At 72.9% G+C, this 110611-nt stretch carries 107 protein-coding genes and 1 pseudogene (1 of these 108 cut by a window edge); 70 read left to right on the top strand and 38 right to left on the bottom strand.

What is annotated here, in order from left to right:
• Positions 1-78: 78 nt before the first annotated feature.
• Both hisS and BKE41_RS22410 read right to left on the bottom strand, forming a co-directional pair.
• Positions 79-1626 carry a histidine--tRNA ligase gene (hisS, locus tag BKE41_RS22415; protein ID WP_012321211.1) on the bottom strand — a complete coding sequence of 516 codons (1548 nt, stop codon included), beginning with the start codon at positions 1624-1626 and terminating at the stop codon, positions 79-81.
• Between the two features lie 345 nt (positions 1627-1971).
• Complete coding sequence (locus tag BKE41_RS22410; RefSeq protein WP_012321210.1) at positions 1972-2475, bottom strand: DUF3429 domain-containing protein; 504 nt, start codon at positions 2473-2475, stop codon at positions 1972-1974.
• Between the two features lie 502 nt (positions 2476-2977).
• Between BKE41_RS22410 and rho the strand changes: the two genes are divergently transcribed.
• From rho to BKE41_RS22350, 12 genes and pseudogenes are all read left to right on the top strand, one after another.
• A complete protein-coding gene (gene rho, locus BKE41_RS22405; protein WP_012321209.1) occupies positions 2978-4264 on the top strand; it encodes a transcription termination factor Rho in 1287 nt (428 codons plus the stop codon).
• Positions 4265-4624: 360 nt separating this feature from the next.
• Entirely contained in the window at positions 4625-5236 is a 612-nt protein-coding gene (locus BKE41_RS22400) for a Maf family nucleotide pyrophosphatase (protein WP_012321208.1), read from the top strand.
• A gap of 11 nt (positions 5237-5247) precedes the next feature.
• On the top strand, positions 5248-6249 hold the full coding sequence (locus BKE41_RS22395) for a cation diffusion facilitator family transporter (RefSeq protein ID WP_024828868.1): 1002 nt from the start codon (positions 5248-5250) through the stop codon (positions 6247-6249).
• Positions 6246-7094 (top strand): shikimate dehydrogenase, encoded by an 849-nt coding sequence (locus tag BKE41_RS22390; RefSeq protein WP_058606572.1) that lies wholly within the window; start codon positions 6246-6248, stop codon positions 7092-7094. Before BKE41_RS22395 ends, BKE41_RS22390 begins: the two co-directional genes overlap by 4 nt.
• Positions 7091-7729 carry a dephospho-CoA kinase gene (coaE, locus tag BKE41_RS22385; RefSeq protein WP_012321205.1) on the top strand — a complete coding sequence of 213 codons (639 nt, stop codon included), beginning with the start codon at positions 7091-7093 and terminating at the stop codon, positions 7727-7729. Before BKE41_RS22390 ends, coaE begins: the two co-directional genes overlap by 4 nt.
• A gap of 57 nt (positions 7730-7786) precedes the next feature.
• On the top strand, positions 7787-8011 hold the full coding sequence (locus tag BKE41_RS22380; RefSeq protein WP_245295827.1) for a hypothetical protein: 225 nt from the start codon (positions 7787-7789) through the stop codon (positions 8009-8011).
• Between the two features lie 106 nt (positions 8012-8117).
• Complete coding sequence (dnaQ, locus tag BKE41_RS22375) at positions 8118-8840, top strand: DNA polymerase III subunit epsilon (RefSeq protein ID WP_029360283.1); 723 nt, start codon at positions 8118-8120, stop codon at positions 8838-8840.
• Between the two features lie 189 nt (positions 8841-9029).
• Positions 9030-10243, top strand: a pseudogene (locus BKE41_RS22370) (PHB depolymerase family esterase).
• 115 nt (positions 10244-10358) lie between these two features.
• Entirely contained in the window at positions 10359-11249 is an 891-nt protein-coding gene (locus BKE41_RS22365; RefSeq protein ID WP_012321201.1) for a TIGR01459 family HAD-type hydrolase, read from the top strand.
• A 234-nt stretch (positions 11250-11483) separates the two neighbouring features.
• On the top strand, positions 11484-11882 hold the full coding sequence (locus BKE41_RS22360) for a DUF350 domain-containing protein (protein ID WP_071000130.1): 399 nt from the start codon (positions 11484-11486) through the stop codon (positions 11880-11882).
• A gap of 7 nt (positions 11883-11889) precedes the next feature.
• Positions 11890-12630, top strand: a complete 741-nt coding sequence (locus BKE41_RS22355; protein WP_024828872.1) for a DUF1190 domain-containing protein — start codon at positions 11890-11892, stop codon at positions 12628-12630.
• Positions 12630-13790: a glutathionylspermidine synthase family protein gene (locus BKE41_RS22350; protein WP_058606566.1), complete on the top strand. Its 1161-nt coding sequence runs from the start codon at positions 12630-12632 to the stop codon at positions 13788-13790. Before BKE41_RS22355 ends, BKE41_RS22350 begins: the two co-directional genes overlap by 1 nt.
• Before the next feature lie 31 nt (positions 13791-13821).
• Here the strand turns inward: BKE41_RS22350 and BKE41_RS22345 are convergent, their stop codons facing one another.
• Positions 13822-14418 carry a hypothetical protein gene (locus BKE41_RS22345; RefSeq protein WP_071000129.1) on the bottom strand — a complete coding sequence of 199 codons (597 nt, stop codon included), beginning with the start codon at positions 14416-14418 and terminating at the stop codon, positions 13822-13824.
• Between the two features lie 357 nt (positions 14419-14775).
• On the opposite strand from BKE41_RS22345, the gene BKE41_RS22340 reads away from it, so the two are divergent.
• Entirely contained in the window at positions 14776-15729 is a 954-nt protein-coding gene (locus tag BKE41_RS22340) for a YiiG family protein (RefSeq protein ID WP_071000128.1), read from the top strand.
• A 28-nt stretch (positions 15730-15757) separates the two neighbouring features.
• Here BKE41_RS22340 and BKE41_RS31280 read toward each other — a convergent pair whose 3' ends face one another.
• The 3 genes from BKE41_RS31280 to BKE41_RS22325 all read right to left on the bottom strand — a co-directional run bounded on the left by BKE41_RS31280 (position 15758) and on the right by BKE41_RS22325 (position 18287).
• Positions 15758-16597 (bottom strand): hypothetical protein, encoded by an 840-nt coding sequence (locus BKE41_RS31280; RefSeq protein WP_159392771.1) that lies wholly within the window; start codon positions 16595-16597, stop codon positions 15758-15760.
• Between the two features lie 8 nt (positions 16598-16605).
• Positions 16606-17073, bottom strand: a complete 468-nt coding sequence (locus tag BKE41_RS22330; protein WP_024828875.1) for a hypothetical protein — start codon at positions 17071-17073, stop codon at positions 16606-16608.
• Positions 17074-17216: 143 nt separating this feature from the next.
• Positions 17217-18287 (bottom strand): DUF4424 domain-containing protein, encoded by a 1071-nt coding sequence (locus BKE41_RS22325; RefSeq protein WP_083374402.1) that lies wholly within the window; start codon positions 18285-18287, stop codon positions 17217-17219.
• 644 nt (positions 18288-18931) lie between these two features.
• Here BKE41_RS22325 and BKE41_RS22320 point away from each other — a divergent pair.
• From BKE41_RS22320 to BKE41_RS22285, 8 genes are all read left to right on the top strand, one after another.
• Positions 18932-19510 carry a peroxidase-related enzyme gene (locus tag BKE41_RS22320; protein WP_071000126.1) on the top strand — a complete coding sequence of 193 codons (579 nt, stop codon included), beginning with the start codon at positions 18932-18934 and terminating at the stop codon, positions 19508-19510.
• 321 nt (positions 19511-19831) lie between these two features.
• The gene (locus tag BKE41_RS22315) at positions 19832-22087 is read left to right on the top strand and encodes an ATP-binding protein (protein WP_029360296.1); all 2256 of its coding nucleotides are present in this window, start codon (positions 19832-19834) and stop codon (positions 22085-22087) included.
• Positions 22087-22548 (top strand): response regulator, encoded by a 462-nt coding sequence (locus BKE41_RS22310; RefSeq protein ID WP_012321190.1) that lies wholly within the window; start codon positions 22087-22089, stop codon positions 22546-22548. Before BKE41_RS22315 ends, BKE41_RS22310 begins: the two co-directional genes overlap by 1 nt.
• Positions 22545-24272, top strand: a complete 1728-nt coding sequence (locus BKE41_RS22305) for a response regulator (protein WP_071000125.1) — start codon at positions 22545-22547, stop codon at positions 24270-24272. Before BKE41_RS22310 ends, BKE41_RS22305 begins: the two co-directional genes overlap by 4 nt.
• Before the next feature lie 216 nt (positions 24273-24488).
• Complete coding sequence (locus tag BKE41_RS22300) at positions 24489-27719, top strand: PAS domain-containing protein (RefSeq protein ID WP_071000124.1); 3231 nt, start codon at positions 24489-24491, stop codon at positions 27717-27719.
• Positions 27720-27850: 131 nt separating this feature from the next.
• Positions 27851-28456, top strand: coding sequence for a heme-binding protein (locus tag BKE41_RS22295; protein WP_071000123.1), 606 nt, complete (start codon positions 27851-27853; stop codon positions 28454-28456).
• Between the two features lie 255 nt (positions 28457-28711).
• The gene (locus BKE41_RS22290; RefSeq protein ID WP_071000122.1) at positions 28712-31318 is read left to right on the top strand and encodes a TonB-dependent receptor; all 2607 of its coding nucleotides are present in this window, start codon (positions 28712-28714) and stop codon (positions 31316-31318) included.
• 209 nt (positions 31319-31527) lie between these two features.
• Positions 31528-31758, top strand: coding sequence for a hypothetical protein (locus BKE41_RS22285; protein ID WP_024828882.1), 231 nt, complete (start codon positions 31528-31530; stop codon positions 31756-31758).
• Between the two features lie 32 nt (positions 31759-31790).
• Here the strand turns inward: BKE41_RS22285 and paoC are convergent, their stop codons facing one another.
• The 6 genes from paoC to BKE41_RS22255 all read right to left on the bottom strand — a co-directional run bounded on the left by paoC (position 31791) and on the right by BKE41_RS22255 (position 39219).
• Entirely contained in the window at positions 31791-34010 is a 2220-nt protein-coding gene (gene paoC / locus BKE41_RS22280; protein WP_012321184.1) for an aldehyde oxidoreductase molybdenum-binding subunit PaoC, read from the bottom strand.
• Between the two features lie 3 nt (positions 34011-34013).
• Positions 34014-34964 carry a xanthine dehydrogenase family protein subunit M gene (locus tag BKE41_RS22275; protein WP_012321183.1) on the bottom strand — a complete coding sequence of 317 codons (951 nt, stop codon included), beginning with the start codon at positions 34962-34964 and terminating at the stop codon, positions 34014-34016.
• Positions 34961-35536 carry an aldehyde dehydrogenase iron-sulfur subunit PaoA gene (paoA, locus tag BKE41_RS22270; protein ID WP_012321182.1) on the bottom strand — a complete coding sequence of 192 codons (576 nt, stop codon included), beginning with the start codon at positions 35534-35536 and terminating at the stop codon, positions 34961-34963. The genes BKE41_RS22275 and paoA overlap by 4 nt, the downstream gene beginning before the upstream one ends.
• 268 nt (positions 35537-35804) lie before the next feature.
• On the bottom strand, positions 35805-36002 hold the full coding sequence (locus BKE41_RS22265) for a hypothetical protein (protein ID WP_012321181.1): 198 nt from the start codon (positions 36000-36002) through the stop codon (positions 35805-35807).
• Positions 36003-36143: 141 nt separating this feature from the next.
• The gene (locus BKE41_RS32495) at positions 36144-38612 is read right to left on the bottom strand and encodes an EAL domain-containing protein (RefSeq protein ID WP_053622615.1); all 2469 of its coding nucleotides are present in this window, start codon (positions 38610-38612) and stop codon (positions 36144-36146) included.
• 139 nt (positions 38613-38751) lie between these two features.
• Complete coding sequence (locus BKE41_RS22255) at positions 38752-39219, bottom strand: NUDIX hydrolase (protein ID WP_024828885.1); 468 nt, start codon at positions 39217-39219, stop codon at positions 38752-38754.
• A gap of 245 nt (positions 39220-39464) precedes the next feature.
• On the opposite strand from BKE41_RS22255, the gene BKE41_RS22250 reads away from it, so the two are divergent.
• Entirely contained in the window at positions 39465-39938 is a 474-nt protein-coding gene (locus tag BKE41_RS22250) for a CYTH domain-containing protein (protein WP_071000121.1), read from the top strand.
• A 64-nt stretch (positions 39939-40002) separates the two neighbouring features.
• Positions 40003-40251 (top strand): hypothetical protein, encoded by a 249-nt coding sequence (locus tag BKE41_RS22245; RefSeq protein WP_012321177.1) that lies wholly within the window; start codon positions 40003-40005, stop codon positions 40249-40251.
• Positions 40252-40293: 42 nt separating this feature from the next.
• Here the strand turns inward: BKE41_RS22245 and BKE41_RS22240 are convergent, their stop codons facing one another.
• The 3 genes from BKE41_RS22240 to BKE41_RS22230 form a co-directional block, all read right to left on the bottom strand.
• On the bottom strand, positions 40294-40890 hold the full coding sequence (locus BKE41_RS22240) for a hypothetical protein (RefSeq protein WP_012321176.1): 597 nt from the start codon (positions 40888-40890) through the stop codon (positions 40294-40296).
• A gap of 245 nt (positions 40891-41135) precedes the next feature.
• Positions 41136-41381 (bottom strand): hypothetical protein, encoded by a 246-nt coding sequence (locus BKE41_RS22235; protein WP_012321175.1) that lies wholly within the window; start codon positions 41379-41381, stop codon positions 41136-41138.
• A 240-nt stretch (positions 41382-41621) separates the two neighbouring features.
• Positions 41622-42230, bottom strand: a complete 609-nt coding sequence (locus BKE41_RS22230; protein ID WP_012321174.1) for a PAS domain-containing protein — start codon at positions 42228-42230, stop codon at positions 41622-41624.
• A 170-nt stretch (positions 42231-42400) separates the two neighbouring features.
• Here BKE41_RS22230 and BKE41_RS22225 point away from each other — a divergent pair, with 170 nt between their 5' ends.
• The 5 genes from BKE41_RS22225 to BKE41_RS22205 all read left to right on the top strand — a co-directional run bounded on the left by BKE41_RS22225 (position 42401) and on the right by BKE41_RS22205 (position 46832).
• On the top strand, positions 42401-42706 hold the full coding sequence (locus BKE41_RS22225) for a hypothetical protein (RefSeq protein ID WP_012321173.1): 306 nt from the start codon (positions 42401-42403) through the stop codon (positions 42704-42706).
• A gap of 84 nt (positions 42707-42790) precedes the next feature.
• Entirely contained in the window at positions 42791-44362 is a 1572-nt protein-coding gene (locus BKE41_RS22220) for an ABC transporter substrate-binding protein (protein WP_043074531.1), read from the top strand.
• A gap of 398 nt (positions 44363-44760) precedes the next feature.
• Entirely contained in the window at positions 44761-46083 is a 1323-nt protein-coding gene (locus tag BKE41_RS22215; protein WP_012321171.1) for an MFS transporter, read from the top strand.
• A 131-nt stretch (positions 46084-46214) separates the two neighbouring features.
• Positions 46215-46394, top strand: coding sequence for a hypothetical protein (locus BKE41_RS22210; protein WP_012321170.1), 180 nt, complete (start codon positions 46215-46217; stop codon positions 46392-46394).
• A 24-nt stretch (positions 46395-46418) separates the two neighbouring features.
• Positions 46419-46832, top strand: a complete 414-nt coding sequence (locus BKE41_RS22205; RefSeq protein ID WP_012321169.1) for a VOC family protein — start codon at positions 46419-46421, stop codon at positions 46830-46832.
• A 119-nt stretch (positions 46833-46951) separates the two neighbouring features.
• Here the strand turns inward: BKE41_RS22205 and BKE41_RS22200 are convergent, their stop codons facing one another.
• Positions 46952-47788 carry a porin family protein gene (locus BKE41_RS22200; protein WP_012321168.1) on the bottom strand — a complete coding sequence of 279 codons (837 nt, stop codon included), beginning with the start codon at positions 47786-47788 and terminating at the stop codon, positions 46952-46954.
• A 425-nt stretch (positions 47789-48213) separates the two neighbouring features.
• Here BKE41_RS22200 and BKE41_RS22195 point away from each other — a divergent pair, with 425 nt between their 5' ends.
• The 4 genes from BKE41_RS22195 (at position 48214) to BKE41_RS22185 (ending at position 50180) form a co-directional block, all read left to right on the top strand.
• The gene (locus tag BKE41_RS22195; protein WP_053622247.1) at positions 48214-48708 is read left to right on the top strand and encodes a GAF domain-containing protein; all 495 of its coding nucleotides are present in this window, start codon (positions 48214-48216) and stop codon (positions 48706-48708) included.
• Between the two features lie 116 nt (positions 48709-48824).
• Positions 48825-48974 (top strand): hypothetical protein, encoded by a 150-nt coding sequence (locus BKE41_RS31735; protein WP_012321166.1) that lies wholly within the window; start codon positions 48825-48827, stop codon positions 48972-48974.
• Positions 48975-49183: 209 nt separating this feature from the next.
• Positions 49184-49408, top strand: coding sequence for a hypothetical protein (locus BKE41_RS22190; RefSeq protein WP_012321165.1), 225 nt, complete (start codon positions 49184-49186; stop codon positions 49406-49408).
• Between the two features lie 316 nt (positions 49409-49724).
• A complete protein-coding gene (locus BKE41_RS22185) occupies positions 49725-50180 on the top strand; it encodes a MucR family transcriptional regulator (RefSeq protein ID WP_012321163.1) in 456 nt (151 codons plus the stop codon).
• A gap of 95 nt (positions 50181-50275) precedes the next feature.
• Here BKE41_RS22185 and BKE41_RS22180 read toward each other — a convergent pair whose 3' ends face one another.
• A complete protein-coding gene (locus BKE41_RS22180) occupies positions 50276-50479 on the bottom strand; it encodes a hypothetical protein (protein WP_308631011.1) in 204 nt (67 codons plus the stop codon).
• A 176-nt stretch (positions 50480-50655) separates the two neighbouring features.
• Between BKE41_RS22180 and BKE41_RS22175 the strand changes: the two genes are divergently transcribed.
• Together BKE41_RS22175 and BKE41_RS22170 are read left to right on the top strand one after the other, a co-directional pair.
• Entirely contained in the window at positions 50656-50904 is a 249-nt protein-coding gene (locus BKE41_RS22175; protein ID WP_012321161.1) for a hypothetical protein, read from the top strand.
• 29 nt (positions 50905-50933) lie between these two features.
• Positions 50934-51212 carry a hypothetical protein gene (locus BKE41_RS22170; protein ID WP_012321160.1) on the top strand — a complete coding sequence of 93 codons (279 nt, stop codon included), beginning with the start codon at positions 50934-50936 and terminating at the stop codon, positions 51210-51212.
• 9 nt (positions 51213-51221) lie between these two features.
• On the opposite strand, the gene BKE41_RS32490 is transcribed toward BKE41_RS22170, so the two are convergent.
• A complete protein-coding gene (locus BKE41_RS32490; protein WP_012321159.1) occupies positions 51222-51350 on the bottom strand; it encodes a hypothetical protein in 129 nt (42 codons plus the stop codon).
• 205 nt (positions 51351-51555) lie between these two features.
• Here BKE41_RS32490 and BKE41_RS22165 point away from each other — a divergent pair, with 205 nt between their 5' ends.
• From BKE41_RS22165 to BKE41_RS22150, 4 genes are all read left to right on the top strand, one after another.
• A complete protein-coding gene (locus BKE41_RS22165) occupies positions 51556-52086 on the top strand; it encodes a DUF3016 domain-containing protein (RefSeq protein ID WP_024828892.1) in 531 nt (176 codons plus the stop codon).
• 193 nt (positions 52087-52279) lie between these two features.
• The gene (locus tag BKE41_RS22160) at positions 52280-52774 is read left to right on the top strand and encodes a ferritin-like domain-containing protein (protein ID WP_071000120.1); all 495 of its coding nucleotides are present in this window, start codon (positions 52280-52282) and stop codon (positions 52772-52774) included.
• Positions 52775-52974: 200 nt separating this feature from the next.
• A complete protein-coding gene (locus BKE41_RS22155; RefSeq protein ID WP_029361269.1) occupies positions 52975-54465 on the top strand; it encodes an HWE histidine kinase domain-containing protein in 1491 nt (496 codons plus the stop codon).
• Complete coding sequence (locus BKE41_RS22150) at positions 54462-54827, top strand: response regulator (protein ID WP_012321155.1); 366 nt, start codon at positions 54462-54464, stop codon at positions 54825-54827. Before BKE41_RS22155 ends, BKE41_RS22150 begins: the two co-directional genes overlap by 4 nt.
• A gap of 155 nt (positions 54828-54982) precedes the next feature.
• Here the strand turns inward: BKE41_RS22150 and BKE41_RS22145 are convergent, their stop codons facing one another.
• Together BKE41_RS22145 and BKE41_RS22140 are read right to left on the bottom strand one after the other, a co-directional pair.
• Positions 54983-55180: a hypothetical protein gene (locus BKE41_RS22145; RefSeq protein ID WP_024828895.1), complete on the bottom strand. Its 198-nt coding sequence runs from the start codon at positions 55178-55180 to the stop codon at positions 54983-54985.
• A gap of 48 nt (positions 55181-55228) precedes the next feature.
• Positions 55229-58921 (bottom strand): S8 family serine peptidase, encoded by a 3693-nt coding sequence (locus BKE41_RS22140; protein ID WP_245295980.1) that lies wholly within the window; start codon positions 58919-58921, stop codon positions 55229-55231.
• Between the two features lie 22 nt (positions 58922-58943).
• Here BKE41_RS22140 and BKE41_RS32235 point away from each other — a divergent pair, with 22 nt between their 5' ends.
• From BKE41_RS32235 to BKE41_RS22130, 3 genes are all read left to right on the top strand, one after another.
• Positions 58944-59279: a hypothetical protein gene (locus tag BKE41_RS32235; RefSeq protein WP_245295988.1), complete on the top strand. Its 336-nt coding sequence runs from the start codon at positions 58944-58946 to the stop codon at positions 59277-59279.
• A 403-nt stretch (positions 59280-59682) separates the two neighbouring features.
• The gene (locus BKE41_RS22135) at positions 59683-60738 is read left to right on the top strand and encodes a helix-turn-helix domain-containing protein (RefSeq protein ID WP_071000118.1); all 1056 of its coding nucleotides are present in this window, start codon (positions 59683-59685) and stop codon (positions 60736-60738) included.
• Between the two features lies 1 nt (position 60739).
• The gene (locus BKE41_RS22130) at positions 60740-61930 is read left to right on the top strand and encodes a transporter substrate-binding domain-containing protein (RefSeq protein ID WP_071000117.1); all 1191 of its coding nucleotides are present in this window, start codon (positions 60740-60742) and stop codon (positions 61928-61930) included.
• 26 nt (positions 61931-61956) lie between these two features.
• Here the strand turns inward: BKE41_RS22130 and BKE41_RS22125 are convergent, their stop codons facing one another.
• From BKE41_RS22125 to BKE41_RS22100, 6 genes are all read right to left on the bottom strand, one after another.
• Positions 61957-63330, bottom strand: coding sequence for an LLM class flavin-dependent oxidoreductase (locus tag BKE41_RS22125; RefSeq protein WP_063111824.1), 1374 nt, complete (start codon positions 63328-63330; stop codon positions 61957-61959).
• Entirely contained in the window at positions 63330-64568 is a 1239-nt protein-coding gene (locus BKE41_RS22120) for an SfnB family sulfur acquisition oxidoreductase (RefSeq protein ID WP_024828899.1), read from the bottom strand. Before BKE41_RS22120 ends, BKE41_RS22125 begins: the two co-directional genes overlap by 1 nt.
• 10 nt (positions 64569-64578) lie before the next feature.
• A complete protein-coding gene (locus BKE41_RS22115; RefSeq protein ID WP_029361047.1) occupies positions 64579-65847 on the bottom strand; it encodes an SfnB family sulfur acquisition oxidoreductase in 1269 nt (422 codons plus the stop codon).
• A gap of 100 nt (positions 65848-65947) precedes the next feature.
• Positions 65948-66601, bottom strand: coding sequence for a methionine ABC transporter permease (locus BKE41_RS22110; protein WP_012321147.1), 654 nt, complete (start codon positions 66599-66601; stop codon positions 65948-65950).
• 66 nt (positions 66602-66667) lie between these two features.
• On the bottom strand, positions 66668-67822 hold the full coding sequence (locus BKE41_RS22105) for an ATP-binding cassette domain-containing protein (RefSeq protein ID WP_012321146.1): 1155 nt from the start codon (positions 67820-67822) through the stop codon (positions 66668-66670).
• Positions 67822-68622, bottom strand: coding sequence for a MetQ/NlpA family ABC transporter substrate-binding protein (locus BKE41_RS22100; protein WP_012321145.1), 801 nt, complete (start codon positions 68620-68622; stop codon positions 67822-67824). Before BKE41_RS22100 ends, BKE41_RS22105 begins: the two co-directional genes overlap by 1 nt.
• A 561-nt stretch (positions 68623-69183) precedes the next feature.
• Here BKE41_RS22100 and BKE41_RS22095 point away from each other — a divergent pair.
• The 7 genes from BKE41_RS22095 to BKE41_RS22065 all read left to right on the top strand — a co-directional run bounded on the left by BKE41_RS22095 (position 69184) and on the right by BKE41_RS22065 (position 76402).
• Entirely contained in the window at positions 69184-69399 is a 216-nt protein-coding gene (locus tag BKE41_RS22095) for a hypothetical protein (RefSeq protein ID WP_071000737.1), read from the top strand.
• Positions 69400-69678: 279 nt separating this feature from the next.
• Positions 69679-70902: a metallophosphoesterase gene (locus BKE41_RS22090; protein WP_029361051.1), complete on the top strand. Its 1224-nt coding sequence runs from the start codon at positions 69679-69681 to the stop codon at positions 70900-70902.
• Positions 70903-70969: 67 nt separating this feature from the next.
• Positions 70970-72238 carry an arsenic transporter gene (locus BKE41_RS22085; protein ID WP_029361052.1) on the top strand — a complete coding sequence of 423 codons (1269 nt, stop codon included), beginning with the start codon at positions 70970-70972 and terminating at the stop codon, positions 72236-72238.
• A gap of 34 nt (positions 72239-72272) precedes the next feature.
• The gene (locus BKE41_RS22080; protein WP_071000116.1) at positions 72273-73232 is read left to right on the top strand and encodes a DMT family transporter; all 960 of its coding nucleotides are present in this window, start codon (positions 72273-72275) and stop codon (positions 73230-73232) included.
• A 12-nt stretch (positions 73233-73244) separates the two neighbouring features.
• Entirely contained in the window at positions 73245-74642 is a 1398-nt protein-coding gene (locus tag BKE41_RS22075; protein ID WP_012321140.1) for a TAXI family TRAP transporter solute-binding subunit, read from the top strand.
• Between the two features lies 1 nt (position 74643).
• Complete coding sequence (locus tag BKE41_RS22070) at positions 74644-76050, top strand: CHASE3 domain-containing protein (protein ID WP_245295826.1); 1407 nt, start codon at positions 74644-74646, stop codon at positions 76048-76050.
• A gap of 112 nt (positions 76051-76162) precedes the next feature.
• Positions 76163-76402, top strand: a complete 240-nt coding sequence (locus BKE41_RS22065; RefSeq protein ID WP_012321138.1) for a hypothetical protein — start codon at positions 76163-76165, stop codon at positions 76400-76402.
• A gap of 42 nt (positions 76403-76444) precedes the next feature.
• On the opposite strand, the gene BKE41_RS22060 is transcribed toward BKE41_RS22065, so the two are convergent.
• The 6 genes from BKE41_RS22060 to BKE41_RS22035 form a co-directional block, all read right to left on the bottom strand.
• Positions 76445-76762: a sulfite:cytochrome C oxidoreductase subunit B gene (locus BKE41_RS22060; RefSeq protein WP_071000115.1), complete on the bottom strand. Its 318-nt coding sequence runs from the start codon at positions 76760-76762 to the stop codon at positions 76445-76447.
• A gap of 23 nt (positions 76763-76785) precedes the next feature.
• Positions 76786-77994 (bottom strand): molybdopterin-dependent oxidoreductase, encoded by a 1209-nt coding sequence (locus BKE41_RS22055; protein ID WP_012321136.1) that lies wholly within the window; start codon positions 77992-77994, stop codon positions 76786-76788.
• Positions 77995-78092: 98 nt separating this feature from the next.
• Positions 78093-79070: an NAD(P)-dependent oxidoreductase gene (locus tag BKE41_RS22050; protein ID WP_071000114.1), complete on the bottom strand. Its 978-nt coding sequence runs from the start codon at positions 79068-79070 to the stop codon at positions 78093-78095.
• Positions 79071-79158: 88 nt separating this feature from the next.
• Complete coding sequence (locus BKE41_RS22045; RefSeq protein WP_029361435.1) at positions 79159-81657, bottom strand: EAL domain-containing protein; 2499 nt, start codon at positions 81655-81657, stop codon at positions 79159-79161.
• Complete coding sequence (locus tag BKE41_RS22040; RefSeq protein ID WP_029361436.1) at positions 81647-83068, bottom strand: cytochrome P450; 1422 nt, start codon at positions 83066-83068, stop codon at positions 81647-81649. Before BKE41_RS22040 ends, BKE41_RS22045 begins: the two co-directional genes overlap by 11 nt.
• A gap of 155 nt (positions 83069-83223) precedes the next feature.
• Positions 83224-84078: a serine protease gene (locus BKE41_RS22035; RefSeq protein ID WP_076730125.1), complete on the bottom strand. Its 855-nt coding sequence runs from the start codon at positions 84076-84078 to the stop codon at positions 83224-83226.
• A gap of 368 nt (positions 84079-84446) precedes the next feature.
• On the opposite strand from BKE41_RS22035, the gene BKE41_RS22030 reads away from it, so the two are divergent.
• The 14 genes from BKE41_RS22030 to BKE41_RS21965 all read left to right on the top strand — a co-directional run bounded on the left by BKE41_RS22030 (position 84447) and on the right by BKE41_RS21965 (position 97000).
• Positions 84447-86330: a methanol/ethanol family PQQ-dependent dehydrogenase gene (locus BKE41_RS22030; protein ID WP_012321131.1), complete on the top strand. Its 1884-nt coding sequence runs from the start codon at positions 84447-84449 to the stop codon at positions 86328-86330.
• A gap of 159 nt (positions 86331-86489) precedes the next feature.
• On the top strand, positions 86490-87398 hold the full coding sequence (gene moxJ / locus BKE41_RS22025) for a methanol oxidation system protein MoxJ (RefSeq protein ID WP_024828912.1): 909 nt from the start codon (positions 86490-86492) through the stop codon (positions 87396-87398).
• A gap of 133 nt (positions 87399-87531) precedes the next feature.
• Complete coding sequence (gene moxG, locus BKE41_RS22020; RefSeq protein WP_071000113.1) at positions 87532-88119, top strand: cytochrome c(L), periplasmic; 588 nt, start codon at positions 87532-87534, stop codon at positions 88117-88119.
• Positions 88120-88205: 86 nt separating this feature from the next.
• Complete coding sequence (locus tag BKE41_RS22015; protein ID WP_012321128.1) at positions 88206-88496, top strand: methanol dehydrogenase [cytochrome c] subunit; 291 nt, start codon at positions 88206-88208, stop codon at positions 88494-88496.
• A 147-nt stretch (positions 88497-88643) separates the two neighbouring features.
• Positions 88644-89675 carry a MoxR family ATPase gene (locus tag BKE41_RS22010; protein ID WP_024828913.1) on the top strand — a complete coding sequence of 344 codons (1032 nt, stop codon included), beginning with the start codon at positions 88644-88646 and terminating at the stop codon, positions 89673-89675.
• Positions 89672-90526: a DUF58 domain-containing protein gene (locus tag BKE41_RS22005; protein ID WP_071000736.1), complete on the top strand. Its 855-nt coding sequence runs from the start codon at positions 89672-89674 to the stop codon at positions 90524-90526. The genes BKE41_RS22010 and BKE41_RS22005 overlap by 4 nt, the downstream gene beginning before the upstream one ends.
• A gap of 2 nt (positions 90527-90528) precedes the next feature.
• Positions 90529-91482, top strand: a complete 954-nt coding sequence (locus BKE41_RS22000; protein ID WP_012321125.1) for a hypothetical protein — start codon at positions 90529-90531, stop codon at positions 91480-91482.
• A 4-nt stretch (positions 91483-91486) separates the two neighbouring features.
• Positions 91487-92566 carry a vWA domain-containing protein gene (locus BKE41_RS21995; protein WP_071000112.1) on the top strand — a complete coding sequence of 360 codons (1080 nt, stop codon included), beginning with the start codon at positions 91487-91489 and terminating at the stop codon, positions 92564-92566.
• Positions 92563-93192, top strand: a complete 630-nt coding sequence (locus BKE41_RS21990) for an MxaK protein (RefSeq protein WP_071000111.1) — start codon at positions 92563-92565, stop codon at positions 93190-93192. The genes BKE41_RS21995 and BKE41_RS21990 overlap by 4 nt, the downstream gene beginning before the upstream one ends.
• Positions 93189-94256, top strand: coding sequence for a vWA domain-containing protein (locus tag BKE41_RS21985; RefSeq protein ID WP_071000110.1), 1068 nt, complete (start codon positions 93189-93191; stop codon positions 94254-94256). The genes BKE41_RS21990 and BKE41_RS21985 overlap by 4 nt, the downstream gene beginning before the upstream one ends.
• 2 nt (positions 94257-94258) lie before the next feature.
• Entirely contained in the window at positions 94259-94813 is a 555-nt protein-coding gene (locus BKE41_RS21980) for an SRPBCC family protein (RefSeq protein ID WP_029359226.1), read from the top strand.
• An 8-nt stretch (positions 94814-94821) separates the two neighbouring features.
• Positions 94822-95775, top strand: coding sequence for a YncE family protein (locus BKE41_RS21975; RefSeq protein ID WP_071000109.1), 954 nt, complete (start codon positions 94822-94824; stop codon positions 95773-95775).
• Positions 95772-96311 (top strand): MxaH protein, encoded by a 540-nt coding sequence (locus tag BKE41_RS21970; RefSeq protein ID WP_071000108.1) that lies wholly within the window; start codon positions 95772-95774, stop codon positions 96309-96311. The genes BKE41_RS21975 and BKE41_RS21970 overlap by 4 nt, the downstream gene beginning before the upstream one ends.
• Positions 96308-97000, top strand: a complete 693-nt coding sequence (locus tag BKE41_RS21965; RefSeq protein WP_012321118.1) for a response regulator transcription factor — start codon at positions 96308-96310, stop codon at positions 96998-97000. Before BKE41_RS21970 ends, BKE41_RS21965 begins: the two co-directional genes overlap by 4 nt.
• A gap of 38 nt (positions 97001-97038) precedes the next feature.
• On the opposite strand, the gene BKE41_RS21960 is transcribed toward BKE41_RS21965, so the two are convergent.
• Positions 97039-97449, bottom strand: a complete 411-nt coding sequence (locus BKE41_RS21960; RefSeq protein ID WP_058607828.1) for a hypothetical protein — start codon at positions 97447-97449, stop codon at positions 97039-97041.
• Positions 97450-97544: 95 nt separating this feature from the next.
• On the opposite strand from BKE41_RS21960, the gene BKE41_RS21955 reads away from it, so the two are divergent.
• Entirely contained in the window at positions 97545-97841 is a 297-nt protein-coding gene (locus BKE41_RS21955; protein WP_012321116.1) for a hypothetical protein, read from the top strand.
• Between the two features lie 15 nt (positions 97842-97856).
• On the opposite strand, the gene BKE41_RS21950 is transcribed toward BKE41_RS21955, so the two are convergent.
• Positions 97857-98213: a VOC family protein gene (locus tag BKE41_RS21950; protein ID WP_012321115.1), complete on the bottom strand. Its 357-nt coding sequence runs from the start codon at positions 98211-98213 to the stop codon at positions 97857-97859.
• A 248-nt stretch (positions 98214-98461) separates the two neighbouring features.
• On the opposite strand from BKE41_RS21950, the gene BKE41_RS21945 reads away from it, so the two are divergent.
• Positions 98462-100573: an EAL domain-containing protein gene (locus BKE41_RS21945; RefSeq protein WP_012321114.1), complete on the top strand. Its 2112-nt coding sequence runs from the start codon at positions 98462-98464 to the stop codon at positions 100571-100573.
• A gap of 535 nt (positions 100574-101108) precedes the next feature.
• Here BKE41_RS21945 and BKE41_RS21940 read toward each other — a convergent pair.
• Complete coding sequence (locus tag BKE41_RS21940; RefSeq protein ID WP_071000107.1) at positions 101109-101942, bottom strand: porin family protein; 834 nt, start codon at positions 101940-101942, stop codon at positions 101109-101111.
• Positions 101943-102432: 490 nt separating this feature from the next.
• Here BKE41_RS21940 and BKE41_RS21935 point away from each other — a divergent pair, with 490 nt between their 5' ends.
• Both BKE41_RS21935 and BKE41_RS30490 read left to right on the top strand, forming a co-directional pair.
• On the top strand, positions 102433-103953 hold the full coding sequence (locus tag BKE41_RS21935; protein WP_071000106.1) for a formyl transferase: 1521 nt from the start codon (positions 102433-102435) through the stop codon (positions 103951-103953).
• A gap of 84 nt (positions 103954-104037) precedes the next feature.
• Positions 104038-104199, top strand: coding sequence for a YqaE/Pmp3 family membrane protein (locus BKE41_RS30490; protein ID WP_107645312.1), 162 nt, complete (start codon positions 104038-104040; stop codon positions 104197-104199).
• Between the two features lie 717 nt (positions 104200-104916).
• Here BKE41_RS30490 and BKE41_RS21930 read toward each other — a convergent pair.
• Positions 104917-105525 carry a glutathione S-transferase family protein gene (locus tag BKE41_RS21930; RefSeq protein WP_024828921.1) on the bottom strand — a complete coding sequence of 203 codons (609 nt, stop codon included), beginning with the start codon at positions 105523-105525 and terminating at the stop codon, positions 104917-104919.
• Between the two features lie 96 nt (positions 105526-105621).
• On the opposite strand from BKE41_RS21930, the gene BKE41_RS21925 reads away from it, so the two are divergent.
• Positions 105622-106368 (top strand): YafY family protein, encoded by a 747-nt coding sequence (locus tag BKE41_RS21925; RefSeq protein ID WP_071000105.1) that lies wholly within the window; start codon positions 105622-105624, stop codon positions 106366-106368.
• Positions 106369-106423: 55 nt separating this feature from the next.
• On the opposite strand, the gene BKE41_RS21920 is transcribed toward BKE41_RS21925, so the two are convergent.
• Both BKE41_RS21920 and BKE41_RS21915 read right to left on the bottom strand, forming a co-directional pair.
• Complete coding sequence (locus tag BKE41_RS21920; protein WP_012321105.1) at positions 106424-106906, bottom strand: hypothetical protein; 483 nt, start codon at positions 106904-106906, stop codon at positions 106424-106426.
• Between the two features lie 857 nt (positions 106907-107763).
• Positions 107764-107973, bottom strand: a complete 210-nt coding sequence (locus BKE41_RS21915) for a hypothetical protein (RefSeq protein ID WP_012321104.1) — start codon at positions 107971-107973, stop codon at positions 107764-107766.
• Between the two features lie 1316 nt (positions 107974-109289).
• On the opposite strand from BKE41_RS21915, the gene BKE41_RS21910 reads away from it, so the two are divergent.
• The 3 genes from BKE41_RS21910 to BKE41_RS21900 all read left to right on the top strand — a co-directional run.
• Complete coding sequence (locus BKE41_RS21910) at positions 109290-109541, top strand: hypothetical protein (RefSeq protein WP_071000104.1); 252 nt, start codon at positions 109290-109292, stop codon at positions 109539-109541.
• Between the two features lie 300 nt (positions 109542-109841).
• On the top strand, positions 109842-110111 hold the full coding sequence (locus BKE41_RS21905) for a hypothetical protein (RefSeq protein WP_306419204.1): 270 nt from the start codon (positions 109842-109844) through the stop codon (positions 110109-110111).
• Positions 110099-110611 carry the 5' portion of a hypothetical protein gene (locus BKE41_RS21900; RefSeq protein WP_234740868.1) on the top strand. 66 nt of this gene lie beyond the right edge of the window, so only the first 513 of its 579 coding nucleotides appear in the window; the start codon lies at positions 110099-110101; the stop codon falls past the right edge of the window. Before BKE41_RS21905 ends, BKE41_RS21900 begins: the two co-directional genes overlap by 13 nt.

Here is a 110611-nt window from a genome sequence, read left to right as displayed (position 1 = left end):
CGACAACGCCGCCGGAGCCCCTGCGTTCGACGCGCGGTTCGGGGCGCGGTTCGAGGCGCGGTTCGAACCGCGCGTGTCTCAGATCTCGGTTGACGGAAAATGCCGGCTCAGCACGGCGCGGACCTGCGCCACCAAGTCGGCCTCGGGACACGAGACCTGCGCGGGCCGCGCCGCCTTCCACTCGGCGTTGCTGGCGATGGACTCGGCCGCCTGGGCGCCCGCGATCAGGTCCTTGATCTGGACCTCGCCGGCCAGGCGCTCGTTCGAGCCCTGGATCACCGCCACGGGCGCGCGGCGGCGGTCGGCGTACTTCATCTGCGCCTTCATGCCGGCGGCACCGAGGTAGAGCTCGGCCCGGATGCCGTCGGCGCGCAGGAGCGCGACGAGCCGCTGGTAATCGGCCATGTTCTCCCGGTCGAGGACCAGCACCACCACCGGCCCGGGGGCCTCGGCACCGGCGATCAGGGGGCTGCCCACGAGCTGGAGCGCCGAGAACAGCCGCGAGACGCCGATCGAGAAGCCGGTGGCCGGCACCGGCTCGGCCCGGAACCGCCCGACGAGGCCGTCGTAGCGCCCGCCGCCCGCGACCGAGCCGAAGCGCACGGTCTGGCCGTCCTCGTTGGTGACGGGAAACGTCAGCTCGGCCTCGTAGACCGGCCCGGTGTAGTATTCGAGCCCGCGCACCACGCTCGGATCGGCCCGGATCACGTCGTGGCCGTAGCCGGCGGCGGCGCAGAGGCGCATGATCGCGTGCAGCTCGGCGATGCCCTCCCGGCCGGTCTCCGAGTCGCCGACCGCGTCGTGCCAGCCGGCGAAGAACTTCTCCCAGAACGCCACCTTGTCGGCGCCGTCGCCGGCATCCGCCTGGAACGACACGTAGGCGAGGATCCGGCCGATCGCCGCCGCGTCGAGGCCCGCGCCCTTGGTGAAGTCGCCGCTCTCGTCCTTGCGGCCGGACCCGAGCAGGTCGCGCACCCCGTCGACGCCGAGCCGGTCGAGCTTGTCGATCGCCCGCAGCACGGTGAGGCGCTGGCCGGCCTTGTCGGGACCGGCGAGCCCGATCGCCTCCATGACGCCGTCGAGCACCTTCCGGTTGTTGACCTTGACCACGTACTGGCCGCCGAGCCCGAGCCGGTTCAGCGTGTCGGCCATCAGCATGCAGGTCTCGGCATCGGCCGCGACGCTGCCGGCGCCGACGATGTCGGCGTCGAACTGCATGAACTGGCGGAAGCGGCCCGGCCCCGGCTTCTCGTTGCGGAAGACGTAGCCGGCCCGGTAGCTCCGATAGGGCTTGGGCAGGGCGTCGTAGTTCTCGGCCACGAACCGGGCCAGTGGCGCCGTCAGGTCGTAGCGGAGCGACAGCCACGCCTCGTCGTCGTCCTGGAACGAGAACACGCCGGCGTTCGGGCGGTCGAGGTCGGGCAGGAACTTGCCCAGGGCCTCGGTGTACTCGACGAAGGGTGTCTCCAGGGCCTCGAACCCGTAGAGCTCGAAGCTCTTGCGGATCGTCTCCAGCATCCGGCCCTGCGCGGCGATCTCGCCGGCGCGGCGGTCGACGAAGCCGCGCGGCAGGCGGGGCTTCAGGGTGTCGGCCTTCTCGGCCTTCGGGGTGTCGGGCTTGGACATGGGTGCATTCGCTTCTCGCGGACCCGGAATCCGGGTCCCGCATCGAATCTTCGATCGTCTCCGGCGGGCGGAGATCCTGCGGCCGGGCTCTAGAGCATGCCGGGCGAAAGGGGAATTCGGTTTGCGGGCTCGCCCGGCACCCGACCATCCCGGGCAGGACGGCGCCGTCGCCCTCGCGAGCGGAGCCATCCAGGACCGCGCCGCGCCGGTCGAGGTCACGCGGCCCCGGCTCACCTCGCTGCGCCGGTGGCGACGTGTGGGGCGCGTCAGCCGACGCGTCGATGCGGGAGCCGTGTCGGACGCGCGCCGCGCACCGGACCGGGGCGCGGTTCGCTCGGCGAGAACTCAGTACGGCGCGGTCAGCTTGAGCCAGAGCAGGGCCGCGAGACTCACCACGGCGATCGGCATCTGCAGCGGGCGCAGGCGGGCATGCGACAGGGGCACCTCGCCGGCGCGCGCCGCGATCGGATCGAGGATCCCGATGGCGGCGTAGCCGAGGATCAGCATCGCGAGCGCCGGCACCGCCTTGCCCATCACCGCCGCGAACAGGCTGCCCAGCCCGAGGCCGTAGAGGACCAGCATGGTGACGATCTGCGACACCTGCGGCCCGCCCTCGGTCCGGAAGCTGACGCCGCGGCGCACGCCGGCCAGGAACAGCAGGATCGAGGCGGCGTAGAGCAGGGTGAACAGCGCCACGAGGTAGTCGAGGGGCTTGCCGTTCAGCCACCACGCCACGGCGGTGCCGACGGCGATCGGCAGCATCGGGCCGAAGCCGAAGACGATCTCGAGCCAGGGAATCCGGCGCGGCTCGTGCGTGGTGAGGGTGCGTCCGGTGGCGTCGTCGCGCATGGCGGTCTGGGGGAACTCTCGATTCGGCGGTCTGCTGCGCCGCAGCACCGGGACAGGGAACGGCCGCGCGTCGGCCCGGTTCCGAGAGACGGCCCGAGCTCGGCGCGACACGTCCTGTGTAGCGCCGGCACGGCCCTCCCGCGAGGCCCAGCCGGTCGCCCGGCCCGTCGCCGCGCCGTCGGGATCCCGGTCCACCACCCCGGGCCCTTGAGTGCGGGCGAAAAAGGCGTTATCTGTGTGGGGCCCTCATCACAAGGTCTGCGCCGCAGCGCGCCCGTGAGCCGCGAGGGTCCTGCCTCATCGGTTTCGCCAACCTGACCCCGGGCCCCTCGCCGCAGCGCGGCCCGCTCTCCGGTGCCCATCCCCCGGGCACCTGGCACTGAACCGGCCCTCCCACCTACTCCGTCGGTCTCAAGATACCCCCATGACGCCAAATCCCGACGCCCTCGCCGACGACATCGAGACCGCGGAGTCGGCCGATGTGTCCACCGATCGCCCCACCATGCCGGCCGCCCTCGAGGGCGTCCGCGAGGTCAAGCTCCAGGACCTCAAATCGAAGACGCCGACCGACCTGACGGCCTTCGCCGAGGAGGTCGAGGTCGAGAACGCCTCGACCATGCGCAAGCAGGAGCTGATGTTCGCCATCCTGAAGCAGCTCGCTGCCAAGGAGGTCGAGATCATCGGGTCGGGCACCGTCGAGGTGCTGCAGGACGGCTTCGGCTTCCTGCGCTCCTCCGACTCGAACTACCTGCCCGGCCCGGACGACATCTACATCTCGCCGACCCAGATCCGCCGCTTCGGCCTGCGGACCGGCGACACCGTCGAGGGCCCGATCCGCGGCCCCAAGGACGGCGAGCGCTACTTCGCGCTGCTCAAGGTCAACACGATCAACTTCGAGAACCCGGAGAAGATCAAGCACAAGGTCCACTTCGACAACCTGACGCCGCTCTTCCCGACGAAGCGGTTCAAGCTCGAGCTGGACAACCCGACCAAGAAGGACTTCTCGCCGCGGATCATCGACATCGTGGCGCCGATCGGCAAGGGCCAGCGCGCCCTGATCGTGGCGCCGCCGCGCACGGGTAAGACCGTGCTGATGCAGAACATCGCCCAGTCGATCACCCTCAACCACCCGGAGTGCTACCTGATCGTGCTGCTCATCGACGAGCGGCCCGAGGAGGTCACCGACATGCAGCGCTCGGTGAAGGGCGAGGTCATCGCCTCGACCTTCGACGAGCCGGCCACCCGCCACGTGCAGGTCGCCGAGATGGTGATCGAGAAGGCCAAGCGCCTCGTGGAGCACGGGCGCGACGTGGTGATCCTCTTGGACTCCATCACCCGCCTCGGCCGCGCCTACAACACCGTGGTGCCGTCCTCCGGCAAGGTGCTGACCGGCGGTGTCGACGCCAACGCCCTGCAGCGGCCCAAGCGCTTCTTCGGCGCGGCCCGCAACATCGAGGAGGGCGGCTCGCTCTCGATCATCGCCACGGCGCTGATCGACACCGGCTCGCGCATGGACGAGGTGATCTTCGAGGAGTTCAAGGGCACCGGCAACTCCGAGATCATCCTGGACCGCAAGGTCTCCGACAAGCGCATCTTCCCGGCGATCGACATCACCCGCTCGGGCACCCGCAAGGAGGAGCTGCTGGTCCCGCCGGACTCGCTCAAGAAGACCTACGTGCTGCGCCGCATCCTCAACCCGATGGGCGTCACCGACGCGATCGAGTTCCTGCTCGACAAGCTGCGCCAGACCAAGAGCAACAGCGACTTCTTCGACTCGATGAACACCTGAGGCCATCCCCGGTCGCGGGCATCACCGCCGTCCTCGCGAGCGGAGCGAAGCGATCCAGGCAGCGCCACGGTGGTGAGCCGCGCGCGGCCCCGGGTCACGTCGCTGCGCTCGCCATGACGACGCGGGCGGCCTCCGCCGCGCGGAACGCCGCGACGCCTGTCCCGCAGCGGCACGAAACGCGATTCCGGCCCGATCGGGCCGTTGACCTTCCCCTAACCGGTCCCTGCCAGGATCATCACCGGGCGCCAGGTTGCGTATCGGCGCCGCGACAGCCCCGCCGCCCGGTCGATCCCGGCGGCGGGGCTCGTCGCAGCCCAGCGCGCGTCTTGCACAGATCCCCGGATCCGTGACACTGGCGCGATGCCCCGCTCGCCCTGGACCGGTCCGCAACCGCTCCTCCTCGCCTCGACCAGCCCGACCCGGCGCCTCCTGCTGGAGAGCGCCGCCCTGCCGGTCGAGACCGCGTCGCCCGACGTCGACGAGCGCGCCCTGGAAGCGGCGCGCCCCGGCCTGTCCCCGCCCGACCTCGCCCTTGCGCTCGCGCGCGCCAAGGCCGAGGCGGTGGCGGCACGCTTCCCGGGGCGGATCGTGCTCGGCGCGGACCAAGTGCTCGATTGCGACGGCACGGTGTTCCACAAGCCGGCCGATGCCGAGGCCGCCCGGGCGCAGCTCGCCCGTCTGTCCGGCCGGACCCACGCCCTGCATTCCGCCGTGGCGCTGGCGGGGGCGGTCGCGGACGCCTTCGTGGAGACCGCCCGGCTGACCCTGCGCCCTCTCGATGAACGGGCGATCGCGGCCTATGTGGACTGCGCTGGCGCGGAGCGCGTGCGGTCGAGCGTCGGCGGCTACCAGCTCGAAGGGCCGGGGATCCACCTGTTCGAATCGGTGGCCGGGGACCACAGCACCGTGCTGGGCCTGCCGCTGCTGCCGCTCCTCGCGCGGCTCCGCGCCGCCGGCTACTTGGCCTTCTGAGGGAAAAGCTCTTGGCCGGACACGATCATTCGCACGGCGGCCACGGGCACGGGAGCCATGCCCACGGAAGTCATGCCCACGGGGGCCACGCCCATGGCGGCCTCGGCGGCCACGCGCACGCGCCGAAGGATTTCGGCACGGCCTTCGCCATCGGCATCGTGCTCAACACCGCCTTCGTGGTGATCGAGGCGGTCTACGGCTATCTCAGCAACTCGATGTCGCTGGTGGCCGATGCCGGCCACAACCTGTCGGACGTTCTGGGCCTCGCGGCCGCCTGGATCGCCGCGATCCTGGTGCGCCGCCGCGCGAGCGCGCGCTTCACCTACGGCTACCGCGGCTCCTCGATCCTGGCGGCCCTGTTCAACGCCGTGTTCCTGCTCATCGCCATGGGAGCGGTGATCTGGGAGGCGCTGGTCCGGCTGGTCCACCCGGAGCCCGTCGCGGGCACGACCGTGATGGTGGTGGCCGCGGTGGGGATCCTGGTCAACGGCCTCACCGCGTGGCTCTTCGCCAGCGGCGCCAAGGGCGACATCAACGTCCGCGGGGCGTTCCTCCACATGGTGGCCGACGCCGCCGTCTCGGCCGGGGTCGTGGTGGCGGGCCTCGTGATCCAGCTCACCGGCCTCGCCTGGCTCGACCCGGCGGTCAGCCTCGTCATCGCCGCCCTGGTGGTCTGGGCGACCTGGGGCCTGCTGCGCGACAGCGTGGCCATGTCCCTCGACGCCGTGCCGCCGGAGATCTCCCCGGACGCGGTGACCGGCTTCCTCCTCGAACGGCCGGGCGTCGCCGGCCTCCACGACCTGCATATCTGGCCCATGAGCACCACCAGCGTCGCCCTCACGGTCCATCTCGTGATGCAGGAGGGTCATCAGGCCCACCGCCTGCCCGGCAACGGCTTCCTCACCGACACCGCCGAGGGCCTGCGCGCCCGGTTCGGCATCGGCCACGCCACCCTCCAGGTCGAGGAGGCCGGCGGTCCGGCCTGCCGCCTCGCGCAGGATTGCGCGGCGTGAGCGTCGCGACCCCCCGCGCCTTCGTGGTCGGCCACCCGATCGCCCACTCGCGCTCGCCGCTGATCCACGGCCACTGGCTCGCCGTGCACGGGATCCCGGGCTCCTACGAGCGGCTCGACGTGCCGCCGGCGGCGTTCCCGGACTTCGTCCGGGGCCTGCCGGATTCGGGCTTCCGGGGCGGCAACGTCACGATCCCCCACAAGGAGGCGGCCTTCGCGCTGGCCGACACCCTGACGCCGCGGGCCCGGGCGATCGGCGCGGTCAACACCCTGGTGGTCGGGCCGGACGGCCGGATCCGCGGCGACAACACCGACGCGCCGGGCTTCTGCGCCCATCTCGACCACAGCCTGGGCGCGGCCTGGCCGGAACGCGCGGGTGGCACCGCCCTGGTGCTCGGCGCCGGCGGCGCGGCGCGGGCGGTCGTGGTCGGGCTCGCCGAGCGCGGCCTGCGGCGCGTCTGGGTCGCCAACCGCACCGCGGCCCGGGCCGAGGCGGTGGCGGCGCTCGCGCCGGGCGTCGGCGCGGCGCTCGCCTGGGACGACCTGCCGGCGGCGCTTCCCGGGACCGGCCTCCTCGTCAACACCACGTCCCTGGGCATGAAGGGCCAGCCGCCCCTCGCCGTCGACCTGTCGCCCCTGCCGGCGGACGCGGCCGTGGCCGACATCGTCTACGCGCCCCTGGAGACGGCGCTCCTGGCGGCGGCGCGCCGGCGGGGGCTCGCGGCCGTGGACGGGCTCGGCATGCTGCTGCACCAGGCGGTGCCGGGTTTCGAGGCGTGGTTCGGCCCGCGCCCCGCCGTCACCCCGGAGCTGCGCGACCGGATCGTGGCGGACCTCGCCGGATGATGCCGACGGCCGGATCCGGACCCGTCATCCTCGGGCTCACGGGCTCGATCGGCATGGGCAAGTCAGCCACGGCCCGGATGTTCGCGGAGCGCGGCGTCCCGGTCCACGACGCCGACGCCGCCGTCCACGCCCTCTACGGGCCGGGCGGCGCGGCCGCGGCGGCGATCGGCGCGGCCTTTCCCGGCGTGCTCGGCGCGGACGGCGGCGTCGACCGGGCGCGGCTGCGCGCCGCGGTGCTCGGTTCGCCGGACCGGATGGCGGCGCTGGAGGCCATCGTGCATCCCCTGGTCCGGGCGGCCAGCGCGGAATTCCTGGCGCGGCACGCGGCGGCGGCGCTGGTCGTCCTCGACGTCCCGCTCCTCTACGAGACCGGCGGCGAGGACCGCTGCGACGCGGTCGCGGTGGTGAGCGCCCCGCCCGAGATCCAGCGCGAACGGGTGCTCGCCCGACCCGGCATGACCGAGGCGGCCCTCGCGGCGATCCTCGCCAAGCAGATGCCCGACGCCGAGAAGCGCGCCCGGGCGGATTTCGTCATCGACACGGGCCGGGGTTTCCCCGCCGCCGAGGCCGAGGTGGCGCGGATCGTCGAGCGCCTGACAACGCCCCGTGCGAAGCCGCACGCCGGCAACGGATGACGCGCTGGGCGGATTGAATATCTGCGGTTGCGTTCCGGGGGGAACACGAACTGCGGGATGGACGTGATGGCGCGGCGCTGGGGCGGGATCGATCGCGTTCGGTCAGGCGGCATCCGGGCCGCAACCCTCCTCGCGCTGCTGGCGGCTGTGCCCGCGCAGGCCCAGTACGCCGCCAGCTGCCCGCCGCCGAAGAAGGTCGCGGCCGGTGCCTGCGTCACCGCCTGCCCGGGCGGCTACGAGGACCGGGGGCCGGTCTGCGTCTACCGCAACACCTCCCGCTAGGCGGGGCGGTCGACGGGCGATGGACGGGGACGGCCGTGCAGGGCGGGTTAACCGTCCGGGCTTATCCGGCTAGGGTCCGCCCCCATCCCCGCGAGCCGCGAGACCCATGCTGCGCGAGATCGTCCTCGACACCGAGACCACCGGCACGGAGGCGAAGGGAGGCGACCGGCTGATCGAGATCGGCGCGGTGGAGCTCCTCAACCACATCCCCACCGGCCGGACCTTCCACCGCTACTGCAACCCGCAGCGCCCGGTCTCCGAGGGCGCGTTCAACGTCCACGGCCTGTCCGACGCGTTCCTCGCCGACAAGCCGGTCTTCGCCGAGATCGTCGGCGAGTTGCTGGCGTTCCTGGCCGACGGGCGGCTCGTCATCCACAACGCGCCCTTCGACGTCGGCTTCCTCAACATGGAATACGCCCGGCTCGGCGCGAACGCCCCGCCGCCGATCCAGCTGGAGGACGTGGTCGACACCCTGCCGATGGCCCGGCGCAAGCACCCGGGCGCGGCCAACAACCTCGACGCCCTCTGCGCCCGCTACGGCATCGACAACACCCGGCGGACCAAGCACGGGGCGCTCCTCGACGCGCAGATCCTGGCCGAGGTCTACGTCGAGCTGCTCGGCGGCAAGCAGACCAGCCTCGGGCTCCTGGAGGCCGAGAAGGCTGCCCCGGCGGCCGGATCGGCCGCCCTGGCGGCGGCCCCGGCGGCACCCCGTCCCTACCGCAGCCGCCTTACGGATGCGGAGCGCGCCCGCCACGACAGCTTCCGCGCGAGCCTCGGTCCCGCCGCGATCTGGGCCGACTACATCGGCGCGGACGATCCGGTCTGATCCGCCCGCCGGAGCCCCCGCTCCGTGCGCGGCACCGGCTGTTGCCGCATCGCACAGGGGCGTTTAGTGCAATGCACAAAACGCCGTCGGCGCACCATCTCTCGGGATGGCGGGGGCTGGTCCACGCGGTGGCACGGGCGTGCCGGGTCCGGCCGTGACGGAGATGCTGAGGCAGTGAGGCGCGCACGCATGACCGAGGATTTCGGCAGTCGCGACGGACAGCGCGACGACAGGACCGGCCCGTCACCCTTCGCCGACATGATCGAGGCCACCCGCCTGACCGGCCTGGGCCGGCTCGAGGAGGCGACCGCCCTCATCCAGCGCAGCCTCGGGGGTCAGAAGCCCCCCGCCCGCCGATCCGTCGGCCGCGCCGCAGCCTGCCGCCGAGACGCGGAATCCCGCGGCGGAGTCCGGGACGCGGATGCGCGAGGTGGTGGGGCAGGTCGTGCGCGGGCTCGCGCCGGTGCTGAAGGGCCTGGGCAACCCGCTGCGGCCGCCGGCCCCGCCGCCCGCCGACCGGGCGGGCGGGACCGGGGGCCGCTTCGTGGCGCTGACCCACGCCGAGCCCGCCGGCACCCGCGAGTACAAGCTGTTCATCCCGAGCCACCCCGACCGGCCGGCGCCGCTGATCGTGATGCTGCACGGCTGCACGCAGAATCCGGACGATTTCGCCGCCGGCACCGGCATGAACACCCTCGCCGAGCGCGCCGGCGTGTTCGTGGCCTACCCGGCCCAGAGCCGCCAGGCCCACGCCCAGCGCTGCTGGAACTGGTACGAGCCCCCGGGACCAGGGCCGCGGCGCGGGCGAGCCGGCCATCATCGCGGGCCTCACCCGCGCGATCATGGCGGAGCACGCGATCGACCCGGCCCGGGTCTACATCGCCGGCCTGTCGGCGGGGGGCGCCGCCGCCCTCAACATCGCCCGCGCCTACCCGGATCTCTACGCCGCCGTCGGCGTGCATTCGGGCCTCGCGGCCGGCTGCGCCCGGGATCTCGGCTCGGCGCTGATGGCCATGCAGGTCGGTGCACCGGGCCTCGGCGCTCCGACCGCCTTCGGCACCCCCGCGCCCGCCGCCCGCGTCCCGACGATCATCTTCCACGGCGAGGACGACGGCACGGTGAGCGTGCGCAACGCCGACCAGGTGCTCGCCCAGGCCAAGGTCGCCGGGCTGACGCCCCGGTCGGAGACGTTCGAGGGCCGCGGCCATCCCTTCACCCGCACCCGCTACCGGGACGAGGCGGGCCGGGTCGTGGTCGAGGATTGGCGGGTGCGCGGCGCCGGCCACGCCTGGTCGGGCGGCCGCCCCGACGGCAGCTACACGGATCCCGAGGGGCCCGACGCGTCCCGGGCGATGCTCGACTTCTTCGCCGAGCACCGGCTGGGACCGGCGCGGCGCCCGTGAGGGATTTCCGGCTGCCGCGCGCCCCGGCGGGTTGTCAGGGCGCGGCCCTGATGTATCGCAGGGCTCTGCCCTGCCCCCACAAAAGGTCCCGGACCTTTTGAATCCAGGACCGTCCATGACCAGCACCCCCGCACCGATCCCGACCCTCCAGGGTCTCGCCGAGGTCGCCGACCGGTACGACCTGATCCTCTGCGACGTCTGGGGCGTGCTGCACGACGGCCAGACGGCCCACGGGGCCGCCGGCGAGGCGCTGATCCGGTTCCGCGACCTCCCGGGCGCGCGGCCGCGCCGGGTCGTCCTCGTCTCGAACGCGCCCCGGCCCGGCGACGGCGTCGGCCGCATCCTCGACCGGTTCGGCGTGCCGCGGGAGGCCTACGACGCGATCCTGACCTCGGGCGACCTCACCCACGACCTGATCGCCGCGCGCCCGGGCGCGCGGATCCGGCATCTCGGTCCCGAGCGCGACCTCGGCATCTTCCAGGGGCTCGACCTCAGCCTCGTCCCGGAGACGGAGGCCGACCTCGTCGTCTGCACCGGCCTGTTCGACGACCGCAGCGAGACCCCGGACGATTACCGGCCGGAGCTGGAGCGCCTGGCCGCCCGCGGGCTGACGATGATCTGCGCCAATCCCGATCTCGTCGTGGAGAGCGGCAACCGCCTGATCCCCTGCGCGGGCCTGCTCGCGGCGGCCTACGCGGAGATCGGCGGCCCCGTGGTGTACGCCGGCAAGCCGCACCGCCCGGTCTACGAGGCGGCGCTCGCCAAGGGGGCGGCGCTCACCGGGGCCGCGGTGGATCCGGCACGGGTCCTGGCGATCGGCGACGCGATCCGCACCGACATCGCCGGCGCCCGCGGCTTCGGCCTCGCGAGCCTGCTGGTGGCCCGCGGCATCCACGCGGAGGAACTCGGCGTCACGGCCGCGCATCACCGGCTGGGCGACGTGGCGGAATGGCTCGGCCGGCAGGCGGTGCATCCGGACGCGGTGATCGAGCGGCTGGTCTGGTAGCGCCCGACCCGCCGACGCGGGCCGGCCTCGCGCGTATTGCCGCCAGTCTAACCCTCTGAAATCCGCGACAAGCTTGACACCGCGCGGGAAATTGCGTGCATTCGCGCGTGTGAATCGGTCCCGCGCGCAGCAATCAGCCCCGACATCCGCTTCGCGTGCCGGGCGATTCGACCGGAAGACCTGTCCGGTCGCGGCGCGCGCGACGATCGGGGCCGGCGAGACGGCGGGTCTTGCGTGACCCTGGTCTTTGGACTGCCCGACTTCCTGCTCTATCTCGGCACTGCGGCCGGGCTGATCGGCCTCTACCTGCTGATCTACACCCTCGCCACCGCGCACAACGAGCTCGCGCTGATCCGCCGGGACGTGACGGCGGCCGCCGTCGCGCTGGGCGGGAGCCTGGTCGGCTTCACCCTGCCGCTGGCGGTGGCGATCTACAACGCGGCGTCCCTGCTCGACTGCCTGGTCTGGGGGCTGATCGCCCTCGTGATCCAGATCGCGATCTACTGGCTCGTGCGCCTCGCGGTGCCGGACCTGTCGCGGCGCATCGAGGAGGACCGCGCCGCCGCCGCGATCCTCCTCGGCGCGGCCTCGCTGGCGGGGGGCGTCGTGAACGCCGCCTCGATGACCTATTGAGGGGCCGGTGACGGAGACCGCGCCAGCTCCCGACGCGGCCCCCGATGCTGCCGGCCGCGCCGCCGGCGGGTCCGCGACCGGCTTCGCCGCCGCCCGCCGCTCCAAGCGCTCGGCCGCCGTGTCTCTGGTCCTGGTCGCGGGCGCCGGCGCGGCCGCCCTGACGCTCGGCGGCCTCGACCCGTCCCAGCGGGAGGAGGAGGCGCTCGTCTACGGGACGCTCGGCGCCTGCATCGCCCAGCAGCTGCGCGGCGCCGAGGCCTGCATCGCCGCCTACACGAGCGCGCAGGAGACCTACGCGGCGACGGCGCCGCGCTACGAGACCGAGGCCGATTGCCAGCGCCACCACGGGACCGGCGGCTGCACGCCGGGCGCGCAGGTCACGGAGGCCGCGCGCGGCCGCTACCTGCCGGTGATGGCCGCCTTCATGATGGGGCGGACGGACGCGCAGGACCTGCCGGTCCAGCCGCTCTACCCGCACGCGCCCGAGGAGGAGCGCGACGAGGCCGGGACCGCGACGGCCGGGCACAGGGGCGGCTACTGCACCGGTGCGGGCGGCCGGGTCGCCTACGCGGGCGGCGCCTCGCGGGTCCACGTCCCCGCCTCGGTCGCCCGCACCGCGAGCACGACGAGCACGACGACGAGCACGACCCCGCGCACGGTCAGCCGCGGCGGCTTCGGCGGCACCGGGCGGGCGACGGCGTTCTCCGGAGGCTCGGGCGGCCGCGCGGGCGGGTTCGGCGGCGGCTGATGCGCCGCGTGCCGATCCCGGAGCGGCCCGACTGGCGGCTCCACGCCGCGCGCGCCGGCTTCACCTTCCACACGTTCGACGGCGCCCCCTACTGGGACGAGAGCGCCTACTACGCCTTCAGCCTCGCGGAGATCGAGGACGCCATCGAGGCGCCGAGCGCCGCGCTGCACGACCTCTGCCTCGCCTTCGTGGACCGGGCGGTCCGGGACGCGGCGATCCTCCGCTCGCTGCGGATCCCGGAGCACGCCTGGGACGCGATCCGGGCGAGCTGGGCGCGGCGCGATCCCAGCCTGTACGGGCGCTTCGACTTCAGCTACGGCGGCGACGGGCCGGCCAAGCTCCTGGAGTACAACGCCGACACGCCCACCGCCCTCTACGAGAGCGCGGTTTTCCAGTGGCTGTGGCTGGAGGACGGGCTGGCGCGGGGACGCCTCCCCGCCGGCGCCGATCAGTTCAACACCCTGCACGAGGCGCTGGTGGCGCGCCTCGCCGCCGTGGCGCCCCCGGAGGGCGTCGCCTTCGCGGGCTTCCCCGACGCGCCGGAGGATCGCGGCACGCTGGCCTATCTCCAGGACTGCGCGCTGCAGGCCGGCCGCCCCGCCCCCTTCCTGCCGGTCGAGGCGATCGGGCTCGCGGAGGACGGGCGCTTCGTGGACGCGGCCGGCATCCCGATCGGCTGCCTGTTCAAGCTCTACCCGTGGGAGTGGATGTTCGCCGACCCGTTCGGCCGGGCGGTCGGCGCGGCGGCGACCCGCTTCCTGGAGCCGCCCTGGAAGGCGGTGCTCTCCAACAAGGGGCTGCTGGCCCATCTCTGGGCGATGGCGCCGGGCCATCCCAACCTGCTGCCGGCCTTCTTCGAGGAGGACCCGGCCAAGGCCGCGCTGGGCCGGAGCTTCGTGAGGAAACCCCTCTACGGCCGCGAGGGCGCCAACGTGCTGATCGTGCGCGACGGCGCCGTCGCGGCGCGCGACGAGGGTCCCTACGGCGGCGAGGGCTACGTGCGGCAGGCCCTGGCCGCGCTGCCCGATTTCGACGGCCGCCGCGCGCTGGTCGGCAGCTGGATGGTCGGCGACCGGCCCGCCGGCCTGTGCCTGCGCGAGTCGGACGGCCTCATCACGACCGACCGGGCCCGGTTCGTGCCGCACCTCATCGCGCCGTGACCGGGTGCGGGTCGCGGGTCCGGGTCGCCTGTCACCGGTCCAGCGCCGCGAGCTCCCGCCGCATATTCGATCGCGCGGGCCCCTCCAGCTCGGCCCGGGCCCGGTCGGTGACGAACAGCGGCCGGCCGGACTCGAGGGTCCCCCGCAGGAAGGCCGCGCGCCCCCGCCGGTAGGCGGCCGCGCCCACGAACGGGACGAATTCCCGCGCCACGCCGGTGGCGTAGCCGTCGTAGGCGGCCGGCGCCGCCCCCAGGATCGCCATGTCCATGTCGAGGAAGACCGCGACGTCCGCGGCGAGCGCGGCCGGCAGGCCGTCCGGGACGGCGTGCCGCTCGGTCGCCAGGATCATCGTCTCGGCCGCCGCCAGCGCGGGCGCCGGGACCGCGCCGTCCAGCAGCGCCCGCAGGAGCGCGGCGCTGCGGCGCTCGTTGTCCGGGGCGCCCGGCCGGTAGACGGCGTCGTGGAACCAGATCGCCAGTTCCACCGCGTCGGGATCCCGGACCGTCCCGCGGCGGGCGCGGAACGCCTCCAGGAGCGCGTCGATATGCGCTTGGCCGTGATAGACGCGATGTGGCTCGGCCAGCCGGGCGCGCAGGTCAGCCAGGATGCGGGGATGGCCGTCGAGCATCGGCCGATCCTCTACCCGATCCGCCTCCGCGGGACGAGGCGGGATCGCGCCGCCGGTGCGGGGCGTCGCGGGCGCGCCGGGACGACCGGACGATGCGGCCCAGCGGCTGTCCCGGCCCGGTCCCCGGGGGCGGGCTTCCGGACGCCGCGATAGACGTTCCCGGCCTCGACCTCCGACATCGCGCGAGATCATCGTCCCGGTGGCGATGATCGGGGATGTGATCGTCGATCTCTCCGATAAACGGTCGCTGTCGATCCCGTGAGATCTATTGGGCGCGATCGACCCGATCCCGCGTCTGGTCTTCGCGCAGATCGCCGGCTACACGGGAACAACCCATCCGGAGGATCCCCCGCGCCCATGAGAGCGACGACCCTGAGAACGACGACTTGGTTGATGCTGGCGACGCTGCTCGCGGCCGCCCCGGCCCGCGCGCAGGCCCCCGCCCCGTCGCCGGCGGGGCCGACGACCAAGCCCGAGAGCGACCCCGCGCAGGAGACGATCCGCAAGCTCAACGCCTATGTCGGCCTCCTCAACCGGACCCTGCGGGCGCAGGAATCGCTCAGCCGCTATCAGAGCTGGGTCAACATGAAGACCGGCCCGACCGGCCGCGAGCGGACCATCTACGGCCTCTACGGGCTCTACGACGTGCGCGGCGAGATCGCGAAGGCGGAGGCCGCGACGGCGCAGCCGCCCGCGATGCCGGACCTCGACGGCGCCGTGAAGAGCTACATCGCCGCCTATCAGGCGCTCGCCCCGACGGTCACCGAGGCGGAGGGCTACTACGAGCGGCAGGATTACCGCGCGGACAAGATGGAGCAGGGCAAGGCGCTCCACGCCAAGCTCGCCGTCGCGGGGCCGGCCTTCCTGGCGGCGCGCGCCAGGGTCGAGGCCGCGCTGCGGGTCGAGAAGGAGAAGAGCGACGCGCTGGAACTCGCCGCCCTCGAGGCGCGGGAGGGTCGCAAGGCGCGCTGGCACGTCGCGAACGTGATGACCGCGTGCCGCAAGGTCATGGACCTGCTGCCCACCGACGCCGAGCCGGTCGTCGAGATGGCGGCCTTCGAGGCCGCGCTCGGGCGCTACGCCGCCGCCGTGAAGGACATGGACGGGTACAGCGCCGCCAACCCGAACTCCTTCCACGTGTTCGAGAGCCGGCCGCGCGCGCTCCTGGGCAAGCTGCGCGAGTTCGACGCCAAGCTCGCCAAGGCCAAGGGCGACGCCCGGCGCGGCGCCGGGCGCGACGTGACCTGGATCGTGAACGACTACAACATGATGGTGTCGACCGCGCAGACGGCCACGACCTTCTCGCGGTGACCGGAGGCGCCCGGGACCCGGGGCGCCGTCAGCGGGTGCTCCGGGCCGGTTCCGTCGGGCGCAGCGAGGTCGCGGCCGCCGTGACGGCCGCCCGCCACCGCGCCTGCTCGGCCGCGGGGTAGCGGACGCGCAGGGTGACGAAGGCGCCGCCGCGCCCGCCCGCCAGGAGGGTCTTCCGGTACAGGATTCCGGCCGCCGTCGTGCAGGAGAACACGATCCAGCCGGGCTTGCGCGCCGCGTATTCGGGCGGCTGCCGCAGGCAGGTCTGCCGATCCGCGGCCACGACGGCGTCGAGATCCTGGTCGCGCGCGGCGTTCAGGCCCGACACCGTCAGCTGCAGGTGGCCGTCGGCCGAGTGGAAGGCCTGCCCGTCGCCGTTGTCCGGCGGCGGCTCCGCGACGAGGTCGGCGGGCACGTCGACGGAGAAGCCGAAACGGGCGTTGACCACGTGCCGCAGCGCGGGCGTGTCCGACAAGGCCCGGCTCCAGTCGCGCCGGACCCGCGCGATCCGCGCGGTGTAGGCGCGCGTCAGGCAGGCCGTGTCCGGGCAGGTGTCGCGGACCCGCGCGCGCCAGCGCGCGTGGTCCTCGCCGAAGGTGTCGATCGCCTGGCCGGTCTCCCCGTCGACCCCGCGTGTCTCGCCCACGATCCTGTCGAACAGGCGCCTGAGTTCGTCGTCCAGCCGCGTCAGGGCGGGGTCGGCACAGATCAGCGTCTCGACCCTGCCCCGATTCCCGGCGCAATCCGGGGCCGCCCGGGCGGAGGGGACGCCCGCGCCCGCGCCGAGGCCGAGCGCCAGCACGCGCAGCACGGCCGGCCATCGCGGCGGCCGCGCGGTCGCGCGATGCGCGCGCGGGGTGCTCGGCACGGCCGCGCTCACAGGCTGTCATCCTCGATCCTGACGAGCGTCCAGCAGGCCGCCCGGCGAAACGTGTAGGTGATCTGCAGGCCCGTATCGGGCTTGAACAGCTTGACGCGCATCGCGTCGGCCCCCGCGGCGCTCAGCGCCTGTTTCAGGCCGTCGGTCTTCTGCGTCCGGAGGCTCGGCATCAGCGGGAAGCGCAGCGCGTCGGCGCCGAGCATCGTCGTCACCGGCTTCGGTTCGGGCTCGGCCTCGGGATCGATCGTGTCGCTGCGCAGGGGCACGGCGACGAACGCCTTCTGGACCGCGACGTCGTCGGCGAAAGCGGCCAGGAAACCCGGGAAGTCCCGCGCGGGACAGGCCGGCGCCGCCTGGGCGCCCACGGTGCCGAGCGCGGCGAGCGCGCCGACGAGGCCCGGTCGGAGGATCGATCGGACGCCTGATCGCGCGCTCGGGCGCGCCGGACGAGCTTGGATACGCACGGAATCCCTCCTGTGGCGGTCTGGACGTGATCGGCAGTACAATCTCGGCCGGCACGGGCCGTCGGGTCTGCGCGGCGCGGGATCCGGGTCGTCGCGGCCGGCCGCCGGGCCCGCCGGATCCGGGCAGCGTGGCGCGCCGCCGCTCATCGGCCCGCCGTGGTCTTGAGCAGCAGGACGTCGATGTCGCGCCGGGGCACGTAATCCGTCGCGACGCTCTCGAAGGTCGTCGGGCCCGTCTTGCGGACGCCGGTGCCGCAGAACGACACGAGCGTCGCGGGATCGCCCTTGTCCACGGTCAGCTTGAACGTGCCGATCGGCCCGGCCCAGTTGCCGCCGGAGGTGATCACGTAGGACAGGTACTGCTCGAAGGCCTGGATTCCCCGCCCGCCCGCCGCCTCGACCCTGCGGGCGAGCGCCTGGGCCGCCTTCAGGAAGGCCGCGTCCGTGCAGTATTTCCGCGCGTACTCGGCCCTCTCGTCGGCGCCCTCGGTCGCGGTACCGAACGACAGGCTGGACAGGCCGCCGAGGCCCGGAACGTAGCTCTGCCGGACGACGACGTCGCGTCCCGCCGGGAAGATCTGCCGGCGCCAGAACTTCGACCGCAGGGTCCAGACCGGGAATAGGCTCGTCGTGCCGTTGCCCATCTCCTGGGCCTCCAGGAGGCCGTCGGCCACGAGGCGGCGGCGCTGATCCTCGCTCAGGGCCGCCAGAGCGGCCTCGGTGGCCTCGACCGTCGGGACGAGGGGGATGCCGAGGCTCCTCAGCCGCCCGGTCACCTCGACCTCCGGCTTGCCGGCCGGCGTGACGAAGGCGCGCTGCTCGACCTGCGAGTCGACCGGCCGGCCGTCGACCTCGGTGGTGAAGCGGAGGAAGTTGTCGTGCTTCGGGTCGGCGATGTTGAGCATCGCGTCGGGACCGCCGGATATGTCGGGCATCGGGAACGCGATCGTCGTCTCGACGTCCCGGTCGGTCAGGTTGTGGAAGCGGTAGGCGATCCGCACCGCCTTCTCGGACAGGAAGAGGTCCTCGGAGACGAGGGCGATCCGGTCCGTCTTCTCCAGGACGAGGCCGCCGGCCGCGAGGGCCGCGACGCTGTCGTCGGCCCGGACCGGACGCGGCAGGGCCGTCGACAGGATCGCCGGTAGGAACGCTGGCAGGAGCGCCGGCAGCAGCAGGGCGAGGCGCGGGGTGCGGGGCGTGGCTGGGGTTCGCACGGCTGTCGGGCTCGCTGGTTGGATCCGTCGGTGCGGGGGCGGCGCGGGCTTCGGAAGGTCCGGAGGCCTACGCGGCCCAGGGTGGGTCCCGGCGCGGACACCGCTCGCCCGGGCGCGACACGGGCTTCGATCCGCCGCCCCGCGGCAGCGACAGCTTCGTCCAGACCGTCTTCCGTCGCGGCACACCGGTCCTCCCCGCGGCGCGCCGTCGCGCGCCATCGAATCCCGGCCGGACCGGACGGAAGCTTTCGGGCAGAGTTGAGGCCGATCGCGAGGGCCGTGTCAGGTCGAGGCCGCGAGAAAGCACCGCCGTCAGCGAGACGCGTGGATCCCTAAGCTCCGCGTCGCGGGCTTCGTCCCCGCCGTGACGGGGCGATACAGGCCCGCGCGGCGCCACGAGCGGCAACGGTTATTCTCGAAGATCGTCGCTCATGAGCGATCGAAGGTATTCACGTCCCGGTTCTGCTGCTGAAATAGACCGGCGTCTCGCGCTGTTCCGGTCGTAAGCGCGCGGTCCGGTCCGCGGTCCGGCCCGCGGCCCCGCTCGATTGCGTCGGCGGGACCGTTCGGTCTATCGGCTGACCGGGACGGCCGGCGGCCTCGGGCGCCGGCTCGATCTGCGACGATCTGCGAGGAGCGCGCCCGTGTCAGCCGAAGACGCCCCGATCGGCCGCTTCCCGATCCCCCGCCTGGAGACCTTGCCGGACGACATCCGCGCGCGGATCGAGGCGGTGCAGGAGAAGTCCGGCTTCGTCCCGAACGTGTTCCTGGTGCTGGCCCACCGCCCGGACGAGTTCCGGGCCTTCTTCGCCTACCACGACGCCCTCATGGACAGGCCGGGCAACCTGACCAAGGCCGAGCGCGAGATGATCGTCGTGGCGACCTCGGCCATCAACCAGTGCCAGTACTGCGTGATCGCCCACGGGGCGATCCTCCGGATCCGCGCCAAAAATCCGCTGATCGCCGATCAGGTGGCGATCAACTACCGCAAGGCCGATATCACCGACCGGCAGAAGGCGATGCTCGACTTCGCCATGCTGGTCAGCCAGTCCGCGCACCAAGTCGGGGAGGCCGCGTTCGCGGCGCTCAGGGCTCACGGATTCGACGACGCGGATGCCTGGGACATCGCCGCCATCGCGGCCTTCTTCGGCCTGTCGAACCGGCTGGCGAACGTCACCAGCCTGCGCCCCAACCCGGAATTCTACGCGCTGGGGCGCGGCTGACGGCGCGGCGTCCCCCGCCGCCGGCGAGCCGAGCGCGGGTCCCGATCGTTCGCGCGGCCCGGATCTCGCGATCCAGACCCCAGGGGTGCCGCTCCCCGCAGGCTCGGCGCCCTGGGGCATCGCCGGAGCCCCGCCGTGCGACCTGGCGTCGCGCGCGCGAGGCGGATGAGACGGCTCCCGCCTCCTGAGCCCGGCCCGGACGGCGCGCGCGGACGGGGCGGGCCGTCCCGACCCGTGCTTTAAGCCTATAGGAGCGGCCCGGTTCGGCTGTTAACACGCGTTAAACTCTGCGACTGACCCGGTGAGGAGGCGAATCCCGGCTTGAACCTTCGAAGCGGCGCGGCCCCGCGTCTCGACCTGAGCGCGTGCGATCGCGAGCCCATCCACATCGTCGGCAGCGTCCAGCCGCACGGGTTCCTGCTCGGCCTCGAGGCCCGGTCCCTCACCATCGTCCAGGCGAGCGCCAACGCCCCCGCGGCGGCTACGGTCGGAACCGTGCTCGACGCGGCCCTGCCCGACCTCGCGGCCGTCGTCCGCCACCATCTCGCGGCGGCCGAGCAACAGGACGGCGCCCTCTATCTCCGGACCGTGACGCTGGAGACCGGCGGCGGCCGTCAGGCCTACGAGGTCGCGGCTCACCGGGTCGACGATCTCGTCGTGCTGGAACTGGAGGAGATCGACGCGGCCGCGGCCGAGATCGGCGTCGACGTGCTCACCCCGCGCCTGCGGGCCTTCGTCGAGCGCCTGCAGACCGCCCGCACCGTCGAGGACCTCTGCCGGTTCGTCGCCGAGGACATCCGCCAGATCACCGGCCTCGACCGCGCCCTGGTCTACCGGTTCGACCGCGACTGGCACGGCACGGTGCTGGCGGAGGCCGGCAACGGCGTCCTGCCCTCCTACCTCGACCTGCGCTTCCCCGCCTCCGACATCCCCGTCCAGGCGCGCGAGCTCTACCGCCGGAACCGCCTGCGCATCATCCCCGATGCCGGCTACGTCCCCGTGCCGATCCGGCCGGCCACCACGCCCTCCGGCAAGCCGCTGGACCTCAGCCAGTCGGTGCTGCGCTCGGTCTCGCCGGTCCATGTCGAGTACATGCGCAACATGGGCACGATGGCGTCCATGTCGGTGTCGATCCTCGTGGACGGCGGCCTCTGGGGCCTGATCTCCTGCCACAACCGCACGCCCAAGCGCGTGCCCCTGCAGGCGCGCAACGCCTGCGACGTGCTCACCCAGATCTTCGCCCTGCAGCTCTCGGCCCGCGAGCGCGGCGCCCAGTCCGAGAAGCGGCTGGCGCTCGGCGCCGTGCAGGCGCGCCTCCTGGCGTTCATGGCCGAGGAGGACAGCTTCGTCGACGGCCTGCTCAACCACCCCGACGACGTCCTGGCCCTGGTGGACGCGACCGGCGCCGCGGTGGTGACGGCGGACCGCTGCCGGCTGCTCGGGGCGACGCCGGCGGAGCGGGAGGTCCGCGCCCTCTACCGGTGGCTGTCCGAGCGCGACGATTCCGAGGAGGTCTTCGTCTCCGAGGCCCTGTCGGAGGCGTTCCCGGCCGCCGCCGCCTTCGCCGAGCGGGCGAGCGGCCTCCTGGCGATCTCGGTCTCGAAGAAGTACGCGAGCTACATCCTCTGGTTCAGGCCCGAGGTCGTGCGGACGGTGAAGTGGGGCGGCAATCCCGTGAAGGCCGTCCGGCCCGATCCGGAGGGCGGACCGGACCGGCTGCACCCGCGCAAGTCGTTCGAGATCTGGAAGGAGACCGTGCAGGGCCGCTCCCTGCCCTGGTCCGACCCGGAGGTGGAGGCCGCCAAGGACCTGCGCGCCTCGGTGCTCGGCATCGTGCTCCGCCGGGCCGAGGAGCTCGCCGCCATGAGCGAGGAGCTGCAGCGCTCGAACAAGGAGCTGGAGGCGTTCTCGTACTCGGTCAGCCACGACCTGCGCGCGCCGTTCCGCCACATCGTCGGCTACGCGAACCTGCTCAAGACCCGCGAGGGCGCCCAGCTCTCCGACAAGGGCCGGCACTACGTGGAGACGATCATCGAGGCGGCCTTCTCGGCCGGCACCCTGGTCGACAGCCTCCTGAGCTTCTCGCAGATGGGCCGGCACGCCCTCAACAAGGTCTGGGGCGACATGAACGCCCTGGTCGAGGAGGTCCGCCGGAAGGTTCTGCGCGACGTCACCCCCGACCGGACCCTCCGCTGGGAGATCGCGCCGCTGGGCCGCGCCTATGCCGACCCCGTCATGCTGCGGCTCGTCATCGAGAACCTGCTGTCGAACGCCGTGAAGTACACCCGCGGCACCCCGGAGGCGGTGATCGCGATGGGCAGCCTCCCGCCCCGGGAGGGCGAGGCGGTCTACTTCGTGCGCGACAACGGCGCCGGGTTCGACATGGCCTACGTCGACAAGCTGTTCGGCGTCTTCCAGCGGCTGCACCGGGTCGAGGAGTTCGAGGGCACCGGCATCGGCCTCGCCAATGTCCGGCGCATCGTCGAGCGCCACGGCGGGCGGACCTGGGCCGAGGGCAAGCTCGGCGAGGGCGCCACCTTCTACTTCACCCTGCCCATCCGGGAGGAGGCGCACTGATGGCGGGACTGAAGCCCATCCTCCTGGTCGAGGACAATCCGAACGACATCGAGCTGACGCTGGCGGCGCTCGAATCGAGCCAGCTCGCCAACGAGATCGTCATCTGCCGCGACGGCGCCGAGGCCCTCGACTTCATCTACCGGCGGGGCGTGCACGAGAAGCGGCAGGCCCAGGATCCCGCGGTGGTCCTGCTCGACCTCAAGCTGCCGAAGGTCGACGGCCTGGAGGTGCTCGCCAAGATCAAGGGGGACCCGGTCACCCGCCAGGTGCCGGTGGTGATGCTGACCTCGTCCCGCGAGGAGACCGACCTGGTGCGCTCCTACGATCTCGGGGTGAACGCCTTCGTGGTGAAGCCGGTCGCCTTCGAGGAGTTCTTCGCGGCGATCAAGGAGATCGGCGTCTTCTGGGCCCTCCTCAACGAGCCGCCGCCGTACCGGGGAGGCTGGCCATCGAACGCGTGATCGGACCTTCCGCGGGTCCGCTGCGCATCCTCCACCTGGAGGACAGCGACCTCGACGCCGAGCTGATCGAGGCCGAGCTGGAGAGCCTCGGGCACCCGGTCGCGATCGAGCGGGTGATGACCCGCGACGCCTTCGCCCGCGCGGCGGTCGCCGGCCGGCACGACCTCATCCTGGCGGACTACGTCCTGCCGACCTTCGACGGCGTGAGTGCCCTCGGCATCGCCCGGGCGCAGTGCCCCGACACGCCGTTCATCTTCTGCTCGGGCACGCTCGGCGAGGATGTCGCGGTCGAGGCCCTGAAGAACGGCGCCACCGACTACGTCGTCAAGCAGCGCCTCGACCGCATGCCGCGCACGATCGTCCGCGCGCTGGCCGAGGCGCGGGCGCGCGCCGACAAGCGCGAGGCCGAGGCCGCCCTGCAGGCGCTCAACGAGACGCTGGAGGTGCGCATCGCCGAGCGGACCCGGGAACTCGCCGCGGCCAACGAGGCCCTCCAGGCCCAGATCGTCGAGCGAGAGCGGGCGGAGGACGCCCTGCGCCTCGCCCAGCGCCTGGACGCGGTCGGCCAGCTCACGAGCGGCGTCGCGCACGACTTCAACAACCTGCTGACGGTGATCGCCGGCAACATCGAGTTCCTCGAGAGGGTCGTCTCCGACACCCGCTCGAAGCGCCGCCTCGCCATGATGCGCGGGGCCGCCGAGCGCGGCGCCCGGCTCACCGCGCAGCTCCTCGCCTTCTCCCGGCGCCAGCGCCTGGAGCCGACGCCGGTCAGCCTCAACCAGACGGTCGCGTCGATGCGCGACCTGCTGCAGAGCTCGATCGGCGGCGCGGTCCGCATCGAGACGACCCTTCAGCCCGACCTGTGGCCGGCCCTGGTCGACGCCACCCAGATCGAGCTCGTGATCCTGAACCTCGCCATCAACGCCCGCGACGCGATGGCGGTGGGCGGCCGGCTCGCCATCGAGACCGCCAATGTCAGCGTCACCGGGGCGCCGACGCGGCCCGAGCAGCCGGCGCCCGGCGCCTACGTCATGGTCGCGGTGAGCGACACCGGCACCGGGATGACGCCGGACGTGCTGGCGCGGGTGTTCGAGCCGTTCTTCACCACCAAGGAGGTCGGCAAGGGGTCGGGTCTCGGGCTCGCCCAGGTCTACGGCTTCGTCAAGCAGTCCGGCGGCGGCATCCGCATCGACACGGTCGCGGGCGAGGGCACCTCGATCAAGGTCTACCTGCCCCGGGCCGCGGAGCCCGAGGGCGCCGTGCCCCGCCTGCCGGTCGCGGCCGAGGCCGCGCGGGCGCACCCGCCCGGAGGCGGCCCCCGGCTCCTGGTGGTCGACGACGACGCCGAGGTGCGCGAGGTGACGACGACCCGCCTGATCGAGGCCGGCTACGCGGTGCGCGAGGCGGCCTCCGGCCTCCAGGCGCTGGCCGCCCTGGAGGCGGATCCGGGCGTCGACCTCATCGTGATGGACTTCGCCATGCCGGGCATGAACGGGGCCGAGACGGCCCTGGAGGTCCGGAAGCGCTGGCCGGCGCTGCCGGTCCTGTTCGTCACCGGCTTCGCCGACACCAGCGCCCTGACCAAGGCCGGCGCCGTCGGCACCGACGCGATCGTGCTGAAGCCGTTCCGCGTCGGGGAACTCGAGGGCAAGGTCGCCGCCGCCCTGGCGGCCCGCCCACCGGCGCAGCTCCGGCTGATCTCGGGCCGCGACAGGAGCGCCTGAGACGTCCTGAGGGCGTCCTCCACACGGGTCGCGGCGTTCGACGGGCCCGACTTGATCGATGCAGTTGCACAGGCCCGCGCGCTGGGGCACCGATGGCACTGCGGGCACCGTACGGCCCCTCCGCGCCGGCGCGAGGCCGCCCTGTCAGCCGGGCCCCGCGGCCGGAACGGTGGCGCCAGGCGGAGCGCTGCCCATCGCGGAGCCTGTCCCTGTCCCATGTCCGAGACCGTCAGGACCGCGGATCTGCCCTTCCTCGCGGAGGGCGGCGCGATGGGCGCGCGGGTGCGCGCCCACGACTGGTCCGGCTCGCCGCTCGGGCGGCCGGAGCGCTGGGCGCCGTGCCTGCGGGCGACGCTGAGCCTGATCCTGGGCTCGCGCTTCCCGATGTTCGTGGCGTTCGGGCCCGACCTCGTCTTCCTCTACAACGACGCCTACGCGGAGATCCTGGGCGACAAGCATCCCGCGGCGCTCGGCGCGCGCTTCCGCGACGTCTGGCCGGAGATCTGGCCCGAGATCGGGCCCCTGATCGACCGGGCGCTCGCCGGCGCGGCGACCTGGTCCGAGAACATGCCCCTGACCATGAACCGGCACGGCTACGACGAGCCGACCTGGTTCACCTTCTCGTACGCGCCGGTGCGCGACGAGGCCGGCCGGGTCGCCGGCCTGTACTGCGCCTGCACGGAGACGACCGGCCGCGTCCTGGCCGAGGCGCGGCTGCGGGAGACGGAGGCGCGGATCCGCGCGCTCGCCGACCACCTCCCGGGCGGCTACGTCTACCAGCTCGCCATGGCCCCCGACGGCGCGGACCGGCGCTTCCTCTACGTGTCGCAGGGGTTCGAGCGCATGACCGGCGTGGCGGCCGAGGCGGTCCTCGCCGACCCGGCCGTCGCCTACGACCTGATCCTGCCGGAGTACCGCGCCGGCCTCGCCGAGGCCGAGGCCGGCGCGATCCGCGACCTCGCGCATTTCGACGTCGAGGCGCCGATGCGCCGGCCGGACGGCACCCGCGTCTGGACGCGCATCATCTCGGCGCCCCGCCGCGTCGGCGACGGCCTGGTCTGGGACGGGCTGCACCTCGACGACACGGTGCGCCACCGGACCGAGGAGCAGCTGCGGGAGAGCGAGCGGCGCCTGCGGCTCGCGACCGAGTCGGCCGAGATCGGCCTCTGGGACGTCGACGTCGTCGCCGACACCCTGTTCTGGCCGGCGCGGGTCAAGGCGATGTTCGGGATCTCGGCCGACGTGCCGGTCACGATGGCCGATTACTACGCCGGCCTGCATCCCGAGGACCGGGAGGCCACGAGCGCGGCCTTCGCCTCCGCCCTCGATCCCGACCGGCGCGCCCTCTACGACGTCGAGTACCGCACCGTCGGCAAGGAGGACGGCGTCGTGCGCTGGGTCGCCGCCAAGGGGCGCGGGATCTTCGAGGGCGGGCGCTGCGTGCGGGTGATCGGTACGGCGATCGACGTCACCGCCCGCAAGCAGGCCGAGGAGGCCCTGCGCGCCAGTGAGGCGCAGTTCCGCGTCCTGTCGCAGGTGCTGCCGAACTTCGTCTGGGCGACCGACGCCGGCGGGGCGGCGGACTGGTTCAACGAGCGCGTCTACGCCTACGCGGGCCGGGAGCCCGGCACCCTCGACGGGGCGGGCTGGCGGGGGATCATCCACCCCGACGACCGGGACCGGGTCGACGAGGAATGGCGGGCGGCCGTCCGGTCGCGGGCCGACTACCAGTCCGAGTACCGCCTGCGCCGCGCCGACGGCGCCTATCGCTGGTTCCTGGCCCGGGCGCAGCCGGTCCGGGCGGCCGACGGCGCGGTCACCCGCTGGGTCGGCACCAGCACCGACATCGACGACCAGAAGCGGCTCATGGCCGAGCTCGTGCGCTTCAACGTGACCCTCGAGCAGCGCGTGGCCGAGCGCACCGCCGAGCACGACCGGGTCTGGCGCAACTCGCGCGACCTCCTGGTCGTGGTCGGGGCCGACGGCATCTTCCGCGCGGTCAACCCGGCCTGGCAGACGATCCTGGGGCACGAGCCGGCCGAGGTGGTGGGCCGCAGCTTCCTGGACTTCGTCTGGCCGGAGGATGCGGGCCCGACCCGGGAGGCCCTCGACGCCGCCGCGGCCGTGCGCGACCTGACCGATTTCGAGAACCGCTACCGGCACAAGGACGGCACCCCGCGGCTGATCTCGTGGCGCACCTCCGTCGAGGGCGCGCACGTCTACGCCTACGGCCGCGACGTCACCGCCGAGAAGGCCCAGGCCGAGGCGCTCCGGCACGCCGAGGAGGCCCTGCGGCAGTCGCAGAAGCTGGAGGCGGTGGGGCAGCTCACCGGCGGCGTCGCCCACGACTTCAACAACCTTCTGACGATCATCCGCTCGTCGGTGGACTTCCTGCGCCGTCCCGATCTGGCGGAGGAGCGCCGGTCCCGCTACCTCAACGCCGTCTCGGAGACGGTGGACCGGGCGGCCAAGCTCACCGGCCAGCTCCTCGCCTTCGCGCGGCGGCAGGCGCTGAAGCCCGAGATCCTCGACGTCGGCGCGCGGCTGCGCAGCGTGGCCGACCTGCTCGACACGGTCACGGGCGCCCGCATCGCGGTCGTGACCGAGCTGCCGGACCAGCCCTGCTTCATCCGGGTCGACCTCAGCCAGTTCGAGACCGCGCTGGTCAACATGGCGGTGAACGCCCGGGACGCCATGGACGGCGCCGGCACGCTGACCCTGCGCCTGCATTGCGGCGCGGCGCTGCCGCCGATCCGCGGCCATGCCGGCGCCCCCGGCCCGTTCGCGGCGATCGCCCTCACCGACACCGGCACCGGCATCGCGCCGGACGTCCTGACGCGGGTGTTCGAGCCGTTCTTCACCACCAAGGAGGTCGGGAAGGGCACGGGCCTCGGCCTGTCCCAGGTCTTCGGCTTCGCCAAGCAGTCCGGCGGCGACGTCGCGGTCGAGAGCGCGCCCGGCCGCGGCGCCACCTTCACGCTCTACCTGCCGCAGGTCGAGCCCGAGGCGTCCTGCGCGGCCGCCGCCGCGGAGGCGGCCGCGCTCGATCCCGGCGGCGCGGGGCAGCGCGTGCTGGTGGTGGAGGACAACATCGAGGTCGGCCGCTTCGCCACGCAGATCCTGGAGGATCTCGGCTACGCGACGACCTGGGCGGCCAATGCCGAGGAGGCGCTGGATCAGCTCGGGGCCGACGGCGCGGCCTTCGACGTCGTGTTCTCCGACGTGGTCATGCCCGGGATGGGCGGGATCGCGCTGGCCCGGCTCCTCCGGCGGCGGATGCCGCACCTGCCGGTGGTGCTGGCCTCCGGCTACAGCCACGTCCTCGCCCAGGAGGGGATCCGCGACTTCGAGCTGCTGCCCAAGCCCTACTCCGCCGACCAGGTCTCGCGCGTGCTGCGCAAGGTCGTCGGCGCGCGGCGGAGGCGGCCGAGGGGCGGGCAGCCCTGATGAGGCTGGGCGCTGCCGGGACAAGCGGAGACCTGACGCCGCAGCCGGGCGGCGACGGGCGGTCCCGGCGCCATGTTCCCGCGGGAGGTTCCGCGCGCGGGGGAGACGCCGCGCCCGCCCCCGGAGGTCCCATGGACAGGGTCATGTACGCGCTCGTCACCCTGGCGGAGGCGGTGCTCGGGATCTTCGGCGTGCGGGCGCTCTACGAGCAGCCCGCCTACACGGTCGTCGCGCGCCTCGACCGCGGGGTCGAGATCCGGTCCTACGCGCCGCGCCTCGCGGTCGAGACCGACGCGCGCGGCCAGGGCGACGGCGACGCCTTCGGGCGGCTGTTCCGCTACATCACCGGCGCGAACCGGGCGGGCGACCGCATCGCCATGACGGCGCCGGTGGAGAGCGGCGGCCGGCGCCTCGCCGCGACGGTCCCGGTGGAGCAGGACGGCACCGGCACGATGCGGTTCTTCCTGCCGCGCGCGGTGGCGGCGGCCGGGGCGCCGGCGCCGACCGGGCCGGGGGTCCGGCTGGTCGAGCTCCCGGCCGAGCGGATCGCGGCCCTGCGCTTCTCCGGCCGCCTCACCCCGGAGGCGCGGGCCGCGCAGGCGGCCATCCTCGCCGCGGTCCTGGCGGCGGCCGGCCGCGCCCCGGCCGGCGCGCCGTTCGTCATGGGGTACGACCCGCCCTTCGCGATCCCGTTCCTGCGCCGGAACGAGGTCGCCGTCCGCCTGCCGCCGCCGTGAGCCCGGGTCCGATCCTGTCGGCCGGTCTCATTGCGCAATCGTCCCGGTTAGTCCTTCACAATAGTCCCGAAGACTTGCGCCAATCTTCGTCTCTTGTTGTCTTTGTGCAACAGACCGCACCATTCACGCATTCAGGTCGTCCCCGACAGGGATTAAACAGAATGTGAATTGAGGTCCGGACCCGACCCGAGATCAGTGAGGCTCTCGCAGCCGACGAGAAGCGGCGCGTGCCTTGAATCCAGGTTGGGGGAAGATATGCGTGCCCTACGAGGCAGCTTGATCGCGTCCGCGGCGCTGTTGCCCGGTGTCGCGCAGGCTCAACAAGCCGTCACCCTCGGTGAGATCAGCGTCGTCTCGACTTCGCCGGTGGGTGCGGGTGGCGGCACGTCCAGCGGCGCCGAGAATCTCAATACCGTCGCCCAGGCCGCGCCGACCTTGCCGGTCCCGGCCGGCGGGGTGCGCCTGCGCGGCTCCGAGCAGCCGCTCAACAAGATCCCCAGCACCGTCGAGACCGTGACGGCGCGGCAGATCGAGGTCGATCAGGGCACCGACAACGTGATCGCCACGCTGGCGCGGCGGACGCCCGGGGTGAACCTCAACGACTCGCAGGGCAACGCGAACCGGGTCGACCTCAGCTACCGCGGCTTCACGGCCTCGTCGGTCCAGGGCGTGCCGCAGGGGCTGGCCGTCTACCAGAACGGCGTGCGCATCAACGAGGCCTTCGGCGACATCGTCAATTTCGACCTCATCCCCCCGCAGGCGATCCAGCGCATCGACGTCGTCACCGGCAACCCGGTCTTCGGCCTCAACGCCATCGGCGGCGCGGTCAACATCCAGATGAAGAACGGCTTCACCTGGCAGGGCACCGAGATCTCGGCCTGGGGCGGCTCGGACGCGCGCACCGCCGGCTACCTGGAGTACGGCAAGATCTCCGGTCCCTGGAGCTTCTACTTCACCGGCGACGGCCTGAACGACCGCGGCTGGCGCTACCAGAACCCGAGCACGATCGGCCGCCTCTACGCGGATCTCGGCTACCGCTCGCAGGATTCGGAATTCCACCTGATCGGGCTCGCCGCCCGCAGCTTCTACGGCGCCGCCGCCGCCACGCCGGTGGACTTCACCCATCTCGACCCGCGGGCGATCTTCACCTACCCGCAGACCCAGACGACGCAGGTCGGAACGCTCCAGCTGACCGGCCGGGTCGACATCTCACCGACCTGGGACCTCGCCGGCAACGCCTATTACCGGCGCTTCAGCGAGTTCTACGTCGACGGCAACCAGGGCAACTTCGAGAACTGCAGCAGCCGCAGCAGCTTCCGGGGCTCGCTCTGCTACCAGGACGACGCGTTCAACGTGAACGCGCCGCCCACCAGCCAGGTGGCGGCCCGCCGCGCCTACGCCAACCAGTTCGCGATCCTCGGCCTGAACAACCAGACGATCCCGTTCCTGCGGAACATCCCGTACGGCACGATCGACACGACCCTCACCGAGGCCGAATCCTACGGCGGCTCGCTCCAGGCCGCCAACCGCGACCGGATCTTCGGCCTGAACAACGCCTTCGTGGTCGGCGGCAGCGTCGACGCCTCCACCTTCGCGTTCAAATCGTCCAGCCAGCTGGGCGTCATCAACCCGAACCTGTCGATCACCGTCGACCCGAACAACCCGTACTACGGCACGATCCCGGGCCTCGGCACGCCGGACATCCGCACCCTCGGGGCGATCGGCCTCGCGCCGAGCAACGTCAGCGGCTCGACCCTGTATCTCGGCCTCTACGCCACCGACACACTGGACGTGACCGACCGGCTGTCGCTGACCGGCGGCTTCCGGCTCAACTACGCGCGCATCCAGACCCGGGACCAGACCGGCTTCGCGCCGGACGTGACCGGCGCCCACGAGTACACCAAGGTCAACCCGCTCGCGGGCCTGACCTACCAGTTCGACCCGGCGCTCAACCTCTACGGCGGCTACTCGGAATCGAACCGCGCCCCGACCCCGCTGGAGCTGTCCTGCTCCAGCCCGACCCAGCCGTGCCTGCTGCCGAACTCGCTCGTGGCCGATCCGCCGCTCAAGCAGGTCACCGGCCGGACCTACGAGGCCGGTTTCCGCGGCGTGATCCCGGCCTTCCTGTCGGGCGGCGCCCTCACCTACAAGGCCGGCGTCTACCGCACCGACCTGTCCAACGACCTCTACCAGGTCGCCGTCGCCGGCAACGCCGCCCGCGCCTACTACATCAACGTGCCCGCGACCCGGCGCCAGGGCATCGAGGTCAGCGCCGAGTACGCGGTCACGCCCGACCTGCTGATCTACGCCAACTACGCCCTGGTCGACGCGACCTTCCAGTTCAACGCGACCCTCTCGTCGCCCAACAACCCGCTGGCGAGCACCGGCGCGGCCGGCGGCGCCGCGGGCGGCGACGTGATCCCGAACGGCGGCATCCGCGTCCGGCCGGGCGACAAGATCCCGCTGATCCCCGACCACCAGATCAAGGCGGGCTTCGAGTACAGCATCACCCCGAACTGGCGCTTCGGCCTCAACGTCTCGGCCTTCTCGTCGTCCTACTACCGGGGCGACGAGTCGAACCTCAACCGCAAGCTGCCGGCCTACTACGTGATGAACCTGACGACGAAGTATCAGGTCAGCAAGAACCTAGAGATCTTCGGGCTGATCACCAACCTGACCAACAACCGCTACGCCACGTTCGGCACCTTCGCGGAGACGGGCGCGGTCGCCGGCAACCTGTCGATCAACGACCCGCGGACCACGACCCTGGCGCAGCCGCTCTCGATCTACGCCGGCCTGACCTACCGGTTCGGGGCGGATCCGGTCCCGATGGCGCCGGAGCCGATCATCCGGAAGTACTGAGCCCGTCCGAGGGGGGAACGACGGAGCGAGGGGCTGCGGGATCCGCGGCCCCTCTTCCGTTTGAGGCATCGCGTCTTCGCGCCCGGACGATGAGCCCGGACTTTCAAACCCAGATGAGTGCGGCGGCCGACCCGATCTGTATCCCTGATCGGCCATCGGCGAGGCTTGCGGGCGCTCCCGTCCCGGTCATTCCGATCCCGGAGACACCCATGCCGCGCTACTTCATCGACACCGTCGACCACGTCGCCGTCCGGGACGACGAGGGCACGGTCCTCCCGGACCGGGCCGCCCTGCGGGACCTGCTGCGCCGGACCCTGACGGCGCTCCTGCACGACGAGGGCGAGGAGACCGGGGTGAACGACTTCACCGCCCGCGCCTACGACGAGGACGGTCGCCTCGTGATGCGGGCCCGGGCCAGCTTCCACGTCGTGGACCCGTAGGGGACGCCCGGCAGGACGTCCCCGCGCCCCGGTCAGGCCGCGTCCGGCATGCGGTCGAGGAGCTTGTCGAGGGTGATCGGGTAGTCGCGCACGCGGATGCCGGTGGCGTTGTAGATCGCGTTCGCGACCGCGGCGCCGACCCCCGAGATGCCGAGCTCACCCACGCCCTTGGCCTTCATGGGTGAGGACATCGGGTCGACCTCGTCGAGGAAGATCACCTCCTGGTGCGGGATGTCGGCGTGGACCGGCACCTCGTAGCCGGCGAGGTCGTGGTTGGCGAAGAAGCCGCGCTTGGTGTCGACGGCGAGCTCCTCCATCAGGGCCGCGCCGGTGCCCATGACCATCCCGCCGATCACCTGGCTGCGGGCGGATTTGGGGTTGAGGATGCGCCCCGCCGCGCAGACCGCCAGCATCCGCCGCACCCGGACCTCGGCGGTGTCGGCATCCACCGCGACCTCGACGAAGTGGGCCCCGAAGGTCGAGACCTGCTGCGTCTTCGAGAACTTGCCGAACTCGATCGCGTCCTCGGCCACCAGTTCGCCGTCGGCGGCGGCCTGGGCCAGCGGGATGGCGCGGTTGCCGGCGCGGACCTCGCCGTCCTCGAACACCGCGTCGGTGGCATTGAAGCCGAGCTTCTGCGCGACGGCCTCCCGCAGTTTCACGCAGGCCGCGTAGACGCCCGCGGTCGACGAATTGGCGCCGAACTGGCCGCCCGAGCCCGACGAGACCGGGAAGTCCGAGTCGCCGAGCCGCGCCACGACCCGGTCGAGGGGCACGCCCATCATCTCGGCGGCGGTCTGCGCGATGATCGTGTAGCTGCCGGTGCCGATATCGGTCATGTCGGTCTCGACCGTGACCGTGCCGTCGGCCGAGAGCCGCACCCGGGCGCCCGACTTCAGCACCATGTTGTCGCGGAAGGCCGCCGCCATGCCGTGCCCGACGAGCCACTGCCCCTCCCGGACCTGGCCGGGCTTCGGGTTGCGCCTGGCCCAGCCGAACCGCTCGGCGCCGAGCTTGAGGCAGCCGACGAGGTCGCGGTGTGAGAAGCGCAGGTCCGGCTGGGTCGGGACGACCTGCGTGTCGTTGCGGATGCGGAACTCCACCGGGTCGAGGCCGAGCTTCTCCGCCATCTCGTCCATGGCGACCTCGAGCACCGCCAGCCCCGGGGCCTCGCCCGGCGCCCGCATGGCGTTGCCCTCGGGCAGGTCGAGACGGGCGAGCTTCATGGCGGTCAGGCGGTTCGCCCCCGCGTAGAGGTACTTGGTCTGGTTCACCGCCGTCTCGGGGTCGCCGTCCGGCAGGTTGCCCGACGTGCTCTCGTGCGCGATCGCCGTGATGGTGCCGTCCTGGGTCGCGCCGATCCGCACCCGCTGGATCGTGGCCGGCCGGTGCGTGGTGTTGTTGGCGATGAGCGGGCGCGTCAGCGCCACCTTCACGGGCCGCCCTGCCGCCTTCGCGGCGAGCGCCGCCAGCACCGCGTCGGCGCGCACGAACAGCTTGCCGCCGAAGCCGCCGCCGACGTAGGGCGCGTCGAGCCGGACCTTGTCCTTCGGCAGGCCGAGCATCTTGGCGAGGCTGCCGTGGCCCCAGCCGATCATCTGGTTGGCGGTCCAGAGCGTGACCCGGTCGCCGTCCCAGGCCGCCGTCGTGGCGTGCGGCTCCATCATGGCGTGGCTCTCGTCGGACGTCGTGTAGGTCGCGTCGAGCGTCACGGGCGCCTGCGCGAAGGCGCCCTCGAAATCGCCGACCCGCTCCTCGCCGTCGCCGCCGCTGCCCTCGCCGCTGTCGGCCGGGACCGGCTCGGCGGTCTTCGCCGCGGCGGCGAGGTCGAACGCACCAGCCTCGGGGGCGTAATCGACCGTCACCAGGAAGGCGGCCGCGCGGGCCTGCTCGAAGGTCTCGGCCACCACCACGGCGATCGCCTGGTGGTAGTGCTGGATCACGTCGCCGCCGAACAGGTAGGCGACGTTCATCACGCCGCGCTCGATCCGCGGCGTGTCGAGGGTGGTGACGACGGCGACGACGCCGGGCGCCTGCCGGGCCGAGGCCGTGTCGATGCTGCGCACCCGGCCCTTGGCGATGGCGGAGCCCAGCACGTAGCCGTAGGCGGCGTCGGGGGCCGCGTCGTGGCGCTCGTACGCGTAGGGCGCGGTGCCGGTGGTCTTGTACTTGCCGTCGATGCGGTCGGTGGGCCGGCCGACGACCTTGAGGCGGTCGATCGGGTTCGGGCCCGCGGCGGTGTCGAACTTCATGGCTCAGGCCCTCGCTTGGTTGAGCGCGGCGCCGAGGGTCCGCTCGGCGAGCTTCAGCTTGTAGGCGTTCTCGTGGGTGGGCGCGGCGTCGGCGAAGACCCGGTCGGTCACGGCCCGGGCGCCCTTCGGGAGATCGGCCTCGGCCGCCTCGACCCGCCAGGGCTTGTGGGCGACGCCCCCGAAGGCGACGTGGCCCGTGCCGTCCTTGCCCAGGATCGCCGCCACCGAGACCAGCGCGTAGGCGTAGGAGGCGCGGTCGCGGACCTTTCGGTAGATGTGCGTGCCGGCGACCGGCTTCGGCAGCGTCACGGCGGTGATCAGCTCGCCGGGCCCGAGGTTCGTGTCGCGCTGCGGTTCGTCGCCAGGCAGGCGGTGGAACTCGGCGATCGGGATCTTGCGCGCGGCGCCCCCGGCGTCGATCGTCTCCACGGTGGCGTCGAGGACGCGCATGGCCACCGCCATGTCGCCCGGATGCGTGGCGATGCAGGCCTCGCTGGCGCCGATCACCGCGAGTTGCCGGCTCACACCGTCGAGCGCCGAACAGCCGGAGCCCGGCTGGCGCTTATTGCAGGGCTGCGCGGTGTCGTAGAAGTACGGGCAGCGGGTCCGCTGCAGCAGGTTGCCGGCGGTGGTCGCCTTGTTGCGCAACTGTCCCGAGGCGCCGGCGAGCAGCGCGCGGGCGAGGACCCCGTAATCCTTGCGCACCCGCGGATGGGCCGCGAGGTCGGTGTTGCGCACCAGGGCGCCGATGCGCAGGCCGCCCTCTTCGGTCGGCTCGACCGCGTCGAGGCCGAGCCCGTTCACGTCGACGAGGTGGCGCGGCGTCTCGATCTGCAGCTTCATCAGGTCGAGCAGGTTGGTGCCGCCGGCGATGAATTTGGCGCCGGGCGTGGCGGCGACGGCGGCGGCCGCCTCGGCGGGCGTGCCCGGGCGCTCGTACGTGAAGGACTTCATGCGCGGCTCCCGGCGACTTCGGTGATCGCCTCGACGATGTTGGAATAGGCGCCGCAGCGGCAGAGGTTGCCGCTCATCCGCTCGCGGATCTCCGTCTCGGTCACCTGCGGGGCGGCGCCGAGATCCGCCGTGACGTGGCTCGGGATGCCGGCCCTGATCTCCTCCAAGACCGCGACGCCCGAGCAGATCTGGCCCGGCGTGCAGTAGCCGCACTGGTAGCCGTCGTGCTTGACGAAGGCCGCCTGCATCGGGTGCAGGTGGTCCGGCTGCCCGAGGCCCTCGACGGTCACGATCTCGGCGCCCTGGTGCATGATCGCCAGCGTCAGGCAGGCATTGATGCGCCGCCCGTCGACGATCATCGTGCAGGCGCCGCACTGGCCGTGATCGCAGCCCTTCTTGGACCCGGTGAGGTGCAGGTGCTCGCGCGCGGCGTCGAGCAGGCTGGTGCGGGTGTCGAGTTCGAGCGTGCGCCGCTCGCCGTTCACCGTGAACGTGACGGTGGCGAGGACCGGTGCGTCGGTCCGCGCAGGTCTGGCGCCCGGGTCCTGGGGCGCGGCTTCAACTCCCAGCATCAAGTCTCTCCGGTTCAGATTACAGAGGCGCGGACGGGATCCCGGTTTCCGGGCCCGGTGCCGACGGGCACCCCGCTCCGGCGGGACACCCGGCGGGCTCGTCCGGGACACACCAGCACCCTGGATTGGCTCCAAGGTAGAGCCCGCGCCGGCGATCGTCAGGGGGGCCGCGCGGCCGGGGCACGAATAAGGGGGCAGGCCGCGCCGGGGCGCCCAAACGAAAGGGCCGACCCGAAGGCCGGCCCCGATCGTCGCGCTGAGGCCCGGCCTACTCGGCCGCGGTCATCTCGGCGGTGTAGTGGCCGCACCAGTCCTGGGCGGCGACCACCGGCCACAGGCCCTTCGACTCGGGCGCGGGCTGGCTGACCGGCGGGTTGAAGCGGCACAGGCCGGCATCGTTCTGCGCGACGGCGCCGTTGCCCTTGTGCTCGTCGAAGAACCGGCAGGTCTCGCACTTGGCGTTCATGGTCAGGCTCCTGTGAGGCCGGCGGCCCGGGGGCCGTCCCGGCGAGGGACGAGAGCTTGGACCTTAGAAGTGATCCAATCTGCGGGGCCAACGTCGGAGGGTTCCGGCGGGTTCCCGGCCGCGGCGGCGGGGCGCTCCCGCTCAGCCGGCGGCCGCGAAGGCCGGCTCGGCCGGGGCGGTGGCCCCGGAGGCCCCGGAGGCCCCGGCGGGACCGCCGACCGCGGCGGCGTAATCGGTGATCGGGCGCGGCCTGCCGAACAGGTAGCCCTGCATCTCGCCGCAGGCCTCCTCGGTCAGGAACTTCATCTGCGCGTGGGTCTCGACGCCCTCCGCGACGACGCCCATGCCGAGGCTGCGGCCGAGGCTGAGCACGGCCCGCACGATCACGGCGGCCTGCGGCCCGGTCCCGAGCTGCGCCACGAAGGAGCGGTCGATCTTGAGCTTGTCGAACGGGAAGGCCTGGAGGGTCGCGAGCGACGCGTAGCCGGTCCCGAAATCGTCCATGCTGATCCGGATGCCGTAGCTCTTCAGGCGGCGGAGGATGCCCACGGCCCGCGCCATGTCGTTGATGATGATGCTCTCGGTGACCTCCAGCTCCAGGCGGTCCGGCGACAGGCCGGTCTCCGCCAGGATCGCCAGGACGGTCTCGGGCAGGTCCGGCTTCTGGAACTGGCGGGGCGAGAGGTTGACGGCGACCTTCAGGGGCTGCGCCCACTGCGCCGCCTCGCGGCAGGCCTCGCGCAGCACCCAGTCGCCGAGCGCCACGATCAGGCCGGTCTCCTCGGCGAGGGGCACGAACAGGTTCGGCGAGACGCTGCCGCGCACCGGGTGGGTCCAGCGCAGCAGCGCCTCGAACCCGACGAGCGCCCCCGTGTGGCCGTCGACCTGCGGCTGGTAGTGCAGGCCCAGGGTGTTGTCGTCGAGGGCCTGGCGCAGGTCGCGCTCGAGCACCCGCCGCTCCTCGGCCTCCTCGTCCATGGCGGGGGTGAAGATCCGGTACGTGCCGCGGCCCTCGGCCTTGGCCCGGTAGAGGGCGAGGTCGGCGCGGCGGTACAGGGGCTCGGCGTCGGTCCCGTGCTCGGGCGCCAGCGCGATGCCGACGCTCAGGCCGACGCCGACGCGGTGCCCGCCCACGCTGAACGGGCTGTCGAACAGCGCGATGAGGCGCTCGGCCAGGGCGCCGGCCTCGGCCGCGCCGCCGGCGGAGAGCACGGCGAACTCGTCGCCCCCGAGCCGGGCCACGGCCCCGTCCCCGGCGATTCCCCGCAGGCCGGCCGCCACGCGCCGGAGGAGCTCGTCCCCGGCCTGGTGGCCGAGGCTGTCGTTCACGCTCTTGAAGCCGTCGAGGTCGAGGTACAGGACCGCGCAGGCGCCGCCGCGCTGGACGATGTCGGCGAGGCTGCGTTCGAGGGTCTCGTGGAACAGCGCCCGGTTCGGCAGGCCGGTGAGCACGTCGTGGCGGGCGAGGCGCGCCACCTCCGCCTCCGCGGCCTTCCGCTTGGTGATGTCGGTGAAGGTCCGCACGAAGCCGCCATCCGCCAGGGGCACGGTGCGGACCTCCAGCACGAGGCCGTTCGGCCGCGCCCGCTCGTGAACCTGCGTCTGCCCGGCCTCGCCGCGCTCGATCCAGGTCCGGATCGAGCGGTCCGGGCGCCGGCGCTCGCGGCGGCTCGCCTCGTGGCGCAGCACCGCCCGGTAGCTCGGCCGCGCCTGCATCATCGCCCGCGGCAGGTCGAGGAGCGCCAGTGCCCGCTCGTTGCACACCCGCACCACGCCGCCCGCGTCGACCATGATGAGGCCCTGGTCCATGCTGTCGAGGGTGGCGTCGAGCAGCAGGGTCTTCTCGCGCAGCATGCGGCCCTGCCGGGCCAGGGCGACGTTGATCCGGCGCAGATGGTCCAGCATCAGCGTCAGCGCCGCGAAGGCCAGGATCACCGCCATCATGCCGGCGATGCCGGCGGCCAGGACGCCGCGGGCGAGGCCGAGCTGCGGGACCGCCAGGGCCGGGTCCGGCACCACGCGGGCGGCCGCCATGGCCAGGAAGTGCAGGACCGCGATGGCGAGGGTCAGGACGGTCGCGGCCGCGAGCCGGGCCCGCGCGCCCGCGCGCCCGACATGGATGGCCATGCCGGCGGCCGCGAGCCCGCAGCCCGCCGCGATCGCCGTGGCGGCCAGGGCCGGGTCCCAGGTGAAGTGCCCCGGCAGCCGCACGCCGGCGATGCCGAGGAAGTGCATGCAGGCGATGCCGATCCCGAGCGCGAGCCCGGCCCCCGCCCCGGCCCAGCGCGACGGCATGGCCCGGGCGAACAGGAACGCCACGGTGGCGGCCGCGATCGCGACGATCAGCGAGAGCAGGGTCGTGCGCGGCTCGTAGCCCAGCACCACGCCGGGATCGTAGCCCAGCATGCCGATGAAGTGCGTGCTCCAGATCCCGGCCCCGATCGAGAAGCCCGACGCCAGGAGCCAGACCGGCCCGTACCCGTCGGCGCGGACCTGGACGCGCTGCTCGAGCTTGAGGGCGACCGCGCAGGAGATCCAGCACACGCAGGCGGCCAGGGCGACCACCCAACCGGTATGTTCCTCGGTCAGGCAAGCGAACGCGCGATACATCGAGGTGCCCCGCCCATCTTCGACGGCGGGAACCTTAACCTGCGGATACTAATCAGAAGTTGCATCGCGCCCGGGCGCCGATCGGCCTCGCGATGCTGGCCCGGCTCTCACGGGCGCCGCGACGGGCCGCCCGCGCCGGTCAGCCGCGCTCGCCGCGAATCTCGACCGGCCGCGTCGCGAAATCCGTCAGGAGTTCTTGGAGCTCGTCCTCGTGGACGAGGCGCGCCGCCTCCTCGGGCGGGAACCATCGCAGCGTGCGCTGGGCCTGTTCCGGCCAGCGCTCGTGCTGGGCCTCGACCCGAAGCGGGTAGACGCGCACCATGCAGGGGAAGGCGCGGCCGTGATCGAAGCGCTTCTGGTAGTGATACCGGCCGACCGGGTTGGCGGCGATCTGCCCCTCGAGCCCCGCCTCCTCGTAGGCCTCCCGCTCGGCGGCCTGATGGGCCTTGCGGCCAGCCATCGGCCAGCCCTTCGGGATGATCCAGCGCCCCGTGTCCCGCGAGGTGATCAGCAGAACCTCGATCCGTCCGTCCGCGCCGACGCGAAACGGCAGGGCCGCCACCTGCTTGAGCGGTTTGACCTGCGCCTTCCGGAGCAGCTTCTTCAAATTCGGCCGCTTGGATGCCGTCTTCAGCGGTGACCTCGGGGATGGAGGGGGGCGGGATTTCTGATGATGCTTGTGCAAGCGACGGACTCCTCACGCTTTTACATAAGTTTAACAGGATCGCATTGCAGCCCACGCGCATTGGCACCGAGCCATGCCTGTAACGCTGTGCTCATCCCCGCCTGCCGGCTTGTCTCGGGCCGGCTTGTCGGCGAAGGCTGACGCGGCAACCGTCCACGAGGCGCGGCATGGCTGTCGAGATCGAGCGCAAGTTCATCGCGAACCCGTCGGTTCTGGCGCTGTGCCGGGCGGGGACGCCCCTGGTTCAGGGCTATCTCTTCACCGACGCGGCCAACACAATCCGGATCCGCCGGGCCGGTGAGCGCGCGCTCATCACGTGGAAGAGCCCGCGCCGCGGCGCCAGCCGGGACGAGATCGAGTTCGCCATCGCGCCGGAGGACGGCGCGGCGCTCCTCGCTACGGTGCCGCCGGACCGGCGGCTCGAGAAGACCCGCTACCGGGTCGCGCATGCCGGGGCGATGTGGGACGTCGACGTGTTCGGCGGGGAACTCGCGGGCCTGATCCTGGCCGAGATCGAACTGGAGCGCGAGGACCAGCCGATGGTGCTCCCCCCGTGGGTCGAGCGCGAGGTCACCGACGACGCGCGCTACCGCAACTCGCGGCTGGCCGCCGGACCGATGCCGGAGCGGCAGGCAGCCTAGATCCGCGCCGCGTCCGGCGGGTCCGCCCGGTTGAACATCCGGGGACACCCGCCGTTCTAACGGGATGCCCCGGACCCTGATCACCTGGACGCAGGACGAGACTGCCGGCGTGCCGCTCCCGCGCTTCGTCGGCCGGGTCGGGGCGGTCGTCGTGGGGATCTGCGCCTACGACGGATCGAGCCGGTTCTGGACTTGGTGGAGCCCGCTGGCCGAGGACATCTGGGGCCACGGCCAGGACGCCGAGGGCGCCCGGCAGGGCTGCGAGGCCTGGCTGCGCGGATGGCTCGAGAACTTCAGGCCGTTCTTCACCTGACGATTCGGGCCGCGGCGGGCCGCGGCGGACGCGACCGGGCCGTCAGCGCATGAACTGCGGAAGGCGCCGCTTCCAGCGCTCGCCGAGCCGCAGCTCGTTCGTCCGCCGTCCTGCCGTCGACCGCGGCGACGGCCCCTGACCGGTCGCTTGGCCCGTCGCCTGGCCCGTCGCGGCCGGCGGGATGCCGGCGGGCGCCTCGTCCACGGGCGGAGCCGGCAGTGGGGCGGGCGGCGCGGCCGGGCGCGGCGGCGGTGCCGTCGGCCCCTGCGGGAGCGCGTCCCGCGCGGCCGCGCGCGGCCGTCCGCGCCGCGCCCGCGGCGCCGGGACGGTCTCGGCGGCGGGTTCCGTCACGGCATCGCCGGCGGCTTCGACGACCGGCTCGACCGGGACATCGAACATCGGCATGAGGCTCGGCAGGACGCGGCGCACCGGTGCGTCCGGCACCTTCCGCTCCGGGCGCGGCGCCGGCGCCGCCTGGGGGGCGGGCGCGGGCGCGGGCGGCTCGAGGGCAGCCTGCGCCAGTTCTGGCCACAGGATCTTGTCCGGGCGCGGTCGCGCCTCGGTGGCAGTCAGCGTTGTGCGGGCCGAACGAGTCTGCTTGACTTCGACCATGAACGGTCGCGCGCTGCGGCGCTTCATGTAAGATGATCCTCGGAAGCATTCGAGCCCGCACTTCGGCGGCACGAACACACCGAGGTTAAGCCTGATCTCGGCCGTTGTCCAGAAAGACGACGTCGTACTGGTCGAATTTCTCTTTAGTCGAGATCGGCCGCGGTCCTTTCCAGGCCTCGGGTCGTGAAACGGAAGTCGTGTACGCCCGAGCACCGCCCGGGCACGGGGTGATCTGTTGCGGGACGGGCGCCGCGCGATCAGGTCTCTCGCGATCAGGCGGCCCGCGCCTGCCCGTGTGCCTGCCCGTGTGCCGGGTGGCGCCGCAGGGGACCGGGCGCTCCGAACAGGGACTGGTACAGCGCGGCCGGCGTCCGGGCCTCGCCGCTGCCGTCCGTGATCGTCACCTCGGCCATGCCGGCCGCGATCAGGCTCATGCCCTGATCCAGGGCGGTCAGGACCGAGGCGTGCTGGTAGGCGAACCGGCGCGCGGACAGGCGTGCGGTGACGGTGAAATGCATGACGACGATCCCGGAAATCCGAATCCCGCCGGGGTTCGGACGGCAACGGCGCGCGCGCGGCACGCTCGGGTGAGGACGGGGCTCCGGCAACGCCGCTGCCGGCATCCGGTCCCGCACCTGCTCGCCGCCAATAAAGTCGTTATCTTGACGAAAGCTTGTTCGTCCCCGCTTTGCACGGAAAAAGGCCGATCACTGTCGGTGCGGCTCCAGTGTTTGCCGCCGCTCCGCCGCGGTCAAGCTTCAGTTCAGGAGCCGGCGCCGCTCGGCGACCTGCCGCCGGGCCAGCCGCCGCCCCAGCGCCATCAGCAGCGCGTCCGCCTCGGCCTTCAGGGCCGGATCGCCCAGCGCCGCGAGGGCCCGCTGCGCGGCGAGGGCGTGCTCGACCGCCCGGTCCAGGGGCGTCTCGCCGGTGCCGGGCGCGGCCGCGCCGCCGGTCTCCTCGCCCGCGCGCAGCGCTGTAATGTCCACGAGGATCCCGCGCCCGCCCGTCGGCCGGCCGTCACGGTCGCTGGTGAAGCGGCCGCGCGCCAGGACCCAGCGCGTCCGGCCGTCGACGGAGATCACCCGGTACTCGGCGACGTAGGAGCTCCCCGCCGCGACGCTGCGGCGGACCAAGCCGACGACGCGGTCGCGGTCGTCGGCGTGGATGGCCGCCTCGTAGTGTGCCATCGGGATCCCGGCTTCCGCCTCGGTCGGGTCGACCTTGAACAGGAGCGCCACCAGGGCGTCGACCCGCACGCGGTCCGTCGCGGGATCCCACGCCCAGTGCCCGATCATGTCGGCGGAATCGAGCGCGATCTGGAAGGCTTCGATGCAGGTCTGACCGACGGGCGCGCGGGTCTTGGGCATGGCGATGGGCGTGTGCGGTTCCGAGCCGGTCGGTCTACGGGGACGGTAGCTGCAACCTCAAGAGTTCTTTGACGCATTTATGCAACTGTTGCGTGCTGGCCACTCGCGTGCCGATGGTCTTCTGTATTATGAATGCTCAAGCCAGCCCGCGCGCCAGAGCCTGACCGCCGATGGGATCGAAATCACCTGTCCGGGGCAGATCCTCCGGGGATGCGGCGCCGGAGGACGACCTGTTCCAGCGCTCCGCCCCGCCGCACGCGCCGGGGGCCGGGCGGCTGCTGCAGCGGATCGCCGAGGCGCTGCAGGTTCCGGCCGCCTCCCTGTACGGCCCGCAGGGTGCGGAGCGCGGCGCCGCCGTCGCCGGCGGGCGTGCCGACGAGGCCGACGCCCTGCTGCACGCCTACAGGCGCATCGATGATCCCGAGCTTCGCCGCCGCGTCCTGACCCTCGTGCAGGATCTGGCGGCGGCACGCTGACCGGCGCGCCCGTGACGCGCCCGTGACGCGCTTGGCCCGCCACGTGCTAACCTCTGCGGGACTGCAACGCTTGGGCGAGTCGGCATGCTGAACAGACGATCCTTCATGGCCCTGTCGGGCGCCGCCCTCGCGGCACCGGCCCTGGCGCAGGGCGGCGCCGCCCGGACGCTCAAGTTCATCCCGCAGGCCGACCTGACGGTGCTCGATCCGATCTGGACGACCGCCTACGTCACCCGGAACCACGGGCTCGCCGTCTTCGACACGCTCTACGGCACCGATGCCGGCTACGCCGCCCAGCCGCAGATGGTGGCGGGCCACACGGTGGAGAACGACGGCAAGCTGTGGCGCCTCACCCTGCGGCCCGGGCTGACCTTCCACGACGGCAGCCCGGTGCTGGCCCGCGACTGCGTCGCGAGCGTCGCGCGCTGGGGCAAGCGCGACGCGATGGGCCAGACCCTCATGGCCTACACGGACGAGCTCTCGGCCCCGGACGACCGGACGATCCAGTTCCGGCTGAAGAAGCCCTTCGCGCTCCTGCCGGACGCGCTGGGCAAGGTCGGCTCCTCGATCTGCGCCATCATGCCGGAGCGTCTCGCCAGGACCGACCCGTTCACGCAGGTGACCGAGATGGTCGGCAGCGGCCCGTTCCGCTTCAAGGCGGACGAGCGCGTGGTCGGCGCCCGGGTGGTCTACGAGCGCTTTGCCGGCTACGTCCCCCGCGAGGGCGGCGAGCCGCAATGGACCTCGGGCCCGAAGCGCGCCTTCGTCGACCGGGTCGAGTGGCACGTCATCCCCGATCAGGCCACCGCCGCCTCGGCCATGCAGACGGGCGAGATGGACTGGTGGGAGCAGCCGCCGGCCGATCTCGTCCCGACCCTCGGCGGCCTGACGACGCGGATCACCGATCCGACCGGCCTGATCGGCTGCCTGCGGATGAACCAGCTCCAGCCGCCCTTCGACAATCCGGCGATCCGGCAGGTGCTGCTGAAGGTCGTCGACCAGACCGACTTCATGCAGGCGGTGACCGGGACCGATCCCAAGCTGATCCACGTGCCGACCGGCTTCTTCTGCCCGGGCCTGCCCATGGCGAGCGATGTCGGCCTCGACGTCCTGACGCGCAAGCGCGACTACGCGGGCGCCAAGGCGGCGCTGGCGGCGGCGGGCTACAAGGGCGAGAAGGTGGTGCTGATGGGCGCCTCGGACTTCCCGAGCCTGAAGGCGCTCGCCGACGTGGCGGCCGACATGCTCACCCGCGCCGGCTTCAACGTCGACTATCAGGTCATGGACTGGGGGTCGGTGGTGCAGCGGCGCGCCAAGAAGGAGCCGGTCGCCCAGGGCGGCTGGAGCGCCTTCTGCACCTTCTGGGCCGGGCTCGACCAGGCGAATCCGGCGGTCAGCGCCTTCCTGCGCGGGACGGGCCAGAGCGCCGCGATCGGCTGGCCCACCAGCGAGAAGATCGAGGCCCTGCGGGACCAGTGGCTGGACGCCCCGGACACCGCCGCGCGCAAGCGGCTCGCGGGCGAGCTCCAGCAGCAGGCCTTCGTCGACCTGCCCTACCTGCCCCTCGGGCAGTACTTCAACCAGACCTCGTACAAGCCGTCCCTGACCGGTGTCCTCGACGGCGTGCCGGTGTTCTGGAACGTCAAGAAGGCCTGAGGGCGAGGTCTGTAGGCGGTGCGAGCGGTCGAGAGACGCCCGCGCCGCCCGTCGTTGCGGGCGCAGCGAAGCAGTCCAGCGGCACCGCGCCCGCGGATGCCGGGCTGCCCCGGGTCGCTTCGCCGCCCCCTCGACAGATCCGCGCCGTTGAAGCCCGGCGGCGCTTCCCAGCCGCGGCGGCCGCGGGTTAAGCAGGGTCGGCACAGGTCACGACCAGAGATGACCGGCCCGCGAGGAAGCCCGAGACGCCGCGCCTGCCCGCCGCCCGCCCGCGCGGCGGCGCCCGGCGCCGTCCCGCCCCGCGCGGGCCCGGCCCTGACCCGGAGACGTGACCTGGATCGACCCGGACCCCCGCGGGGGCCGGCCTGACCCCGAGACACGCCGCGAGGATAGGCCCGATGACAGGCTCCTTGGACGAGGCCGCCCTGGAACGCTCGGCGATGCGCAGGATCGGCTGGCGGCTCGTGCCGTTCCTGATCCTCGCCTACTTCGTCTCCTTCCTGGACCGCGTGAATGTCGGCTTCGCGGCGATCCAGATGAACCACGATGTCGGCCTGTCGGCGACCGTGTTCGGCTGGGGCGCCGGCATCTTCTTCCTCGGCTACTTCCTGATGGAGATCCCCAGCAACCTGATGCTGGAGCGCTTCGGGGCGCGGCTGTGGATCGCCCGGATCATGGCGACCTGGGGGCTGATCTCCGCCGCCATGGCGCTGGTGCAGGGGCCGTGGTCGTTCATCGGCCTGCGCTTCCTGCTGGGGCTCGCCGAGGCCGGCTTCTTCCCCGGCGTCATCCTCTATCTCACCTACTGGTTCCCCTCCGCCTACCGGGCGCGGATCATCGGGATCTTCATGATCTCGATCCCGATCTCGTCGTTCCTCGGCTCGCCGATCTCCGGCGCGCTGCTCAACGTGACGGGGCTCGGCCTCGCCGGCTGGCAGTGGCTGTTCATCCTCGAGGGCCTGCCGGCGGTGTTCCTGGCCGTGGCGGTGCTGTGGTTCCTGCCGGACGGGCCGCGGGACGCGGCGTGGCTGCCGGCGGCCGAGCGGGACTGGCTGGAGCGGCAGCTCCGGGCCGAGGCCGCGCGCAACACCCGCCGCGGCCAGCCCGCGAAGCCGCCGCTCTGGGACATCCTGCGCGACCGGCGGCTCGCCCTCTTCGCCGCCATCTACTTCGGCTCGACGGCGAGCAGCTACGGGCTGTCGTTCTGGACGCCGCAGATCGTCAAGAGCTTCGGCCTCGGCAACGTCGAGACCGGGCTCCTGAACAGCATCCCGTACGGGTTCGCGTCCCTCGCGATGGTCCTCTGGGGCCGGCACAGCGACCGGACCGCCGAGCGGCGCTGGCACCTCGCGCTCTCGTTCCTGATCCTCGCGCTGGGGCTCGCGGGCGGCACGGTCCTCTCGGGGCTCGGCCCGGTCGTGGCGGCGCTGACGATCGCCGCCATGGGCGTCTACATGCTCAAGGGCCCGTTCTGGGCGCTCGCGACCGAGCAGATGCCGCCCGCCACGGCGGCGGCGAGCATCGCGGCCATCAACGCGGTCGGCAATCTCGGCGGCTTCCTCGGGCCCTACCTGATCGGCGCGATCAAGGACGGGACCGGCAGCTTCACCTTGAGCCTTCTGCCCCTGGTGATCTTCGCCCTGCTCTCGGCCGCCCTGTCGCTGGTGCCGGGCCGCGCCCCGCGTCCGGACCAGGGCACGCCGCGGCCGTCGACCGTCTGAGCCCGGCCGGGCGGCGAACCGAGGCCGGGACCGGCCGGTTGGCTCCGGTACAGCCGTCGCCCGGCGCGGGGCCGATCCGGACCGGATCGGGGCCCGCGGGCCGGGCGCGGCGATGAGCGGGAGCCGGACCCATGAAGCTCGACGACGCCTTGCGGGACGCCATCCTGGCGGAGCTGACGCGCCAGGCCGAGGCGGAGGATCCCGCGCCGCAGGTCGACCTGTCGGAGCCGGGCTACGCGCGGATCTCGGGGCGGATCGACCTCGAGGCCCTGCTGATGGTGATCGCCGGCGCGGTCGCCGGCGGGCCGTGACCGAGTCGCCGCCGGGAGATCGCCGTGCCCCAGCTCAACGCCATCCTGGAGACGGCGCTGTACGTCGCGGACCTCGACCGCGCCGAGGCCTTCTACCGCGACACGATGGGATTGCGCTGCCTCTTCACCGACTTCCGCATGCGCGCCTTCGACGTCGGCGGCCGCGGCGTCCTCCTGCTCTTCCCGGAAGGCGGGTCCCTGCAGCCGATCGAGACGCCGGGCGGTCTCATCCCGCCCCATGACGGCCGCGGCCCGGCCCATATCGCGTTCTCGATCGACGCGGACGCCCTCGCGTCCTGGGAGGATCATCTCGCGGCCGCCGGCGTGGCCGTCGAGGGCCGTACCCGCTGGCCGCGGGGCGGCGTCAGCGTCTACTTCCGCGACCCGGACGGGCACCTGCTCGAGCTGGCCACTCCCGGCCTCTGGAAGGGCTACTGAGGCGGCGCCGGGCCGCGATCCGGCCGCCCGAACGGCGACGGGGCCGCCTCCTCTCGGAAGCGGCCCCGTGCGTGTTCGGTCCGCCGCGACGGTCGCGATGCGACCGTCGCGGTGTGGTCTCAGTACGAGCCGAACTTGTAGTTCAGGCCGGCGCGGACGACGGCGAACTCGTCGGAGCGGCGGCCGATGCCGCTGTAGACGACCGGGAAGTTGTTGGCGGCGTTGATGACGAACGCGCCCTGGTTGCGGGTGTTGCGGTCGAGGTTCACGTACAGGCCTTCCACCTTCAGCGTCACGGCCGAGGAGCGGAAGAAGTTCAGGAACGAGTCGGTCGGGAGCGCGTACTCGATGCCGCCGCCGACGGCCCAGCCGGTGCGGAAGCTGTCGTTACCGGCGTAGCCGCCGAAGGAGCGGTCGGCGCTGCCCGAGCCGTAGGCGAAGCCGCCGGTGCCGTACACGAGGGTGCGGTCGAAGGCGTAGCCGAGGCGGCCGCGCACGGTGCCGAAGAAGTCGAGGCTGGAGAGGCCGCGCGGGTCGGTGAGGTAGTAGCCGGGGGCGACGGCGCCGGAGACGAAGGCGTTGTTCCGGTTGCGGCCGAAGTCGAGGTACTGGGCGTCGGCCTCGACGCCGATCACGACGCCGGAGCCCGGGGTGATCTGCCAGTTGTAGCCGATCTGGCCACCGCCGGAGAAGCCGTCCTGGCTGCGGTTGCGGAAGGAGGCGACGGTGCCGGGGGCGGCGTAGGGGAAGGGCACCGCGAAGGTGTTGCCGGTGTTGCGGTCGCTGGCGTCGAAGGCGTAGCCGGCGTTGATACCGAAGTAGGCGCCGGTCCAGGTGAAGACCGGGACGGGGGTGAACACCGGCGGCGGGGCGGCGCGGCGCGGCAGGTCGGCGGCCGAGGCGGCGCCGGTCAGGAGGGCCGTGGCGGCGCTCGCGAGAAGAAGCTTCTTGATCATCTGGTCCTCTGTCTCCCGTTGGACGGGATGTGTGCGGGGCGGACAGGACGTCAGGATGTGCCGGCGCGATAGTGCATCGTTGCAACAGCGCCGGCGGGGGTCCCGAGCCGGTGGGTCGGAAGGTGCGCTGGAGCACATCATCGCGGCCTCGTGATCCAATGGTGCGGAACTATTTCGAGACTTCTGTCACGGCGTCTCGCCGTGGCGGCCAATATGCGGTGGCCGGTTCCGCTCATCTCCGCGCGGTGACCTGCAATCTCCGCGTGGCCGCTCGCCATCGGCGGGCCGCTTGATCCAGGTTGTTGCCCGCGGTGTCGGCGCTGGCCAGGCTCGAGCGCCGGTTGATTTCGGGTGACGGCGACGTCGCGCGGCGGCCCCACACGCCCTGTTGCTCGCTGGATCGGAGTGCGCGCGCCGCGTCCGCCATGGATGAACGCTTCCTGGATCCTGCCTCGGGTCTGGCTCTGGCCTGTCGCCGTCTGGCGACCGCCTGCTCCCTGGAGGAGATGGTCGCGATCCTTCGCGAGACGGCACGGGCGATCGCCGGATCCGACGGGATCGCGGTGGTGCTGCGCGAGGGCGACGCCTCCTTCTACGCCGCCGAGGACGCCATCGAGCCGCTGTGGCGCGGCCGCAGGTTCCCGCTGACGTCGTGCATCTCGGGGCACGCGATGCTGGACGACGCCACCCTCGTGATCCCGGACATCGAGTCCGATCCCCGGGTGCCGGTCGCCCTCTACCGCCTGACCTCGATGCGCAGCCTCGTGATGGTGCCGATCGGCTCGCCCGAGCCCGTCGCCGCGCTCGGCGCCTACTGGTGCGCCTCGGTCATCCCGGACGACGCGACGGTCCGCCGGCTCGAGGCGGTGGCCCGGCACGCGGCGGCTGCCCTGGCGCGAATGCGTCCGGCGGGGTCGTAGCGGTCGGGGCCGCGCGGCCCGGCGACGGCGCCGGGATCCGGCCCGCGGCGGGATCGATCGGCCGTCCCGGCCGTTCCCCGCCTCCAGGCCCCGCACGGAAGACCCAGACCCGCCACATGAAGCGCCTCACCCTCATCGGCATCTTCGTCGTCCTGCTGCTCGCCATCGTGGCGATCGCGGCCACGTGGTCGAAGGTCACGCCCGTCAATCCGGCGGTCGCGCCGGACACCTCGGCGACGCCCAATCCCACCGGCGAGCGGAAATGAGGCCGCGGTGATCCAGCGCCCGGCACGCCGCGCCTGACCGGGGCCCCGCCGGGGTCCGTCGGTCCGGAGGCGCCCGCATCCTCCGGGACGGACGGGGTCGGCCCGCACCGCGGTCCCGGCGCCCGGCGGCGCGGCGGTCCTCCGGGGAACATGCGGTGGCCACCCGCCTTCCCTACACGAGGGGCCGCGAGGCCGGTCGGGAGGGACCGATGGGACAGGATGTCGACGCCGCGCGCGAAGCCCTGGGAACGGTCCCGCCGGGCCGGCCGCTAGCCCCGGAGAAGCGGCCCGACCCGGCCGCCGGCGGCAGCGGTCCGCACGCGCCGGGACCCGTGGATCCCGGACCCGACGCGGCGCCGGAGAGCGGCGGCTACGACACCCGGCCGCCCGCGCCGCAGCCGGATAACCGGAAGGGCGGATACGGGGCCGGCTGAGGCGCTCGAATTCCCTCTACCTGCCCATCGCGTTCGCTGCCGGGACGCGCCGCTCGTCGGAGGCGTCCGCGGACGCCCGGCGGCGCTCGCCGGCATGGCCCGGGGCTGTCGCGCCGGCATCCGGATCGCCCGCGACCGGGGCGCCGAGATCCTCCGCGATCCACGCGGCGGGGCGACGGATCGCGCGCCCGGCGGCGTCCGCGCGGCGCGGGAAAATCTCGAGATATTCGTCGAGTCTTCGTTCTATATTTACGCTGTTTAAACCCTTGCCGCGCCCAAACCGTAGGAACGTAAATCGCTTGCTGAAAGTCCGATCATGAATGAGACCTTCGATGAGACTTCCAACACCTTGGCCGCGATGACCGCCGAGCTTGTCGCCGCCTACGTGTCGAACAATCCGGTGCCGGCCGCGGAACTGCCGGCGCTGATCGTGCGGGTGCACGGCGCGATCAGCGGGCTCGTCGCCGGGACGCCGACGGCGGCCGGCGCGGCTCCGCAGGTCGAGGTCGAGAAGCCGAGCGCGACCCAGATCCGCAAGTCGGTCCGGCACGACGGGATCGTCAGCTTCATCGACGGCAAGCTCTACAAGACGCTGAAGCGCCATCTGGCCAGCCACGGCCTGGACCCGCGCAGCTACCGCGACAGCTACGGCCTGCCGACCGACTATCCGATGGTCGCCCCCGGCTACGCCGAGCAGCGCTCCGCCCTCGCCAAGGCGATCGGCCTGGGCCAGCCCGGCGCCATGGCGCGGCGCGGCGGCTCGGACCGCTGATCCCCGACAGGCCTGTCGCCGCCCGGCGGCGACACCGCCGCCGGCGCGGACCGCCGCGCGGGCGCCGGTGAGCGCCGGTGAGCGCCGGTGAGCGCTCAATCCCCCGGGCCTCCGTGGCGCCGCCCCGGACCTCCGCTCGTCTCGGTGCGGCCGCGGGCGTAGCCCAGGGATACCAGACCCCCCTGCCGGGCGAGGCGCCGCTCCAGCGCCTCGAGATCGACCAGCGCGTCCGCGATGGCGGCGACGAGGGCGGTCCACGCGTCGCCCCGCGCCGCCCGACGATAGGCGACGGCGATCATCTCGGCCTCCCTGAGACGAATCTCCGCAGGGGCCGCGTCGGGATCAGGGTGCATCGCCGCTCGAATCCGTATAGAACATATCACGAACAAAGCGCATCGATGCGGCGGGTTCAATCGCCGATGCGCCCTGTTTCCGGATCGCGGTGGAGTGCTGTGGATTGATCGAGAGAAGCGCAATGCCGACGCGGCTTTACCGTTTCCACTGCACGGACGGCCACGAGCTGGTGACCGACCTGCGCGGCAGCCGGTTTCCCAACGCGGCGCAGGTGCGCGCCCACGCCGAACGGGTCGCGCTCGCGCTGATGGAGCGGGTCGTGGAACGGTTCGACTGGTCGGGCTGGCAGGTCGAGGTCTACGACGCCAAGGGGCGCCGGGTCTGGATCCGGGCCTTCCCGGACGTGAGCGTCGACAGGCGTGCCGCCTGAGACCGGCGGCCGCGCAGTAGGAGAAGCAGATGGCGTTCAAGCCGAAATCCGCCGCCGAGACCAAGGCGCGCGATCTGGGGCTCGCCCTGGCCCGGATCGCCGAGGAGGCGGGCCTGCCGGCCCATATCGGCGTCGACCGCTTGCGGCGCGCCAGTCCCCGGCTGACCCCGCTGGCGGTGGGTCAGATGGTGCGCCGGGAGCGGGACACCGTGGAGGCGACCCTGGCCGAGCGCGGCCTGACGCTCGTCGACTATTCCGATCAGGGACCGGGTCGCGGGATGGAGTTCGTCATCGACGCGGCGGCCTGAGCGGCGCGGTCAGGCCGTCGCCGGGCGGCTCCGCAGAAGGCGGCCGATCAGGCGGAACGGCAGGAGCGGCAGCTTGAACAGCGCCGTGACCACCAGCACCGCCACGACGGTGAGAAGCGCGAGAACAGAGTTCATCATGCGCGTCGGACTCCCATGACCGGCTCGCCCCTCGGGCCGGGAACGCTACGAGGCGCCCGGAACACGGCGAGACTATGAACGCGCGGGAGCCATTCGGTCGCAGCCGTCCATGCGCGCGGGGCCTGGGATACCGGGCTCCGTTCGGGCGGTTCCATCCGGCAGGCCTGCCGGGGGCGGGCCCGCATCGGGCGGAGAGGAGTTCGGTATGCGCACGCGTCTCGCCGCAGGATTGGCCACGCTCGCGGTCGCGACCCTGCTGTCGGTGACCGGGCCGTCCGCGGCCCCGGTTCAGGCACGGGGACAGGTGAACGTGCGCTACGCCGCGCCGGACCGGTTCACCGATGCCGAGAACCGCTTCGGCTCCGGGCAGCCGCTCCGGGTCACGCTGGCCGAGTTGACCCGGATCTTCACGGATCTCGGCGCGGCGCGGCTCCGCCCGGATGAGCGCCTCGACATCACCGTGCTCGACGTCGACCTCGCCGGCTTCGACCGGCCCGGCTTCGCGACCCCGACCGGCCTGCGGGTCGTGACGGACGCCACGCCGCCGCGGATCCGCCTCGCCTACAGCCTGCGTCGCGGCGGTCGCGTCGTCGCGCAGGGCGAGGACACGGTGACGGACATCAACTTCCTGCTGACGTCTAACCCGCGCTTCTCCACCGGCGGCCTCTACTACGAGCGGCAGATCCTGCGCGACTGGTTCGCCCGGCGCTTTCCGGAGCCCGCGGGCCGCGGCTAGAGGCCCTCGGCCGGCCCGACGACATCCTCGGTGAAGGGGCCGGACCGGCACCGGGCTGGCACCGGTCCCCGGCCGGAGGAGCCCGGCGGGGCCGCGGCCGTCCATGGCGGCGCCCGGGCCGGATCGGTCCGGCGGCCCGGAACAGCGCCCGGCCCCCCGGGTTCGCCGGGCATCGCGGACACAGGAGGCGACGATGTCGGGACCCGACAGCCTGAAAGAGGTCTATCTCGACGAGATGCAGGATCTCTGGTCGGCGAACGACCAGATGGTCCGGGCCGTGCAGGAACTCGGCGGCCAGGTCAGCGACGCCAACCTGAAGCGGATGCTCGACCGCTCCGTGGACGGGATCCGGAAGCACACCGACGTGCTGAAGAGCCTGATCCGGGCCAATGGCGGCGAGCCCCGACCGGAGCCCTGCAAGGGCATGGAGGGCCTCGTCGCCGAGGCGCTGAAGCACGGGATCAAGGCGGCCTCGCCCGACCCCCGTCTGCGCGACGTGGCGATCATCGCGCAGTATCAGCGCATGTCGCATTACGGCCTCGCCGGCTTCGGCTCGGCGGCCGCCTACGCCAAGGCCCTCGGCCGCACCGACGACGCGTCCAAGCTGAAGCAGGCGGTGGACGAGATCTACGAGGGCGACGCGGCCGCGAGCCAGCTCGCCGAGGCGGTGGAGCGCGCCGCGGCCTGAGGAGGCTGCGGGGCGCGGGATTCGGTCATCCGAACTCGGCGGGCCGGGTCGGCACCGACCGGTCCCCTACCGGGCACGGGGGCGGTGTAGTAGCCTGGGCGTGACCCGCCCGCCGGGACGGCCACTCGGCAGGTCGCGGAACGGGCTTCCGCATCCGCGCTGCGCTCGCCCGAGCTGGAGCCTCACGAGTCGGTCACCGCATGAGCGAGGCCTGCATCTTCTCGGCCGGCTGCAGCGAACTCGCCGACCTCGTCCGGACCTACGACTGGGCGGAGACGCCGCTCGGTCCCATCGCCGGCTGGCCGCGGAGCCTGGTCTTCGCGGTCAGCACGCTGCTGCAATCGCCGGTGCCGATCGTGCTGCTCTGGGGCGAGGACGGCATCATGATCTACAACGATGCCTATTCGAGCTTCGCGGGCGGGCGCCATCCCGCGCTCCTCGGCTCCAAGGTGCGCGAGGGCTGGCCGGAGGTCGCCGACTTCAACGACAACGTCATGCGCGTCGGCCTGGCCGGCGGGACGCTGTCGTACAAGGACCAGGAACTCACCCTGCACCGCTACGGCCGGCCCGAGCGGGTCTGGATGAATCTCGACTATTCGCCGGTCTTCGGCGAGGACGGGCGCCCCGCCGGCGTCATCGCCATCGTGGTCGAGAGCACCGAGCGCGTGCTGGCCGAGCGCCGCCTGCGCGCGAGCGAGGAGCTGTTCCGCACCCTCGCCCAGGGCATTCCGCAACTCGTCTGGCGCGCCGCGATCGACGGAGCCTGCATCTGGTCGAGCCCGCAATGGCAGGCCTATACCGGGCAGACCGACGCGACGAGCCTCGGCTGGGGCTGGCTGGAGGCGGTCCATCCGGGCGATGAGGCGGTCGCCGAGGCCGCGTGGCGCGAGGCGCCGGTGAGCGGCCACCTCTCCTTCGAGCACCGGCTCCGCAACGCGGCCGAGGACCGCTTCTGCTGGTTCCAGACCCGGGCCGCGCCGGTCCGCGACGCGCAGGGCCGGATCGTCGAGTGGCTCGGCACCTCGACCGACATCGACGATCTGCGCCAGCTTCAGGAGCGGCAGCAGGTCATGGTCGCCGAATTGCAGCACCGGACCCGCAACCTGCTCGGCGTCGTGCGCTCCATCGCCAAGCAGACGATGGCCCAGACCGGGCCCGGCGAGACGTTCCGGCAGCGGTTCAACGACCGCCTGTCCGCCCTGTCCCGGGTTCAGGGCCTCCTCTCGCGCTCCGACCAGGAGCCGATCACGCTCCGCTCCCTGATCGAGACGGAACTCGCCGCCCTCGATGCTCCGGCCATGCAGGCGCGCATCCGGCTCCACGGGCCGGTGGTGCGGCTGCGCAAGGCGACGGTGCAGACCTTCGCGCTGGCCCTGCACGAGCTCGCCACCAACGCGCTGAAATACGGCGCGCTCACCACCGCGCACGGGCGCCTGAGCGTGACGTGGCGGACCTACAGGGCGGACGATGGCGGCGGCCGGCTGCTGGTGGAATGGGTGGAGGAAGGCCTCGTCCGCGGACCGGAGCTGGCGGACGCGGTGCCGCGGGGCGGCTACGGGCGGGAGCTGATCGAGCACGCCCTGCCCTACGCTCTGAAGGCGACGACCAGCTACGAACTCGGCGCAACGGCGCTACATTGCTCGATCAACATCCCGCTCCCCGAGGGAGAAGCCGCAGGCAGCCCCGCATGACTCCGAAACCACGCGCGCTGGCCGGCAGGCGGGTCCTGCTGGTCGAGGACGATTACTTCATCGCCGTCGATCTCAAGTCCGGCTTCGAGGAGGGCGGCGCCCAGGTCCTGGGCCCTGTCGCCAGCGTCGACGAGGCGCTGGCGCTGATCGCCGGCACGTCCGAGATCGACGCCGCGGTCCTGGACATCAACCTGCAGGACGAGCTCGTCTACCCCGTGGCCGACGCGCTGCGCGCGCGCGGCGTGCCCTTCCTGTTCGCGACCGGCTACGACCCGGTCGCCGTACCGTCGCTCCACGGCGCCGTGGCCCTCTGCCAGAAGCCGATCGACCCGCAGATCGTCGCGCGCGCCCTGTTCGGCTGAGATGACCGGTCCCGCCGGCGGTGTGAGGTCGGCGACGCGCCGGATGTTTCCCGTGAAACATCGTCGCAGGCACATCGTCCTGCGCTGCCGCCCGTGCGGATCGCGGGGGCGCTGACCCCGATCCCGCGGTGACGTCACGGGCGGGGTGGCGGCCGTCAGCGATCCCCGAAGAGGCGCACGATCGCGCCGGCGAGCAGCCACAGGCCCCGCAGGAGCCACCAGAGCAGCCGGCCGACCTGGACCAGCAGCTCGACGGCTTCGAGACCGTCGACCAACCGACGGAAGAGGCCGGGCCGGCGGGACGCCGGCTCGGCCTCGATCGGCGGCTCATCCCGGCCGTCTTTCCCGCCCATGCACGCCTCCGGAGCCCGGCACCGGCCGGGGATGGGCGGCGCCGTTCCTCACCACGCGGCCTGGAGGCCGGCGGTGAACACCTGCGCGGTGGCGCCCGGGCGGACGTCGCCCGTGTAGCCTACCGACAGCTGCACGCCCTCGGCGACCGCGCCCGTCAGGCTCACCCCGAGGACCGCGCCGTCCCGCCCCAGCGCGCTCGTCCGGCTCAGGAACCCCGCCCCGAACAGGTTCGACCGGACCAGCGCCGCCGTGTCGGCCAGCTCGTGCGCCCAGTACGCCCGGCCCTCCAGCCGCAGGTCCGGGACGCCCGCGAACGCCCAGCTCGTCACGCGCCCGCCGACCAGGCTGCGCGCCGCGTCGAGATCCGCCACCGCGAACCCCTGGCCGCCGAAGCCCTGGTTGACCAGACCGCCCCGCTCGGACACCCGGCCCCGCGTCAGCCGATCGTAGCTGAAGCCCACCTCCGGGACGAGGTCGACGGGCAGGCCCACCGCCAGCGTGTAGCCGGCAAAGCCCGACACCCCGCCGTTCCAGCCCGACGACAGCCCGCTCGCCTGCGACACCGCCGTGCCCAGCGCCACCGTCCGGTCGACCCGGCCGTCGGCGTACGACACCCCCGCCGTGCCGCGCAGCACCACGGCGCCGAGCCGCGTGCTGGCGTACAGCGTGCCGCCGTAGCTGTCGGTGGTGAACCGGCCCAGCCCCGCGCCCCGCGACGTGCCGCCCTCGCGCAGGTAGCTGAACGCCGCGCCCACCTGGGTGTCCGCCCCGACCTGACGGTCGACGCCCATCAGCAGCCCGCCCGCGTCGAACCCGGCGCCCGTGGCCGCCCGGTCGCCAGCGCGCGCGCCGAACCCGTACAGCGCGTCGGCCCAGACCCGGCCCTCGCCCACCGCCAGCGGCGCCGCCGCCGCCCCGGCGCCGCCGCGCACCTGCAGCGCCGTCCGGTTCGGGCCCGGGCCCGGATCGCCCGCGCTGAACGCGCCCGCGCCGCCGCCCAGGCCGCGCTGGTGCCGGTCGATCGTGTCGGAGAGCAGCCGGCGCGCGGCGAGGTCGGTCATCACCGCGTCGCCGTAGCTCTGGCCCGACAGGCTCGCCAGGCCGCCCGGCAGGGTCGCCGGGTCGGCCGCGTAGAGCGGGTCGTACACCCGCGCCCGCGCCGCGTCCGGCCGCGTGCCGGCGGCCGGGCGGGCGAGGTCCAGCGCCGCGCCCACGGCCCGGGCGTTGCCGGTCTGGGCGAGGCCGAGCCCGGCGAGGTTGCCGTAGGCGGCGGGGGTGACCACGAGGTCGAGGCCGGTGGCGGCGTAGAGCGCGTCGAAGCGCGTGCCCGCCGGCAGGCCCGCCGCCGGCTGGGCGAGCCCGGTGAACGAGCCCGACAGCCCGGCTTGCGCGGTGAGCACGCCGAAGCGCTGGCCGAGCGCGGGGGTGAAGCTGTTGCCCGCGTTGCCGGTGATGCCGCGCAGCTCCGGCACCAGGGTGCCGCTGGCCGAGACCGTGCCGGTCGGGCCGAGCGCCAGGAGGCGGGCGTAGCTGCCGGCGCCGGTGCCGGTGCCCGGGCCGTCGATGTCGAGGCCGAGGCTGCTGCCGGGGTTGAACGCCACCGGGCCGAGGACGGTGAGCGTGCCGGGGGAGTTGCCCGGCCGCAGGGCGCCGGCGACCGTGACCGGGGCCGCGATGGTGCCGATGCCGCGCAGGGTGCCGGCGGCCGCGACGGTGACCGGCGAGGCCCAGAGCCCGTTGAGCGACAGCGTGCCGGCCTGGACGGTGGTCGGGCCGGAGAACAGGCCGAGGCCGGTGAGCGTGAGCGTTCCGGGGCCGGCCTTAGTCAGGCTGGTCGGACTGGCGGTCTCCAGGATGGCGCCGGCGTAGGTGGAGGCGGCCGCGTTGGAGACCGTGAGGGCGCCGTTGCCGAGGACCGCGGAGGCCGGACCCGCGAGGTCGGTGAGCGTGAAGGCGGTGCCGCCGAGGTCGAGGGCGCCGGTGTTGGTCAGGCTGGTGAGCCCGGCGAGCGGGCCGGTGATCTGCACGAGGCCGGTGTTGGTGAGCGTGCCGTTGAACTGTCCGGACAGGCGGGCGACGCCGGTGTTGGTCAGGTCTGTGGTGAGGGTGCCGTCGCTGGCGACGAGGCCGGCATTGCTGAGGCCGCCGGAGGCGGTGAGGCTGGCGGTCTGGGCGACGGCGACGAGGCCGGCATTGGCGAGGGGGCCGGCGAGGCTGTAGCTGCCGCCGCCCGTGACGGCGAGGGTCGCGCCGGCGGCGTTGGCGAAGGTGCCGGCGCTGGTGACGGTCCCGGACACGGCGAGCAGGCCGGCATTGTTGGCGATAGCGCCGTCGATGCGGCCGGCGCTGGCGAGCACGGTGCCGGCATTGGTCAGGCCGCCGCTGATGGTGCCGCTGGTGGCGAGCGTGCCGGTGTTGGTCACGCCGCCGCCGATAGCGCCGGTGTTGAGCGCCAAGCCGGCATTGGCGACTCCGCCGGAGACGGTGCCGGTGTTGATCAGGAGGCCGGCATTGCTGACGGTACTCTGGGTCCATCCGGCGTTGATGTAGGTGCCGGCGCCCTGGACAGAGACCGGCGAGGTCAAGCTGCCGGTGGCAGACAGGAACAGGGTACCGCCGGCGACGGTGGTCGGTCCGGCATAGGTGTCCCTACCGGCGAGTTCGAGGGTACCGAGGCCGACTTTGGTCAGGCCGCCGACTCCGGAGATGTCGTTGGCGAAGCGGCCGTAATAGGCCTGTCCGTTGTAGGTAGTGTTGACCGTCCAGTCGGAGGTGAACTGGCCAGGCCCGTCGATGGCCTTGCCGAGGTTGAGCAGGCCCCAGCCGTAGACATCGTTCGGCCGATCCGCGGGTCCGTCACCGAGATGGGTGGCGGTGGTGAACATCGTCTGGGCAATCTGCGGCGCGGTCAGGAACGGGAATGCCTGACGCAGAACAGCGGCCGCACCCGCCACGTACGGCGCCGCATACGATGTACCATCGTCCGATGCAAAAATTCCTCCGGGCTTTGTCGAAACGACATCTACTCCAGGAGCAGAGATACACCAATCCGCTGCAACGCCGCAGAAATTACTAAATGAAGCTATATGACGCTGCTCGTCAACAGCAACTACTGCTACAATGTATCCGGAAACGCTTGAGAAATCGATTTCACTCTGATCAATCTTGGTCAGATTAGGGTTTAGATTTTCGACATATCTAATATTTCCATATTGATCTATCTCGTTTCGGGGGTTAATACCTATTGCTTCATTGTAAAATTGATAGACACCACTTGTAGAATTAGCTGGTTTAATATAGGGTAGAATGGCCGAATCGCTGGGACTCTGTGCTGAGTTGGGCTGAAGAGATCGGTCGTTACCGGCAGCAAATATAAACAGCATATCCTTTGAGGCGCCTCTCTGTATTGCCTCATATTGCACCAATTGGTCAGAGTAATTGTACATTTGATTCGGAACAGGTTCGATTATATTTTTAAAATTAAAACCATAGCTCCCATTTAGAACACGCGCGCCATTTTGAGTTGCGTAGTCGATGGCGGCCGTAACTTCAGTTGCGGTTTGTGGGTTGCGGATGAATAGTAATCTGCTGTCGAATGCGACGCCCATCATCCCTGCGTTGTTGCGTGCAGCCGCGATTATACCAGACACGAACGTGCCATGCCCGATAGCATCGTCAGTAAGATCAAGTGAAATTTGCCCACCGGCAATCGATCGAGAAAGCGAAGACAGCTGCCCCAAAAATTCGGGATGGTATCGATCGATGCCGCTGTCGATGACAGCAACCGTTACGCCGAGACCGGTGAAGCCGCGTGCATACGCGGTCGCAGCATTGATTGCTCCCAAGCCCCAACCGCGCCTGTATTCGGGCGTGTCGAACTGCGCCGCGGTCAGGGGAACGCCAAAGGCATCGAACGTCGAAGGCGAGCGCGCCGGCACGGTCTGCGCCGCCACAGGTCCGAGCGCGAGCGCGAGCGTCGCGAGCGAGCTGCCGACCAGCAATCCCAGGCGCACGGCACCGCGCCGCCGCGTTCCGCCGCCCGCGCCCGTGCTCGGATCACAGGATCCGGTCGTGTTCTCTACGTCGCTATACTTCTGAATCACTGAAATGACCCCCGCCATGTCCGTTTCGGACTTTGCGAGGGGCATAGAAAACGCGACCTTAACGGACTATCGCAGGGCTGCCACAGTCGGGGCCGCGCGCGACATTCTGGTACGGCAAACCCCCATTCTGGGACGGAAGGAACCGTCCGGCGGCTCGCGTGTCAGGATTGATCCGAAAGCTGCGCCCGCGGCGCCCCGATCCGGCGGCCCCCGCGTCGAATCGCACGCCGCCGCGACAAACGACAGTGTACAGCCGCTCAGGTCGGCGGGAGACAGGGGGACTGTCCGGGTGGACACGGCTAACGTGCGGGATGACCGGACCGCGTTGCCACGCGTCAACTTGGGGCAGGCCCTCGTTCTTCATCGGTCGTGCTCACAGCAGGTGTCAGGCTCTACGTATGTCTTCCGAAGAGAGAAACCGGGACCCGGACGCGGCACCGGCCGGGGGTGAGGCGCCGGGCGGCGAGGTCGCCTGCCTGCGGTTCGAGCCGCCGGAGGATCGAGAGGCGCTCGGCCGGGCGTGGCAGGATCACCTCGCGCCGATCTTCGACGTGAGCTTCCGCCCGGAGACCGACCTCACCGTCCCGATCGCGATGCGCAGCTACCACCTCGGCGACCTGCTGGTCGGCGACGTTGTGGCGCCGGCCCACACCCTCGTGCGGACCCGGGAGATGATCGGCCAGCAGGGCCTCGACCACATCCTGCTGCAGTTCTACCGGCGGGGGCAGAGCCGCGTGGAGACCGATCAGGGCACCGGGCCCGTGAACGAGGTCCAGTGCATCGTCTTCGACCTCGCCCAGCCCGTGCGCATCGTGGCGGGCGCCGTCGACGCCACGAACGTCGTGATCCCCCGCGCCCTGCTGGAGAAGCAGGGCTGCCACCCCGACGCCCTGCACGGCCGCCCCCTCGACCACGACGGCGACCCGTTCGGGCGGCTGGTCCACAACTTCGTCGCCAACGTGGTCGCCTGCGGCGACCTCCTCGACCGCCGCGAGGCCCTGGCGGCCTCGACGGCGATCACCCAGCTCTGCGCCAGCTGGCTGCGCGGGCAGGAGGAGGGGCGCCCCGCGCAGCACCAGGACGTCCGGATCCGGGTCCGCCGCCTGGTCGAGGCGGAGCTCGGCAACCCGAAGCTGACGCCCGCCCTGATCGCGACGCGGCTCGGCCTGTCGCGCTCGACCCTGTACCGGCTGTTCGCCCCCAACGGCATCGTGGCGTATATCCGCGACCGCCGCCTCATGGCGGCGATGCGGATGCTCGTGCGCGACGATGCCCCCAAACCCCTGCGCGTCTCGCAGGTCGCCTTCGCGGTCGGCTTCTCGGACGAGCGGACCTTCCGGCGGGCGTTCAAGCGCCGGTTCGGCTTCATCCCGAGCGACGCGTCCCAGCGCCTGGACACCGGCCCCGAACCCGCGCCCGGCGCCGTCCTGCGCAACTGGATCGAGAGCCTCTGACGTGCCGGGCCGGTCCGCCGGACGGCGGCGCGGCGGCGCGCCCGCTCGCGTCCTGTCCCTCTGTCTGTCCCTCTCCCTGTGTTTCGCGGCCGCCGCGCCGCTCGCCGCGGCCCCCGTCCGGGCCGGGACCGCGGACGCGGCCCCCGCGCTCCGCACCGGCGAGCCCGAGACGTGGCGGGTCGCGACGCATCCGGTGCCGCCCCTGGTCATGGACGAGGACGGCCGGCTGCGCGGGTTCAGCATCGATCTCTGGAACGCCGTCGCGCGGGAGCTCGGCGTCCGGACGGCCTATGTGCGCGTCGACGACCTGCCGGCGCTGTTCGCGGCGGTCTCGGACGGGCACGCGGACCTCGCCATCGCGGCGGTGTCGATCACCGCGGAGCGCGAGCGGCGGTTCGACTTCTCGGTCACGATGCTGGAGACCGGCCTGCGCATCGCCGTCCGGGCGGAGCCGGACGCCACCGGCTCGGCCACCGCGCGGGCCCTCCGGGCGCTCCTGAGCGACGCGGCCTTCCTGCAGGTCCTCCTGGGGCTCGCCGCCCTGATCCTGGCGGTGGCGGCCCTGGTCTGGTGGCTCGAGCGGCGCCACCCCGGCGGCATGGCGACGCGCTCGGGACCGGCGCGCGGCTTCGCCCACGTCGTCTGGTGGGCCCTGAGCAGCCTCGCCGCGCAGGCGGAGGAGATGCCGCGCAGCCCCCTGGCGCGGGCCGTCACGGTCGTCTGGCTGTTCACCTGCATCGCCCTGGTGGCGTGGTTCACCGCGGGCCTGACCAGCACGGCCACGGTGGAGCGCCTGCGCGGCGCGGTCAACGGCCCGCAGGACCTGCCGGGCAAGCGGGTGGGCACGGTCGCCGACACCACCTCGGTCGCCTACCTGGCGGACCATTTCGCCACCCCGGTGAGCTTCGCGACGCTGGAGGCGGCCTGCGCGGCCCTGCAGGCCGGCACGGTCGCGGCGGTCGTCTACGACGCCCCCGCGCTGGGCTACTACGCGACCCGGCCCGGCCACGAGGCCCTGCGCCTGGTCGGGGGCGCCTTCAACCGGCAATCCTACGGCATCCTGTTCCCGGCCAACGATCCCCGGCGCAAGCGCGTCAACCAGGCCCTCCTCGGCCTGCGGGAGGACGGCCGCTACGACGAGATCTACGGCCGCTGGTTCGGCTCCGAGAGCGGCGAGTCCCAGGGCCGCTGATCAAGGCCGCTGATCAAGGCCGCTGATCAGGGCCGCTGAGGCGCGCCGCGGTAGGCCTCGGCCGGGTGGCGGGCGGGCAGCCGGTCCCCCTGGCCGAACAGCTTCGCCCGCAGCGAGCCCTCGGCGTAGGCGGTCTTGTAGAGGCCGCGATCCTGCAGCTCCGGGATCACGAGGTCGATGAAGTCGGAGAAGCTCTCCGGCACGACGATCCGGCTGAGGTTGAAGCCGTCGACCTCGCCCTCCGTGATCCAGGCCTGGAGTTCGTCGGCGATCGTCACCGCGTCGCCGGTGAGCACCGCGTAGCGGCTGCCGAGCTGCAGCTCGGCCAGGAGGTCGCGCTTCGTCAGCCCGCGGCTGGCCGCCGCCGCGGTGGCCGACTGGATGGCGTTGCCCGGCGCGTAGGGGATCGGCTCGTCGAGGCCGTAGCGGGCGAAGTCGATCCCCGTGGAGGCGGAGAAATGCGCGAGCCCCGCCTCCGGGCTCGCGTAGGACAGGTACTCGTCCCGCTTGGCCTCGGCCTCCGCGCGCGTCCGTCCGGGGATGATCGCGAGGCCGACGAACACCTTCACGTCGTCGGGATTCCGGCCCGCCGCGACCGCCTCGGCCCGGATGGCGCGGACGGATTCGCGGGCGGTGGCCGGGTCGCGGGCCGAGATGAACACGCACTCGGCGTGGCGGCCCGCGAAGGCGCGGCCGCGGCCCGAGGCGCCGGCCTGGTAGAGGACCGGCGTCCGCTGGGGCGACGGCTCCGACAGGTGGTAGCCCTCGACCGCGAAGAACGCGCCCCGGTGGGTGACCTTGCGGATATGGGCGGGATCGCTGAACACCCGGGCCGCCCGGTCGCGGCGCACGGCCGCGTCGTCCCAGCTGCCCTCCCAGAGCCGGTAGAGCACCTCCAGGTACTCGTCGGCGTAGTCGTAGCGCCGGTCGTGCGCCGGCAGCGTGCCGCCGCTCTGGGCGCGGTGGGCGCTGTCGAGGTAGCCGGTGACGACGTTCCAGCCGATCCGGCCGCCCGTCAGGTGATCGAGAGTCGAGAGGCGCCGGGCGAAGGTGTAGGGCGCCTCCTGGTGGACGTTGATCGTCACGCCGAAGCCGAGATGCTCGGTCACCGCCGCCATGGCGGAGATCATCACGGTCGGGTCGTTGACCGGGAGCTGCACGGCCTCCCGGGCGGTGACGTCGATGCCGCCGCCGTAGACGTCGTAGACGCCGATGATGTCGGCGATGAACAGGCCGTCGAACAGGCCGCGCTCCAGGAGCTTCGCCTGCTCGGTCCAGTAGGACAGCGTGTTGTACTCGGCCGAGCGGTCGCGCGGGTGGGTCCAGAGCCCGTGGTTGATGTGGCCCGCGCAGGTCATGGTGAAGGCGTTCAGCAGGATCTGCTTCGTCGCGGCGGCCATCAGAGCGCTCCGTGCCGGGGCGGCTGCCGGCCGTCGAGGTGGTAGGCGCCGATCCAGTGGTACTTCCACCGCACCGGATCGTGCAGGGTGTGGGTGCGGACGTTGCGCCAGTAGCGGTCGAGCGCCTCGGCCCGGTCGGTGGCGGAGGTGCCGCCGAGCTCGACGAGCTTGTTGGCCGCGAGCAGGCCGGCCCGGTGGCTCGCGGCCCGGGCCTCCGCCACCGCCACGGAGGCGGCCGCGACGCTGTCGGCGTCGGGGGCGGCCTGGGCGGCGTCCACGTAGCGGCCGGCGCGCGCCAGCAGGGCGTCGGCCGCCGCGAGGCGCACCTGGACGTCGCCCAGCGCGTGGAGGGTCAGCGGATCCTCGCTGGCCCGGGCGACGCCGGAATCGATCCACGGCCGGGCGCGGTCCCGCACGAGGGGCAGGGTCGCCGCGAAGGCGCCCGCGCCGATGCCGAGATCGATCCCGGCGTGCAGGATCTGCGCGAAGGGGCCGATCGCGGTCGGCCGCTCCAGCGAGGCCTGGAACGGCACCACCCAGTCGGGCTCCACGGCGACGCGCTCGAACAGGACCGAGCCCGAGCCGGTGAGCCGCTGCCCGAACCCGTCCCAGTCGTCGACCAGGGTCACGCCGGGCGCGTCCCGGGGGACGAAGACGAGGTAGGCGACCGCCCGCCCCTCCTCCTCGGCGCTGGCCAGGGTGGGGATGCGGTGGGCGTAGAGCGAGCCGGTGCAGTAGTATTTGCGGCCCTCGACATACCAGCCGGCCGGGTCGCGCACGAGCCGGGTGCGGCGGGTGTGGTCGCGCGCGCCGATCTCGGCCAGCGCGTTGCCGAAGCGCTCGCCCGCCAGGACGCGGCCGTAGAGGGCGCGCTTCTGGGCCTCGGTGCCGCCGTTGCGGAGCACCTCCAGGGCGTAGAAGTGGTTCTGCGGGATCTGGCCGAGGGAGCCGTCCGCCGCGGCGATCCGGGCGATCACCTGGGCGACCGTGGCGCTGTCGAGGCCGGGGCCGCCGTACTCCCTCGGCACCGTGATCGCCCAGAGGCCGGATTCGGCGAAGCGCGCGATCTCGGCGACCGGCAGACGGCGCTCCAGGTCGCGCGCGGCGGCGGCCTCGGCGAAGTCCTCCGCCAGCCGGTCGGCGACGGCGAGCGCCGCGGCGGCGTCCGGAAGGACCGGCACCGGGCGCGGCGGCGCGGGTGCCTGCGTGTAGGCGGTCTCGTGGGGCTGGAGCGGCATCGCCCGGTCCTCAGTTCCACTGGTGCCGGGCGGGCAGCACGCCGTTCAGGGCGTGGTTGCCGAGGAGGTGGTACTTCCACCGGACCGGGTCGTGCAGGGTGTGGACCCGGGCGTCGCGCCAGTACCGGCCGAGATTGTACCCGTCGCGGGTCGCCGAGGCGCCGGCGAGCTCGAGCAGCCGCTCGGAGGCCTCCAGGGCCGCCTCGGTGGTCAGGATCTTGGCCTGCGCCACCGCCACCGAGGCCTCGGCCGCGCTCTGGGCGGTGACGGGGGCCGCGGCGATCCGGTCGAGCGCCCTTCCGGCCCGCGCCAGGACCTCCTCGGCGGCGTGCAGGTCGACGGTGAGCCGCCCGATCTCGCCGAGGATGTGGGGATCCTCCGCGACGGTCTCGGCGGTGAAGGGATAGGGCCGGGTCCGGGTGCGCAGGAAGTCGAGGGCGGCGGCGGCCGCGCCCCGGGCGAGCCCGGCGTCGATCGCCGCGTGGATCAGCTGCGAGACCGGCCCGAACAGGCCCGGGCGCCCGGCCAGGGGCGCGAGGTCGATCGTCAGATCCGCCTCGACCGGGGCCTGCGCGAAGATCACGGTGCCGCTCGCCGTGGTGCGCTGGCCGAAGCCCTGCCAGTCGTCCGCCACCCGCACGCCGGGGGCGTCCCGGCGCACGAAGACCAGGAGCGGGCCCCCGTCGGGGCCGACCGCCCGGGTCGGGATCCAGTGGGCGAAGAGCGCGCCCGTGGAGTAGAAGCGCGTGCCGCTGAGCCGCGGGCCCTCCGGCCCGGCGGTCAGCCGCGTGTCCACGTTGGTGATGGCCTTGCCGTTGCGGGCGGGGCCGGCATTGCCGATCCGGTGGCCGGCGAGCACGTCGCGGTAGATCCGCGCCTGCTGGGCGGGGCTGGCGGCGGCCGCGACCAGCGCCAGGACGCCGAACTGGTTCTGGGGGATCTGCGCCGCCGAGCCGTCGGCGGCGGCGAGGATCGCGAAGACCTCCGCGAGCGTCGCGTGCGAGACCCCGGCGCCGCCATGGGCGCGCGGCACCGTGATGCCGCCGAGCCCGCTCTCCGTGAAGGCCGCGATCTCCGCCCAGGGCAGGCGCCGGTCCCGGTCGCGCTCGGCCGCGCCCGCCGCGAAGACCCGGGCCACGGCCCGCGCGGCCGCGAGCGCCTCGGCGTCCGAGCGGATCCGGTGCGGCGGCGACGGCGGCGGGGGCAGCGGTGGGGGCAGCGGCGGGGTCAGCGGCTCGGCCGCCCCGTCGGCGGCGGATTCGTCCACGTTCAGGCTCATGTGTGCAGGCTCACGGGTTCAGCCTCACGGATTCGGCCTCAGGGATGCGGCCTCACGGTCGGACCGCCGCGAGCCGGGCGCGGGCCGGGGCGCGGGGCCGTCAGCGGGCCCGGAGCCGCCGCACCGCGGTGTCGCCCGCGAACTGGACCACGCACACGAGGGCGATCAGGATCGCGATCACCACCACCATCACGGTGGTGTCGAAGCGCTGGTAGCCGTACCGGATCGCGACGTCCCCGAGGCCGCCCGCGCCCACCGCGCCGGCCATCGCGGAGGCGCCGATCATCGCCACCACCGTGATGGTGAAGCCGGCCACGATGCCCGGCAGCGCCTCAGGCAGGAGCACGTGGGCGAGGATGTGCCGGCGCCGGCAGCCGATGGACTGGGCGGCCTCGATCAGGCCGGCATCCACCTCCCGCAGCGACACCTCGGCGATCCGGGCGAAGAACGGGGTCGCGCTCACCGAGAGCGGCACGATCGCCGCCCAGACGCCGATCGTGGTGCCGGCCACCAGCCGGGTGAACGGGATCAGCGCCACCAGCAGCACGATGAAGGGCACGGCCCGGAAGCCGTTGACCACGGTCCCGACCACCCGGTTGGCCACCGGCGCCGGGAAGATGCCGCCGGGCCCGGAGGTGACGAGGAACAGCGCCAGGGGAATACCGGCGAGCACGGCGATCCCGGCCGAGACCCCGACCATGAGCGCGGTGTCGAGGAAGGCCTGCCAGAGGCGCTCGATCATCTGCGGTGACATGGCGGGTCTCCGGGTTCGGGGTGCGGGGCGGTCGGGGTATCGGGTGGAGAGCGGTGCCGCATCGCCTCACCCCACCGCCGCGTCGGCGGGGACGTAGCCGACCCGCTCCACGTCGTCGCCGAGCGCCCGCAGCCGCGCCTCCGCGCCCGGATCCTCGGCCGGGACGGCCACCAGCATCCGGCCGACCGCGTGGCCCTGGATCCGCTCGATGCCCGCCTGGAGCAGCCGCACCGGCGCCCCGGCCCCCGCGAGGCCCGCGAGGTCGAGCGCGGCCCGGCCCGAGCAGGTGATCCGCAGGATCGCCCAGCCGCCCGGCGCGGGCAGCGACTGCAGCCGGGCCGCCAGATCCGGCGGCAGGCCGCGGGTCAGGGGTTCGAGCAGCGCCCGCGTGGTCGGGTGCTCGGGCGCCCCGAAGACGCGCCAGACCGGCCCGGTCTCGACGACCCGGCCGCCCTCCAGCACCACCACGTCGCTGCAGATCTCGCGGATCACGCTCATCTCGTGGGTGATCAGGATGATGGTGATCCCGAGCCGCCGGTTGATGTCGCGCAGCAGGTCGAGGATCGCCAGCGTCGTCTCCGGGTCGAGGGCGGAGGTCGCCTCGTCGCAGAGCAGGATCTCCGGATCGCTCACGAGCGCCCGGGCGATGCCGACCCGCTGCTTCTGGCCGCCGGAGAGCCGCGACGGGTAGGTGTCGGCCTTGTCCTCCAGGCCGACGAGGCGCAGGGCCTCCGCGACCCGCGGGCCGATCGCGCGCCGGGGGACCCCCGCGACCGTCAGCGGCAGCGCCACGTTCTGCCGGACGGTCTTGGCCGCCAGCAGGTTGAAGTGCTGGAAGATCATGCCGATGCGCCGGCGCAGGGCCACGAGCCCGTCGGTGTCGAGGGCGTCGATCGGGGCGCCGTCGACCAGGACCCGGCCCGAGGTCGGCGCCTCCAGCCGGTTGACCGTGCGCAGGAGGCTCGACTTGCCCGCCCCCGAGCGGCCGATGATGCCGAAGATCGCGCCGGCGGGGATCGCGAGGTCCACCCGGTCGAGCGCCGGCACCGGCCCGGCGGCGGAGCGGTAGGTCTTCGAGACGGACTCGAACCGCACCGTCCCGGCCTCCCGGCCGGGCGCGGCGGCAGGGGCCCGGGCGGCGGTCGCCGCGCCCGGGCCTACCCGTCCGGCCGCGGCCGGCGTGCCCGGATCGCGCAGGCTGTCGAAGATCAGGCCGACCATCAGTTCTGCCAAGCCAGCAGGTAGAGCTTGTCGCTGTTGGCGAAGGACTTGCGGATCTGCTGTTTCACGGCCTCCGAGTTCTGGAAGAGCGTCACGAATTTCCGGATCACGGGGTCCTCCTTGCGGGCGGCCTTGGTGACGAAGCTCACGGCGAAGCGCCGGTCCTCGATACCGGAATAGATCAATCCGCTGGTCGGGTCGAAACTGCCGGCCGCCACGATGAAGTGCGGGTAGCCGAGGGCGAGGTCGACGTCGCCGGTGATCCGCGCCAGCTGCGGCCCCTCGACCTCGGTGAAGCGCAGTGTCTTCGGGTTCTCGACGACGTCGTCGAGGGTGCCGAGGAAGCCGACACCGTCCTTCAGCTTGATCAGCCCGGCCTTCTGGAGGAGCAGCAGGCCGCGGCCCTGGTTCACCGGGTCGTTGGCGATCGCCACCGTGCCGCCCACCGGGATCTGGTCGAAGCCCTTATGCTTCAGGGAGTACAGGCCGATATTGGACAGGATCCCGAGCCCGACGATGTCGAACGCGTAGCCCTTCTGCTTGGCGGCATTCTCCATGAAGGGGCGGTGCTGGAAGAAGTTCACGTCGATGTCGCCGGCATCGAGGGCGACGTTGGGCGTCGTCCAGTCGCTGAACTCGACCACCTTCACGTCGAGGCCCTCGGCCTTGGCCTCCCGGGCCGCCACCGTCACGGCGTCGCCGTAGGCGCCGGGCACGACGCCGATCCTGAGGGTCTCCGCCCCGGCCGGCAGGGCGCCGAGGCTGAGCGCCGCGACGGCGAGGAGACGCAGGAACTTCATCGGGCGGGACTCTGGCGGGAATGGGCGGGGGCAAGTCCGGCGGTCGGGCCGTGACGGATCGCTCCGCATCCGAAGGCAAGATCGGGAAGCATGCGGGAACTATCCATCAGGTCGACAGGCGCCGTCTCACGCGGAGGATCGTCTCGCGTCAGGTTTAGATCAGCCCGACCCGCCCCGAAATTCCAAAGATCTTCGCTCGACGACACGAACGATCTCCCGATTCCCCCGAACCGGAGATGCGAATGCTGCGCGCTCCGCGAGGCGCCGTTCCGGCCCCGTCGCGCGGGGCGTCCGGTCGCGGGGACGCGGCGCCCGGCCGGGTCTCGGGCGGGCGAGCGGGCGGCCGAATACAGGTCGGTCCCGCACGCGGGGCACCGGAACACGCCTTGTCGGACCGGGTTGAACCTGCGATTATCCAGTCATCGCAACGGCTTAGTGAAGATCATGCTCTTCCGCGAGCACTCCGCGAACGAAACCTTCTCCGACGGCCGCGATCCCGGGGATGAGCCTTCCCGGATCGGGGAGATACCCCGCGGCCCGGTCCCCGCGGCTCGGTCCGGCATGGCCGACCCGGCCGACCCGGCCGTCGCGCCGGGCGACGAGGTGGTCTTCGACCGGCTCGACCTCGCCGAGATCCTCGGGATCTGGCGCCATGCCCGCGGCCGGGTCGTGGGGCTCCACCGCCCGTGGGGCGCGGCCGCCACCGTGGACGTGAAGTTCGAGGGGCACGAGACCCTGGAACGCTACCTGCCGGACCTGTTCCGGCGCGCGCACTGAGCGGCGGGTTCACCGGCTGACAGCGCCGGGCACTGTCGGCTGAGACGACATCGAGTGTCTGCTTTCACGACACTTCCGATCGACCGGCCGCGGATCGGGCCGGCGCTCACGAAAATGTAGGGTCCCGCCGGCGCGCGCCCGCCCCCGGGGCTGGAACCCCGCCGTCTCCGAAACGTCGGGCCGGTCGCGAGCGCCGCGGCCGATTCCCGGCCGGGGTGGACGAGCCTGTCCGGGGGGCACGATGGCTCAGGGCAATCATAGACCGCGCGCGGGCGCGCCATGACGGCGAGCCACGGCGTGTTCGCCTTCGCGCATATCGGCGACCTCCACCTGGAGCGGGCCTCCGATCCCCACGCTGCCGACCTGCGGGCGATGCTCGCGGAGGTGGCGGGGCTGCACGGCCGCGGCCTCGTCGACTTCGCCTACCTGCCCGGCGACCTCGCCGAGGACGGCCGGGCGGAGCAGTACGCGGTCCTGCGCGAGGCCCTGGACCGGCACCCGGACCTGCCGGTGCGCCTGATCGCCGGCGACCACGACCGCCAGCACGGCACGATGGCGGATTTCGACGCCCTGTTCGCCGCGGTGGCGGGCAGCCCGCGCGGCGGCGGCCACGCGGCGCGGCGCCACGACCTGCCGCGCCCGCGCGACCCCGTCTCCGTGACGCACTACTACTTCGCCGAGACCTGGGCGGGCGTGCGCTGCCTGTTCCTCGACATGGTCAGCCCCGGCTACGGCCAGAAGGGCTTCGGCCTCGACTTCCGCCTCGGCCCCTGCCAGCTCGCGTGGCTCGGCGAGGAGCTGGCCCGGGCCGGGCGGGAGGGCCTGCCCTGCGCGGTCTTCGCCCACACCTATCCGGACGATCTCCGCGTGCCCGACGAGCGGGCGGCGCTCGCCGGCCTGATCCGCCATCACGGCGTGCGCCTCGTCGAGATGGGCCACACCCACTACAACGAGCTCGCCCCGGACGGGCGCACCCTCTACGCCGCGGCCCGCTCGGTCGGCCAGAACGAGGACGGCTCGGTCGGCTACGCGGTCGCGGCGATCGACGGTCCGGTGACGAGCTGGCGGTTCAAGCCCCTCGACCGGGCGCTGCCCTTCGTGATGATCACGAGCCCCGCCGACCGGCGCCTCGCCACGGCGCCCCTCGACGCCGCCGACGGCGCGATCTCGGTGCGCGCGCTCGTGCTGTCGGACCGGCCGCGGGCCGCGTGGCGCTGTCACCTGCGCGTCGATGGCGGCCCGGCCCACCCGATGGTGCCGGACGGCCCCCGGACGGTCCATGCCCGCATCCCCTGGCGCGACGGCGCGCGCCGCCTCGCCGTCACGGTCGCGGACGGCACCGGCCGCACCGACACCGAGGTGATCGAGCCGGTGGGCCGCAGCTTCGTCCCGCCGCCGGCCCCCGACCGCCCCGGCAGCGACGCGTCCCGGCTGCCCGCCTGGCCGCAGAAGGGGCTCCGGGGCGACCAGCTCGGGCCGAACCGCAACGGCCGGGACTGGTAGCCGGTCCCGACCGAATCGCGGCACACCGCACCGCACGATCCACCCCACCAGAGGACCACCGCAACCGATGGGCGCGCTGACGCTGACCCCCAACATCGCGACCTGGACGATCGCCGCCCTCGCGACCCTCGGCGTCATCCTGCGGCCGTTCTCGTGGCCGGAGGCGATCTGGGCCGTGCTCGGCGCGGGCGCCCTCGTGGCCCTCGGGCTGCTCGCCCCGGCCACCGCCTGGGACGGCGTCCTGAAGGGGACCGACGTCTACCTGTTCCTCGTCGGCATGATGCTGATGTCGGAGGTCGCCCGGAAGGAGGGCCTGTTCGACTGGCTCGCGTCGATCGCCGTGCGCGCCGCCAGGGGCTCGGCGACCCGGCTGTTCACCCTCGTGTACCTCGTCGGCACCGCCGTCACGGTGTTCCTGTCGAACGACGCCTGCGCGGTGGTGCTCACGCCCGCCGTCTACGCGGCCACCAAGGCCGCCAAGGTGGAGAACCCCCTCCCCTACCTGTTCATCTGCGCCTTCATCGCCAACGCGGCGAGCTTCGTGCTGCCGATCTCGAACCCGGCCAACCTCGTGGTCTTCGCCGAGCACATGCCGCCGCTGGTGCGCTGGCTCGGCCTGTTCGCCCTGCCCTCGCTGCTGGCCATCGCGACGACCTACGCGGTGCTGCGGCTGACCCAGGCGAAGACCCTGCGCGGGCAGCAGGTCGCGACCGACGTCGAGGCCGTGGCGCTGTCCCGCACCGGCCTCGTGGCGGGGATCGGCATCGTGGCGACCGGCGGCGTGCTGATCGCCGCCTCGGCGCTCGGCCTCGACCTCGGCCTGCCGACCTTCGTGGCCGGCCTCGCCACCACGGTCGTCGTGCTGCTGCTCAAGCGCGGCGGCCTCGTCGAGGTGGCCAAGGACGTGTCGTGGAGCGTGCTGCCGCTGGTGGCCGGGCTGTTCGTCCTGGTGGAGGCGCTGGAGAAGACCGGCGTGCTCGCCATGCTGGCGGACCTGCTCAAGGGCTACGCCCACGCCGCCCCGGAGGCCACCGCCTGGGGGGCGGGCGGCCTGGTCGCGGTGCTGTGCAACCTCGTCAACAACCTGCCGGCCGGGCTGATCGCGGGCGCCGCCGTGCAGACCGCCCACGTGCCCGAGAAGGTCGCGGGCGCGATCCTGATCGGCGTCGACCTCGGGCCGAACCTGTCGGTGACGGGCTCGCTCGCCACGATCCTCTGGCTCACCGCCATCCGCCGCGAGGGCCAGGATGTCGGCGCCTGGACCTTCCTCAAGCTCGGCCTGCTGGTGATGCCGCCGGCCCTCGCGCTGGCGCTCGCCGGCCTGCTCCTCGTCTGACCCTCCCTCCCCGCCAACCCGAAGGTCCGCGCGCGTGACGGCTGCCCTCCTCTATCCCTTCATCCTGGTGGCGGGCGCGCTGCAGGCGATCGGCAACGCCATGAACGCGCAGCTGCGCGGCCGCATGGTCAATCCGTGGCTCGCCGCGACGGTGTCGTTCCTGCCGATCGTCTTCGTGTTCACGACCCTGTTCCTCACCATGCCGACGCCGCTGCCGAGCCTCGACTCCTTGAGCAAGATGCCCTGGTACGCGCCGCTCGGCGGCCTGGCCGGCGCGGTCGCGGTGTTCGGCGGGCTCGCCTTCATCGACAAGGTCGGCGCCGGGCCGTTCAACGGCCTGACGCTCACCGCCAACATCCTCACCTCCCTGGCCATGGACGCGCTCGGCCTGTTCGGCCTGCAGGCCGCGGGTTTCAAGCCGATGCCCTGGCTCGGCGGCCTGCTGATGGCGGTGGGCGTGACCTTCATCGCGCGCTCGGGCGGCAAGAGCGACGGCGGCGAGGGGCAGGGTGAGGGGCACGGCGAGGGGCACGGCGAGGGGCACGGGATGTCGGGCAAGCTGCTCTACCCGTTCATCCTCGTGGCCGGCGCCCTGATGGCGATCGGCGTGGTCTGGAACGCGCAGCTCCGCGGCGCCCTGGAGAACCCCTGGCTCGCCGCGACGGTCTCCTTCGTCCCGGTCGTGTTCGTGTTCGCGCTGATGTTCCTGCTGCGGCCGTCGCCGCTGCCGACCCGGGACGACGTCGCGGGCGTCCGCTGGTGGATGCCGCTGGCCGGCCTCACCGGGGCGGTGGCGGTCTTCGCCGGGCTGCTCTTCGTCGACAAGGTCGGGGCCGGCGCCTTCAACGGCCTGCTGATCACCGCGAACCTCCTGACCTCGGTGGCACTCGACCATTTCGGCTGGTTCGGCATGAAGCGGGTCAATGCCGGGCCGCCGCGCCTGATCGGCGCCGCCCTGATGGTCGGCGGCATCGTGCTGATCTCGCTGTTCTGAGCGCCCGGGCCGATGGCGACCCTCCCCGCCTGGATCCTGCGCCGGGAGACCCTGCTCCTGGCCGGGGCCGCCCTCCTGGGCGCGGGCGGGGTCGCGGCCTGGGTCCTGCTCCAGGCGACGGTCCTGACCATCGCGGTCGCGCCGCGCGACGGCACCGAGCCCGGCCTGATCAAGGCCTACGCGGACGCGCTCGACGCCGCGCACGAGAAGGTCCGGCTGAGGATCCTGTCCTTCGACGACGTGCGCGAGAGCGCCGCCGCCCTGCAGGACGGGCGGGCCGACCTCGCGGTGGTCCGCCCCGACGTGCTGCTCCCGACCAACGGCCTGACCCTGGCGATCCTGCGCGACCAGGCGATGGTCATCGCCTCGCCCGAGCAGGCCGGGATCACCAGCTTCCCGAAGCTCGCCGGCAAGCGGCTCGGCATCGCGGCGCACCGGGACGCCGATCTCTGGCTGCTCCGGAATCTCCTCGGCTATTACGGGCTCACCCTGGAGGAGGCCGCCGGCCCGGCCCGGGACTCGGCGGTCCTGCTGGTCCCGGTCGACCAGGAGGCGGTGGCCGCCGCCTTCCGCGAGCGGCGGATCGACGCCTTCGTCAGCATCATCGCGCCCTCGGCACCCAAGGCGCTGGCCCTGGTCTCGGCCGTGCAGGGCGTCGCCCGCGGCGGCAAGGTGGCGTTCGTCGCCGTGGAGGATGACGGCGCCGTGATCGAGCGCTTCCCGCGGCTCCAGGCGGTCACGGTCCCGGGCGGCCTGTTCGGCGGCCGGCCGAAGCTGCCGGCCGACGACGTGAAGACGGTGGGCGCCTCGTACCGGCTGATGGCCCGCGCCTCCCTGAGCCGGGTCGTGGCAGCCGACGTGACCCAGCAGCTCTTCGAGAAGCGCACCGCCGCCGCGCAGGCGACGGACGCCGCCGAGTACGTCCAGGCCCCGGCCTACGACACGACCGTGGCGGCCACCAGCGCCCGGATCCCGATCCATCCGGGGGCGATCGACTACTACGAGCGCGACCAGCACGGCTTCATCGAGCGCTACGGCGACACGCTCTACCTCCTCGGCGCGCTGGCGGGCGGGCTCGTCTCGGTGCTGGCCTGGATCCGGCAGCGCCTCGCCGGCCTGCGCCGCGAGCGCATCGACGAGATCATGGACCGGCTCCTGGAGATCGCCGGGCAGGCCCGGGCGCTGCGCGACCCGGCGGCGATCGAGGCGCTCACCGTCGAGGTCGACGCGCTGGCCATGGACGTGGTGCGCTACGCCCGGGCGCGGGAGCCGGACACCCGGACCATGTCGGCGGCGTCCGTCGCCATCGACACGGCGCGGGCGACCATCGCGGATTGCCGGGCGCGGGCGGCCGGGGACGGGGGGCGGACCGGGCGCGCCGTCCGGCTGCACGGCGCGGGCGGGGCCTGACATGTCCGCTCCAGCCACCGCGCCCGCAGCGGACGGGAGCGAGGCCGCGACGCGTGCCTCCGTCCGGGCACGCGTCGCGGCGCGGGTGCAGCGGTCCCTGCGCTCGCGCACCGTGGCGTGGATGACGGTGGGCCTCGCCACGATCCTGGTGATGACCGCCATCGCGCTGGGCGCCTTCGTGTACCAGCAGCGCGGCGTCGACGCCGTGCGCCACACCGTGGCGGTGGACGGGCGCCTCGCCCGGGTGCTGTCGGCGGTGCAGGACGCCGAGACCGGCCAGCGCGGCTACCTGCTCACCGGCGACGCGGCCTTCCTGATGCCCTTCACCGAGGGGCGGGTGAACGTCGACCGGCAGCTCGACCTCCTGCGCGACCTCGTCCAGGACGATCCCGACCAGCGGGGCGAGCTCGACACCCTGGCCGGGCTGATCCGCCGGAAACTCGACGAGCTCGGCGCCAGCGTCGCCCTCATGCGCGCCGGCGACGGCGCCGCGGCCCGCGCCTCCGTGGCGGACGGGCGCGGCAAGCAGGTGATGGACGCGATCCGCGACCGCGTGCGCCGCATGGAGGCGCACGAGGCGGACCGGATGGAGCGGCGGCAGGCGACGGTGTCGCGGATCGCCCTGGCCATCTGGGTCATGGTCGGCGCCCTCGCCGTCCTGTTCGTGCTGTTCGCCGCCTCGGCCCTGCGGGAGGCGACCCGGCGCAACCGGCTGTCGCGGTTCCTGCCGCAGGAGCTGGTCCTGCGTCTCGCCGACGGCGACGGCAGCCTGAAGGCCGGCCGCCGGCAGCAGGCCGCCATCGTGTTCGTCGACATGCGCGGCTCGACCACCCTGGCCGAGAGCCTCGATCCGCACCGGCTCTCCGAGTTCCTGTCCGCCTTCCGGCGACGGGTGACGCGCCTCGCCCGCCTGCGGGGCGGGGTGGTCGACAAGTTCATCGGCGACGGTGCCCTGGTGGTGTTCGGCCTGCCCGAGCCGCGGCCCGACGATGCCGCCCGCGCCCTCGCCTTCGCCCAGGACCTCGTCGCGGTGATCGCCCGCTGGACCGACAGGAGCGGGCCCGCGCGGACCGTGCGCATCGGCGTCGGGGTGCATTACGGCGAGGTGTTCTGCGGGATCATCGGCGAGGCGGCGCGCTACGAGTTCACCGTGCTGGGCGACGCCGTCAACGTCGCCGCCCGCCTCGAGCAGGCGACCAAGCTCCACGGCGTCCCGATCCTGGTCTCGGAGGCCGCGCGCCGCGCCGCCGGGGCGCCGGCCGAGGCGTGGCGGGAAGTCAGCCGCGAGCCCCTGCGGGGACGCCGGGAGCGCATGGCCTACCACACGCCCGCCGATCCCGGATCGGCCGGATCCAACCCCCATCGGGAAGAAGATATCGCGTCCTCGGCGGTCGAAGCGGCTCTCTGAGAAGAACCTGTCTGTTACTGAGACCGGATGGAGAACAAGCATCTCCACGCGCGGCGAATTTCGAAAGACGCCTCCATTGCGAACGGGCCGGCCGAGCGCGACATTCGTCACCATGCGCAGCGCCTCCGAAAACCAGTCGCCGGCCTTCGATCCGTTCGGCGAGCCCGTCGCCGACGGCGTCGCCCGCGCCTGCCCGGCCGCCACGGCCGGCGACCGCACGGCGCGGCGGGTCGGCGGTGCGGTGTTCTGGACCCTCGCCCTGGCGATCCTGGCCGGGCGCGTCTACGCCTACGATCTTCCGGCCGTGCAGGCCGTCGCCTCGCACGCGGCCCAGGCGCTCGCGCTGCGCTGACGCGGCGGGATCGGGCGTCCGTTCGAGCCGCCCGTCCGACCCTCAGTAGGTTCTGGCCAGATAGGCGGCGATCGCGCCGGCGTCGGCCTGCTCGATCGGGGCGTGGTAGGCCTTGATCATCTTGGCCACCTCGGCATCCCAGAAGGCTTTCCCGCGCCCGGGCGGCTGCGTGGCGATGTAGTCGACCGAGTGGCAGGTCTGGCAATTGGCCTGCGCCGCCTCGTAGCCCGCGGTCAGGCCCCCGTCCGTCGGGGGCCGCAGCTGCGCGGTCGGGTCCGGAAGCGTGTAGGTCCGCGGCGCCGCCCGGGCCGCGCCGGCCGTCAGACCCGCGATCACCGCGCCGAGCACGAGCGCCCGCATCCCGTTGGTCCTCCCGTTCGCGCTCACGCCGCCCGCACCCGGGTGGTCTCGACGCCGTTGCGCATGTAGCCGGACGGGTTCCAGCGCGACGTCGTCGGCTGGGTGCTGCCGTCGTTGGCGGTGGCCCGCACCCGGATCGCGTGGGCGCCGGGCGTGAGCGCGGTCGCGAGCGACCAGGTCCGGAACGCGTAGGGGCCGAGATCCCCGCCCAGCGCGGCCCGAGTCCAGGTGGCGCCGTCGTCGGTCGAGACCGCGACCTCCCTGATGCCCGAGCCGCCGTCGAAGGCGATGCCGCGCAGGGCGACCGGACCGGCCTTCACCTGCGCGCCGTCGGTCAGATTCGTCAGGAACGACCGGACATTGAGGCGCCCGATCGGCACCGTGGCGGCGGCCGCCTGACCGGGCTCGGTGCAGGCGCAGGCATTGTCGGGGATGCGGTAGGCGGTCTTCATGAAGAAGCCCTCGAAGGGCTTGTCCAGCACCGTGACCGTGTCGAGGTGCTTGACCCAGTAGGTCCCGTAATAGCCGGGCACGACGAGGCGGAGCGGGTAGCCGTTGAGCCATGGCAGATCCGCGCCGTTCATGCCCCAGGCGAGCAGCACCTGCCCGTCGCCGGCCTGGTCGAGGGTCAGCGCCTTGGCGAAGTCCGGCGTCTCCGGCAGGACCGGGCGGTCGAGCCCGTTGAAGGCGACCTGCACGGCCCCGGCCTTCACGCCGGCCCGATCCAGCACGGTCCTCAGCGGCACGCCGGTCCAGCGGGCGCAGCCCATGGCGCCGTTGGCGAGCTGGCCGCCGGCCATGCGCGGCTCGAAGAAGCCGCGGGAATTGCCCGAGCACTGGTTGACCGCGACGATCTCGGTCCCGCCGGGCAGCGCCTTCAGCTCCGCGAGGCTGAACGAGGCCGGCCGCTCGACGTGGCCGCCGACGTTCAGCCGGAACGCCTCGGGATCGATCTCCAGGGGGATGTCGGCGAGGTGGTAGCGGACGAAGAAGGCGTCGTTCGGCGTGATCGCGCCCGCGTCGAAGACCGCGAACGGCGTCTCCAGCTGGGGCGGCCGGGCGGTGGTCTGCAGCAGCGGCCGCTTGCCCGGATAGGCCACGAGCGGGCGCTCGCCGTTGCCGAAGGGCAGCTGCGCCGCCTCGTCGGCGCGGGCCGGCCGCAGGCCGCTTCCCGCCGCCAGGGCGCCGAGGGCGGCGCTCTTCAGGAAGGCCCGCCGTGCCGGATCGGTCATCCTCTGCTCCTTCCCGGCCCGCACCGGACGTCCCGGTCCCCGCGAGGCCGGCTCCCGTGGATAGCCCGCTCCGGCCGAAAGGCCCAGATCCCCCGCATTCAGCGCCCCGTGAGGTGGCGGCGCACGGCCGCGGCGGTGACGGCGGAGACGCGCACGTTCGATTCCCGGGTCACGCCGGCGATGTGGGGCGTCAGGATCAGGTTGGGCACGCCCGCGAACACGGCGCCGGCGGCCGCGTCGAGGGGCTCGCGCTCGAACACGTCGAGCGCCGCGCCGCCGAGATGGCCGGAGCGCAGCGCGGCGGCCACGGCCGCCTCGTCCACGATGCCGCCCCGGGCGGCGTTGATCAGGATCGCGCCCGTCGGCATCCGCGCCAGCGCCGCCGCGTCGATCAGGCCGCGGGTCGCGTCGGTGAGCGGCACGTGCAGCGAGAGCACGTCGCTGCCGGCGATCAGCGCGTCGAGGGCGGTCCGTTCCACCGGGCCCGAGGCCGGGGTCCAGGTCTGGGTCCAGGTCTGGGTCCAAGTCTGGGTCCAGGCCGGGTCGTCCGCGGCCACGAACGGGTCGTGGGCGGCGACCGCCATGCCGAGCGCCGCCGCCCGCCGGGCGGTCTCGCGGGCGATCGCGCCGAAGCCCACGAGGCCGAGGCGCTTGCCGGCGATCTCGCGGCCCATCAGGGCGTTGCGCGGCCACGCGCCGGCGGCGACGGCGGCGCTCGCCCCGTAGGCGCCGCGCAGGAGCAGCAGCGCGGAGGCGATGACGTACTCGGCGACCGCGCCGTCGTTGGCGCCGGTGGCCGGGTAGACCGCGATGCCGCGCGCCCGGCAGGCGGGGAGGTCGATGTTGTCGAGGCCGACGCCGAGGCGGCCGACGACCGTGAGGTCGCGGGCGGCGTCGAGCAGGGCGCCGCGGACCTGCGTCCGGTTGCGCACGATCAGGGCGTCGGCCCGGGCGGCGGCGGCGGCGAGGTCCTCCGGCCGGTCGACGAGGCCGGGATCGTACACCACGTCGAGGCCGGCGAGCTCGGCCGCGATCGCGGCCTCGTCCATGAACTCGCTGATGACGACCTTGGGCATGGCGCGCCTCTGTCCCGGTTCCGCGTGGTCGTCCCCCGCTAGAGCCGTTGGCACCCGCGTGGCAACCCGGATCCCGGCCCTGCCGCCCTCAGGCGACCGCGCGGACGGCCCGCTCCGCCGGGAGCGCCGTCCGGGGCAGGCGCTCGATCAGGCCGGGGATCTCCTCGGGCGGCCGCGCCGGGCTGTACAGGAAGCCCTGCGCGCTGTTGCAGCGCCGCAGCCGCAGGAGCTCGGCCTGCTGCTCGGTCTCGACGCCCTCCACCGTGACGTCGATGCGCAGGTCGCGGGCGATGACCATGATCGCCTCGATCACCGTCAGGCATTCGGGGCGGCTGCTCAGGTCGCGCACGAAGGCGCGGTCGATCTTGATCTTGTCGACCGGGAACTGCGTCAGGTAGCTCAGCGAGGAGTAGCCCGTCCCGAAATCGTCGAGGGCGATCCGCACCCCGAGCGCCCGCAGGGCGCGGAGATTGTCCAGCACGTGCGGCGTGTTGGCCAGGAAGATCGACTCGGTGATCTCGATCTCGAGGCGCTCCGCCGCCAGGCCGGTCTCGCTCAGCACCGCCGCGACGTCGGCGAAGAAGTCGGGCCGGCGGAAATGGACCGACGAGATGTTGACGGCGACGCGCAGGCGCGCCGGCCAGGTCAGCGCCTCCGCGCAGGCCCGCCGCAGGGCCCAGCGCCCGATCGCGAGGATGAAGCCCGTTCCCTCGGCGATCGGGATCAGCTCGGCGGGCGAGACGGGGCCGAGACCGGGCCGGGTCCAGCGCAGCAGCGCCTCGCAGCCCACCACCTGGCCGTCCTGCAGGCCGACCAGCGGCTGGTAGTGCAGCGCCATCTCGCCGTCCGCGAGGGCCTGCCGCATCGCCTCGTCGAGTTCGTGCCGGCGCTGGACGCGCACCTCCAGGTCGCGGTCGAAGCCCCGCCAGCGCCCCTTGCCGCCCTGCTTGGCGCTGTAGAGCGCGAGGTCCGCCTTCCGGAGCAGGTCCTCGGGCTCGGTCGCGTCCGCGGGGGCGCAGGCGATCCCGACGCTGACGCCGATCTCCGCCCGGACGCCGTCGATGAGGTAGGGCTCGCGCAGGACCCCGATCGTGGCCTCGGCCAGGGCCCGCGCGGCCGCGCCGTCCCGGCCGCGCTGCAGGATCGCGAACTCGTCGCCGCCGAGGCGGAACGCCTGCGCGTCGGCCGGGAGCAGCGCGCGCAGGCGATCGGCGACCTGCCCCAGCAGGGCGTCGCCGGCGGCGTGGCCGATGCTGTCGTTGACGGTCTTGAAGCCGTCGAGGTCGAGGTAGAGCAGGCTGACCGTCGCGTCCGGAGCCTGTGGCGAGGTCTGCGCGGCGGCCGCGCAGACCTCGGACGCGACGTCGTGGAACATGACCCGGTTCGACAGCCCGGTCATCGGATCCCGGGTGGCCAGGTAGGCGATGTGCGCTTCCGCCCGTCGGGCCTCCGTCACGTCGGAGCCGACACCCCGGAAGCCCGCGAAGCGCCCCTTCTGATCGAGGAACGGCTTGCCGCTCAGCCGGAGCCAGCGCCGGCCGGCCGGCGTGTCGACGGCGATGAGGTGCTGGTGGAAGGCGACGCCCCGCCGGAGGCGGTCCAGCAGGTCGGCGCTCTGATCGGCCTCGGGGGAGATCTCGGGCGAGATCTCGGGGGAGCCCTTGGGCGAGGCCTCGGCCCGGCCGGCGAGCAGCGCCGGGAACGAGGCGTGCTGGAGTGTCCGCACCGGGCAGGCCAGCACGTCCGCCATCCGGGTGGAGACGTGCTGGAACCGCCCGGTCCCGTCCGTCTCCCACAGCCAGTCGCTGGCATTCGCCTCGAAGGCGTTGAGCAGCAGCCCGATCGTCTCGCTCTGGTCCCCGACCCGCACGCGGTCGAGGATGCGCTGGCGCGACAGGCGGCTCATGCGCCTCACGCTCGTCACCACGAAGATCGCGTAGACCGCGAGCAGGAAGCCGAGGCTGAGCGCGACCGGCTCCCCGGACCGGGCCAGCCCGACGAAGCTGCCGACGATGACCGGGACCGCGAACAGGTACGAGACCGACAGGAGCGGGCCGACCACGTAGGCGTCCGAGATCAGGCCGGTCACGATGGCGACGACGAGCAGCCGCGCGTCGCCGCCGGAGGGGGCGAACAGCACGACCGGCAGGGTCGCCCAGGCGAGGCCCAGGGCGAAGGCCAGGCCGGCGGAGATCCGGCAACCCCACCGGACGGTGGCGGCCGAGGCGGTGTCGCCGTGGGTGCGCCAGTAGAGCCAGGTCGCGTAGGTCGCCGCCGCGATCAGCACCGCGACCACGGCGAGCAGGCCGAGGAGGTAGGTGTGCGAGGCCGAGCCCCAGAAGAAGTACGCGACGGCCAGCGCGATGATCAGGTGCGTCACCGCCGAGTAGGTGGCGAGCTTCAGCGTCTCGTCGAGGAGCCCCGCGCGCACCTGCAGGCGGTAGCGGTTCGGCAGCGCGTCGTCGGCGTCGGGACCGCAGAGGCGGCCGAGCAGCGATGCCGCGCGGCCCGGCCAGGATCTCCGCCGCGCGGTCGGCTCGATCGCGCCGGGCGGGCCGGACGCGTCCGCGGTCATGTCAGGCGACATGGCCGGCCCCGGGGCGGGGCGCGACCCTCATCGTCAGGCCGCCCTTGGGCCGCAGGGTCACGCGGAACTGCGCCGCCGGCATCTCGGCCGTCACCGGCCGGAGGCGGAAGGCGGGCAGCAGCGTCGCCAGGATGACGAGGCACTCGGTCAGGGCGAGGCTCATACCGATGCAGACCCGCGGGCCGGCGCCGAACGGCAGGTAGGCGTAGCGGTCGCGCGCGGCGGCCCGCTCCGGCGCGAAGCGGTCCGGGTCGAACGCCTCCGGCCGGTCCCAGAGCAGCGCGTGCCGGTGCAGGGCGTAGACCGGCACGTGGACCGACTGCCCGGCCGGCACGACCGTGTCCCCGAGCCGGACCGGGGCCCGTGTCCGCCGCACGATCAGCGGCGCCGGCGGATAGAGGCGCATCACCTCGAGGAGCACCTGGCGGGTGTAGGGGAGCCGGTCCGCGGCCTCGGGATCGGCGGCGAGATCGTCGCCGAGGCGCGCCATCTCGGCGACGACGCGCCGCTCCACCTCCGGGTGCTCGGCCAGGACCCGGAAGGTCCAGGCCAGCGCCAGGGCCGTGGTCTCGTGGCCGGCGGACACGAAGGTCAGCAGGTTGTCGACGAGGCTCGCCTCGGGGAGCGGCGCCCCGGTCTCCGGATCCCGCGCCTGCAGCAGGAGGCCGAGGAGGTCGGAGCCGGGCTCGCCGCGGGCCCGGCGGCGCGCGATCGTGCGGGCGACCTCGCCGCGCAGGTAGCGCACCGCCTCCGCCCCGGCCCGGGCTCCCGGATGCGGGACCCAGCTCGGGGCCCGCAGCATCTCCAGGGCGATCTTCCAGCTGGTCTGGCCGAGATAGGCGTCCATCGCGGCCCCGAAGGGCTCGACCTCCAGATGCGGATCGCCCGAGACCATCGTGGCGACGATGACGTCGAAGGCGGTGCGCATCATCTCGCGCAGGATGTCCCGCTCGGCCCCGGCCGGGTCGGCGTCGCGCCAGCGCGCCCGCGTCGCGGCGGCGGCCCGGGCCATGGCCGGCACGAAGCTCCGGACCCGGTCCGGGCGGAACATCGGGATCGCGGTCCTGCGCTGGCGGCGCCAGTGGGCTCCGTCCGCGGTGAGGACCCCCGCGCCGAGGGCGGGGGCCAGCGCCCGCAGCATGAACGGCTCCCGCTCCAGCGCCTCGGCCTGGTCGACCATCAGGCTGCGGATGTGGCCGGGATCGCAGACGTAGGTGGTCCGCTGGCCGAGGAAGCGGGTCGTCACCAGCGGTTGTGTGTAGATCTGCCGCGGCCAGGCCTCGATCAGGCTGCCCAGCATCGTGACCAGCACGGATGGCAGCGCGACCGCCTCGGCCACGCCCTCTGCCACGGCCGCCGCGAACGGCGGCCGTCCCGGCGCGCAGACCCTGAACGTTCCGACAGCGGGCATACCGGCTCCCTCGCGGGACCAGATTCGTGGCTCAACGTTAAGTTTTGCCGTGCCGGCGCATCGCCGTCGAGAACTTCGCCCGGGACAGGTCCGGAAATCGCCGCCTTGCTTACCGGGGGCTTACCGGAATTCCCGCGCAAGTCCGGCGGCCCGCGCTAGCGGTCCCGGGTCTCGAGGGCCCGAGCCTTGAGGGCCTCGTGGAGCCGGCCCTCGATCAGCAGCGCCGAGCCGTAGTGGAACTCGATGTCGAAGGCGTGCCGCTGGTTCATCGAGAGCGACGCGCTCTGCATCGCGATGAGACGGCCCTCCGCGTCGAACAGGCCCGAGCCCGATCCGCCGTAGCCGTCGTTGCAATCGTGGCGGGCGCGGCGGATCGCGCCCTCGCTCGGCGGATCGATCCGCCGGACGGCGCAGGATTCCCGGCTGCTCTGGCCCCGGTAGTTCTCGTGCCCGGCCGGTGAGACCATCGTCACCGGGAGCGTCAGGTCGCCGGTCGGAAGGGTGGGCGGGTCCGGGATCGGCTGCGGCCGCGCCTCGGCCGGCTCGGAGAGGCGCAGCAGCGCCCAGTCGTCGGTGATGTGCAGGCGCCGGGCCTCGGGCTCGACGCCGAGTTCCAGGACGTCGGGCACGAAGGCGTAGTTCCGGCCGGCGATCTGAAAGTAGCAATCGGCGACGGTTCGGGTGACCTCCAGTTGTCGATTGCGGAAATTGTGCGCGTTCATCAGCACGAGGGACCGGCTCCCGATCAGCCACGCGGCGGCGGCCTTCTGGGGGATCCCGTCCGGGCGCCGGCACCACAGGACGCCTGCGCCGGGAAAGCGGTCCAGGTCGGCCCCCGTCAGTTCGCGCCGCCCGTCCTGCTGATAGAGCGCCGCGAGACGGCGTTCCCCGCCGGTCCCGGGCGCCGGGGCCGGGGACGCCGGGCGGGCCGCCAGTCCAGCGGCGAGCCCGGCCGCGAGTCCGGCCGCCAGCGCCAGAGAGCGGGCCGCGCAGCCCGTGACACGACCCATGGCGTCCTCCCGGAACGGGTCGGCGGACGGCTCGGGGCCCGCACGCCCGCACATCGCTCCGGCCTGTCTGGGGTGAAGGCCGGCTCGCGGTCAAGGCCCGCGTGATCTTACCAGATCTCCGGTGTTCTGTTGCCGGATCATCCCGAAAAGAAATGTTTCGTTTTGCAAAGACACGCATTACAAGCCGTGCGAATAATCAAGCGGCGCACAACGATAATAAGTCTTTTATAAGCTCAGCGAATACTGGAAACAGCCCGGATATCGCGACGCTAGAGACGGATTTGTCGGTGAAAGTCGTGTCGCCGTCGAATGAACACCACGATGACTGTGAGGCCAAACGGCGTGGCAGTCCGGCGAGGAGACGCAGGATGATCAGGCTCCGGAATTCCGTCTCGGCATTGGCGATCATGGCGCTCGCGCCGGTCGCCATGGCGGGCGTGGCGCAGGCCAACGACAAGCTCATCGAGAAATCGAAGAGCGACGAGAACTGGGTGATGCCCGGTAAGAACTACGACTCGAACAATTACAGCGACCTGACGCAGATCAACAAGAGCAACGTCAAGCAGCTCAAGCCGGCCTGGACGTTCTCCACCGGCCTGCTCAACGGCCACGAGGGCGCGCCGCTCGTCGTCGACGGCGTCATGTACATCCACACCTCGTTCCCCAACAACACCTTCGCCCTCGGCCTCGACGATCCGGGCAAGATCCTCTGGCAGGACAAGCCCAAGCAGAACCCGGCCGCGCGCTCGGTGGCCTGCTGCGACCTCGTCAACCGCGGCCTCGCCTACTGGCCCGGCGACGGCAAGACCCCGGCGCTGATCCTCAAGACCCAGCTCGACGGCAACGTCGCCGCCCTCAACGCCCAGACCGGCGAGACGGTGTGGAAGGTCGAGAACTCCGACATCAAGGTCGGCTCGACCCTCACGATCGCCCCCTACGTGGTGAAGGACAAGGTGATCATCGGCTCCTCGGGCGCCGAGCTCGGCGTGCGCGGCTACCTGACCGCCTACGACGTCAAGACCGGCGCGCAGGTCTGGCGCGCCTACGCGACGGGCCCGGACGAGGACCTGCTGCTCGCCAAGGACTTCAACATCCACAACGCCCATTACGGCCAGAAGGGCCTCGGCACCGCGACCTGGGAGGGCGACGCCTGGAAGATCGGCGGCGGCACCAACTGGGGCTGGTACGCCTACGATCCGGGCACCAACCTGATCTACTTCGGCACCGGCAACCCGGCGCCGTGGAACGAGACCATGCGTCCCGGCGACAACAAGTGGACGATGACGATCTTCGGCCGCGACGCCGACACCGGCGAGGCGAAGTTCGGCTACCAGAAGACCCCGCACGACGAGTGGGACTATGCCGGCGTCAACGTGATGATGCTGTCCGACCAGAAGGACAAGGACGGGAAGATGAGGAAGCTCCTCACCCACCCGGACCGCAACGGCATCGTCTACACCCTCGACCGGACGGACGGCACGCTGGTCTCGGCCAACAAGATCGACGACACCGTCAACGTGTTCAAGTCGGTGGACCTGAAGACGGGCACGCCGGTGCGCGATCCGGAATACGGCACCCGGATGGACCACCTCGCCAAGGACATCTGTCCCTCGGCGATGGGCTACCACAACCAGGGTCACGATTCCTACGATCCGAAGCGGCAAGCCTTCTACATGGGCATCAACCACATCTGCATGGATTGGGAGCCCTTCATGCTGCCCTACCGGGCGGGTCAGTTCTTCGTCGGTGCGACGCTGAACATGTATCCGGGCCCGAAGGGTGACCGGCAGAACTACGAGGGCCTCGGCCAGATCAAGAGCTACAACGCCATCACCGGCAAGTTCAACTGGGAGAAGATGGAGCGCTTCGCGGTCTGGGGCGGCACCACCGCGACCGCCGGCGACCTCGTCCTCTACGGGACGCTGGACGGCTTCATCAAGGCGCGCGACTCCGACAACGGCGACCTCCTCTGGAAGTTCAAGCTGCCGTCGGGCGCCATCGGCTACCCGATCACCTACACCCACAAGGGCACGCAGTACGTCGCCATCTACTACGGCGTCGGCGGCTGGCCGGGCGTGGGCCTGGTGTTCGACCTCGCCGACCCGACCGCCGGCCTCGGCGCGGTGGGCGCCTTCAAGAAGCTCGCCAACTACACCCAGATGGGCGGCGGCGTGATGGTGTTCTCGCTGGACGGCAAGGGCCCGTACGACGACCCGAACGTCGGCGAGTACGCGCAGCACGCCGCCAAGTAACGGCCGCCCGCACCCCGCCCGCATCCCGTCGGCCTCCGGCCGGCGGGGTTTCGGGATCGGATCCCGACGCGCGGGGGGCCCTCCGGCGCCCCGCCCGTCCCCGGACACGCCATCCAGACACGCCATCAAGAAACGCTTCGACAACAGGGATCAACGTCCATGCCGCGCCCGCGCGCCCGCATCCTGGCGGCCCGTCTCGCCGCCGTCCTGACGCTCGCCGCCCTGGCCGCCGGGCCGGTGGCGGCCCAGGAATCCGAGGCCCAGGCCATCCAGTCGGAGCCCGGCAAGGCCCCGCCCGCGCCGCCGGCCGACCCCGCGACCCTGCGGATCTGCGCCTCCGAGAAGCAGCCGCCGCTCTCGATGAAGGACGGCTCGGGGCTCGAGAACCGCGTCGCCGTCGCCGTCGCCGAGGCGATGGGGAAGAAGCCCGTCTTCGTCTGGCTCCCGAAGCCCGCGATCTACCTCGTCCGCGACGGCCTGGAGAAGCGGACCTGCGACGTGGTCGTCGGGCTCGACAGCGACGATCCGCGGGTGCTGACCACCCGGCCGTACTACCGGAGCGGCTACGTCTTCATCACCCGCGCCGACAAGGATCTCGACGTGAAGTCCTGGTCGGACCCGCGGCTCAAGACCCTCGACCACATGGTGGTGCCGTTCGGCTCCCCCGGCGAGGCGATGCTCAAGGATATCGGCCGCTACGAGGAGGACATGGCCTACCTCTACTCGCTGGTGAACTTCCGCTCGCCGCGCAACCAGTACACCCAGATCGACCCGGCCCGCATCGTCAGCGAGGTCGCCACCGACAAGGCCGATGTCGGCGTCGCCTTCGGCCCGGACGTGGCCCGCTACGTCAAGGAGTCCCCGACGCCCCTGCGCATGACGCTGGTCCCGGCCGACACGGTCGGCAGCGACGGCCGCAAGGTCCCGCAGGTCTTCGACCAGTCGATGGGCGTGCGCAAGGACGACGAGGCCCTGCGCAAGGCGCTCGACGCCGGGATCGAGAAGGCTCGGCCGGCGATCGCGGCGATCCTCAAGCAGGACGGGGTGCCGGTCGTCGCCTCGAACTGAGCTGCGCCCGCCCCGCCTCCGCCCGGCCCGGCGCGACCGGGCCGCCGACCGAGACACCGCGCCAGACACCGCCCCAGACATCGACCAGACGTCGCTCGCGACGTCGATCAGGACATCAGGACCCGCTCAACAGATGCTCATCGTACGTTCGGCCCGCGTCGCCCTTCTCACCCTCGCCGCGGCGATGCCCGTCGCGGCCCGCGCGCAGCCCCAGTCCGGCTCGCAGACCGGGATCGTCTTCCGCAACACCATCACCGGCGAGGCGATGGACACGGCCGAGGGCAAGCCGGGCGGGCGGGACACGCAGGCGGTCAAGACCTTCTTCCAGACCGGCAAGAATCTCTACATCGACGACAAGTCCTGCCTGCGCAACGGCGAGAGCCTGTTCCTGACCTCGTGCTCCGGCTGCCACGGCCATCTCGGCGAGGGCAAGGTCGGGCCCGGCCTCAACGACGATTACTGGACCTACCCGGCGAACACGACCGATGTCGGCCTGTTCTCGACCCTCTGGGGCGGCGCCAACGGCATGATGGGCCCGCACAACGAGGATCTCAATCCCGACGAGATGCTGCAGGTCATCGCCTGGATCCGTCATCTCTACACGGGTCCGGTGAAGGATGCCGAGTGGCTCACCGACGAGCAGAAGAAGACTTACAAGCCCTTCAAGGAGGGCGAGACCTTTGCCAAGGACGTGCCCGGCCAGTGCAAGCCGCTGGACTAGCCGCTCTCGGCAAGTCGCGCCCCGCGGGAGACGGGGCGAATTCACGGCCCGACCGGCCGCCCGAGGAAGAGACGGAGGAATCTACGATGCGCACAGTGATCACGGCGGCGATGCTGATCGCGGGGGCGGCCTTCGCGGTGCCGGCGCTGGCCTATGACGGGCAGACCTGCAAGGCGCCCGGCAATTGCTGGCAGCCGAAGCCCGGCTTCCCCGAGAAGGTCGCCGGGACCAAGTACGATCCCAAGCACGACCCGAAGGAGGTCAGCAAGCAGGCCGAATCCATCAAGCAGATGGAGGAGCGCAACAGGAAGCGGATCGAGAACGCCAAGAAGACCGGCAAGTTCGAGTACGACGTCGCCAAGATCTCGTCGAACTGATCGCGGCCGGTCCGACCGGCCCGGGGCCGGCCCGCGCCGCGGCGCCGGCCCGCAGCGACGCTCGGCACCGCGCGCCGCACCGACACGCCGCACCGTTACCCGGCGCCGCCGCTCCGGCGCCCCGCCCGACACCGCAGGCACCGCCTCATGAACACCCTCCGTCCCGGAGACACGATGCTCACCGACTGGCGGGCGGCGGCGGCCCGCTTCGAGGCGGAGGTCGCCAAGGCGGTTGTCGGGCAGGAGCGGGCGATCCGCCTCGCGACGATCGCGATCTTCGCCCGCGGCCACGTGATGCTCGAGGGCGATGTCGGCGTCGGCAAGACCACCCTGCTGCGGGCGGTGGCCCGGGCGCTGGGCGGCGCCTACGAGCGCGTCGAGGGCACGGTCGACATGATGCCGACCGACCTGATCTACCACACCTATCTCGGCCCCGACGGCCGGCCGCGAGTCGATCCCGGCCCGGTCCTGGCCCGGGCCGAGGATCTCTCGGTGTTCTTCTTCAACGAGATCAACCGGGCGCGGCCGCAGGTGCACGCCCTGCTGCTCCGGCTGATGGCCGAGCGCAGCGTCCAGGCCTTCGGCCGCACCTACACGTTCCCGAACCTGCAGGTCTTCGCCGACCGCAACCGCGTCGAGCGCGAGGAGACCTTCGAGCTCCCGGCCGCGGCCCGCGACCGCTTCCTGATGGAGATCGGGCTGGAGGCGCCCCGGGACGCGGCGGTGCGCCGGAGCCTGGTCTTCGACCCGCGCTTCCACGACACCGACGCCCTCGTCGGCGCGGTCGCGGAGGGCGTGCTCGACCACGCCCGGATCGGCGGCATCGCGGCCGCGATCCAGCACGCCGTCCGCGCGGAGCCGTCGATCGAGGCCTACGTGGTGGCCCTCTGGGACGCGCTGGTCCGCCCCGCGGAGGCCGGGATCCGGCTCCCGGGCCTCGACACCGCCACCCTCGTGCAGGGGGGCGCCTCGCCGCGCGGCGTCGCCTTCCTGGTGCGGGCCGCCCGGGTGCGGGCGTGGCTGGAGGGCCGCGACTGGCTGGTGCCGGAGGATGTGCGGGCGGTCTTCACCGAGGTGATGGCCCACCGGGTCTTCCTCGAGCCCGTCCACGAATTGCAGCGCGGCGCGATCGTGCCGGCCCTGTGCCGGGCCGCGTTCGAGACGGTGCCGGCGCCGTGAGCGACCCGCGCACGGCCGACATCGTCTACCTGCCGCGCTGGCGGCCGCGCGGCAGCAGGGCCGGTCTCCACCGGGGGCGCGACGCCGGCGGCGCCGGCCCGTTCCGCGATCAGGTGCCGTTCCTGCAACTGCCGGATGCGCGCCGCATCGACCTGCGCGCGACGCTGCGCGACCCGTTCGAGGGCGTGCATGTCCGCCGCTTCGAGGCGCGGACCGCGGTCGAGACCTGGGTCCTGGTCGATCTCTCGGCCTCGATGGGCTTCCGCGGCACGGCCGACCGGGCGCGCCTCACGGGCGATCTCTGCCGGGCCCTGGCCGTCTCGGCGACCCGGATCAGCGACGCGTTCGGCCTGATCGGCTGCGACGAGACCCTGCGCGACGACCTCACCCTGCCCGCCACCCGCCACCGGGGCGCGGCCGTGGCCGCCGCCGAGCGGGTCGCGGGTGCGGAGCGGGCGGGGCGCGGCTGCGCCGGCATGCTCGAGGCCGCGCGGCGGCTCGCCGGGCGGCCGAAGCTCGTCTTCCTCGCCTCCGACTTCCGCTGGCCGGAGAGCCTGATCGCCCGGGTCTTCGCCGCCCTGGCGCCGCACGACACGGTGCCGATCCTGCTCGCCGACCCCGCCGAGGCGGAGGCGCTGCCGGCCTTCGGCCTCGTCGAACTCGACGATCTCGAGGGCGGCGGCCGCCGCGTGGTCCTGCTGCGCCCGAGCCTGCGCCGGGCCTGGATCGCCCGGGAGCGGGACCGGATCGCCGCCCTGGAGCGCGCCGCCGCGCCCTTCGCGCGCCGGGTCTTCCGGCTCGCCGGGCGCTTCGACGCCCAGGCGCTCACCCGCCACCTGCTGACGACCTGAGCATGGGCGCGCGCGGTCCCGCCCTCCTGCTGGCCGGCCTCCTCGCGGGCGTCCTGGCCGCGCCCCTCGCCCTGACGGCCGGCACGGCCGCCGCGCAGGTGCGCTCCGTCGAGGTGCGCAGCAAGCGGCCCTTCGGGATCTTCCTGGGCGACCTGGTCGAGGCGCAGGTGGAGATCCTGGCCGATCCCGACTTCCGGCTGCAGCGCGCGACGCTGCCCCGGCCTGGTCCGGTGACCTACTGGCTCGACCTGCGCGCCGTGGCGGTCGACGAGGCCCCGGTGGCCGGCGCCCGTCGGGTGCGCCTGCGCCTGACCTACCAGAGCTTCTACGCCGCCCTCGACGCCCGCACCCTGGAGGTGCCGGGCTTTCCCCTGACGCTGGCGAGCGAGGCGGCGACCGGCCTCACCACGGCCGCCGTCCAGGTGCCGGGCTGGAGCCTCGGCGTCTCGCCCCTGCGCGAGGTGCAGCCGCAGCGGCGCGAGGATCCGGCCGAGTACCTGCGCCCGGACGGAAGCGGCGGGCGGATCGATCCGGCACCGGACGTCGCGGCGGCGGCCGGCCTCGGCGCCCTCGCCGGCCTCGCGGCGCTGGCGCTGGCGCACGACCGCGCCTGGGGGCCGTTCCGGCAGCGGCCGGGCCGCCCCTTCGCGGCGGCGCTGCGCGCGCTCCGGCGGCAGGCGGGGGGCGAGCCCGATCAGGCCTACCGGGCGGCGCTGCTGGCCCTGCACCGGGGCCTCGACGAGACCGACGGAAGGCGGGTGCTGGCCGACGATCTCGGCGCCTTCCTGGCGCGGCACGGGGCCTTCCGGGGCCGGGCGGCGGAGCTCGCGCGCTTCTTCGAGGCCTCGCGCCTCGCCTTCTTCGGCGGCCAGCTGCCGGCCGCGCGCGCGGCCTGGCCGCTGTCCGAGGCCGAGGCGCTCCTGGCGCGCCTCGCGGCGGCGGAGCGGAGCGCGTGAGGCCGTGACCGATCTCCTCCCCCGCCTCGGCGCGACCGATCCCTGGGTCCTGTGGCTGCTGCCGCTGGCGCTGCTGCCGCTGGCCCGCTCGGCCCTGCGCCGGACGTCCGTGCCGGCGGTCGCCGCCGCGCCGGCAGACCCCCTCTCGGCTTGGCTCGGCCGCACGCTGACGCTCGCCGGCATCCTGGCCGTCGCCGGCCTCATCGCGGCCCTGGCGGGCCCCTACCGGACGGGCGCGCGGATCGAGCGCCTCGGCATCGGCGCGCAGGTCTCGCTGCTGATCGACCGCTCGGGGAGCATGAACGAGACCTTCGCGGGCCGGCAGCCCTCCGGCGCCGAGGAGTCGAAGGCCGCGGCCTCCCGGCGCCTCCTCGCCGATTTCGTCGGCGCGCGGGCGCACGACCTGTTCGCCGTGACGGCCTTCTCCACCGCGCCGATGCTGGTCATGCCGATGACCGACCGCCACGACGCCGTGCGGGCGGCGATCGCCGCCATCGACCGGCCCGGCCTCGACTACACCAATATCGGCCGGGGCCTCGGCATGGCCCTGTCGCAGTTCGGAATCGATGTCGGCGCCTCGCGGGTGCTCCTGCTGGTCTCCGACGGCGCCGCGGTGATCGACCCGCGCGTCCAGGACCAGCTGCGCGCCGCCGTCGCGCGGATCCGGCCGAACCTGTACTGGCTGTTCCTGCGCACCAAGGGCTCGCCCGGCATCGCCGACCGGCCGGCCGGCGAGGACACGCCCCAGGCCGCGCCGGAGCGCCATCTCGACCTGTTCTTCAAGAGCCTCGGCGTGCCCTACCGCGCCTTCGAGGCCGAGGGCGCCGAGGCGGTGGCCGCCGCCATCCGGCAGATCGAGGCCCTGGAGCGGGACCCGATTCCCTACGTCGAGGAGCGCCCGCGCCGGGACCTGACCGGGCTCGCCGCCGCGCTCGCCGCGCTCGGCCTCGCCGGGCTCGTCCTCGCCAAGCTCGCGGAGGCGGACCTCGCGGAGGCGGACCCCGCGGGGGCGCCGGCGGATGCGGAGACCGCGGCGGAGACCCCGACGGAGGCCGCGGGCGCGGCGGCGCGGAGGGCGGCATGAGCGCCGGCGCCCTCCTCGACGGCCCGGCCCCGCGCCGCGCCGCCCGCGCCCGCCACGGCGCCGCCGCGGCGTGGCGCCGGGTCCGGCCGGCCCTGCTGGTCGCCCTGCCGCTGGTCCTCGCGGTCGCCGCCCTGTGGTTCGCCGTCGCGGGCTGGAGCGCCGCGCGCGACGACGACCGGATCGCCGCCCTGGAGGCGGGCCGCGACCGGCCGGTCGACCCGGACGCGCGGCCGGCCCTGCTGACGGCGCGGATCGGCTTCCTCGCCGCCCGGGACCGTCTCGGCGAGACCGAGCCCCTCCTCGACGCCCTCGACCGCGCCGGCGCGGTGCGGGAGGCGGCCCGGGCGCGGTACGTCATCGGCAACGCGCGGATGCGGCAGGCCTTCGCGCTGATCGGCCGGGGCGACCTCGACAAGGCCGCGCCCCAGGTGACGCTGGCGCGGCAGGATTACCGCCGCGCCCTCCAGGCCCGGCCGGAGTTCTGGGACGCCAAGTACAACCTCGACGTCGCCTCGCGCCTCGTGCGCGACTACCCGGAATTCGACCGCAAGACCGGGGACGAGCTGCGCGCCGAGCCGAAAGCGATCTGGACCGACATCCCCGGCCAGCCGCGGGGCGGCCCGTGAGCCCGCGGCGCGTCCTTCCCCCCGTCCTGCCCTCAGTCCTGCCCCCTCTCGTCGCCCGCAACCTGCGCGACGGGCGGTTCCGCGCCCTGGCGGCCGCCCTCGCGCTGGCGCTGGCGGCCCTGGTCGCCCCGCCGATCCCGTTCACCCGCACCGGCGTGTCGGTGCTGGCGGTGGTCGACATCACCGGCAGCATGGCGGTGCGCGACTATCCCGCCGCCGCCGGCTCCGTGAGCCGGCTCGAGACCGTCAAGGCGGCGCTGCGGGCGATGCTGCCCGACCTCCCCTGCGGCTCGCGGGTGGCGCTCGGCCTGTTCACCGACCGCAGGCCGTTCCTGCTGTTCACGCCGGTCGAGGTCTGCGCCGACTTCGCGCCGCTGGACGGCGCCATCGCGGCCCTCGACCCGCGCATGGCCTGGGAGGGGGACAGCCGCGTCGCGGCCGGCCTGTTCCGGTCGATCGCCATGGCGGGGGAGATCGACGCCGACCTCCTGTTCGTCACCGACGGCCAGGAGACGCCGCCCCTGCCCGCCTCCGGCGGCCCGACCTTCGACGGCGAGGCCGGCGCGGTGCGCGGGCTGATCGTCGGCGCGGGCGGCTACGGCCTGTCGCCGATCCCGCGCTTCGACGATCGCGGGCGCGAGACCGGCTTCCTCGGCGAGAGCGACGTCCAGCAGGAGAACCGCTCCGGGCCGCCCCCGGCCGACGCGGAATCGCGCGAGGGCTACAACCCGCGCAACGCCCCCTTCGGCGCCCAGGCCGCCCACGGCACCGAGCACCTCTCGTCGGTCCGCGAGCCCTACCTGAGGCGCCTCGCCGCCGAGACCGGCCTCGGCTACGTCCATCTCGACGGCCCCGGCGGCCTCGCCGCCCCTCTGCGCGCCGCGGCGACGCCGCGCCCGCTGCCCGGCCGCCTCGACCCGCGGCCCGCCCTGCTGGCGGCGGCCCTGGGGCTGACGCTCCTGGCCCTCCTGGCGAGCCCCCTCGCCCGTGCCCTTCGCGCGCTCCGCGGGCGCGCGGCCCACCTTGCTCCAACCCCTGCTCCGACCGGAGCGATCAGGACCTGACCATGCGGATGCCCCTCGCCCTCGTCCCGGCCCTCGTCCCGGCCCTCGCCGTCCTCGGCCTCGCCGGCGCGGCGCTGGCCCACGGGCCGACGCCGCAGAAGATCGACCAGTCGATCACCATCCAGGCGCCCCCGGACGCGGTCTGGAAGGTGGTGGGCGATTTCGGCGGTATCGGGCGCTGGCACCCCGACGTGGCCAAGGCCGAGGCCAGCGGCGGCAATGTCGAGGGCACGACCCGCCGGGTGACCCTCAAGGCCGGCGGCACCCTGGTCGAGGGGCTGGACGAGTGGCTGGCCGACGGCCGGACCTACTCGTACCGGATGTCCGACCCGGACCTGAAGGCGCTCCCGGTCTCCTCCTACTCGGCGACGCTCACCGTGACCCCCGACGGGACCGGCTCCAAGGTGTCGTGGATCGGCCGCTTCTACCGGGGCGACACCGGCAACGAGCCGCCGGAGAACCTCAGCGACGAGGCCGGGCGCGCGGCGATGAACCGCTACTTCGCGGACGGTCTCAAGGGCCTGAAGGCGGCCGTCGAGGGCCGGACAACCCATTGAGGCCCCGCATGCGCCACCTCCGGCTGATCGCGACGCTCGCGGTCGCGGCCGCCGCCGGGACCGGCGTTGGGATTGGTGTCGCGTCCGCGGCCGGCGACCCGGTCTGGGTCGTCAGCCAGCAGGGGGCCGAGCTGGCGCGGGTCGAGGCCGGGACCGTGGCCGGGCGGATCCCGCTCGGGCCGGCGCCGGTGGCGGCGGCGGCCGACCGGGCCGGCCGCCTCTACCTGACCCACCCCGACGGGCGCGCCGTCACCGTCGTCGCGCCCGGCGAGCCGCCCCGCCGCCTGCCCGTCCCCGGGCAGGCCTTCGGCCTCGCGGTGAGCCCGGACGGCGCCCGCCTGTACGTCGGCGACTGGTCGGGCGACCGCGTCCTGCGGATCTGCGCGGCGACCGGCGCCGTCGAGGGCGCCGCGGCGGTGGGCCGCGACCCGGCCCACCTCGTCCTCGACCGGCGCGGGCGGCTCTACGTCGCCGATCGCGAGAGCCGTCAGGTCAGCGTGATCGACACCGGGACCATGGCCCGGGTGGCCGTCGTCCCGACCGGCGAGGCGCCCTTCGCCCTGGCGCTCGCTCCGGACGAGGCGAGCCTCTACGTCGCCAACGTGCGCAGCGGCGATCTCACGGTGATCGACACGGCGACGCTGCGGGCCCGCGCCACGGTTCCGGCCGGCCGGATGCCCTACGGCGTCGCGGTCACCGGGGACGGCAGCCGCATCCTGGTCACCAACCAGCACGCCGCCGCCGTGACGGTGATCGACGCGGCCCGGCTCGAGATCGTCGCCACCGTGGCGGTGGGACCCTATCCCGAGGGCATCGCGGTGGCCGGTCCGCGGGCCTACGTGGCGAACTGGTTCTCGGACGATGTCTCGGTGATCAATCTCGCCACGTGGCGCGAGACGGCGCGCATCAAGGTGGCGGAGGGCCCGCGCGCGGTCTTGGCCGTCGGGGAGCCCGCGCGATGAGCCGCGCCGGCCGCATCCGCATCCGCATCGCGTCCTGCCTGGTCCTGCTGGCCCTCGGCGCCTGCGACCGCGGGTCGGACGAGCGCGCGGACGAGCGCGCGGACGAGGCCGGCGCGGTGGTCGCCACCACCGCCGAGGGCACCCTGCCGGCTTGGCTCGCGCCGACCGACGGGACCGACCCGGCCCGCTGGCTCGCGGGACGCGAGGCCGGGAAGGCCCTGCCGGCCGACGATCCCCGCGTGCGCGCCATGGCGACGGCGCTGGCAGGGGCCCGCGACGGCTTCATCGAGGACCCGCGCATGATCGCCAACCGCACCGTCCAGCTCGGCCAGATGCTGGCCGAGGCCGGCACCGGCGAGGGCTACGGCGCGATCCTCGACGGTCTCGGCGGCATCGCGGCGGAACGCGGCCGCCGCAAGAGCCTCTACGGCGAGATGTGCCAGCACTACTACAACGCCCGGATGCAGGGGGCCGACCACGCGGCCGCGCTGGCCCGCCTCGCCGCCCCGCACCCGGCCCGCGAGGGGACGCCGTGAGCGCCGCCCGGGCCTCGGCCGACCGCCCGGCGGGGCGGGACGGTCCGCGCGGTCTCGACGCGGTGCTGATCGTCGACGACCACCCGGTCGTGCGGCGCGGCTTCCGCCACCTCGCGGAGGATGCCGGCGTCCGGGCGGTCCACGAGGCCGCGGACGTGGTGTCCGGCTACCGCACCTTCCACCGCCACCGGCCCGGGCTGGTGGTGACCGACCTCGGCTTCCGCGACCAGGGCCTGTCGGGCCTGTCGCTGATCCGCCGGGTGCGGGCCCTGGAGCCGGCGACGCGGATCCTCGCCTTCAGCATGCACGACGACCCGGTGATCGTCGCCCGCGCCATCGAGGGCGGGGCGCACGGCTTCGTCCTGAAGGACACGGCGGTGACGCGCTTTCACGAGGCGCTGGCGACCGTCTCGGCCGGCCGCAGCTACCTGCCGCACGAGGTCGCGACCAAGATCGCCATGCTGAATGCCGGGCTCCTGGAATCGCCCCTCGCGCGCCTGACCGCGCGGGAGGTTCAGGTCCTGTCGCTGCTGGGGGCGGGCAAGTCCAACGAGGCGATCGCCGACAGCCTGTCGATGAGCCAGCGCAGCGTGTCGGCCGTCGTCTCGGGCATGAAGCAGAAGCTCGGCGCCGGCAGCCTCGCCGACCTCCTGCGTATCGCCCTGTCGCGGGACGGGCGCCCGGTGTGAGGACGGCCGCCGTCAGCGCCGCATACAGCGGGCCGGGGCTACCGCGGCACGACCAGGCCGGGAATGATCGATCCCTGCGGCCCGAACGTCGCCTCGGCCTTCCGGCAATTGGCCGCGACGTCCTTCTGGTAGGCCGCGATGTAGCGGGTCGCGGTCAGGTGCAGGTCGCCGGTCTCCAGGCTCGCGGCATCGACGCCCAGGGCCTCGACGGTCTGCTTGAGGCGCGCGGGATCGCTCCGCAGGCCGGGGCATTCGAGGTTCACGAAGCCGGCGAGCCCCGCGAGCTTCGCCGCCTGATTGCGCCGCGGATCGGCGGCCGCGGGGTCCTGCGCCTGCATCGGGGGCTGTGCCTGGGGCTGAGGCTGCGCCGCGGTCTGCGCCTGAGCGTGTGCCGTCAGAAGACCCAGGAGGCCGGCCGAGACCAGGCCGGAAAGACGGACCGCGCGCATCGCTTCTCCCATCCCGTCGCAAGAGCAGCGCGTCCGTCGACCGTCACCGCTGCGCAGAGTTACGCAGTTCTACGCCGCAGGATCGGAGATTTACAATGCAGACCAAGCTTATAATCGTCTTAGTGGCCCTGGCGTGCGCGATCCTGCCGGCGGACGCCGCCCGCCTGACCGTGGACGACAAGGCCTCGCTGTGGCCGCGGGCGAGCGCGACCGACAAGATCGATTTCTCGACCCGGATGGGCCGGGCCTTCCGCACGCTGTCGCCCAAGCTGGACGCGGCGTACTTCATGCGCTGTCTGGAGGAGACCGCCAATATCGGGGACACCAAGGATTTGCGGCTCGAGGAGATGGTGCGGACCTGCATCTCCCTCGTCCGGGACGAGGCCGAGTGAGCCGCCGGCCCGGCCTCACGCGAGATGGGCGACGATGTTGACCAGCCGGTCGAAGGGGTCGCGGACGTAGAACCGCTCCACGCCCCAGGGCTCCCGGGCCGGGCCGTACAGCACGGGCAGGCCGGCCCGCCTCACGCGGGCGAGGACGTCCGCCAGGTCGTCGACCTCGACCGAGATGTCGGGAACCGGCGTGCCCGAGCCGCCCGCGCTGGCCACGCTGATCTGCGGCGTCGCCGACATCCCGGGGGCCGCGAAGGTCAGGATCCAGCCGTGATCCATGACCACCTCCAGGCCGAGCACGTCCGCGTAGAAGGACCGCGCCGCCTCGACCTGCGTCGCCCGGATGTTGGTGACGATCCGCCTCACGGCCATGGCCCGGTCCCCGCTGCGCGCCGCCCCATCAGAGGGCTCCGCGGGCGGTCCGGCAAGGGCCGGGACGGCGCGCCGGGAGCCCGTGTCCCGACCACGCCGCGGTTCGCCGCCCGGAAATGCACGCAGCGATTGAACACAGGTCCTCCGGAAAGAATCCGGAAAGCTCCCCGATGGTACCGTCCGCGCCGGTGGGAGCTCGCACCGTCCAGCAGAATGTTCGCTCAGGCGGACGATTGGGATCCCCGGGTATGAACAGTGGGACGGTCGCGCTGCGGGAGAAGGCGAAGCTCCTCGACACCGTTCTCGACGCCATGGATCAGGGGCTGATGATGATCGACGCCGACGGCGTCGTTCAAGTCTGTAATGCCCGCGCCCTGGCGCTGCTCGACCTGCCGCTGGCCCTGATGCGGTCCCGCCCGACCTTCGAGGCCGTCCGGCAATACCAGATCGCGCAGGGGGAGTTCGGGAAGGCGAGCGAAGCCCTGCAGCGCTGGGTCGCCGACAGCGGCCTGGAGCGCCGCGCCCACACCTACGAGCGCGAGCGCCCCAACGGGACCGTGCTGGAGATCCGCACCGTGCCGCTGCCCGACGGCGGGGCGGTGCGGACCTTCACGGACATCACCGCGCGCAAGCGGGCCGAGGAGACGCTGCAGGTCAGCGAGACGCGCCTCGCCCTGGCGCAGGACGCGGGCAGCGACGGGCTCTGGGACTGCGATCTCACGACCGGGGAGGCGTGGTCCTCCGACCGCTGGTGGGGGGTTCTGGGCTACGAGCCCGGCGAACTGGCGAGCCACGCGCGGACGTGGCGGGCGCTGCTCCACCCGGAGGATGCGGGCGCGGCCGAGCGGGCCCTGGTCGAGCACCTGAGCGGGCGGGCGCCGACCTACGCGTCCGAGCATCGCATGCGCCGCAAGGACGGCTCCTGGGCCTGGATGATGACGCGCGGCAAGGTGGTGGCGCGCGCCGCCGACGGCCGCGCGCTGCGCTTCATCGGCACCCAGATCGACATCACCGCGCGCAAGGCCGCCGAGGGGCAGGTCGCCCACATGGCGCGCCACGACGGCCTCACCGACCTGCCCAACCGCGCCCTGTTCTACGAGCGGCTGGAGATCCGGCTCGCCGACCTGCACCTGAACGGCGGCGCCTGCGCGGTGCTGTGCCTCGACCTCGACCGCTTCAAGACCGTCAACGACAGCCTCGGCCACGCGGCCGGGGACTTCCTGCTCCGGGCGGTGGCCCATCGGATCCGCGCGGTGCTGCGGGCCGACGACATGGTGGCGCGCCTCGGCGGCGACGAGTTCGCCGTACTGGTGGCCGATGCGGACGACCCCGCCCGCGCGGAGACCTTGGCGGCCCGCCTGATCGCGGCCGTCCAGGCGCCGATCCCCTTCGGCAAGCGGCGGCTGAAGGTGGGCCTGAGCGTCGGCATCGCCCAGGCGCCCAGCCACGGCTTCGACAGCGAGACGCTGTTCCGCCGCGCCGATCTCGCCCTCCACCGGGCGAAGACCGAAGGCCGGAACACCCACCGGGTGTTCGAGCCCGCGATGGACGAGGCCGAGGCGGCCCGGCGCGACCTGGAGCGCGACCTGCGCCAGGCGATCGAGGGCGACGAGCTCATCCTGTATTATCAGCCGCAGGTGAGTACCGGCACCGGCCGGCTGCTCGGGTTCGAGGCGCTCGTGCGCTGGGAGCATCCGACCCGCGGCCTCGTGCCGCCGAATGCCTTCATCCCCCTGGCGGAGGAGAGCGGGCTGATCCTGCCGCTGGGCGAGTGGGTGCTCCGCGCCGCCTGCCGGGAGGCGGCCCGCTGGGCGCACCCGCTGAAGGTCGCGGTGAACCTGTCGCCGCGCCAGTTCCAGCAGGCGGATCTGCCCGAGCGCGTCCTGGCCATCCTGACCGAGACGGGCCTGGCGCCGACGCGGCTCGAACTCGAGATCACCGAGACCCTGATCATCAACGACATGGCGCGGGCGCTCGGCATCCTGCGCCGTCTGAAGGCTTTCGGCGTGTCCATCGCGATGGACGATTTCGGCACCGGCTACTCGTCGCTCGCGACGCTGCAGGCCTTCCCCTTCGACAAGATCAAGATCGACCGGTCCTTCGTGGGCCATGTCGAGGTCAGCCCGCAGGCGGCGGTGATCGTGCGGGCGGTTCTGGGGCTCGGCCGCAGCCTCGGGATGAGCGTCGTGGCGGAGGGCGTCGAGACGGACGCGCAGATGCGCTTCCTGGCCGCGGAAGCGTGCGACGAGGCCCAGGGCTACCTGATCAGCAAGCCGCAGCCGATCGAGCGGTTCGCCGAGCAGATCGACGCGCCCGAGACCTTCGTGCCGCCCGGCCGCCCCGACGCGGCCGTCGCCTGAGGCGCGCCGCGCCGCTCCGGCGGCCGGACGACAGCCCGAACGCCCGGACGATCGTCGCGGTCGCGGCGCGGGCCCCGGCGGCGGCCGTGCCGCCGCCTCTGTGGCACGGCCGCGACACCCGCCGCCGACGGCCTGTGGATGGCGCGCCCTGCCCCCGATCCGTCAAGGTTCGGATGCCAGCGTGACCGCGCACCTCCGATCCGGCTCCCTCAGCTCCGCCATCCCATGTTCGCACAGCCCCACGCCCTCATCCTCCGCCATCGCGAGCGCGCCGCCGTGCTCATCTCCTCCGCGCTGTTCCTGGCGGGCGCCCTGCCGCTCTTCTGGGCGATCGGCTGAGGCCCGAGCGCGGGCCGGCAGGACGTCTGGCGGCCGCGAGCCGTCGACCTTCCGCGTCGCCGCGCTCGCGAGCACCGGCGGCGCCGGGCCGCGATCCGGCCGCCCCGAACGGCGACGGGGCCGCCTCCTCTCGGAAGCGGCCCCGCGCGTGTTCGGTCCGGCGCGACGGTCGCGATGCGACCGTCGCGGTGTGGTCTCAGTACGAGCCGAACTTGTAGTTCAGGCCGGCGCGGACGACGGCGAACTCGTCGGAGCGGCGGCCGATGCCGCTGTAGACGACCGGGAAGTTGTTGGCGGCGTTGATGACGAACGCGCCCTGGTTGCGGGTGTTGCGGTCGAGGTTCACGTACAGGCCTTCGACCTTCAGCGTCACGGCCGAGGAGCGGAAGAAGTTCAGGAACGAGTCGGTGGGCAGGGCGTACTCGATGCCGCCGCCGACGGCCCAGCCGGTGCGGAAGCTGTCGTTGCCGGCGTAGCCGCCGAAGGAGCGGTCGGCGCTGCCCGAGCCGTAGGCGAAGCCGCCGGTGCCGTACACGAGGGTGCGGTCGAAGGCGTAGCCGAGGCGGCCGCGCACGGTGCCGAAGAAGTCGAGGCTGGAGAGGCCGCGCGGGTCGGTGAGGTAGTAGCCGGGGGCGACGGCGCCGGAGACGAAGGCGTTGTTCCGATTGCGGCCGAAGTCGAGGTACTGGGCGTCGGCCTCGACGCCGATCACGACGCCGGAGCCCGGGGTGATCTGCCAGTTGTAGCCGATCTGGCCACCGCCGGAGAAGCCGTCCTGGCTGCGGTTGCGGAAGGAGGCGACGGTGCCGGGGGCGGCGTAGGGGAAGGGCACCGCGAAGGTGTTGCCGGTGTTGCGGTCGCTGGCGTCGAAGGCGTAGCCGGCGTTGATACCGAAGTAGGCGCCGGTCCAGGTGAAGACCGGGACGGGGGTGAACACCGGCGGCGGGGCGGCGCGGCGCGGCAGGTCGGCGGCCGAGGCGGCGGCGGTCAGGGCCGTGAAGGCGGCCAGCGAGGCCAGGAGCTTGGTCATGTCGGTTCCCCGAATGTGTGATCTGGCGGCGTAGCTACCGATCACCGGGGGAAATGGCTGTAGTTTTGAGGTCACACCGCCTGTCGAAGGCCCGAGATGGCGGAGTAAATCGTCCGTCAAGACGCGTTCGAGCGGGGAAATACAGCGCGCTTTACGCGGGCGAGCGCGATAACAACGCGGCGGCCTTTTGGTTGCATCGAGATCTACGGTCGACGCCGGCTGTGACAAGCGTGCCACACCCGGCGCCGGGGGACCGCTGGAGGGTCCACGGCCATCCCGATCGATCCCGCCGCCGATCCGCGCAACCCGGCAAGGTTCCGGCAATCTCCGACCGCCGCGAGAGCGGATCTCGGCGCGCGGAACCGGGCCACGCCTCCGGCTGCCCGCAATCTCCGAGTCCCGATCCGGAGTTATGACTCCTGTTACCACCGGGAAAATAGATGGACTCGACAGTCGTCTTGACCGACCGCGCGAGGGGAACCGGGGCGCCATGCATGTGAGAGTTCGCCTCGACGGCGCGAACCCGCGGCGCTGGCACGTCGCGCTGCTGAACCGGCTCTCCGGCCTGCCCGGTCTCGCGGCCGTGAGCGTCGACGCCGCGCCCGGTCCGGACGGTTGGCCGGCGCAGGCCGACCTGCTGTTCCGGCTGGAGGCGCTGATCTTCCGGCTGGCGCCGAACGGGTCGCGGCCGGTGCCGCCGGCGGATCTCGCGGCCTGGAGCCGGCCCGCGAGCCCGGACCTCGTGCTCGACCTGTGCGGCGACGCGGTCGCGCCCTGCCCGGTCTGGCGCGTGGCCTACGACGGCGGCCTCGGCGAGACCGGCCTGCTCGCCAGCCTGCTCGCGGGCCGCGTCCCGCAGCTCGAGCTCCTCGAAGGCGGCACCGCCGTCGCCGCGGGCCGCCTCGGCTCGGACTACCGGGGTTCCATCGCCCTCTCGTTCGAGGACGCCCTGACGCGCACGGCGACGATCGTCGCCGCCGCGCTGCGGGACCGGTTGGCCGGCCGGCCCGGCGCGGCGACGCCCGCCGCGGCCGCGGCCGTGCCCGTCCGCGCGGTGCGGATCCCGGTGTCCCGTCCGGCGCGGCTCGTCGCCCGGAGCCTCGTCGGCCGCCTGTACAGGCTGTGCTACCACGCCCCGCACTGGCGCACCGGGTGGCGAGCCCTCCGCGGGCCGGACCTCGTCGCGCTGGGCCGCCATCCCGCGGACGGCTGGCAGGTCCTGCCCGACGACGGGCGGCGCTTCTACGCCGACCCGTTCCCCCTGGCCGTCGACGGGACGACCCACGTCTTCGTGGAGGAGTTCCCGCACGCGACCGGCAAGGCGATCATCTCGGCGGTCCGCTTCGGAGCGGACGGGCCAGAGGGGCCGCCCGTCCCGGTTCTGGAGGAGCCGTACCACCTCTCCTACCCGTTCGTGTTCGCGCGCGCGGGCTCCGTCTGGATGGTGCCGGAGAGTTCCGCGGCCGGCACGGTCGACCTCTACCGGGCGACGCGCTATCCGGGCGGCTGGGTGAAGGAGGCGACGCTCCTCTCCGGCGTCGTCGCGAGCGACGCGACGCTCCTCGAGCACGGCGGCCGCTGGTGGATGTTCGCCACCGTTCGGGACGCGCCCGTCGGCGCCCCGCCGGGATCGGGCTGCCACCACGACGCGCTGCATCTCTGGTCGGCGCCCGACTTCCGGGGGCCGTACGCGCCGCATCCGGCCAATCCCGTGCTGGTCGACCCGTCCTTCGCGCGGCCCGCGGGCCGGATCGTCGCGCGCGACGGGGCACTGATCCGGCCGGTCCAGGATTGCGCCCACGGTTACGGCCGCGCCCTGTCGCTGGCGCGCATCGACCGGCTCGATCCGGAGGGGTTCGCCCAGACCATCCTCAACCGGATCGAACCCGGCCCGGCATGGCCCGGCAGCTGTCTCCACACGCTCAACGCCGGCGGCGGGATCGAGTGCATCGACGGTTCCGGCCGGGCCTCGCGTCTCCGGGCGCGTCTGAGCGCGCGGTCCGGCGCCTAGGCCCGGCCGCGGCCGGAGCTCGGCCGTCCGGAACCAGCCGCCGCGATCCGGGTTCGCTCACGAACGCGGAGACCCGTCGCCCCCATGCTCATGATCCTCATCTGCTTCCTCGCGCCGTGGCTCGCCATGTTCCTGCGCGGAAAGGTGTTTCAGGGCATCCTCTGCATCATCCTCCACCTGACGATCATCGGATGGATCCCGGCCACGATCTGGGCCCTGGTCGTCACCCGCAGGGAGGCGGCCTGATCGACGTGACCGGGCCGGCCGCGGACCTCGCCGCCGGCGGCGGCCGCCGGCGCGGCGCGGCCGGCATGCGCGGCTCCGCGACGCTGTCCGGACCCCGCACGTGAGAACGGCGGGGCTCTCACCCCGCCGTTCACGCAGTCCGTCGCTTCGGCAGCCCCGAGGGCCACCGCGCCGCGCGGCTCAGAAGCCCATCAGCACCCCGGCCGAGCCGGTCACCGTCATCGCGAGGCCACCCAGGAAGGCGCCGATCATCGCGTAGGAGAAACCCTTCAGAACCATGTCGTGCACGCCTTTCATCGAGCAGCGGGTCTCGGGCGAGACCCGGGATCACCATCTGCAACGATGATGCCGGATCGGCCGGGCGCGTGCGGTGCGAAGAGGCACGCTGCGCCGCGGAACCGTTCGGCGCGGGTTCAGGCTCCCCCGGTGAGCGAGGCAGCCGCCGGGCGCATCTCGCTCACGCGAAATGCGCCGGCAGGCTGAGGGCCTGCGCGTAGGTCACGAGGGCGATGGCGCCGGCGATCAGGGTCGCGGCCAGGGTGATGCGGTTCGTCCAGGTCATCGTCGTCTCCATCGGGTTCGCGACCGTGCTCGCGGTGTGATCCCGATGTACGCCCGAGCTTTCAGGCCCGGCGTGTCCGGGAACACCTGCGGTCGCCGGTGCCGTCCGGAAGCGTCGCCGCGCGCGCGCCGCCACGGCCGCGCTCTCGGTCCGCGCTAGGCGGATTGCGGTCCCGACGCGCCGTCCTTCGCCGCGCCGCGCCGGGCGGCCGGGCGCGCCCGGCAGCGTTCCAGATAGGCGTCGAAGGCCGCGCTCGCCGGGAAGGCCGTGCGGCCGAAGCCCAGCGCGCTGCCGATCAGGATGTCGGCGCCGGAGAACCGGTCGCCCATCACGTAGGGGCCGCGCGCCAGGGCGGCTTCCAGGCGGCGGACCACCGCCTCGTGGTTCCGGCGCTTCTGCGGCGATCCCGCGAGTTCGCCCGTCAGGCCGGCGAACAGCGCCGGCTCGAACTCGGCGACGTACCAGGCCAGCCACGTCAGGTACGCGCCGCGCTCGGGAGTGCCGACCGCCGGGGCAAGACCCGCTTCGGGGAACGTCTCCGCCAGGTAGAGCACGATGGCCTGGGACTCCGCGATCAGCGCGCCCGCGTGCAGGACGGCCGGGACCCGCTTGTCGGGATGCGGGTTGGCGTCGTCCGGCACACCCTCGCCGGTCATGGGCCGGAAGATCGAGACCGGCGCGATGGTGTAGGGAACGCCCAGCTCCTCCAGCAGCCAGACGATGCGCGAGGAGCGCGATTGCGGGGCGTGGTACAGCGTGATCATGGCGCGGTTCCTGTCGTCACGGCGCGCGGGATGGCCGTGGCGGGAGGACTTGTAGGGACGCCCTGCTGACAGCATTCTGTCAGCAGGAGTCGGACGATGCGTCGCGCGGACAGACTGTTTCAGATCATCCAGATCCTGCGGCGCTCCCCGCGCCCGGTGACGGCCGCCGAGATCGCCCGGGAGCTGGAGGTCTCGGTCCGCACGGTCTACCGCGACGTCGCCGACCTCGTCGGCCAGCGCGTGCCGATCCAGGGTGAGGCCGGGCTCGGCTACGTGCTCGGCGCGGCGTTCGACATGCCGCCGCTGATGCTGACGCCCGACGAGATCGAGGCGGCCGTCCTCGGCGCGCAGTGGGTCGCGGGCCGGGGCGAACCGGTCCTCGCCAAGGCGGCGCGCGATCTCATCGCCAAGATCACCGCCGTGGTGCCCGAGCGCCTGCGCCCGTTCATCGCCGATCCGTCGATCGGCACGCCGACGGCCTTCGCGCAGGCCGCGGACGGGATCGACGTCGCCCGCGCGCGGGCCTGGATCCGCGAGGGCCGCAAGATCCGCATCCAGTACCGCGACGTCCGCGGGGATCCGAGCCAGCGCTTGATCTGGCCGGTGATCGTCGGGTTCCTCGATGAGGCCCGGATGGTGGCGGCTTGGTGCGAGCTGCGCGGGGCGTTCCGGCACTTCCGCACCGACCGGATCACGGATGCCGAGTTCCTGGAGGAGCGGCACGGCGTCCGGCCGGCCGTCCTGCGGGCGCGCTGGAAGCGGAGCCTGTCGGACCGACAGGCGGCGGGCCCTTCGCCGCCGGCCGGGGAAGTCCCGGGGACAAGCCCGGCTGCCTTATCCTGAGAGGCACCGGTCGGTCTCGCCGGCGCGCATCCGTCGCTGCGGGCCGACCCTCGGGTCAGCTCTTGAAGCCCGTCGCGCAGTGCTTCGGCTCCAGCGCCTTCGCGGCGCCGCTGAGCCGGAAGGCGGCCCGGCGCCCGTCCGCGAGGGCCACGATCATCTGCTTGGACGCGCGGAGCCGCGACCACAGCGCGGCGAATCGGTCCGCGCACGCGCGGCAATCGGTGAGGATCGTGCCCTGGGCATCCGTGTCGAGCTGCAGGCGCTCGCCGTCGGTGAGCACGTCGACGGTCGAGCGCGGCGGCGGGGCCTTGCCGGCGATCTCGATGAAGATGCTGGTCCGCTTCGCTTCGCCTTCGCCGGTCGCGCCCTCGTCGCAGCTGATGTTGACGCTGCTGCTCGGCCCGCTGCGGACGATGTACTCGACGTAGCCCTGGCCGCTCCCCACGGTCCAGTTGCCGTAGACCTGCGCCGACGCCGCGTTGCCCGACAGGCAGGCCGCCGCCACGAGGGCGCCGCGCAGAGAACCGCCGATCATCATGGACACCTGCTCCCTGAGTGATCCTGGATGGCGCCCGCCGATCCGGGAGCCGGCGCGCCGGAACGGCCGCCGGCGCAACGGGCCGCGCGCCCGAGGTTGCCGGCGGCCCCGGGAGGGCTCGAACCTACGGCCTGCCGCTCGGAAGGCAACGGCGTGCTGAAACGGGACAGGCTGCATTCCGACAGGTTCGCGGTATGCCTCCACACGGACGCGATTGGCAGATTCCGCCTTGTCGGAACGGCAAACGCGCCTTCGACGCGCTGGCTGCCACCGGATGCCGCCAGATCCTGGCAGCCGCACCGCCCTGTCCCGTTCTGCAGCCTGGGACGGGGCCGCCATGTCGCACGTCATCAGCCTGCCGACGGGCCCGCTGGCCGAGTGCCGGGGTGACGCGTAGTCCGAACAAGGCAGAGGACATCGCTGGCCCTGCCGCGCTCTCGATGCGCGGTGGGGCTTTTCCCGTTCGTTCGAGGCTCGGGCGATGGCACCCTGCGAGCAGGCCGCCTTTGTCGCCGGCATCGAGACCGCGCGCCAAATGGCCCGCGGCGAAAGCTCAGACGAAGTGCGGCGGCAGGATCATGACCTGTGCGTGCATGATCAGGCTCAAAGCCACGGCTGCCGTCACGACGGCGTCGGCGAAGCGGTTCGTCAGGGTGATGGGCTTGGTCATCGCGGCCTCCCTCGTCAGCTCGGCTGTTTCGAGGCGGCCTTATGGTCAGGCCGGATGTCGCGACGATTGCTCCGATTGTTGCGTCCAGGAGCGGGAGCCGGAAGAGCGACGCGGGGCGCCCCGTTCGGCCAACTTGCTCGGGCGGACTGCGCCGCGAGGCTCGGAGCCTGCGCGCAGACCTGAGCGCTCACACTTCGGTCTCACGCTTCACGACCGCGTCCGCGTCGGTGCCCTTCTGCGTCAAGCCGACTTCCGGGCCATCGACTGGATCCGACGGCGCTTTAGGGCTGATCGGTGGAAGGGATTGTTGCTCCGCACCGACCTTGGCCCAGCGCTCGGCATCGTACTCGGTGCTGGCGAGATCCTGCGTGTTCGAGGTGCGTGGCTTGTCGGACATGGGACGCTCTCCGTGTTCGGGAGTAACACAGCGAGCGTCAGAGTAGGTCCGAGCGTCGCACCGACGACGAGATGGCCGCGGGCGAGGCGGGCGGAGCGGTGCTGCGATCTGCGTTGACGCGGCACACGAGAACGGCGGGACGCGCACCCCGCCGCTGATCGTGTCGCTTGTTCTGCCGGCGGCTCAGTCTCCGACCCGGCTCGGGGGCTCAGAGGCCCATCAGCACCCCCGCGGAGCCGATGACCGTCATGGCAAGACCGCCCAAGAAGGCGCCGATCATCGCGTAGGAAAAGATCTTCAGAGCCATGCTGGGCAATTCTTCCGTGCGGCGCGAGGCTGTGTGTCAGTCCCTGCAGAGCCGTCTGACGGGAAGATGCCCGATCGCCGGGGTTTGTGCGGTGCGAGAGGGCACGTTGCACCGCGGAACCATTCGGCGGGGGTTCAGCGACGACGCCCATCGCGGCTGCCGCCGACGCGCTGCGGCGCCTCGTCGTGAAGGGTGAGCGCGAGCGTAGCGCCACCGCGAAGTCCGTACGGGCGCGGGGATACCGCTGGACCGACACACTGGCGCCAGCCGCTACCGAGACCCTCGACGTGCCGGGCCGCTCCTACCTGCCGGCGCAGTTCGATGAGGTCACCGAGCGTCGCCGAAGCGCGCCGCGCCGGATGCCCCGGCGCGGCAGTAATCTTAGTATACCTTAGCGGCAGATACGCCGCGGCCCGACCGGGGTCCGGCGCACGAAGCAGTGCGGACCGGGCCGGAAGCCGCGGGCGATCGGGCGGCATCGACCGAGGGGGCCACGAGCGAAGCCGGGACCGCAACCCATAGCAGCGTTGGTGACGTGGGCGTCGCCCGCGATGGTTCCAGCACCGATCGGCGCAAGAGGTGCAGCGCTGGCTGCGGATGCGAGGCCGAGACCGCCAACGAGAGCGGCTGCAGCGGCGAGCATCTTCAGGTGCGACATGGTCAGACCTCCTGTGGTTGAGCCCCAGGCCGCGGGGACGACCAGCGGGCGTGCGCTGGTGCCACAGAAAGGGTGAACGAGACGTCACCCGGCTGCGGCAGGCCGAGCGTCGCGCCGCTGTCGAGTCGTGCTGGCGGGAATCCTTCCTCGGCCCGGCCCGTCTCTACAGCGGGCTGACGATCGGTGCTGACCTCGCTCGCACCGCCTCGGCAACGGGCTTCCTGACCGAGCTGATACAGGTCAGCCGATGCCTCGCGCCTGACGCAGCCGAGCGTCGATCGGCGTCGATGGGCGTCGGTCGGCGTCGGCCTCATCGTGGCGGGTCTCGTGACCGGATAGGTGCCGCGCTCCATGCACGGCAACGCCACAGTCCAGCGTGCCAAGGCCCATGTCGCGGCTGACCTCGGCGAGCCGGGCCTCGACCCGCCCCCGCTCGCAGCCGCGGTCGGCATGCTGGCTTACGACTGCGGCCTCACCGACCAGGCGCATTTCGCTCGCCGCTTCAAAGATCGCTTCGACAGAAACCCCCGTGACGACCGGTGCGCGCAGGACGGACGCGCAACGGGTCGCGTCCGCTTCCCGGCTGTCGTTCTCGTCAGCTGAGTGACTGGGGCGGATCGGTAGGAGACAATCGGCTTTTCCGGCAGTCCTTCTCCGAGGCGTATCAGCCGCTTACGGTCAAACCCTGCCGTTCGGACCAGCGCTGCCCGGTCCATGCGACACCGATCGAGGGACACGGCGCCCCCGCGCAGCGGTTGTTCAGTCTTACGACACCGCATCGGGAGACGCCCGGCGTACCGGTGCCGCGAGGCATGCAGCATGATCCTCCGTTCCGAGACCCCGCCGTCCCCCGGCAGCATGCCCGTAGAGGCTCCTCCCGCCTCCTCCCGCCCGACATCGGCGATGCTGAAGGCGGACATCGATAGCGGCGCGACGGGCGACAAGGTGAAGGCCTATGATCCGGGGCTCTCCCAGCTCGGGACGGACGATGAGGCCGCCGGGCACCCTCCGTCTCACGAGCGCATCGCCCTGGCACGCGAGACCGAAGCGGCACCTGCGCGCGTGCGGAGGGCGTCGCGACCACACGGACCGAACGCATGGGTCGTGCCCAGCTACTGCGTCGTGATCGGCGGCGTCGGCGTCGTTCTGGGGTTGTCGATATGGCTCGTCTGATGATGCGGCCGCCCAGTCACGCCGTATGGGTCGATGTCACCGTCGGGCTGACGGCCGGGCTGGTGGCAACGCTGGTGACGAACCTCGCCCAGCGTCCGTTGCGGTGGACCACCCCGGAGCGCGTTGATCGACACGAGAAGCGGGTGCGCCCCGGCGCGTCCTCTTCCCTGGTCGCGGCACAAAAGCTCTGTGCTGCGATGGACGTCGACCCCACGCCTCGCCGGCACGAGATATCGGGCAAGGCGATCCACCTCGCCACCGGTATGGGTTGGGGCCCGGTCTACGGCCTGTTGCGGCGGTACGCCGGTCTGCGGCCCTTCACCGCCGCGCTGACCTGCGGGACCGCCATGTCGCTCATTCTGGACGAATACCTGGTGCCCACCCTCGGCCTCAGCGCGCCCAATCATCACTATCCGACCTTCACCCGCATCCGAGGCTTGGCCGCCCATCTCGTCTACGGATCTGCGGTGGCGATAGTGGCGGAAGGGCTTGGCCGCTCG

Origin of the sequence: Methylobacterium sp. C1 (genome assembly GCF_001854385.1) — a bacterium.
Taxonomy (GTDB): Bacteria; Pseudomonadota; Alphaproteobacteria; order Rhizobiales; family Beijerinckiaceae; genus Methylobacterium; species Methylobacterium radiotolerans.
This window is presented reverse-complemented; position numbering and strand designations above follow the sequence as displayed.

Bases quoted from the DNA above. Each gene is read 5' to 3' on its own strand.
- BKE41_RS22085 (WP_029361052.1), top strand. From the start codon at position 70,970: ATGGGCGCGCTGACGCTGACCCCCAACATCGCGACCTGGACGATCGCC.
- BKE41_RS22210 (WP_012321170.1), top strand. From the start codon at position 46,215: ATGAAGCTCGACGACGCCTTGCGGGACGCCATCCTGGCGGAGCTGACG.
- BKE41_RS22090 (WP_029361051.1), top strand. From the start codon at position 69,679: ATGACGGCGAGCCACGGCGTGTTCGCCTTCGCGCATATCGGCGACCTC.
- BKE41_RS21935 (WP_071000106.1), top strand. From the start codon at position 102,433: ATGCATGTGAGAGTTCGCCTCGACGGCGCGAACCCGCGGCGCTGGCAC.
- BKE41_RS22105 (WP_012321146.1), bottom strand. From the start codon at position 67,822: ATGGTCGGCCTGATCTTCGACAGCCTGCGCGATCCGGGCACGCCGGCC.
- BKE41_RS22225 (WP_012321173.1), top strand. From the start codon at position 42,401: ATGGGATCGAAATCACCTGTCCGGGGCAGATCCTCCGGGGATGCGGCG.
- BKE41_RS22145 (WP_024828895.1), bottom strand. From the start codon at position 55,180: ATGGGCGGGAAAGACGGCCGGGATGAGCCGCCGATCGAGGCCGAGCCG.
- BKE41_RS22340 (WP_071000128.1), top strand. From the start codon at position 14,776: ATGAGAGCGACGACCCTGAGAACGACGACTTGGTTGATGCTGGCGACG.
- BKE41_RS21990 (WP_071000111.1), top strand. From the start codon at position 92,563: ATGAGCGCCGGCGCCCTCCTCGACGGCCCGGCCCCGCGCCGCGCCGCC.
- BKE41_RS21950 (WP_012321115.1), bottom strand. From the start codon at position 98,213: ATGGCCGTGAGGCGGATCGTCACCAACATCCGGGCGACGCAGGTCGAG.
- BKE41_RS22295 (WP_071000123.1), top strand. From the start codon at position 27,851: ATGGACAGGGTCATGTACGCGCTCGTCACCCTGGCGGAGGCGGTGCTC.
- BKE41_RS30490 (WP_107645312.1), top strand. From the start codon at position 104,038: ATGCTCATGATCCTCATCTGCTTCCTCGCGCCGTGGCTCGCCATGTTC.
- BKE41_RS21945 (WP_012321114.1), top strand. From the start codon at position 98,462: ATGAACAGTGGGACGGTCGCGCTGCGGGAGAAGGCGAAGCTCCTCGAC.
- BKE41_RS22380 (WP_245295827.1), top strand. From the start codon at position 7,787: ATGGACGTGATGGCGCGGCGCTGGGGCGGGATCGATCGCGTTCGGTCA.
- BKE41_RS22300 (WP_071000124.1), top strand. From the start codon at position 24,489: ATGTCCGAGACCGTCAGGACCGCGGATCTGCCCTTCCTCGCGGAGGGC.
- hisS (WP_012321211.1), bottom strand. From the start codon at position 1,626: ATGTCCAAGCCCGACACCCCGAAGGCCGAGAAGGCCGACACCCTGAAG.
- BKE41_RS22310 (WP_012321190.1), top strand. From the start codon at position 22,087: ATGGCGGGACTGAAGCCCATCCTCCTGGTCGAGGACAATCCGAACGAC.
- BKE41_RS22155 (WP_029361269.1), top strand. From the start codon at position 52,975: ATGAGCGAGGCCTGCATCTTCTCGGCCGGCTGCAGCGAACTCGCCGAC.
- BKE41_RS22265 (WP_012321181.1), bottom strand. From the start codon at position 36,002: ATGAACGCCAAGTGCGAGACCTGCCGGTTCTTCGACGAGCACAAGGGC.
- BKE41_RS22250 (WP_071000121.1), top strand. From the start codon at position 39,465: ATGGCTGTCGAGATCGAGCGCAAGTTCATCGCGAACCCGTCGGTTCTG.
- BKE41_RS22000 (WP_012321125.1), top strand. From the start codon at position 90,529: ATGGGCGCGCGCGGTCCCGCCCTCCTGCTGGCCGGCCTCCTCGCGGGC.
- BKE41_RS22400 (WP_012321208.1), top strand. From the start codon at position 4,625: ATGCCCCGCTCGCCCTGGACCGGTCCGCAACCGCTCCTCCTCGCCTCG.
- BKE41_RS21940 (WP_071000107.1), bottom strand. From the start codon at position 101,942: ATGACCAAGCTCCTGGCCTCGCTGGCCGCCTTCACGGCCCTGACCGCC.
- BKE41_RS22015 (WP_012321128.1), top strand. From the start codon at position 88,206: ATGCGCACAGTGATCACGGCGGCGATGCTGATCGCGGGGGCGGCCTTC.
- BKE41_RS22050 (WP_071000114.1), bottom strand. From the start codon at position 79,070: ATGCCCAAGGTCGTCATCAGCGAGTTCATGGACGAGGCCGCGATCGCG.
- BKE41_RS22175 (WP_012321161.1), top strand. From the start codon at position 50,656: ATGCCGACGCGGCTTTACCGTTTCCACTGCACGGACGGCCACGAGCTG.
- BKE41_RS22240 (WP_012321176.1), bottom strand. From the start codon at position 40,890: ATGAAGCGCCGCAGCGCGCGACCGTTCATGGTCGAAGTCAAGCAGACT.
- BKE41_RS22075 (WP_012321140.1), top strand. From the start codon at position 73,245: ATGGCGACCCTCCCCGCCTGGATCCTGCGCCGGGAGACCCTGCTCCTG.
- BKE41_RS22040 (WP_029361436.1), bottom strand. From the start codon at position 83,068: ATGCCCGCTGTCGGAACGTTCAGGGTCTGCGCGCCGGGACGGCCGCCG.
- dnaQ (WP_029360283.1), top strand. From the start codon at position 8,118: ATGCTGCGCGAGATCGTCCTCGACACCGAGACCACCGGCACGGAGGCG.
- BKE41_RS21905 (WP_306419204.1), top strand. From the start codon at position 109,842: ATGCTGAAGGCGGACATCGATAGCGGCGCGACGGGCGACAAGGTGAAG.
- BKE41_RS22365 (WP_012321201.1), top strand. From the start codon at position 10,359: ATGACCAGCACCCCCGCACCGATCCCGACCCTCCAGGGTCTCGCCGAG.
- BKE41_RS22135 (WP_071000118.1), top strand. From the start codon at position 59,683: ATGTCTTCCGAAGAGAGAAACCGGGACCCGGACGCGGCACCGGCCGGG.
- paoA (WP_012321182.1), bottom strand. From the start codon at position 35,536: ATGCTGGGAGTTGAAGCCGCGCCCCAGGACCCGGGCGCCAGACCTGCG.
- BKE41_RS22345 (WP_071000129.1), bottom strand. From the start codon at position 14,418: ATGCTCGACGGCCATCCCCGCATCCTGGCTGACCTGCGCGCCCGGCTG.
- BKE41_RS21930 (WP_024828921.1), bottom strand. From the start codon at position 105,525: ATGATCACGCTGTACCACGCCCCGCAATCGCGCTCCTCGCGCATCGTC.
- BKE41_RS22410 (WP_012321210.1), bottom strand. From the start codon at position 2,475: ATGCGCGACGACGCCACCGGACGCACCCTCACCACGCACGAGCCGCGC.
- rho (WP_012321209.1), top strand. From the start codon at position 2,978: ATGCCGGCCGCCCTCGAGGGCGTCCGCGAGGTCAAGCTCCAGGACCTC.
- BKE41_RS22070 (WP_245295826.1), top strand. From the start codon at position 74,644: ATGTCCGCTCCAGCCACCGCGCCCGCAGCGGACGGGAGCGAGGCCGCG.
- BKE41_RS22055 (WP_012321136.1), bottom strand. From the start codon at position 77,994: ATGACCGATCCGGCACGGCGGGCCTTCCTGAAGAGCGCCGCCCTCGGC.
- BKE41_RS22230 (WP_012321174.1), bottom strand. From the start codon at position 42,230: ATGCCCAAGACCCGCGCGCCCGTCGGTCAGACCTGCATCGAAGCCTTC.
- BKE41_RS22290 (WP_071000122.1), top strand. From the start codon at position 28,712: ATGCGTGCCCTACGAGGCAGCTTGATCGCGTCCGCGGCGCTGTTGCCC.
- BKE41_RS22235 (WP_012321175.1), bottom strand. From the start codon at position 41,381: ATGCATTTCACCGTCACCGCACGCCTGTCCGCGCGCCGGTTCGCCTAC.
- paoC (WP_012321184.1), bottom strand. From the start codon at position 34,010: ATGAAGTTCGACACCGCCGCGGGCCCGAACCCGATCGACCGCCTCAAG.
- BKE41_RS22245 (WP_012321177.1), top strand. From the start codon at position 40,003: ATGCCCCGGACCCTGATCACCTGGACGCAGGACGAGACTGCCGGCGTG.
- BKE41_RS21980 (WP_029359226.1), top strand. From the start codon at position 94,259: ATGCGGATGCCCCTCGCCCTCGTCCCGGCCCTCGTCCCGGCCCTCGCC.
- BKE41_RS22220 (WP_043074531.1), top strand. From the start codon at position 42,791: ATGCTGAACAGACGATCCTTCATGGCCCTGTCGGGCGCCGCCCTCGCG.
- BKE41_RS22035 (WP_076730125.1), bottom strand. From the start codon at position 84,078: ATGGGTCGTGTCACGGGCTGCGCGGCCCGCTCTCTGGCGCTGGCGGCC.
- BKE41_RS22065 (WP_012321138.1), top strand. From the start codon at position 76,163: ATGCGCAGCGCCTCCGAAAACCAGTCGCCGGCCTTCGATCCGTTCGGC.
- BKE41_RS22170 (WP_012321160.1), top strand. From the start codon at position 50,934: ATGGCGTTCAAGCCGAAATCCGCCGCCGAGACCAAGGCGCGCGATCTG.
- BKE41_RS32235 (WP_245295988.1), top strand. From the start codon at position 58,944: ATGCCGCTGTCGATGACAGCAACCGTTACGCCGAGACCGGTGAAGCCG.
- moxJ (WP_024828912.1), top strand. From the start codon at position 86,490: ATGCCGCGCCCGCGCGCCCGCATCCTGGCGGCCCGTCTCGCCGCCGTC.
- BKE41_RS32490 (WP_012321159.1), bottom strand. From the start codon at position 51,350: ATGATGAACTCTGTTCTCGCGCTTCTCACCGTCGTGGCGGTGCTGGTG.
- BKE41_RS21970 (WP_071000108.1), top strand. From the start codon at position 95,772: ATGAGCCGCGCCGGCCGCATCCGCATCCGCATCGCGTCCTGCCTGGTC.
- BKE41_RS22215 (WP_012321171.1), top strand. From the start codon at position 44,761: ATGACAGGCTCCTTGGACGAGGCCGCCCTGGAACGCTCGGCGATGCGC.
- BKE41_RS21910 (WP_071000104.1), top strand. From the start codon at position 109,290: ATGCACGGCAACGCCACAGTCCAGCGTGCCAAGGCCCATGTCGCGGCT.
- BKE41_RS21975 (WP_071000109.1), top strand. From the start codon at position 94,822: ATGCGCCACCTCCGGCTGATCGCGACGCTCGCGGTCGCGGCCGCCGCC.
- BKE41_RS22350 (WP_058606566.1), top strand. From the start codon at position 12,630: ATGCGCCGCGTGCCGATCCCGGAGCGGCCCGACTGGCGGCTCCACGCC.
- BKE41_RS22160 (WP_071000120.1), top strand. From the start codon at position 52,280: ATGTCGGGACCCGACAGCCTGAAAGAGGTCTATCTCGACGAGATGCAG.
- BKE41_RS22190 (WP_012321165.1), top strand. From the start codon at position 49,184: ATGGGACAGGATGTCGACGCCGCGCGCGAAGCCCTGGGAACGGTCCCG.
- BKE41_RS22095 (WP_071000737.1), top strand. From the start codon at position 69,184: ATGGCCGACCCGGCCGACCCGGCCGTCGCGCCGGGCGACGAGGTGGTC.
- coaE (WP_012321205.1), top strand. From the start codon at position 7,091: ATGATGCCGACGGCCGGATCCGGACCCGTCATCCTCGGGCTCACGGGC.
- BKE41_RS22285 (WP_024828882.1), top strand. From the start codon at position 31,528: ATGCCGCGCTACTTCATCGACACCGTCGACCACGTCGCCGTCCGGGAC.
- BKE41_RS21960 (WP_058607828.1), bottom strand. From the start codon at position 97,449: ATGCGCGCGGTCCGTCTTTCCGGCCTGGTCTCGGCCGGCCTCCTGGGT.
- moxG (WP_071000113.1), top strand. From the start codon at position 87,532: ATGCTCATCGTACGTTCGGCCCGCGTCGCCCTTCTCACCCTCGCCGCG.
- BKE41_RS21955 (WP_012321116.1), top strand. From the start codon at position 97,545: ATGCAGACCAAGCTTATAATCGTCTTAGTGGCCCTGGCGTGCGCGATC.
- BKE41_RS22125 (WP_063111824.1), bottom strand. From the start codon at position 63,330: ATGGCCGCCGCGACGAAGCAGATCCTGCTGAACGCCTTCACCATGACC.
- BKE41_RS22110 (WP_012321147.1), bottom strand. From the start codon at position 66,601: ATGTCACCGCAGATGATCGAGCGCCTCTGGCAGGCCTTCCTCGACACC.
- BKE41_RS31735 (WP_012321166.1), top strand. From the start codon at position 48,825: ATGAAGCGCCTCACCCTCATCGGCATCTTCGTCGTCCTGCTGCTCGCC.
- BKE41_RS22030 (WP_012321131.1), top strand. From the start codon at position 84,447: ATGATCAGGCTCCGGAATTCCGTCTCGGCATTGGCGATCATGGCGCTC.
- BKE41_RS32495 (WP_053622615.1), bottom strand. From the start codon at position 38,612: ATGTATCGCGCGTTCGCTTGCCTGACCGAGGAACATACCGGTTGGGTG.
- BKE41_RS22200 (WP_012321168.1), bottom strand. From the start codon at position 47,788: ATGATCAAGAAGCTTCTTCTCGCGAGCGCCGCCACGGCCCTCCTGACC.
- BKE41_RS22165 (WP_024828892.1), top strand. From the start codon at position 51,556: ATGCGCACGCGTCTCGCCGCAGGATTGGCCACGCTCGCGGTCGCGACC.
- BKE41_RS22120 (WP_024828899.1), bottom strand. From the start codon at position 64,568: ATGCCGCTCCAGCCCCACGAGACCGCCTACACGCAGGCACCCGCGCCG.
- BKE41_RS22275 (WP_012321183.1), bottom strand. From the start codon at position 34,964: ATGAAGTCCTTCACGTACGAGCGCCCGGGCACGCCCGCCGAGGCGGCC.
- BKE41_RS21915 (WP_012321104.1), bottom strand. From the start codon at position 107,973: ATGTCCGACAAGCCACGCACCTCGAACACGCAGGATCTCGCCAGCACC.
- BKE41_RS22060 (WP_071000115.1), bottom strand. From the start codon at position 76,762: ATGCGGGCGCTCGTGCTCGGCGCGGTGATCGCGGGTCTGACGGCCGGC.
- BKE41_RS22185 (WP_012321163.1), top strand. From the start codon at position 49,725: ATGAATGAGACCTTCGATGAGACTTCCAACACCTTGGCCGCGATGACC.
- BKE41_RS22045 (WP_029361435.1), bottom strand. From the start codon at position 81,657: ATGTCGCCTGACATGACCGCGGACGCGTCCGGCCCGCCCGGCGCGATC.
- BKE41_RS22100 (WP_012321145.1), bottom strand. From the start codon at position 68,622: ATGAAGTTCCTGCGTCTCCTCGCCGTCGCGGCGCTCAGCCTCGGCGCC.
- BKE41_RS22010 (WP_024828913.1), top strand. From the start codon at position 88,644: ATGAACACCCTCCGTCCCGGAGACACGATGCTCACCGACTGGCGGGCG.
- BKE41_RS22195 (WP_053622247.1), top strand. From the start codon at position 48,214: ATGGATGAACGCTTCCTGGATCCTGCCTCGGGTCTGGCTCTGGCCTGT.
- BKE41_RS22115 (WP_029361047.1), bottom strand. From the start codon at position 65,847: ATGAGCCTGAACGTGGACGAATCCGCCGCCGACGGGGCGGCCGAGCCG.
- BKE41_RS21925 (WP_071000105.1), top strand. From the start codon at position 105,622: ATGCGTCGCGCGGACAGACTGTTTCAGATCATCCAGATCCTGCGGCGC.
- BKE41_RS21920 (WP_012321105.1), bottom strand. From the start codon at position 106,906: ATGATGATCGGCGGTTCTCTGCGCGGCGCCCTCGTGGCGGCGGCCTGC.
- BKE41_RS22150 (WP_012321155.1), top strand. From the start codon at position 54,462: ATGACTCCGAAACCACGCGCGCTGGCCGGCAGGCGGGTCCTGCTGGTC.
- BKE41_RS22180 (WP_308631011.1), bottom strand. From the start codon at position 50,479: ATGATCGCCGTCGCCTATCGTCGGGCGGCGCGGGGCGACGCGTGGACC.